The following is a 114,315-nucleotide window of genomic DNA, read 5'->3' as shown; positions in this document are numbered from 1 at the left end:
GCAGCTCGGCGAGCAGCTCCGGGTCGCTGACGCCCTCGTGCATGGACCCGTCCGCGAGGAGGTTCGCGGTGACGCGGGAGAAGCTGATGTCGCGGTGGTCCAGGGACGTCACGCCGGCGAATACGCCGGTCGAGGCGCGGTCGAAGCCCTCCCGCTCCCAGCCGGAGTCCTGCAGTGCTTCCCGGGCGAGATCCGTGAAGAGCTTCGCCTGAGGGTCCATGGTGCGGGCGCGGCGGGGTGGGATCCCGTAGTGCGCGGGGGCGAACCGGTCGACGTCCTCGAGAAAGGCGACTTGGTCGGTGTAGGCGCTGTGCGGCTGCCGGAACTCCCCCGGCCGGTACCACACAGAATGGTCCCAGCGGTTTTCCGGCACCGTAGCGAATTGTGGTTCCGCGTTCACCAGGATTTTCCAGAACTCACCGGGGTCGGACGCTCCGGGAAACCTGCACGACATGCCGACGACGGCCATGTGGGCCATGTCCGGTACCTCTATCAACGTCGATTCCGAAGAGTGGCTCGGTGCCAGAAGTCAGGGCGGCCGTGAAATCGCCTCCCCGTCGCCCGGTGGCGAAGACGGATCTCTTCTTCCGAGATGTGGTCGCGATCGGCAGGTTCCGTCTTCCTGGCACCGACATCTGAAGCGTGGCCCGAGGACCGCGGGCCGAACAAGTCGCTTTCCCAACCAGTGAAAAGCAGTCTTCGAAGTTACTGAGAATTAACTCGTGAAGGCCATGAGGCAGCGCCCAACAACTCACATCTGTTGCCGCAGCAAGCACGAACTGCCCGCTGCTGAACTTGAACTCGTCGTGTGGTGCCGTGTGAATGGTCAGTTCTCCTGGCGGAGCCCGTCGGTCTCCTGAACGTTCGAGCTCGGTCCTGACCCGGGACAGGCGTCCGGAGCCGTCCGCCCAGCCGTGCGCGGCTGAGCTCCTGGTCGGCTCCCGCTCCGGCTGCGCGAACTGCTCCTGCGTCGACCGCGGCAGCGCGGGCCGGGCGGGGCCGGGCTCAGAGCGTGCGCAGACCCACCACGACGTTGTGGCCGCCGAAGCCGAAGGAGTTGTTCAGTGCGGCGATGCGTCCGACAGGCAAGGGGCGAGGCTCGCCGCGGACGATGTCGGCGTTGACGTCGGGGTCGAGGTTGTCGAGGTTGATCGTGGGCGGCGCGACGCGGTGGTACAGCGCGAGGACGGCGGCCACGGTCTCGAGGCCGCCCGCGCCGCCCAGCATGTGTCCGGTCATGGACTTCGTGGCGGACACGGCGAAGTGGTCGACGTCGACACCGAAAACGTCCCGCATGGCCTTGATTTCGGCGACGTCGCCCAGGGGCGTCGCGGTGGCGTGCGTGTTGACGTGCATGATCTCGGTGGGCTTGAGGTCGTTGGAGTCCAGCAAGTGCTGCAGGGCGGCGGCGATTCCACGGCCCGTCGGCTCGGGCTGGGCGACGTGGTGACTGTCGGCGGACAGACCCTGGCCGACCGCCTCCGCGTAGACGCGTGCGCCGCGCCGCTCGGCGTGTTCGGCGGACTCCAGTACGACGACGCCCGCGCCCTCGGCCATGACGAAGCCGTCGCGGGCGGTGTCGTACGGGCGGGACGCCGCGGCGGGATCGTCGTTGCGCTTGGAGATGGCCTTCATGTTGCTGAACGAGGCCATGTTGAGGGAGCAGACGGCCGCGTCCGACCCGCCCGCGATGACGATGTCGGCGCGGCCGGTGCGGATCATGTCGATGCCGTAGCCGATGGCCTCGGCGCCGGAGGCGCAGGCACTGGCCGTGCTGTGCACGCCGGCACGGGCGTTGACGTCCAGACCGACGTTGGCCGACGGCATGTTGGGCAGCAGCATCGGCATGGTGTGAGGGGACACCTGGCGGGCCCCCTGTTCCCTGAGGACCTCGTACTGCTGAAGCACGGAGGCCATTCCGCCGACGGCGGAGCCGATGACGACGCCGAGCCGATCGGGGTCCGCGGGGGACTCCGCGCCCGCCGGGCCGGTGAATCCGGCGTCGGCCCACGCCTCGCGCCCCGCGACCAGGGCGAACTGTGCGCTCCGGTCGAGCCTGCGCGCCTCGGGCCGAGGTATGCGCTCGGCCGGCTCCACCGCGACCTCGGCGGCGATGCGAACAGGGGTGTCCTCGGCCCACTCATGATCCAGCAGCCGGACGCCGGAGCGCCCGTCGAGCAGCGCCTGCCACGTGGTTGCGGTGTCGCCGCCCAGCGGAGTGGTCGCTCCAAGGCCGGTGATGACCACCGTACGGTTGATCGAGTTCACGGGATGACTCCAACTTCGCGTATCGAGAAGGGAAATGCGGCTGTGGACCGCATGGGATGCGATGCGGGCACGGATGGGGTCAGCGGTCGGCGGCTGCGCTGCGGGCATGCGGCCGGTGACGCCCGATCCGTACAGCACGCTCACGGAACTGCGGCTCGAACCTGCGTCGCTCTTCTGCCATGGCTCTCAACTCCCCCTGTGGTCCAAGCCGCGACGCTGCGAAGGGGGCCTCGCTCCTTGCAGCTTGGCGAGTTCTCGGGAGATGCGCCTGGCCGTTGCCAGCAGTGGCTTCACGCGCTGATGCGGCGACCCGTCCGCTGACGAGCCGCACAGAGCGACGCAGGCGACGACGCTTCCGCAACCACCGTGAATGGGAGCTGCGACGCCCGACAGGTCGTCGCACGGCTCGCAGTCATCCACGGCGTACCCTCGTCGCTTCACGTCGTTGACGAGCTTGCGGAGGGGCAGCGAGCCGGCGACCGTACGCCCCGTCACGGCCCGTGTGCCGCGTGAGTAGAGCTCACCTTGAACCGCCGGGTCGGCGTGGGCCAGCAGGACTTGCCCGGACGCCGACGCGTACAGCGGGAACCGGTTCCCCACGATGCACGAGCCGTCGTAGGGAACTCCGTCGCCCCAGAAGCTCTCCAGCCAGATTCCGTCGCCTTCCTCCCGTGCCGAAAGGAAGACCGACGAATTGGTTTCTTTCTGCAGTTCGAGCATGTGCGGCAGGGCGGCGGTGCGGGACATCGAGTGCCGAGGAGCGAGCGAGGCCACCTCCCAAAGGCGCAGACCGATGCTGTATTTGTTGCCCGCTGCGCGTTCCAGCGCCCCCCAGGACAGCAGCTTCGACACGAGCCGGTAGGTGGTCGCCACGGGCAGTCCGGAGCTACGACTTATTTCACTTACGGTGAGCGCGGTATTTCTGACATTGAAGCATCCGAAGATCTTGAGGGTCCTGTCAACTACCGAACGGTCCGAGTGATCGACAGATGAATTCTGCATCGAGTAGATGCACCTTCCAGATTCAGGCATACGCGTACGGCCGGACCCGACGCCGCCTGTCGGATGCCGAGCATGTGCTGCTTGCACATGAGGCGAAGAAACAGACGGCGAGTAAGTTCCGGCGTTCATTTGTCCGTTGGTCGGACGGTACGGGGCGGTCTGCCACTCCCCCGGGAATTGAAGCGTCTTCAACGCTTCGCGACGCGGTCGGCTTCGCGTCTGCTTCCGACCGGGCCGAGCCGGGAATGCACCGGCGAATTGCGCTTCGGTGAGCGTCTTTTCCTCAGGGCGCCGGCGCCTGGGGCGCAGCGCCGGATCGGTCGCGCGAAGGCCCACACGAACCGCGACGGTTCGTCTGATCGCTCCCGGCGTGACCCGGTGGTGATCATCACAGGCCTCCTTTCTCACTCCGCCTCCGGCACCCGGCGGCCTCTGCCGGGCCAGGACGGTTCGGGGTCGGTATCTGCGGGACTCCCCCTGCCCGAGGTGCTCAGCCCCCGAGAGCGGATCACCGCGCGGCAGGCGGGTCGGAGCCTGCACATGGCGGGTACGAGGTGCGGGTTGTCCGCCACGCTGCGGGCACCCGACCTGAAAGCGAGTCAGAGTCTCAATGTGGTCACGGACTACTGTGCCGTGAACACTGATCCAAAACAAGTGTGTTGCTCTCGTACTGGGCCACTGTTCACTGACTTGTGAAAGACTGCTCACATGGGAGCCATCAAGGGAGCAAGAGAGCGCGCCCGCGCGGAGGTCGCCGGCGCCATCAAGGCCCAGGCACGGCAGCAGCTCGCCGCCGATGGAGCCGCCAGACTCTCGCTACGCGCCGTCGCACGTGAGCTGGGCATGGTTCCGTCGGCCCTCTATCGCTACTTCCCCAGCCGGGACGACCTGCTCACGGCGCTCATCATCGACGCGTTCGAAGCGGTGGGCGAAGCCGCGGAGACGGCGTTCAAGGACAGCGGCAGCACCGATCCCGTGCAGGAGTGGCTGGCCGTGTGCCGGGCCGTCCGCCGCTGGGCGCTCGGTCACCCGCACGAGTACACGCTGATCTACGGCGCACCCGTCCCCGACTACCGTGCGCCCCAGGAGACCGTGAAGCCGGCCTCCCGAGTGGCACTTGTGCTGTTGTCGCTGGCCGGGTCCGCCCTGGCTGCCGGCTCCCTGAAGGTGCCCGCCCAGGCGGTGCCTCCCGCCACGGTGCTGAACTCCGACGTCCTTGAGCTCACGCAGAGTTCGGACCGCGCCGTCCCGGAGGAGGTACTGCCCTGGGTCGTCACCGCCTGGGCGCAGCTCTTCGGACTCATCAGCTTCGAGGTGTTCGGCCACTTCCAGCGTGTGGTCGAGGCACCGGACGAGATGTTCGACCAGGCCGTCATCGCACTGGCCCACCAGACCGGCCTGGAGTCGTCGAGTTCCGGCGGCACAGCCTGAGCAAGATCTCGCGGCTCGACCTGACGGCACGTGAGATGTCTCTCGAAACAAGCGGGACAGGGCCGTGGGCCGCCGAGGTGCCCGCGACGCCGACCGTACGATCGCACGGCGTACCCCTGATGGCCCGGATCCGAGGTCAGAGAAGAACGACGGCAGACGGGAGCGACACATGGCACGCCACAACGAGATCAAGCACCGGGTCGTCACGTCGTTCCAGCGAAGGATCGTCAACCCGCTGACCGTCCGTCTGCCGACCCAGGATCTTCTGGAGACCACCGGCCGGAGTTCCGGACTGCCCCGGCGGACGCCCATCGGCGGGCGCCGCGTCGGCCGGGAGTTCTGGTTCGTCTCGGAGTACGGAGAGAAGTCCCAGTACGTGCGGAACATCAAGGCGGACCCGCACGTGCGCGTCCGCATCAGGGGACGGTGGCACAGCGGCACGGCTCATCTCGTCCCGCACGACGACGCCCGTGCACGGCTGCGGACACTGCGGCGTTTCAACAGCGCGGCGGTGCGGGCGCTCGGCACGCATCTGCTGACGGTCAGGGTCGATCTCACGGACTGACCGGCGCCGCCGCCGAGTTGGCGGACGGGCATGGGAAGCCGTTCCCTACCCCTCCGTGCGACGGCGGGACCGGCCGTGAGGCATCCCCGTGGGGCGCCGCCGTCACATGCGTGTGTGGAGACGGCGGGCCAGCTCCACCATGCGGGAGGCCTTCGCTCGCGGGGTGGCGTACGACGTCAGATCCGCCAGTGGCGCGAAGCGCCGTACCGTGATCGCGTGCGGCGCCGCGAAGGTGCGCAGCCCCTCCTCGCCGTGCACCCGCCCGTATCCGGACTCGCCCGAGCCTCCGAAGGGCAGCGACGGGATCGCGGCGAAGCCGAGCACGGACCCCACCGACACGACGCCGGCGCGCAGCTTCTCCGCTGCCGCCTCCCCGGAGCGGCGGGAGCCGGTGAAGACCGCGGCGCCGAGCGCGTACCGGGAGGCGTTGGCGAGCTCGACGGCCTCGTCCAGGTCGCGCACGGAGTTGACCGCGACGAGGGGACCGAAGGTCTCCTCCTGCATGAGGGGCGAGTCCTCAGGCACGTCCGCCAGCACGACCGGGTGGACGTACGGTGCACGCACCGAATCCGGCCCGCCGAGCAGCACGCGGGCGCCCGCCCCGAGCGCCTCCTTCAGGTGGCGCTCGACGATCCCCAGCTGCGAGGGGAGGGTCAGCGGACCGTAGTGGACGCCGTCATTGCCGCCCGCATCGACGTCCGCGGTCCCGTCCCCTGACCCATCCCCTGACCCGTTTCCGGTCCCGTTCCCGGTGGGCTGCAACTCCGCCGGCCCGGTCACGACGTGCCGCGCCCTCCGCACGATGCGCTCGCACAGCGCCTCGTGCACGGACGCGACCGCGTACACCCGCTCGACGCCCGCGCAGGTCTGCCCCGCGTTCGACAGCGCGCCCCACACGATGGCCTCCGCCGCCCTGTCCAGACCCGCGTCGTCCAGGTCGCCGCCCACCAGCACCGCGTCCTTCCCGCCGCCTTCGGCCACCAGCGGGGTCAGGGACTCCGCGCAGGCGGCGGCGACCTTGCGCGCCGTACCGGGCGACCCGGTGAAGGCCACCTTGTCCACGCCGGAGCGCGCCAGCGCCTCCCCGGTGGAGCCCTGACCGGTGACGGTGCACAGCAGATTCGCGTGCTCCGGCAGCGTCTCGCTCCAGACCCGCGAGAGCAGAACGCCTGTGCCCGGCGTGAGTTCGGACGGTTTGAAGACCACGCCGTTGCCCGCCGCGAGGGCGTAGCCGATCGAGCCCATGGGGGTGTGAACGGGGTAGTTCCACGGGCCGATCACCCCGACGACGCCCAATGGCCGGTACGCCAGCAGCGCCCGCTGATGCGCGGACAGCATCCCCGAAGAGACCCGGCGGCGGCCCAGCACGCGACGGGCGTGACGGGCCGCCCAGTCGAGATGGATGACGGCGAGAAGCACCTCGCTGCGCGCGTCGTGATCCGTCTTGCCGGTCTCGGCGGCGACGACCTCGGCGATCTCACCCGTACGCGTGGCCAGCGCGCGCTTGAAGGCGAGGAGGGCCGCCCTGCGTCCCTTCCAGCCCGCCCTCGCCCAGCCCCTGGCCGCCTCACGCGCGTCGTCGACCGCTGCATCCACGTCCGCGGGGCCGTGCACCGGATAGTCGGCGAGCTCTTCCCCGGTCGCGGGTGAGAGGGAGGCGAAACGTCCATTGCCGGTCATGAGACTTCCTCGGGTTGGAGGGGTGCGGGCGGTCGGTTCCGCGCCCCCGTGGGCCCAGCTGGTCGGTGCGAGGCGGACAGGAGGGGCACAGCGGCGCAGGCTACCAGCGGGGTCCTCCTGGCAAGTGGCTTCTGCGACTGGGCAGTTGGCGATTCGCGCTCGTCGCGCGGCGGCCATGGCGCGATCGCCTTGCCCTTCCTCCTCCACCTGATGCTCTGGCTGCCCGCAGGCGTACTGGCGTGGCGTCTGCACGACGAGGAACCGGAGCCGGGCACCGCGACTGCCCGATCGGGCGACCCCGCCGGTCCGGCATCATGCGAGGTCATCGACTGCCGCGAGTGTCCTGGCAGTTGACGGAGCCTTCGTACCGGTGGAAACGGCGTCTGAACGCTTGGACAACCCGCCGACCCGCGTGCGCCGCCGCCATACGCTGCCCGCGCGGGGCAGCCCGGAAGATCCCGCCGGGTCCCCGCGTGCAGTACGGCCTGCGGCGTTCCCCGGTCCCTCCGGCCCGGTCCACCGCGCCGGCACCGGGTTTCGCGCGGAAGGACCTCCGGGGTGTCGCTCTTCTCAAGCTCCCGTCAGAAGCCGGAAACGGATACGTCGGCCACGGCGGACGACCTCCCCCGGGACGACGCGGCCGCCGATCGCGAGGCCGCGGCGAGTGACGGCACCGCCGCGCGCGGGAGAGTCATGGCAGGAGTCCGGCGACTGGCCGCGATCCGGGCCGAGTACCGGGACAGATGCCGGGCCAGGTACCCGCTCCTCGCGCGGAGCGTGCCGCGAGTGACAACCGGTCTGGCCGCCCTTCTCGTGCTCTTCGCCCTCCTCGTGCCGAACTCGCTGGACCGCGTCGCCCCCGGCTCGTTCGTCCGCCTGCCTGTGGAAGCGATATACCTCGCCGCCGTACTGATCCTCCTGCCGCCGAAGGCGGGCCGCGCGGTCTCGCTGACCGCCGGGGCGGTCCTCGGCCTGCTGACCCTCGTGAAGTTCCTCGACATGGGCTTCTACTCGGTCCTCGACCGGCCCTTCGACCCGGTGCTCGACTGGATCCTGTTCGACGACGCCGAGGAGTTCCTCAGCTCGACGCTGGGCCGGACCGGTGCGGCCGTCGCGGTCGCCGGCATCGTGATCCTGGCTCTCCTCCTGGTCGTTCTCGTGACTCTGGCGGTGCGCAGGCTGAGCGGCATCGTGCTCCGCCACAGCACCTTGGCGACCCGCACCACCCTCATGCTGGGGGTCGCCTGGATCACCGTCTCGACGCTCGGCCTTCAGCTCGTCGAGGGCATACCGTTCGCCGCCAAGGCCACCTCCAGGCAGGTGCAGGAGCGTGTGATGCTGCTGAGGAAGGGGCTGAACGACGGGCGGGAGTTCTCGCAACAGGCCGCGGTCGACGACTTCCGCGGCACCCCGCCCGGCAAGCTGCTGAACGGACTGCGGGGCAAGGACGTCATCTTCGCCTTCGTCGAGAGCTACGGGCGGGGCGCCGTCCAGGACCCGAGAATGGCGCCCCGCGTCGGCGCGGTGCTCGAGAACCAGACCGGCCGGCTGCGCGAGGCGGGGTTCTCCTCCCGGAGCGGCTGGCTCACCTCACCGACGACGGGCGCCGGCAGCTGGCTGGCCCACTCCACGCTCATGTCGGGGCTGTGGATCGACAACAACCAGCGCTACCGCACCGCCACCGCCAGCGACCGCTTCACCCTCACCGGCGCCTTCCAGCGCTCCAAGGCGTGGCGGACGGTCGGCATGATGCCCGGTGTCCGGCGGTCCTGGCCGGAGGGGCAGTTCTACCACTTCGACAAGATCTACGACTCCCGCGAAATGGGGTACAGGGGCCCGATGTTCAGCTGGTCGCCCGTACCCGACCAGTTCACTCTGCGGGCCTTCGAGCGCCTGGAGCACGGCAAGAAGGACCGCAGGCCGCTGATGACGACGGCCATCCTCGCCACCAGCCACAACCCCTGGGCGCCACTGCCCTCGACGGTCGGCTGGGACCAACTCGGCGACGGCTCGCTCTTCCACGCGCAGAAGAGGGCGGGCAAGGACCCCAAGGACGTGTGGAAGGACCCACGACAGGTGCGCACCGAGTACCGGCGTTCCATCGAGTACTCGATACGCAACCTCACCGACTACGTGGCGAGGTACGGCGGCAAGGACACCGTGCTGGTGTTCCTGGGCGACCACCAGCCCGTGCCGGTCGTCGTGGGCAACCACGTCAGCCGTGACGTGCCGATCTCGATCGTGGCCCACGATCCGAAGGTCATGGAACGGATGTCCGGCTGGGGCTGGGACGAGGGCCTGAAGCCCGGCAAGAAGGCCCCGGTCTGGCGGATGGACAGCTTCCGCGACCGCTTCCTGACCACCTTCGGCCCCGGCCCCGGTACGAAGAACGACTGAGCGTCGTGTCCCGTCCGGTGAGGCGGCCGAGCGGTCCCGGCTCCGGGCGGCGGTCCTTTCCCGTCCGGCCGGTACGCCGGCGGTTCAAGCGCGGCGGCAGGGGTTCCGGCGCGGCCTGAGGACGGTGTTCGGTACGGCGGGAGCCGGCAGCCGCTCCCCCGGATAACCCTCGACGTCGCCGAACCGGTCGGAGGCGTTCTCCCACGCCTCGCGGGCCCGGAGGATCTCCTCGTGGCTGCGGGCGACGAAGTTCCACCACATCACGATCTCCTCCTCGAACGGCGGGCCGCCTAGCAGGATCAGGCGGGCCGCGTCGTCCGAGGTGTTCTCCAGCGTCAGCGTCGCGTTTCCGGGCGCCAGGTAGCCGAGTTCGTGCGGGCGCAGCACCGTCCCGGCCGTCCGTACGTCGCCGCGGTCCACGAGAAGTCCGTGCTCGTAGCCGGGATCGACAGCGAGGGAGGTCAACGCGCCCGGAGCCAGAGTCACTTCGGCACCCAGCAGGGGGCTGAAGACGGGGACGGGCGAGACGCTGCCCGCGAGGGAGCCGAGGAAGACCCTGGCCTCGCCGCCGTCCAGCCGAACGGGCTGCGGCACGTGGTGCCGGAAGTCGCGGTCCGCGTGCCGGTGCTCGCCGGGAAGGGCCACCCATAGCTGCACGCCGTGCAGCACCGTGGTCCGGGCGGTGGAGACCTCCGAGTGGCTGATGCCGTGGCCGCCCGTCATCAGGTTCAGCTCGCCGGGGCGCACGAGCGCGCGCGTACCGAGGCTGTCCCGGTGTTCGATCTCGCCGCTGAAGAGCCAGCTCACCGTCTGCAGACCCGTGTGAGGGTGCGGGGCGACGTCCATTCCGCCCGTTCCGGCGACGTCGTCGGGCCCGTAATGGTCGGCGAAGCACCAGGCGCCGATCAGTGTCCGGGCCCGCTGGGGCAGGGTGCGCCGCACCGTCATCGCCCTCGGCCCGCCCAGCGGCACGTCCCGTGCGGTGAGCACCTCCACGTGCGCGGGCGCGCCGCCGCCCGGTGAGCAGAGAATCTCCGCCGGATCGGTCTCCGTGCTGCTCACCGTCCGCCACCTCCGGGTTCGCCGGGCAGTCAACCAGCACGCTCATGATGGCAGGGCACCCCTGAGGATGCCCTGCCAGGTGCCGGCACCTGTTGGCCGTTCAGGGCGACAGCGCTGAGCGAGCAGATGTCCGACTCCCGACCGCGACCCCCCCGCGGCCGCGGTCAGCTCAGCGGGCAGATGCCCGTTCCCCCTCGGTGCCTGCCGGGAGTGCGAGTTCGCACCAGACGGTTCTGCCGCCGTACGCGGGCGAGTAGTGGCCCCAGGCGCGACTCAGGGTGTCGACCATGTGGAGCCCGCGCCCGACCTCGTCGTGAGGGGCAGCATTGCGTACCTGAGGGTGCAGGCCCTTCGCCCCGGGATCCCAGACCTCGATGAACAGCCCGCCGCGGTGGCGCACTGTCAGCACGATCTGCTGCCGGGCGCGGCCGGTCAGAGGTGCGGGCGCCGAGCTCCCGTGCTTGACGGCATTGGCGACCAGTTCGCACGTGAGTAAGACGGCCGTCTCTGTCAGCGCGCCCAGGCCCCATCCCCTCAGCACTTCCGCCACATGACGGCGGGCGACGGGGACCGCTTCAGGAATGGGCGCCAGGAATTCCACCAGTTCGATCAGCTTGTCCTCGGGACGGGGCACCGTGCGGGACACGGAAAAAGGCCGCGGCTCGGTCAAAGCCGTGGCTGTGCGCCGATGGCGAGCGGACTCGGTCGTGTCATCTCCCTGTGCAACGTCCGTGGGGGGACGGCCAGTTGCCATGGGCGTGCTCCGTGGCTTTCGTTACGGCGGTATGTGTTACTGCCAATGCCCAACCGTAAGCACATTCGACGCTGTGAGGAAGTGGTCACACTGCACACGCCGCGCGCGCGAGGCTGCACCTTGCACGGCCTTCCCTGCCGCTCCGTCGCTGCTGGGAGGCCCCTCACCAGGGTTCGCACTGTGCACTCTGCACGGGCGGGCGAGGCGGACCCGGCACATTGCCCACTGTTCCGGACCGGTGCCACACCTAGAATTCGATGGTTGACGCGCACCGCGCCGAACCGACGCCTGCGATATCCGAAATCGGACATCGCACAAGGAGCGGAGCAAGGTTTCTTTGGACCAGGGAGATTTCTGTCCCGCACCGGTTCCGGTACGGAGCATCCCCGCCGGAATGCATTCTTCCGGAAGGTCCGTGCGCGATGCTTTCCGACGGTCCCCGATTCGGCCGGGACTCCGGACTTCTTTCCGGATGTTCCGATGTGCCGCCCTGTCCGTCGCCGGACGTTCTCCTCGCCGCCACCGTCGGCACGGGCCCCGGAGCCATGACGGGCGCACCTGGCCGGAATCGTCATCGGGCCGCTTGGACGCCATGAACTTCGCCCGTACCGTGGCGTTCCCGTTCGTCCCCATCACGGCACGGCATTGACCGAGGAGTTCTCACCACATGCGGATCGGTATCGACGTCGGCGGAACGAACACGGACGCCGTGCTGATGGACGGCGACTCCGTGCTGGCCGATGCGAAGGTCACCACGACTCCCGACGTGACGGACGGAATCGTGCGGGCGGTGCAACGCCTGCGGGAGCAGCGGGACTTCGACCCGGCGGCCCTGACCGGCGTGATGCTCGGCACGACCCATTTCATCAATGCGATCGTCGAGGCGCGTGACCTGGCACCGACCGCCGCCATCCGTCTCGGCCTGCCGGCCACTCAGTCGCTGCCGCCGCTGGTGGGCTGGCCGGACAACCTGGTGAGCGCCATCGGCGGCCACACGTATCTGTGCCACGGCGGGCACGAGTACGACGGGCGCGTCATCTCCGAACTCGACCCCGGCGAACTGCACCGGATCGCCGACGAACTCGCCGTCAACGAGGTCCGTTCGGTCGCCATCACCTCGGTCTTCTCACTCGTCAACTCCGAGTTCGAGCTACGGGCGGCAGAGATCCTCGCCGAGCGGCTGCCGGGGCTGCGGGTGAGCCTCTCCCACGAAGTCGGCCGCACCGGCCTGCTGGAACGGGAGAACGCCACCGTCATCAACGCCGCGCTCGGCGAACTCGCGGAGCGCATCTGCGACGGCATGGTGGCGACGCTGCGGACCATAGGCCTGCATGCGCCGCTGTACCTCAGCCAGAACGACGGCACGCTCATGGGCGTCGACTACGCCCGCCAGTATCCGGTGATGACGTTCGCGTCCGGGCCGACCAACTCGATGCGTGGTGCGGCATATCTGTCCGGGGTCGACGACTGCGCGGTCGTCGACGTCGGGGGCACCACGACGGACGTCGGCATGCTGCACCGCGGCTTCCCGCGGGAGGCGAGCGCCGAGGTGAGCGTGGGCGGCATCCGCACCAACTTCCGCATGCCCGACGTGCTCTCCTTCGGCGTCGGCGGAGGCAGCCTCGTGCGGCACGAGGGCGCGGACGTCAAGGTCGGGCCGGAGAGCGTCGGTTACCGCCTGCAGGACGAGGCCCTCGTGTTCGGGGGCGAGACCCTCACCGCCACGGACCTCGTCGTCGCCGCCGGCCTCACGCGGATCGGCGACCCGGAACGCGTGGCCTCCCTGGACCGTGACCTGGTGAGCGCGGGACTGGACTACGTGACGGACCGGATCACCGGGACGATCGACCGGATGCGCACCAGCAGAGCGCTCGTCCCCGTCGTCCTGGTCGGAGGCGGCAGCGTGCTGCTGCCCGAGGAGCTTCCGCTGGCGTCCTCGGTGCTGCGGCCCGAACAGTTCGCCGTGGCCAACGCGGTCGGTGCCGCCATCGCCCAGATCAGCGGCGACGTCGACCGCATCTTCGCGATCCAGTCCGGTCAGCGCGACGCGGCGCTGGACACCGCCAAGCAGGAGGCCACCGACCGGGCCCTGATCGCCGGCGCCAGCCCGGGCACGGTCGAGATCGTCGAGGTGGAGGAGATCCCCCTCGCGTACCTGCCGGGCAACGCGACGCGGATCCGCGTGAAGGCGGTCGGCGACCTGGCGCAGAGCACCTCCGCGCCGTCCCCGGTCGCGCACGGGCGCGGGGTCCGTTGATGGCCTGGGACCTCCAGCTCACCGACCTGCCCGACCTCGCCCGCGGATCCGCACTGCTCGGCGCGGGAGGCGGGGGCGACCCGTATCTCGGGGAGTCGCTGGCCGCCGATGCCCTGAAGTCGGGCGCGGGGAGCGTCCGTTTCCTCGACCCGGACGAGCTCGGCGAGGACAGCCTCGTCGTCACGACGGCCATGCTGGGAGCGCCGACCGTCCTCGTGGAGAAGCTCCCGAACGGCACGGAAGCGGCCCTCGCTCTACGCGCGTTGGAGCAGCGCCTGGGCCGCCCGGTCACCGCCACGATGCCCGCCGAGTGCGGCGGCATGAACTCGATGGTCCCGCTGCTGGCGGCAGCGCAGCTCGCGCTGCCCGTCGTCGACGCCGACGGCATGGGCCGCGCCTTCCCCGAGTTGTCGATGACGACGTTCGGCGCCTGCGGCCTGCCGGGCTCGCCCATGGCGATGGCCGACGAGCACGGCAGCGTGGCCGTCGTCGAGACCGGGTCCGACAACCGGCGGCTGGAGTCGCTGGCCCGCGCGCTCGCCGTCAGCATGGGCGCCTCGGCCTCGATCGCGATCTACCCCATGAGCGGCCGAGACGTCCGCCGTACGGCAGTGCCGCGCACCGTGAGCACGGCCGTACGGCTGGGACGGGCGGTGCGGGAGGCCCAGGAGAGACACAGCGACCCCTTCTCCGCGCTCCAGGAGGCGCTGCCGCACACGGTGTACCGGCACGGGAGGGTCGTCTTCTCGGGCAAGGTCGTCGACGTGGAACGCCGCACGGCCGACGGCTTCGCCCGCGGTCGCGCCGTGGTCGCGCCGGACCGCGCGGTCGCGGATCGCACGGCTACGGACAGCACGGCTGCGGACAACGCCTCCGCGGACGGCGCGGAGGCGATGTGCGAACTCGTCTTCCAGAACGAGAACTTGGTGGCCCGGGTCGGCGGCCGGACGGTGGCTGTCGTGCCCGATCTCGTCACCGTGCTGCACGCGGACTCGGGGGAACCGATCACCACCGAGGGGCTGTCGTTCGGGCAGCGCGTGCGGGTGTTCGTGATCTCCGCGCCGGACCGGCTGTGCACCCCCGAGGCGCTGGCCACCTTCGGGCCGCGGGCCTTCGGCGTCGACGAGGACTACCGTCCCGCCGCGCCCCTTCCCTAGGCATATGTCATTTCAGTCATTGACTGATTCCTTTTGGTGAGCACCACCACAATGGGAGGCATGTGGCAGATCACACTTGACGACGTACCGGCTCTCAGCAAGGCCGCCATGCTGCTCGGCGCAGGCGGCGGGGGCGGCACGGGCACGGAACTCGTGGAGCCCATCCTCCGCCGGGCGTTGCGCGAGCACGGTCCCGTCGAGGTCGTCAAACCTGTCGAACTGCCGCCCGAGAGCCTGGCGGTGCCCGTCGGCTTCGTAGGCTCCGGCACGGTCATGCACGAAAAGCCGTACGAGGGCAGCGAGATAGCCCGCGCGATACGTGGCGTCGAAGGACACACCGGCGTCACGGCGCAGGCGGTGGTCGGCGTGGCGATGACCGGCATCATGGCGGTGGTCCCCGTCATCGCGGCCGCGCAACTCGGCCTCCCGCTCGTCGACGCCGACGGCACCGGGCGCGGCGTGACCAAGCTCAGCCAGACCACTCTGACGCTGGCAGGGATCGACCTGACCCCGGCCGCGTTCACCGCCGACAAGGGCTCCAACCTCCTTGTGGACGGGGTGAACAGCGCCGACGCGGAGTCGGTGATCCGGCTGTCGATGCCAGCGATGGGCGGCTGGGCCGGCATGGCCTGGCGGCCGCTGCGCATGGACGAGATAGACAACGGCATGCTGGTCGGCACCTACTCCATGGCGCTGGAGATGGGACGCCTGCTGGAAGAACGCGACCGGGAGGCGCTCGCGGCGCGCTACGGCGCTCGAACTCTCTTCGAAGGCAAGATCGTCGAGGTGCCGCGGCGGCACTTCGGACAGTTCCCGACGGGCACCGTCGTCATCGAGCACACCGAACAGCGCGACCGCGCACTGCGCATCGAGATGCAGAACGAGTACCTCGTCGCGCTCGAGGACGGACGCATCGTCGCCTGCGTACCGGACCTCATTTGCGTTCTGGAACAGGAGACGGGTACCTGTCTGACGGCTGAGCGGGTGCGCTACGGCCTGTGGGTCGAGGTGCTGGGGATACCGTGCCAGCCTCAGTGGCGTAGCCCGGCCGGACTGGAACTGCTCGGACCGCGGTCGTTCGGCTACGACATGGAGTACGTACCGCTGGAGGGAGCGCCCGGATGACGACGCCCTGGCAGCCGGTCACGGTCCGCATGCTGTGCGGGCTGGAAGGGCTGGTGGGTGCACACCTCGCCGCCGGAAAGGCGGGCCTCGACCACGAGGTGTGCTCGATCGAGGTCGTCTCGACCCTGGCCAGTGCGGAATCGGTGACGGCCGGTGCGCTCGTCATCGCGGCACCGGGCGACACGGAGCTCGTCGTCCTGGACATGATGCTCAGCGCCGTCCGGGCGGCGGGCGCGGTGGGGTTCGTCGTGACGAAGGGCCCGCACCTGGTCGGATCGGCCACGCGGCTGGCCGACAAGCTGGGGATGCCGCTCCTCGTCGCCACCTTCAAGGACCCTCTTCAGCTCGCGCGGCAGCTCGACCGTGTCGTCCACGCACCGGAGTTGGTGCGGGCGGACGTGCTCAGCCAGCTCGGCCGGCAGCTGCGCCACCGCCACTCGGAACCGGGTCCCGTCCTGGACACCCTCTCGCGCATGCTGAGCGGCCGGGCGAGCCTGATCGACCCGGTGGGCACGGTGCTCTCCGGGGCGACGCTGGCGCTTCCCGAGGGCACCCTCGCCGACCCCTCGCCGCACACGGTGCCCGCGGCCGAGGACAGCCGCGACGGCGACCTGGTGCTCGTCCCCGTCACCCTCGACGTCCAGTCGGGGCCGGACGTATGGCTCGCCGTGCAGCTCCCGCCGGGGCCGCGGACGTGGACGACGACGGCCGAACAGGCCTCGACACTCGCCGCGTCCGCGATCACCGGCTGGGTGGCCCGGCGCCGCATCGAGGGGGAACGCGAGCTCAGCGAACGCCGCGATCTGCTCTCCGAGTTGCTGAAGAAGCCGAACAACCCCAACCGCGAGGTGGCGGAGGGCGGCCTGAAACTCGGCTGGCAGGTGCACGGTTGGCACACGGGCGTGCATCTGCGCTCGCTGCGTCCCGCCCCGAACTGGCGGCGGCGGACCGCCGACCTCCTCAACGCCGCGCTGTCCGAACAGGGCCTCAACGGGCACCTCGTCGAGCGCGGCGAGGGCTGGGCGTTCTGGGTCACCTCGGAACGCGAGCCGGCCCATGCCGCGTCCGGCGACATGGTCAAGCAGCTTCGTGCCGCGCTGGGTTCACTGTCCGACGAGGCGCCGCTGACAGCGGGCGTGGGGCGTCCCCGTGAAGGCCCGGAGGGCCTGGCGAGGACCCTCACCGAAGCCCGGCAGGCGTGCCTGCTGGCCGGCGCGGGGGCACGAGGCATGCGCGTCGCGCACATCGACGAGCTGGACCTCCAGCAGCTGCTCGCCGACTGGTACAGCCTGGAGTCGTTCCAGACCTACGCACGGCAGATCCTCAAGCCGCTCTCGGACCGCGGCGAGACGGAACTGATCCGGACCGTCGAGGCGTACCTCGAACACGAGTCGTCGGCGTCGTCGACGGCCGCGTATCTGGGGGTCCACCGCAACACCGTCGCGGAGCGGATCGCACGCGTCGAGAGCCTCCTCGATGTGAACCTCGCGCTCCCCGACCACCGCCTCGTGGTCCAACTCGCCTGCCGTACCCTGCGCTTCGGCAGCCGCCGCTCCAGCTGACCCCGCCCCTCCCGGACGTCGCCCGGCACCCGGGCGGCCACCGAGGCGCCCGATATTCGATTGAGGGACGACAACGCAGGTGCTTGGCTTGCGAGTTCGCGGAGACGTCGAACGAGTACTGGGGGGCGGGACGGCGATGGTGTCCGGGGACCTGGTGGAACTGCGGCCGTTGGAGCCGTCCGAGGCCGAGGTCGTGTGGCGCTGGCACCGCGACCCGGAGGTGATGCGCTGGATGGACGAGGGCTACGCGCAGTCGCTCGCCGACGTCAGGAAGCGCCTGGAGGAGAGACCGCGCAATGCCTACGGCGAGGTCCTGTACGGGATCGAGGTCCTCGCCCGGGCGGCGCTCATCGGTCTGGTGCGCCTGCGCGACGCCGAGCCGGAGACGGGCTGTGCCGAACTCGACATCTACATCGGGGAGAAGGAGCACTGGGGCCGAGGCTACGCCACCGACGCGATGCGGGCCATGTGCCGCTACGGCTTCGAGAAGATGCGGCTGCACAAGATCTCGCTGACGGTCGTCACCGAGAACCACGCCGCCCACCGTGTCTACCGAAAGGTGGGGTTCACCGAGGAGGGCAGGCTCCGCCAGGTCTTCCGGCGCGACGGCCACTGGTACGACATGTTCACCATGGGCCTGCTGGAAGGCGAGCTCCGCCCCTGAACACCCGCCGCCTCCCCGCGGCACCCCGCTCAACCCGTGTCGCCCTGCCGTGAGTTGGCGAGGAGGGCCTTCAGCCCGGCGATGTCGAAGGCCGTGAGCCTCCCCGCCGAACGCGCCGTCCCGTGACCGCCGTTGGGTGAGCACATCACCGGCCTCGTGCCGTGCGGGTCGGTGGCGCACTCGTAGAACTCGACGGCGCCGTCGCCGTCCAGGTCGCGGTTCGGATGGCCGAGGCCGAAGGTGTGCAGCATCTCGTGCACGAAGGTGTTGCGCAGCTGATGTGGGGCTATGACCCAGGTGCCGTCGAAATACTCGCTGTCCATGGTCACCACGCCGCCGGCCGAGACGCCCTTCTCCGGCGCCGGGCAGGGCATGCCGCGGCTGTAGCCGCCGCGGCCCATGGGCCGGTACGTCTGCGTGTACTGGATGTGGCCCCACGGCGGGCACACCGCCGGGTCGACGTGCTCCACTCCGCCGATGGTCACCTTCACCCCGGCCGCCCTCATCTGCGCGACCGCGGCCGTGAGATGGGGGAGGTAGCGCTTCCGCAGCTCCGCCGAGGCGAACGTGACCGTGTAGGGGCGTGAAGGGCTGACCGAGGTCACCCCGAGCCTCGCGGCGACCTGAAAGCCGGTGCCCGCGAGGGTGATCCGTGCGGCGTGGGCGGGGGTCACGCCGAAAGCACACGTCACGACCAGTGCGGCGCCGACTGCTATGCCGGTCCTCAGCATGTGGCTCCTGTGAACTTGTACGGGACGAGCTCGGGTGGGGGCGGAGCAAGGGCGAAGCCGTCCGGCAGCACAGAGCCGTACACGGCCGGCACGGCCGATGGCACGCGGTCGGTACCGCCGACGGGGAACAGTCGCCGCGGCACTCCGGACGGTGTCCCGGGGCCGCGCGGCTGGTCATCGGTTTTCGCCCGGTTTCTTCCCGATCGGTTGATTGCTGCCCACGGGCCGGGTCCGTCATGCCGCTGCCCGTGTGTACTGCGGAGACGCGCGGACGGCGGCGCCCGGCGCGCGAAGAGCCGGGTCCGTCCATAGATTCGGAGCAACAGCCGACACGGGGGTTGGCAGGAGCCGTGGAGAGATCGGAGATCGACTACGCCGCGCTGTTCGCGGCCACACCCAGCCCGTATCTGGTCCTCGACCAGCGGCTGATCATCGTGGACGCCAACCGGGCGTATCTGCGGGCCACTGGCCGGTCGCACGACGACCTCGTGGGGCAGTACATCTTCGACGCCTTTCCGGCCAACCCTGATGACCCGTGGTCGCACGGCGTGGAGAACCTGGCCGCTTCGCTGCACCGGGTCCTCGATCTGCGCAGGGTCGACACGATGGCGCTGCAGAAGTACGACATCCCCGTCGTCAGCCACCCCGGCGAGTTCGAGGAACGCTGGTGGTCGCCGATCAACACCCCCGTCTTCGGCCCCGACGGCTCCGTGGTGCGCATCATCCACCGCGTCGAGGACGTGACGGGCTTCATCAGGGACCGCGGCCGCCTGCCCTCCACGGACGAGGCGAGCGACGAGCGGTTCCGCAGCGCGGAGACGGAGCTCTACGCGCGGGCCCAGGAGCTTCAGAAGGTCAACGAGGAGCTGCGGCGCGCACACGCCAGGGAGAGCCGGGTCGCTCTCACCCTGCAGGAGGCGATGCTCTACTCCCCGGACCTTCCACGTCCCGGCGTCGCCGTCCGCTACCTGCCCGCGGTCGGGACGCTGAACGTGTGCGGGGACTGGTACGACGTCACCGACGTGTCAGGGACCGGACTCACCGCCGCGGTCGGCGACGTCGTCGGCCACGGCCTGGAGGCCGCCGGGATCATGGGGATGCTGCGCAGCGCCCTCAGCGCCGCCATGCGCGCGACCGACAGGCCCGCCAGGGCCCTGCAGATCCTGGACCTCTACGCGGGCTCCGTCGAGGGCGCGCAGTCCGCGACGGCCCTCAAGGTCAGGGTCGACACCGACGAGCAGATGATCACCTACAGCAGCGCCGGGCACCTTCCGGCCGTGCTGCTGCACCCCGACGGCGCCTGCGAGTTGCTGGACCGGGCCACGGACCCGCCACTGGCCTCCCGCCCGGAGGTCCTCCCCCGGCCCGAGGCGATCGCCCCCTACGTTCCAGGTGACTCCCTGATCCTCTACACCGACGGACTGGTGGAGCGCCGCGACGAGGACATCGACCAGGGCATCGACCGCCTGACGATTGCCCTCGCCTCCTGTGGCGGGCTCGACGCCGAGCGGATCGCGGACAACGTGCTGGCCGGGCTGGGGGTCAGCCACGGCGCCCCCGACGACATCGCCCTGGTCGTCATCAATCTCTGACCGGCCGCTGCCATGCGGCCCGTCCTCAGCGCGACGGACGGTCCAGCCGCGCCGGCGCGCTCCCCGCGGGCAGGCCCACCAGTGCCTCGGCCTGTCCGGGCGGGTACGGGCGGGGGCCGTGCCACTCCAGGACGAGCACCGTGGCGTCGTCGCTCAGCCGTCCGCGGTGGTAGTCGAGGTGGTGGCGGACGAGGCGGCGCAGCGTTTCCGGGACGGGCAGACCGTCGGCGTGGTGCCTGATGAGGAAGTCGGTGAAGCGGTCGAGCCCGAACTCCTCGCCGTCCGGGTTGCGTGCCTCGGTGATGCCGTCCGTGTACAGCAGCAGCCGGTCGCCGGGCTCCAGCTGCTCGCGGCAGAGGGACGGGTTGATGCCCAGGCCGGTGCCCATCGGCGGCGCCGGCGGGCACTCGAGGGGCACCGCGAAGCGGCCGCCGCGGATGACGACCGGCGGATAGTGGCCCCGGCTGATCCACGTCAGCAGCCCGGTGCCCAGGTCGAGGTCGGCGAGCACGCCCGTGGCGTAGCTGCTGTCCTCGAACTGGTCGACGAGGGCCTTCTCCATCCCGTTCGCCGTTTCCAGCAGGTCGCTTCCCTGCCGCCGGTGGTTGCGGCAGGCGGCGACCGCGAGGTTCGCGGTGAGGCCGGCGGCGGTGTCGTGGCCCATGGCGTCGATGATGCACAGGTGCGCGACGTCGCTGGAGAAGGCGTAGTCGAAGGCGTCGCCGCTGACCTCGTACGCGGGCTCCATGAGCGCGCTGACGACGACCCGGTCCGTCGCGAACGTACGCGGCGGCATCAGGCGCCATTCCATCTCCGCGGCGACGTTCATGCGCCGCCGCCGCACCAGACGGGCGTAGGCGTCGCTGGTGCCGCGTTTCGTGACCACCAGCAGGGCGACGAGACCGGCCAGATCCCGCATGTCCTCCATGAAGCCCTCGTCCGCGTCGGACGTCGTGATCCGCATCAGCCCGATCCGTTCGGTGCCGTTGAGCACCGGCACCCACCACTGGCCTCCGCTCGCGGATGTGGGAAGGATCTCGCCTAGCTGGAAGGCCCGTCCCGGCGCCGTGCCGTCGATCTGCAGCTCGGCGGGAAGATCGCCGGTCATGCTGCCGCCGTCCATCCCCTCACCCGTCATGAGGGTGAGGACGGTCTGCTGGATGTCGGAGACGTACAGCAGCACCTCCGGCCAGCCGTAACGCCGGGCCTGCTCGCTCACGACACCGGGCACCTGCGTCAAGGTGCTCAGATGGCTGGCGGAGATGAGCCCGCCGAGCATCTGTGCCCGGTCGGTTGCCCTGGCCATGACTGAGCCTCCTTCGGCCGCCGACGCGCACAGGGAGCCCGGACCAGGGAGGCCGGACCGACGCCATCCGTACCGTTCCGGATCTGTCAGCTCACCCCTGCTCCTCCCCGCTGCCGCGGTTCCCTTTCAAGGCTGCACCCCGCTCCCGGAAGTCCGCCAACGGAGGTCAGGGCAGGGCGCACGTTCCGCTTCGCGGAGGCGCCGGGCCCCGCCGGGCAGGGACGGGCAGGGCCCGCGTGCCCCCGCCCCCTCACACCCCATACGCTGCTCGGCGTCAGTCACCGACTCGTACCGCCGAGGAGAACCGCCGTGCTCGTGCTGCTGCCGCCGTCCGAAGGAAAGGCCGACGGAGGCAAGGGACGCCCCTTCGACCCGGACGGACTGTCGCTGCCGGGGCTGGCACCGGCACGCGAGGCGGTGCTGGAGGAGCTCATCGGGCTCTGCTCGGCCGACGAGGAGAAGGCCCGCGACGTGCTGGGCCTGAGCGAGGGGCTGCGCGGCGAGGTCGCCCGTAACGCGCGGCTGCGCACGGCACCCGCCCGGCCCGCCGGCGAGATCTACACCGGTGTCCTCTATGACTCGCTGGACCTGGCCACGCTCGGTCCCGCCGCCAAGCGGCGCGCGGCGAAGTCGCTCCTGGTCCTCTCGGGACTGTGGGGTGCGCTCGGGATCAGGGACCGCATTCCCTCGTACCGCTGCCCGGGCGGCGTACGGCTGCCAGGGCTGGGCCCGCTGAGCACCCACTGGAGGGAGCCGCTGGCGGCGGTACTCCCGGAGGCGGCCGGCACCGGCCCCGTGCTCGACCTGCGTTCGACGGCGTACGCACAGATGTGGAAGCCCAAGGGCGCGCTGGCCGAACGCACCGTCACCGTAAGGGTGTTGCAGTCGACCGTCGTCGACGGCGTGGAGAAGCGGACCGTGGTCAGCCACTTCAACAAGGCGACGAAGGGCCGGATCGTGCGCGCCCTGCTGGAGGAGGGCACGGCACCGCGCACTCCCGCCGCGCTCGTCGAGGCACTGCGCGGACTGGGCTACGTGGTGGAGGAGCCGGGGCCCGGGCAGAAGCCGGGAAAGCCGCGGGCGCTGGACGTGGTGGTCACCGAACTCTAGGAACGGCACGCACGGGGCAGTTCACCGCAGTTGCAGTCCTCGCAACGCCGATTGCGCAGCACGGTCGGCCGAGGGGAGGATTCGCGCATGGCTCCCCCTTCCGCTTCCGCTGCCTCCGCGTCGCCTTCACCCTCCGACTCGCTGCTCGGCCTGGCGCCCGTCATCCCCGTGGTCGTCCTCGACGACGCGGCCGACGCGGTGCCTCTCGCCCGTGCGCTCGTCGCGGGCGGCCTCCCCGTCGTCGAGGTGACGCTGCGGACACCGGCCGCCGGCGAGGCGATCCGGGCGATCTCCTCGGAGGTTCCGGAAGCGGTCGTGGGTGCGGGCACCGTGCTCGAGCCCGCCCAGGCGGAGGAGGCCGTGGAGGCGGGTGCCCGCTTCCTCGTCAGCCCCGGCTGGACCCCGCGGCTGCTGGAGGCGATGCTCGGCTGCGGGGTGCCCGTGCTGCCGGGTGTGTCCACCGCTTCGGAGGCGATCGCCCTGCTGGAGCGCGGCGTGACGGAGATGAAGTTCTTCCCGGCCGAGGCAGCCGGGGGCATCCCCTACCTCAAGTCCCTCGCCTCACCGCTCCCCCAAGCGCGCTTCTGCCCGACGGGCGGCATCGACGAGGCACGGGCGCCGGGCTATCTGGCGCTGCCCAACGTCGGCTGCGTGGGCGGCACTTGGATGCTGCCGAGCGGTGCGCTCGCCACCCGGGACTGGCCCCGCATCCAGCGCCTCGCAGAAGGCGCCGCCGCGCTGCGCGCCTGAGGACGGACGGGCCGGGGAGGCGGCGGTTCGCACAGCCGCCTCGCCGGGGGGTCGGTCCGTACCGGAGGCGCCGTCAGCGCAGATGCGAGGTGTCGTTCAGCAGACGCAGGGACGCATTGCCGTCCGAGTAGTAGGCGATCGCCGAGAGACAGGCCGCGGACAGCTCCATCCGGAAGAGCGCCGCCGGCGGCGCTTCGAGTGCCAGCCTCACGAGCGTCTTGACGGGCGTGACATGGGTGACGAGCAGCACCTTCCTGCCCGGGTGGCGCGCCAGCAGCCGGTCCCGCGTCACGGCGACCCGGTCCGCGACCGTCGCGAAGCTCTCTCCGCCGCCGCTCGGACGTGCCTCGGTCGACTCCAGCCACTTGTCGAGGTCGTCGGGAAAGCGCTCGCGCACCTCGGCGAAGGTGAGTCCCTCCCAGGCGCCGAAGTCGGCCTCCCGCAGACCCTCGTCGACGCGGACCTTCAGCCCGGTGCGTTCCGCGACGGCGGACGCCGTCTCCTGGCAGCGGCGCATCGGAGAGGTGACTATGGCCTCGATCGTCCCGCGCGCGGCCAGCACCTCCGCGGCGGCGTACGCCTGGCGCCAGCCGGCCGGGGAGAGCTCGGGGTCGGTGCCGCCGCTGCCGGAGAACCGCTTCTCGGGCGTGAGTGCCGTCTCGCCGTGCCGCAGCAGTACGAACGTGGTGGGAGGCCCGAGGTCCGGACCCCAGCCGCTCTGGGAGACCTCCGAACCGGCGGCGCTGCCGCTGGCGGGCGCAGCGCCGGTGCTGCCGGGCGCCGTCCCCGGTATGTGCTCGTCGCCGGCTCCGGCAGCGCCGCCTGCCCCGCCGGTTCCACCGCGCCGCGACGCCTCGTCCGCCGCGTCCAGTTCGGCCGTCGACGCGGCGGCCGACCACTGCTCGCCCCGCTTGCCCGCGTCCATCGCCTCGTTGGCGAGCCGGTCTGCGTGCCCGTTCTCGGCGCGCGGAATCCACTCGTAGCCCGTCACCGCGCCCGGCGGGAAGATCCGCTGCGCCTCGGCGGCGAGCGGCCGCATGTCGGGGTGCTTGATCTTCCACCGCCCCGACATCTGCTCCACGACGAGCTTGGAGTCCATGCGCACCCGCACCGACGCGTCCGGGTCGAGCTCGTGCGCCGCGCGCAGGCCCGCGATCAACCCCTTGTACTCGGCGACGTTGTTGGTCGCGTTGCCGATGAACTCGGCCGTCTCCCGCAGGACTTCGCCGCTCACGGCATCACGTACGACCGCGCCGTAGCCGGCCGGGCCCGGATTGCCGCGCGAGCCTCCGTCGGCCTCGATGACGAAGCTGGCGCCCCGACGGCCGCCCCGGGCCGCCATCACAGACCGGACTCGGGCGTGCGGACCAGGACCCGGCGGCAGTTCTCGCACCGCAGCACAGCGTCCTCCGGAGCCTCGCGCACCTCGTTGAGCTCGGTGATGTTCAGCTCCAGCCGGCAGCCCTCGCAGCGCCGTTGGAACAGCTTGGCCGCGCCGACGCCGCCCTGCTGCTCGCGGATCTTCTCGTACAGCTTCAGCAGGTCCGCGGGAATCGTGCCGGCGAGGGACTCGCGTTCCGCGCTCACCGTCCCCACCTCGCCGTCGATCTCCACCAGCGCCGCGTCGCGCCGGGTGACCGCGTCCTCGGCCTTGGCCTGCACGGCCTCGACGCGCTGCGCCAGCTCCGCCGCCCGCTCGGTGGCGGCCTCGTGCCGCTCCATGACCTCCAGGACCACGTCCTCCAGGTCTCCCTGGCGCTTGGCGAGCGAGGCGATCTCGCTCTGCAGGTTCTCCAGGTCCTTGGGGTTGGTGACCTGGCCGGAGTCGAGCCGCTTCTGGTCCCGCGCCGAGCGCTGGCGCACCTGGTCGACGTCCGATTCGGCCTTCGTCTGCTCGCGGGCGGTGTCGCTCTCCTCAGTACGGGAGGCGACGAGCAGATCGCGGAGCTGGGCGAGGTCCGCCTCCAGCGACTGGATCTCCTCGTGCTCGGGCAGGTTCTTGCGCTTGTGTGCGAGCTGCGTCAGGCGTGTGTCCAATGCCTGGACGTCCAGCAGTCGGATCTGGTCGGCGGGCGCGGCGTTCAGTTGGGGGCTCCCGAGGTGATGTCGTCGATGGCGCTGCGGTCGGATTCGGAGGGGCCGCCGGGCGCGGCGCCGTGGGCGAAGGCCCCGTGCGACGCGGCGTGCGCGGTCCAGGGGTCGGTGACCGTACGCGAGACATGCGTGCGCAGGCCCCAGCCGTGCCGGTCGGAGACCTCGTCGAGCTGTGCCGCCGCCTGCTCGCACCACGGCCACTCGGTGGCGAAGTGCGCGGCGTCCAGCAGCGCGAGCGGCGAGTGCTCGCGGGCCTCGGAGGCGGGGTGGTGGCGCAGGTCGGCCGTCAGGTACGCGTCGACGCCGGCCGCGCGCACCTCGGCGAACAATCCGTCGCCCGAACCTCCGCAGACCGCGAGGGTCCGGATCGTACGGTCCGGGTCGCCGGCCGCACGGATGCCCTGCGCGGTGACGGGCAGCCGTTGCGCCGCCCACTCCGCGAGCTCCGACAGCCGCATGGGGCGGGGCGGTTCGCAGATGCGGCCGAGTCCGCGGCGGCCCCGCGGGTCGGAGGCGTCCGGCACCAGGGGCCGCAGGACGTGCAGGTCGAGCGCGCCGGCGAGGGCGTCCGAGACTCCGGGGTCCGCGGTGTCGGCGTTGGTGTGCGCGACGTGCAGGGCGACGCCGTGCCGGATCAGCGTGTGGACGACGCGGCCCTTGAAGGTGTCGGCCGCGACGGTCGTCGTGCCCCGCAGATACAGCGGGTGGTGCGTGACCAGCAGTTGGGCACCGAGCGCCACGGCCTCGTCGGCGATCTCCTGGACGGGGTCGACGGCGAAGAGCACCCGGTCCACCAGGACCTCCGGGTTGCCCACGTCGCCGCAGACGGTGCCGACGGCGTCCCACTGCTCGGCCCGCTCGCGCGGCCAGAGGGCGTCGAGCGCGGCGATGACTTCGGAGAGTGCTGGCACGGGTGAAAGGCTACCTTCCGGCCCGGCCGGCCCGTCCGGTCACCGCCCCACCGGGGGACGCCACCCGCGCACGGACGATGCGGGGGCTTCCGGAGCGCTTCCGTGCTCCTCCGTCCGCCCGCCTGTTCCGCCTGTTCCGCCCGTTCCGCGGCTCCTGTCCGGCGGCTGACGTGGGCGCGCACTCCTGGTGGAGCGGCCTGTTGGCGACCGGGCCTTGCAACGTCCGCAGCACACGCGCACAGGCTCGCGCAGGCAATTCGCACATCCGCCACTCATCCGCGTGAAGGGTCCGAACTCGCATTGTTCGGGCGGCAGTACGAGACCTAAGTTCCTCACTGGAGGTGATCGACCCATGACTGCCTGTGCCCCCGAGGCCATCGCTGCGGACAGCCGGACGGCAAGGCACTCCACGTTCACGATCGCAGCCGACGGCGCCTATGCGGCCCGGCTCAACGCGTCCGCGGAGGAAGGCTGGTTCCCCGAGCGTTGGACTCTCGACGGCCCGGAGCCGTACGCGGTCCCGCTGCCCGGGGCCCGCCCCGAGGAGCCCGACAGCCAGGTGCTGCCGCTGACCGACGGAAGGGTCCTGATCGCCCGCCGCGAAGGCGGCGTACACAGGCTCGCGCTTCTCTACCCGACGGGGCCGAGCACCGGCGAACTCGCCCTGGGCTCGGTCGAGTCGGAGCGGCTCACACTGCTGCCGCCGGCCCCGTGCGGGCGCCGCGCGTACGCGCTCACCGCCGGTGAACGCTCCACGGGCGTATGGCTGGTGGCGGGCAGCGGCGACGGAGTGCCGCAGTTGATCGCCGACGTGCCGGGCCGCTGCGGGGGCGGTGCCTGGCTCGACCGCGAGGGCAGGCTGCTCGCCATCGACCGTACGGACACGGCAGGGAGCGGCCGCACGAAGACCGTCGCCATCGACCTGGGCCGCGGGGGCGAGGTCAGCCCGCTGCTGCAGATCACCGACGAGAGCGACGACCGGCTGCTGCTGGCCGACACCGACAGCGGCCTGCTCATCGTCCGTTCCGACGCGCCCGGCGAATTCCGCCTGGGCTGGGGGGTGTTGGGCTCCCACCGCCCGGTGCGCTTCCCGGAATCGCTGCACCCCGAGGACGCGCTGCTGACGCCCTTCGCCGTGCAGCCGGGGCAGATGCTGCTCCCGGAGAGCTGTGCGGTGGCGCTGCACGGGCAGACCACGGGTGCGCGCGCCGGCGGTGCGTGGCTGGGCGTATGGCGTCCGATGCAGAAGGAGTTGCGGCGCTTCCGTGCTCCCGGCGGCTGGCTGCCGGGCAAGGGAGTGTGGACACGCGAGGGCGAACTGCGGCTGCCCTGCGCGACGGCGCATGCGCCGTGCGGGCTGGCACGGCTGCGGATGCGGGGCAAGAGCCCGGACGTCGAGGCAGGGACGACGGCTGCCGGGACGAGTACGGGCGAGCGCCCGGGCGCGGGCGCGAACACGAGGGCGGCCCTGACGGCGGGTACCGTCGCACGACGCGCTCTCGGTCCCGGTCACGGCCCCGCGGATGCCGATACCCGCCGTGCCGGCGAGGGTACGGATGCGGGCCACGGCGCCGGTACGGCCTCCGAGCAGGCGCGGCGCGAGGCCGGCGAAGACGGCCTCGAAGGGCCGGCCGGCTCGTCCCGGGACGGCTCCCGTTCCGTCACGACGGGCGACGTCCCCTCGGCCGGTCACCCGGCGGCCGATCCCCCAGCAACCGGCAACCCGGCGGACGGCACCGGCTCACCCCTGCTCGCACCGCAGCTCGAACAGGAGGCTTCCGCAAGGGCGTTGCCGCCGGTGGAACCGGCGGGAACGGCAGCCCTCGTACCGCCGGGAGCGATGCCGGCGGAGGTTCCGCGGCTGCCGGCGCAGATGCCCGCCGCGCAGGACGCGGGAGCGGCAAGATCTGCGGACGAACAATCAACTGGCGCTGCACAGCAAGCAGTTGACGGTCCCTCGCCATCTCACGCTCCGCCCCCGTCCCTCGCCGTCGCCCAGACATGCGCCGGACGCAGGCCGGTGCCGCTCCAGGACGCCCCGCTCGCCACGGCTCTGCACGATGCGGCCGTCCGCGCGAGGACGGCATGATCAGGCCGGGTACCTGTCGTGAGAGCCTGGTCGGGTATCAAGCAGCAGAGTGATCCACGGAGTTGCCCCGCGATGTCCGAGACCGAGACCGGGACCGATACGCACAGCAGTCAGGCGTCGAACGGCGGCTCAGGCAGGCACAGAGGGAAGGCTGCCGGGGCTGAGGAGTCCGGGCAGCGCGCGCAGGGCCGGCACCGGCGTCCGCCTCAGCAGCGCGAGTCGGAGTAACTCAGGCAGAGAGTCGGAGTAACTCAGGCAGACCTGAGAAGCGGTCAGAAGCCGGAAGTGCGAACGCCCCCTTCTGGCGGGATGGTTCGCGCTTCGGCCCCCGAAGGCTGGCGGGGCCGAGGGCCCCGAGGCGTCAGGAGTGTGCGACGACCGCGTCGGTCAGCACGGGGGCGTCATCCCGTTCGACGGCGGTCACGGACAGCAGCACCCGGCCGGCGCCGCCCGCACCCTTCGGGTCTCCGCCCCCGTCCCCGCCGTTTCCCCCGTCCGATTCCGTCCACATCCGCACGCGCAGCGTCTCCCCGGGGAAGACGATCCCGGCGAAGCGCGTGCTGTAGCTCCGCACGCGCGTCACGTCCCCGCCGAGCACGGTGTCGACCACGGCCTTGAGCACCATCCCGTACGAGCACAGACCGTGCAGGATCGGCCTGTCGAAGCCGGCCAGCGCCGCGAAATCCGGGTCGGCGTGCAGGGGATTCCAGTCGCCGGAGAGCCGGTACAGGAGTGCCTGGTCCTCCCGCACGGAGCGGCGCACCTCGCGGTCCGGGGCCCGCTCCGGCGTTCCGGATCCGGACGAGGGGCCGCGGTCGCCGCCGAAGCCGCCCTCGCCCTTCACGAACATCTGGGCCTCCGACGTCCACAACGGGCCGTCCTCGTCGGCCGCTTCGGAACGCAGCACGATGACGGCGGCCTTGCCCTTGTCGTACACGGCCGCGACCGACGAGGTCTGCGTCGCGCTGCCGCCGACCGGAACGGGCCTGTGCGTCTCGACCCTCTGCCCGCCGTGCAGCACGGCTGCGAGATCCACGTCGATGCCGGGCGCGGACAGCGCGCCCACGACGCCCATCCCGCCGCCCGCCACTGTGGCGAAGCTGGGCAGGACGTGCAGCCGGCTCTCCAGCGTGTAGCGCAACTCCCGCAGATCGGTCGCGGGCACGCCCGCACCGAGCCCCAGGTGATACAGCTGAACATCCTTGTGGCCCCAGGTGATCCGGGTGCTGACGGGCTCGGCGGACAGCGCCCGCTCGACGTCGATCGGCATGACTTCAGCTCCTCTCCCCGGGAGGATAACCACCTGCCCCGACCGCCCCGCCCGGCGGAACCGCAGGGGGCATCTACACAACCGCGGCCGTGAGGTGAAGACTGCGGTGTCCGGGGGGAGTCCGGGAAGCCGGCTCGCACCACGCGCTTCTGGAGGGGGCAGTCATGGATCCGCAGAGGACCGTCGGCAACGGCAGCGGTGAGATCGACACGAGCGTTCCGCACTCGGCACGCATCTGGAACTACTGGCTCGGCGGCAAGGACAACTACGCGGCCGACCGCGAGGCCGGCGAGCAGTACCGTCAGGCGTTCCCGGGCATCGACGAACTCGCCCGCGCCTCCCGCTACTTCCTCGTCCGCACCATCCGGTACCTGGCGGCCGAGGCCGGCGTCCGCCAGTTTCTCGACGTCGGTACGGGCCTGCCCACCGTCGACAACACACATGAGGTCGCGCAGCGGGAGGCGCCGGACGCCCGCATCGTCTATGTCGACAACGACCCGCTCGTCCTCGTCCATGCGAATGCGCTGCTCACCAGCTCCCCCGAGGGGGAGACGGCCTACATCGAGGCCGATCTGCGGGATCCGGAGGCGGTGATGGCGGGTGCGCGCGAGACCCTCGACCTGTCGCAGCCGGTCGCGCTCATCCTCAGCGGAGTGCTGGGCCACATCGGCAGCCACGCGGAGGCCTGCGGGATCATCCGCAGCCTCATGTCGCAGCTGCCGTCAGGGAGTTACCTCTCCCACAACGACGGCATCGACGAGAACCCGGACACCAACGCCGCGCAGGACGACTACAACGACTCCGGCGCCGTGCCCTACGTCCTGCGCTCTCCGGATCAGATCCGTGCCTACTACGACGGGCTGGAGCTGGTACCGCCCGGCGTGGTGCGCATCAATCACTGGCGTCCCGACGTGAGTGGGGACGACGCGCCCGACGCGGCTGCCTACGGGGGTGTCGGCCGCAAACCGTGAGCGGGCTGTGCAGGTCACGGGCCGCGGGCATGCAGCAGGGTCGTGGCCGAACCGTCTGCCGAACCGCCGTCCCCCGCACGGCGGTTCGGCCGCCCGACACTGTTCAGCCGATCCGCGGGCCTTGCGTTCCGTCGAGGGTGTCGTCGCGTCCGTCGAGGATCTCGTCGCGCCGAAGGCGCCGTTGCGCCGGTCAGCTCTCCCCGCTGACCTTCGGCCCGGGATTCCCCGTGCCGGAGGTCAGCGGCTCCGGCGGGACGGTGCCGGCGGCCGGACCGTCCTCGCCGTCCCCGTGCGTGCTCTCACGGTCCGGTCGCGGGAGGACGAACAGCACCAGCGCCGCGCACAGCACGAGGACGGCGGCGGCGCTGCGGAAGGCCAGCCCGTAGCCGGAGGCGAGGATCTCGGGGCCGGTGCCGTCCCCGATGCGAGCCGCGGCGATCGTGGAGAAGACCGCGAGCCCCAGCGAACCGCCCATCGTCCGTGCGGTGTTGAACAGGCCTGACACCAGCCCGGCGTCCCCGTGCGGCGCCCCGGACATGGCCACCGATGCCAGTGGCGTCCCCGCCAGTCCCCCGCCGAGAGCCATCAGCACGCCGGGGCCGGTCACCGTCAGCAGAAAACCGCCGCCGGCGTACATGCCGCTCTGCCAAAGGCAGCCGGCGCCTGCCAGCACGACACCCGCCAGCGCGACGTTCCGTGCCCCGAACCGCACCATCAGCCGTGGCGCCGCCTTGGATCCCAGCACGATGCTCAGCGACTGCGGGATGAAGCCGAGCCCGGCCTGGAGCGGCGTGTAGTGCAGCACGTTCTGCATGTAGAGCGTCATGAAGTACCACATGCAGAACAGGGCGCCCCCGCACACGAACATCGCCGCGTTCGCCGCCGAGACGGCTCTGCTGCGGAAGAGGTGCAGCGGCACCAGCGGATCCTGCGTACGCGCCTCTACCGCCACGAACACCAGCAGCAGCGCGGGCCCGGCCACGAGCGGCCACAGCACCGAGGGCGCCGTCCACCCCACGGCCTCCGTCCGTACGATCCCCCAGGCCAGCACCCCCAGTCCCAGGGTGACCAGCAGCGCACCCGGGACGTCGAGGCGGCGGCGGGCGCTCGCGTCCCGTCCCTCGGAGACCCACACCGCGGCGGCCAGCAGCACCAACGCCCCCACGGGAACGTTGATCAGGAGCACCCAGCGCCACGAGAGCGCATCGGTGAGCACTCCGCCCACCAGGCCGCCTGCCGCTCCCCCTCCCGCGCCGACGGCGCTCCAAGTGGCGATGGCGCGCGTACGGGCGCGGCCGGGCGGAAACGCGGTGGTGAGGATCGTCAGCGTCGCCGGTGCCAGTACGGCCGCTCCCGTGCCCTGCACTATCCGGGCCGCCAGCAAATGCCACGGCTGCTGCGCCAGGCCCCCGAGAAGGCTGGCCGCCGTGAACAGCGCGAGCCCCACCAGGAACGTCCGCTTCCGGCCGTAGATGTCGGCGGCCCGTCCGCCCAGGAGCATCAGCCCGGCGAAGGCCAGGGTGTAGCCGTTGAGGACCCACTGGAGACCGGCCGCGTCCAGGCCGAGGTCGGTCCGCATCGACGGCAGCGCGACGTTGACCACCGAGACGTCGAGCACCACGAGGAACTGCCCGGCGCAGGCGGCGAGCACGACGACCCACAGGCGCACGGGAGTGCCGGAAGCGGCGGCGTCGGGACCGGGGACGGAGGAAGCCTTGTCTGTCACGCCCGTCATGCTCGCAGCCGGTCTCCTCGGCGCCCACTGGATATCCGGGCGTTCAGGACAGGAACGGACCTCGGACACCGGCCTCGGCGGCCGCTGTCACCGCATGCGGAGCCGCCCGCTTGCCCCGCGTCCCTTCGTCATTCGCCTCGCCGCGAGTGCTCGTGCCCGTCCTCCTGAGCAGGCTCCCAGAGCGCGTGTTCGCGGCGCGCCCACGCGCGGTCGGCCCTGCCGGTGCGCATGGCGCGGCGCGCCTCGGGGTGTGCCATTGCCATCCCGACGTGCGCGGCGAGTACGGCACCGACGGCCAGGGCGAGCCAGTCGTGCACGAACGTCGCGCTCGTACGCCACACCAGCGGGGTGAGCCCGGTGAACCACATGAGCAGCCCGGTCCCGGCCATCACCAGCACGGCGCCCGCGATCCAGGCGGCGAAGACCTTCTGCCCGGCGTTGAACTTGCCCGCGTCCCGGCCCCAGTCCTCACCCAGTGGCGGATACGGCCTGCGGGCGCGGCGGGCCCGCCGCAGCCATCGCCGGTCGTGAGGCCCGAAGCGGTTGAGGAGGCGCAGATCGGCGCGGAGCGCGCGCGAGGCCAGCCCGAGCAGGAGCGGTGCGGGCAGCAGCAGCCCGGACCACTCGTGGACGGTGACCATGAGGGCGCGGCGCCCGGCCAGTTGGGCGAGCCCCGGTACGTAGAGGCACAGGGCGGTGCCCACGCAGAGCGCCATCAGCACGGCCGTGGCGCGATGGCACCAGCGCACGGCCCTGGTGAAACGCAGCACGTCGGTAGTGGCGACCTTTGCGGAGGTTCGCGCTTCAGCACCCTCCACCGGGTGTTCCGTCGGGGTCGTGGCGCTCTCCGGCCGTGCGGCGGGAGCGTGCGGGTCAGGCGGCTGTCGGAGCATCATCACGTCCGTTCGATCTGCCGACCCAGCCGTCGATGTCGTAGCCCCGCTTCTCCCAGTAACCGGGCTCCACTTCGCGGGTGAGCTCGATGCCGGAGAGCCACTTCGCCGACTTGTAGAAGTACATCGGCGCGACGTACAGCCGTACGGGGCCGCCGTGTTGGTGGCTGACGGGCTCGTCCTGCATGCTCAGCGCGACCAGCACGTCGTCGCGCCGGGCCTGTTCGAGCGTGAGGCTCTCGCTGTAGATGCCGTCGAAGCAGGTGAAGCGGACGGCGGTGGCCTCGGGACGCACACCGGCCAGGTCGAGGATGTGGGAGAGCGGCACTCCTTCGAAGGGGGTGCTGGGCACGCGCCAGCCCGTCACGCACTGCACGTCGCGCACGATGCGCCGCTGCGGCATCGCGCGCAGCTCGCCGAGGCTGTGGCGGGCGCGGCGTTCGACGAGGCCGCCGACCGTGAGCCCGTAGTCGCGGGTCCCGCGGCGCGGAACGGACGCGGCCACGGAGTAGTAGCGGAATCCCCCTCCGTTGGGGAGCAGACCGGTGACGCCGGTCGGGTCCTTGCCGGAGACGGCACTCAGAACGCTCTCGGTGCCGCGCTGCACGTAGGGGGCGGCGGCCAGCCCCGCGGCGCCCAGCCCGAGCATGCCGAGCACCAGGCGCCGCCCGACGGGAGAGCCCTCTCCGTCGGCGGTCGGCCCGGCCGGACCGGGCGTCCCGGCACCGGCTCTGCCGGAGGTGCCGTCGGTCTCTGCGGCGTGGGCTGAATCGGCTGTCTCCACACGACGATTCGAGCACTGCGGCCCGCGCGGCGCCAGTGCCCGGCGGTCACCGTCAGACTTCCGTCATCTGCCGGGCTGGTCACAGGGCCCCGGCGCGAAGGGCCCGCGCGGGAGCGGACGGGCACCGTGAGGCAGCATGAACCGCCGGACCACGCCGCCGAAGGAGCCCGATGAGCCAGCCCGCCCAGGAGTCGCGACCGCAGCCGAAAGCGGAGCGCGCGCCGGAGTCTCCGGCCCCGTCGTCGGCCCCGTCGTCGGCACGGTCTTCGTCTCGGTCTCCGGCACCGCGTCCGGCCCCGGAGACGTTCGCCGCGTTCGAGGCGGCGAAGGGCTTCATGCCCGCCGACGAGGGGCTGGCCCTGTATGCGGCCGCCGTCGAGGCCGCGCGGCTCGGCCTGCCGCTGCTGGAGGTCGGCACCTACTGCGGGCGCTCGACCCTCCTCCTCGCCGACGCCGCTCGGGACGCGGGCGTCACGGCCGTCACCGTCGACCACCACCGCGGCAGCGAGGAGCAGCAGCCGGGCTGGGAGTACCACGACCCGGACGTCGTCGATCCGCACACCGGGCTGATGGACACGGTGCCCGTCTTCCGCCGCACGCTGCGCGCGGCGGGGCTGGAGGAGCACGTCGTCGCCGTCGTCGGGCGCTCACCGCGCGCCGCCGCGCTGTGGGGACGTCCGCTGGGCCTCGTCTTCATCGACGGCGGTCATACGGACGAGCACGCAACGGCCGACTACGAGGGCTGGGTGCCGCATCTCGCGCGGGACGGGCTGCTGGTGGTGCACGACGTCTTCCCCGATCCGGCCGACGGCGGCCAGGCCCCGTACCGCATCTACAGGCGTGCGCTCGATTCCGGTGCGTTCAGGGAGATTTCGGTGACGAGGTCACTGAGAGTTCTTCGACGTACCGGTCCGGCGCTGTGACGGGGCGGCTAGCATCCAGGACGTGTCGAACGGAAGCCCGATCCCGCCCGATCCGTACCGTCCCGATTCCGGCGCCGAGCCGGACACCCAGTGGTCTCCGGAGCAGCGGCGGTCCAGCCGGACGGGAATGCGTCTGCTGGTCACGCTCGGCGTGCTGGCTCCGACGTGCTTCGCGGGCTGGCTGATCTGGCAGTCCGCCGGCGGTGCGGCGGGGGCTGGACGTCCCGCGCCGACGCTGATGCCGCTGCCGGAGGATTCACAGTCGCGTGACGCATCGGCCCTGCCGGGCGGCGGTCCGGGCGGCGGAGGCGGTTCGGGGGCGGACAGCGGGAAACCGCTGAAGGGCATGACGGTCGTGATCGACCCCGGCCACAATCCCAACAACCGCTACCACGCGGCCGAGATCAACCGCAGCGTCAGCATCGGCACCGGCCGCAAGGAGTGCGACACCACCGGGACGGCCACCGCATCCGGCTATTCCGAGGCGAAGTTCACACTCGACCTCGCCCGCCGAGTAAGGGCCGGACTGCGCTCGCAGGGGGCGACGGTGAAGCTGACGCACGACGGGCGCAGGCCGTGGGGGCCGTGCGTGGACGCCCGTGCCGGCGCGGGCAACCGCGCGGACGCCGACGCGGTCGTCTCGCTGCACGCCGACGGGGCACCGGCCGGTGAACGCGGATTCCATGTGATCCTTCCGGAGTCGGTGAAGGAGGGACGCGCCGACACCAGGGCGGTGACCGGGCCCTCGCGCAACCTGGGCAACGAACTGGCCGACGCCTTCCGTGAGTACACCGGATCGAAGCCCGCCTCCTACGCGGGGGACGGTGACGGCACGGACACACGCGGCGACCTGGGCGGGCTCAACCTCACCCGCGTGCCCAAGGTCTTCCTGGAGTGCGGCAACATGCGTGATCCGCGGGACGCCGCCCAACTGACCGACCGGAAATGGCGTGATCGCGCCGCTCGCGGAGTGGTGAAAGGCATCGGGGACTACCTCGCCGAGAAGCGCTGAGGGCGCCCCCGGGAGTGAAGTCGCCCCGCCGGTACGGCCCCTGGACCCATCCGTACGATGGGGCCCTACCCCGGCAGAGACCACAGACCGTATGAAACCTACTAAGGACGCTAAGTGAACATCCGCTCGCTCACACGAGGCGATGGCGCGGTGATCGGGGCAGCGTTGCTGCTGCTGATCGCTTCCTTCTTCCCGTTCTTCGAGTTCGACGGCGACTGCCCCGTCGACTCCTGCAGCGTGTCCGCCTGGTCGCGCTCCACCCTTCCGATGCTGCCGACCGTGCACCTGCTCGGCATCGTCGCCGCGGCTCTGTTCGTCGCCGCCCGTCTGCTGCCGGACGGCCGCAAGGTGCTGGGGCTCGCTCTGGACCAGTGGGGAATGGTGCTCTGCCTGGTCGTCGGCTGGGCCGGGATCTGGTCGGTGGTCGCTGTCATCTTCCCGGACCTGGAGCAGCCGGGATTCTCGGGCGACCCCAACGAGAAGTGGCCCCTGACCGCCGGCGCATACCTGACGCTCGTCCTCTCCCTCGCTCTCGCCGTGGTCGGCGCTCTGAGCACCACCGCGGCGGCACTGAAGGCTCCGCTGCTGCCCGCTCCCAAGCCCGCTCCGTACGGGGCGCCGCAGCAGGGCGCCTACGGCTACCCGGGCGGGCCTCAGCCGGGTGCCCAGGGTCCGTACGGCGGCCAGCCGCAGGGTGGCTACGGCTACCCCGGCGGACCGCAGCCGGGGCAGCCCGGCCAGCCCGGGGCCCAGGGCCAGCCGGGAGCGCAGCAGCCCCAGCAGCCCCAGCAGCACGGCGGTCCGGCGGCAGGCGGGGGCGCCCCGGACCCGAACTTCCAGCCGTTCTGGTTCGCCGTGCCGGTCACGCGTCCGCTGTTCGGCGAGGACGGCGCACCGCAACCCGTTGCCGAACTGGCTCCCGGCACCTGGTACTTGGCGGTCGAGCAGCGTGGTCCGGCGCTCATCGCGCAGACCCAGGACGGGCGCCGAGGTGTCCTCCAGGACACCTCGGGCATCCAGCGCGGCTGAGGCCCCGAGCCGTCAAGACAGCGGCCCCTCCTCCCGGTTGCTCCCGGAAGGAGGGGCCGCTCGCGTTGCGGACCGGGCACCGCTCCCCGCGCAAGGCACTTTCCATGATGGAAACTCCGGTTCTGGCCACTTCCCGTGAAGCGGAGTTCAGCACCGTACGGGACGCCCTGGGGGTCGCCGATTCGGTGCTGAGCAAGCACCTGAAGGTTCTCGCCGACGCCGGATACGTGACGGTGACCAAGCCCCGCGGCTCGAGCCGCGTACGCACCTGGACCGCCTTGACGCGTGCAGGCCGAAGGGCCTACGAGAGCCATCTGGCGTATCTGCAGCAGCTGGTCGCTCACGCGGCACGGAGCACCACCCGCGATGACGGTCAGGGGGCGCCGGGGACGGACGCCGGGTGACGGCAGCCCCGTCCCCGGCCGTGCCGCCCGGCCGCGGCGCACCTGCCCTCAGCAGCAGTCCGGCGGCAGTCCCTCGGGCAGTTGCTCGCCGCCGAAGACCTGCACGGTCGCCTCGTCGCCGCCGAGTGCCGCGACGGCAAGCAGCAGCGAGCCCGCCGTCCAGCTGGTCAGCTCCTCGGGCCAGACGGCGTCGTCCTCGAAGACATAGCCGGTCCAGTAGAGGCCGTCCTCGGCACGCAGGTGCTGCACCCACTCCAGGATCCGCCGCGCACGGTCCGCCTGCCCCGACGCCCAGAGCGCCAGGGCCAGTTCGGCGCTCTCGCCGCCCGTCACCCACGGGTTCGGCAGCACGCACCGAACGCCGAGGCCGGGCACGACGAAGCGATCCCAGCCCTCGTCGATGCGTGCCCTGGCCTCCTCGCCGCGCAGCGCGCCGCCGAGCACCGGGTAGTACCAGTCCATGGAGTAGCGGCCCTTGTCGAGGAAGCGCTCCGGGTGCCGGCGCACGGCGTGACCCAGCAGTCCGAGCGCCAACTCCCAGTCCGGCTGGGGCTCTTCACGGTGCTCGGCCATCGCCAGAGCGCAGCGCAGCGCATGGTGCACGGAGGAGGAACCGGTGAGCAGCGCCTCCCCGACGGCGGTGCCGTCGGCCTCGCGCTTCCACCCGATCTGCCCGCCGTGCAGCTGGAGCCGCAGCACGAACTCGACCGCGGCCACGACAACGGGCCACATCCGCTCGAGGAAGGTCTCGTCGCGGGTCGCGAGATAGTGGTGCCAGACGCCGACAGCGACGTATGCGCAGAAGTTGCTCTCCCGTGCACGGTCCTTGGGCTCCTGGACCTCACCGTCGGCGTAGGCGGCGTACCAGGAGCCGTCCGGCAGTTGGTGCTCGGCGAGCCAGCGGTAGGCGGCCTCGGCGGCCGCGTGTTCACCGGCGGCGTCGAGTGCCATCGCGGACTCCGTGTGGTCCCAAGGATCGAGGTGACCGCCGCGGAACCACGGGATCGCACCGTCCGGACGCTGGATCGCCAGCAGTCCCTTGACGGTCTGCCGGGCCTGCGCGGCGGTCAGGACGCCGTCGAGGACGAGGCGTTCGGTGCGCCCCGGGGTCGTCACGCGTGCCCCTGGGCAGCGCCCGCCGTCCCGGACCCGGCGGCCGCACCGGCGGGCCCGGCCTCGGCACCGGGTGAGATCCCCTCCGGCAGATGCGGTTTGGTCGCGTACGCCACGAAGCTCTTGCCGATGAGCGGGTCGAGGGCCTTCTCCGCGAGGCGCGTCGCCAGGGGCTTCTTCATGATGTCCCAGACCAGCAGGCGGTGGTAGGCGCGCACCGGGAGCGCGGCGTCGTCCCCGTCGCGCTCGACGCCGAAGGCGCACTTGAGCCACCAGTACGGCGAGTGCAGGCCGTGCGCGTGGTGCGTCCCGTACGGGCGGAGACCTGCCTCGCGCATCCTGCCGAGGAGTTCGTCCGCGCGGTAGATGCGGATGTGGCCGCCCTCGACCTCGTGGTACGCGTCGCTCAGCGCCCAGCAGACCTTCTCCGGCCCGTAGCGCGGCACCGTCACGGCGATGCGGCCGCCCGGACGCAGCACCCGCACCATCTCCGCCAGAACGCCCTTGTCGTCGTGGATGTGCTCCATCACCTCGGAGATGATCACGACGTCGAAGCTGTCGTCGGGGAAGGGCAGGGCGAGCGCGTCGCCCTCCATGGCGGTGGCCGTCGCACCGGCGGGCGCCTCACCCTCCTCGGCCATCGCCGCGAACCACTTGGCGACCTCGCGGATCTCCTCGGCGTTGCGGTCCAGCGCGACGACGCGCGCTCCGCGCCGGTAGCACTCGAAGGCGTGCCGGCCGGCGCCGCAGCCCAGGTCGAGCACGCGGTCGCCCGGTGCGAGGGGGAAGCGGGAGAAGTCGACGGTCAGCACGGGTCTGCCTCTGCTTTCGGCGGGTTCGGCGACAGATGGGGGGTCCGGTGCGGCGCGCTGCCGGCCGCTGCCGGGGCTGGGATCAGCGGGCCGTGCACGCGGCCCGTGCGGAGCCGCTCTCGTCTCTGGACGCGCGGGCCTGCGCGGCGATCGCGGCGCGGTAGTGCTCGGCGGTGCCGCGTGCCGCCTGCTCCCAGGTGAAGTTGCGCAGCACGCGTTCGCGGCCTGCGGCTCCGAGCCGGGCGCGGAGCCCGGCGTCGGCCAGCAGCCGTCGCAGCGCGGCGGCCAGGGCGCCCGCGTCGCCCGGCGCCACGGCGAGGCACGTCTCGCCGTCCTTGCCCGCGACTTCGGGGATGGCGCCGCCCGTCGTGGCCACCAGCGGCGTCCCGGTCGCCATGGCCTCGGCTGCGGGCAGCGAGAAACCCTCGTACAGCGACGGCACGCACGCGACCTGTGCTCCCCGCACCAGTCCGGCCAGTTCGGCGTCGCTGATGCCCTTGACGAACTCCACCGCCGAGCTGAGCCCGAACCGCGCCAGCGCGTCCGCCACCGGGCCTTCCTCGGGGCGCTTGCCGACGACGACCAGATGCGCCTCGGGGACTTCGGTGCGCACCTTCGCCAGCGCCTCGATCAGATACACCAGGCCCTTGAGCGGCACGTCCGCGCTCGACGTCGTCACGATCCGTCCGGGCACCTGCGGAACGGACGGATCCGGCGAGAACAGGCCGGTGTCGGCGCCGATGTGGACGACGTGGATGCGATCCTGCCGGACCCCGAGGTGGTCGGTGATCTCCTGCCGCGAGGACCCGGAGACGGTCAGTACGGACGGCAGCCTGCGTGCGACACGCTTCTGCATGCGCGTGAAGCCGTACCAGCGGCGCACGGAGGCGCGGGCCGTGCGGGTCCTCGCCGCGTCGAGATCCAGCTGACGGTCGACGGTGATGGGGTGGTGGACCGTCGTCACGAGCGGGGCCCCGAGGTCGCCCAGGAGTCCGTAACCGAGTGTCTGGTTGTCGTGCACGATGTCGAACTCGCCGCGGCGCGCGGCCAGATGGCGCCGCGCACGCAGGGAGAAGGTGAGCGGTTCGGGGAAGCCGCCGGTCCACATCGTGGCAACCTCCAGCATGTCCACCCAGTCCCGGTACTCCCCCCGTCCCGGAGTGCGGAACGGGTCCGGCTGCCGGTACAGGTCGAGGCTCGGCAGCTCGGTGAGGGTGACTCCCTCGTCGAGAACGGGGTAGGGCTGGGCGCCGATCACCTCCACCGTGTGGCCCAGCCGGGCCAGTTCGCGGGAGAGGTGCCGGACGTAGACGCCCTGGCCGCCGCAGAACGGATTGCCCTTGTACGTCAGCATGGCGATGCGCAGAGGCCTCTCGGCGTGGCCGCCGAGGGCCGCCGCAGGGGCGGGTGTGCCGGGGAGAGTCGCGGGCCCGGCGGGTCCGCGATCTCCGGTGGCCAGGGTGTCCCGTACGGCCTCTGCGGTCACTCACGGCCCCCTTCGTCACGGCGCTTCCAAGGGGATCGGAGACACCGGCGCTGTTCCTGGACGTCGGGAAGACAGGCCCTGCCGGGCCCGCCAACCTTCGGACCAAGAATTTACCGGCCAGTCACTTATCCGGAGCAGCCGAGGCAGGTGATTCGCGCCACCCGCCCCCCACCTGCACTGATTCCCCACGGCGGGCGTGGCGTACGCGAGGCCCGTTTCACGACGGAAGAGGGCACACGTGGCGAAACGGGCCATGCGTGCGGGGGTTCGCCGTCCGTTCGCACGGGCGGGACCGGCCCGAGCGGTGCGGGTCGGGGTCACTGGTGCGGGTGTGCCCTCGGCGCGGCACGGGGTCACCGGTGCGGGTGTCCACGGCGCCGCACGACCGCGGCGCCTGGCCAACTCCCGCTGTGCGCACGCCGGATGACGCCAGGACGGCCCGCCTCGGCCCGGGGCGGGGCCAGTTCACCGGACCGGACCCGACGTTCCCCGTCGAGGGCTTCCCGCGTCGCCCCGTGAGTTCGTCGCCCCGTAGACGTCACCCCGAGACGGGGGTGAAGCGCACGGGCGTGCCCGGCACCGCCTGAGCCACGGCGGCCAGGGCCTCCTGCGGTACGACGCCGATCACCGGATAACCGCCCGTGACGGGGTGGTCGGCGAGGAAGACGACCGGCCGCCCTTCCGGAGGCACCTGGAGGGCGCCCAACGCGATGCCCTCGCTGGGGAGTTCACCCTCGCGCGCCCGCTCCAGCACCGGCCCTTCGAGGCGAAGGCCTATGCGGTTGCTGGCGGAGGAGACGCGGTAGCCGCCGGTGAGGAGGGTGCGCAGCGCCTCGCCGGTGAACCAGTCGGCACGCGGCCCCGGGACCACGGGCAGCACCAGTTCGCCGGGCGGACCGGCCCAGGGCGCGGTGTCGATGGCGGCCCCATGACGCGGCCCGGCTGCGGAGGTGGCACCCAGCGGCAGCCGGGCACCGTCGCGCAGCGGTTCGGGGCCGAGCCCGGAGAGCAGATCGGTGGCGCGGCTGCCGAGCACCGGCTCGGCGTCGACGCCGCCGGAGAAGGCGATGTAGCTGCGCAGCCCCCGTTCGGCGGGCCCGACGTCCAGCACGGCTCCCGCGGCCAGCCGGAAGGGGACGCCCCACGGCGCGGGCCGCCCGTCCACGGTGACCGCGCAGGGGGCGCCCGTGACCACTGCCTCGGTGACGGGACCCCGTGAAGTCTCCCCGCCGGCCGTGACCTTCGGATCTGCGGGCGGAGGGCCTGAGCGGCCCTGACCGCCCGCGGTGACGAGCACCGCGCAGCCGTCGAGCGTGGTCTCCAGGGTGGCGGCGTTCTCCGGGTTGCCCAGAAGCCGGTTGGCGAGCCGGTGAGCGGGCTCGTCCAGCGCTCCCGAACGGGGCACGCCCAGATGTGCGTGGCCCGGCCGCCCCAGGTCCTGGACGGTGGTCAGCGCCCCGGCCCGTACGGCGTGGAGCTCGGCGGCGGCCCGTGCCCGGGCGCGGCCGGCGGAACCGGTGGAGCCGGTGGAGCCGGTGGAACCGGAGCTGGAGCCGGAGCCGGTGGAGTCGGCTGGGTCCGTCATTCCGTTCCGCCCTCCGGGACGAAACGGACACGGGTGCCGGGTGCGAAGAGCGCCGCGGGCTCACGTGCGGCGTCCCACAGCACGGTTCCCACGGCTGTGCCGATCAGTTGCCAGCCGCCGGGCGAGGAGCGTGGATAGACGCCGGTGTACGGGCCGGCCAGCCCGACCGAGCCCGCCGGGACCTTCGTACGGGGATCGGACCGGCGCGGCACGTGGTACTCCTCGGGCAGTCCGGTGAGGTAGCCGAATCCTGGCGCGAAGCCGCAGAAGGCGACGCGGAAGGAGGTGGCGGCGTGCAGCCGCCCGACCTCCTCGGGGGCGACGCCCCACATGCCGGCGACATCCGCCAGGTCCGGCCCGTCGTAGCGGATGGTGATCTCCACGGCTGACTCGCTGCCGCGCTCGAGCGGCGGGACCTCCCACTCCCCCACCTCCGCCGCGAGGCGCCGCGGTTCGGCCAGCCCGTCCAGCAGTACGGTGCGGGCGCCCGGCACGATCTCCGTCACGCCGGGCAGCAGCCCGGCGGAGCGGCGGCGCAGCACTTCGGCGTGGAACGCCTCGGCCGCCTCCGCCCCGGGCAGTTCGATCAGCAGACCGTGACGCCCGACGGGGAGGACCACACGCTCGCTCCCGTGCCCGCCCAAGGCCGTGGCCGCGCCGCTCACGCGAACGCCCGTACCGTGATCCCGGCGTCCGTCAGCTCGTCGCGTATCCGGCGGGCCAGGCGGGCGGCGTCCGGGGTGTCGCCGTGCAGGCAGAGGGAGCGGGCGGGCAGACGCAGCGGCCTGCCGTCGACGGCGGCGACGTCCTTCCCTTCGGCGATGGCGATCGAGCGGGCGACGACCTGCTCGGGGTCGGTGAGGACGGCGCCGGGTTCACTGCGGGGCACGAGGGTGCCGTCGGGGCGGTAGCCGCGGTCGGCGAAAGCCTCGTCGATCACGGGAAGGCCGACGGCCGCGGCGGCGCTGTGCAGTTCGGATCCGGGCAGCCCCAGCACGGGCAGAGGCGCGCCTGCCATCCGTATGCCCTCGACGACGGCGGCGGCCTGCTCGGTGTCGCGCACGCAGCGGTTGTAGAGCGCGCCGTGCGGCTTGACGTAGGCGACGGCGGCGCCCGCGGCCCGGGCGAAGATCTCCAGGGCACCGATCTGATAGGCGACCTCGGCGGCCAGTTCGGCGGCCGGCACGTCCATGTTGCGGCGGCCGAATCCGGCCAGGTCGCGGTAGGAGACCTGGGCCCCGATCCGCACCCCCTCGGCCGCGGCCCGCTCGCAGACGCGGCGCATGGTGAGGGGATCGCCGGCATGGAAGCCGCAGGCGATGTTGGCGCTGGTGACCGAGTTCAGCAGGGCGTCGTCGTCGGTGAGTTCCCACCGGCCGAAGCCCTCTCCCAGGTCGGCGTTGAGGTCGATCATCGAAGCCAACCTAGAGGATTGTTGAACAATACGGCAAGGGGGTTGTTGTCCCGCACGGCTTTGTAGGTTTCACTGGGGCGGACCACCTGCCCTGAAGAAAGATCACCATGACCGCCGATACCGACTCCGGCCTGGAGCTGTCCGAACTCGCCGCTGACCGCGCCCTGTTGGGCCGCACCAGCACGGCCGAGCGGGTCGCCGGCATCCTGCGTGAACGTATCGCACAGGGTTTCTTCCTACCCGGGGTCCGGCTCTCCGAAGAGCGCATCGGGAACGCCCTGGGCGTCTCTCGCAACACCTTGCGGGAGGCGTTCCGGCTGCTCACGCACGAGAGACTGCTGGTCCACCGGCTCAACAAGGGCGCGTTCGTACGCGTCCTCTCGGCGGCGGACATCGCGGACATCTACCGCGTACGGAACCTCGTCGAGTGCGCCGCCGTGCGCGGGCTGGAAGACCCGCCGTACCCGCTGGAGCAGGTCGCCGGCGCGGTGGCGGACGGAGAGCGCGCCGCCGAGCGGAACGAGTGGAACGACTGCGGCACCGCCAACATCCACTTCCACCAGGCCCTCGCGGGACTCGCGGGCAGCGAGCGAACCGACGACCTGATGCGCGGCGTGCTGGCGGAGCTGCGGCTGGCGTTCCACGTCATGGACGACCCGCGCCGCTTCTACGAGCCCTACCTCTCCCGCAACCGCGAGATCCTCACCACCCTCGAGGACGGGGACGCCGAGGGCGCGGAACGAATGCTCGGCTTCTACCTGGAGGACTCGCGGCGCCAGGTCATCGAGGCCTATCCGGAGCAGCGCGGCTGAGACGACGCCCGGCCGGCCTTCAGCGGCGGACCCGGCTCGTGACCTGCGGCCCGTGACCCTCACGGGGAATTTTGCAGCGACCACCCTGGCCGATCGTTGAACAACTCTCCACGCACTGCTCCGGTGTCCGCCCGCACCAGGTGTAGGGGCTGCCCTGCTGCCCGGCCGCGGGGACGGGCCCAACGCCCCGATGCCCCGCGCCGGTTCCCGGCCGCCCGGGCATCCGCCCGGGGAAGACCGCCGGAGGGCGAGGCTAGAGTGAGAGGCGTACATCGCCTCCGATCGAGGGAAGCCGGTGAGAATCCGGCGCTGACCCGCAACCGTGAGCGACGCCCGTACGAGGTGAACTGCCGCTGGAGAGCGGCCCCTTGGGGGCGTCGTGAGCCGGAGCACCCGGCCGGAAGCAAGGCTCGCGGAGCCGTGTCCGCCGCCATGGGCGGAGGCAGGCTCCAACCGTCGAGGTTTACGGAGCTGAGCCGGGTGTGCCGCCCGACGGTACGCGTGCAGCGCACGCATGCCACCGTACGGGCGGGGCGGCCGCGCGGAGCTGCGGACCGCTCACCGAAAGGCACCCCCCATGTTCCTGCGCCGGAGCATCACAGCCGTCACAGCGGCCACTGCCATCTGCGCCGTCACCGCACCCGTGGCGTCGGCCGCCGGCTCCGCCCCCCGGGCGTCCGGTACTTCGCTCGCCGGCCCCGCCAACCCAGCTGCCGCGCCCGGCACTTCGATATCGGTCACATCGAGGTCCGCCGCTTCCGATGCCGCCGCGAGCGGGAAGAAGACGCCGAAGGCGCTCTACGGCAAGGCCGACCCCAAGTACGACGGCGTGTGGAGACAGTCGATGGCCCTCCTCGCGCTGGACGCCGCCGGAGCCGAACCGGCCCGCGCGGCAGTGGACTGGCTCACCTCGCAGCAGTGCGACGACGGCTCCTTCACCGCGTACCGCGCCGAACCCGGCGCCGCATGCGACGAGAAGACCCCGGGCGACACCAACGCCACGGGCGCCGCGGTGCAGGCGCTCGCCGCGGTCGGCAGCCAGGACGCAACGGTGCGCAAGGCCCTCGCCTGGCTGCGTTCCGTGCAGAACAAGGACGGCGGCTGGAGCTACAACCCGGGCGGTCCCAGCGACGCGAACTCGGTGTCCGTCGTCGTCGGCGCCCTCTCCGCCGCAGGCAAGGCGCCGGAGAAGGTAACGAAGGACGGCAAGTCGCCGTACGACGCGCTCACTTCGCTCCAGCTCGGCTGCGATGCCAAGGCAGCCGAGCGCGGCGCCTTCGCGTACCAGCCCGACAAGGACGGGAAGTTGGCCGCCAACGACGACGCGACGGCCGCGGCCGTCCTCGCAGGGACCGGCTCCGGACTGCTGCCCGAGCGGAAGCCGGACCGCCCGGTCGAGCCGCTGAAGTGCGGCAAGGGCGACGGCGGCAAGCCCCTCGCACGCGACGAGGCCGCCGACGCCGGTGCCGCCCACCTCACGTCCGTGCTGGAGAAGAACGGTGACCATCTGCTCGCGGTGACGCCCGGCGCCAAGGGCACACCCGACTACGCCAACACGGCCGACGCCGTCATCGCACTCGCCGCGGCAGGCCACCGCGCCGAGGCGCGCAAACCGCTCAACTGGCTGGCGGAAAAGCTCGATTCATGGGACAAGGCCGAGAGCGACCCCGCCGCGGTCGCCGGCGTCATGCTCGCCGTGCACGCGACCGGCGGCGACGCATCGACGCTCAAGGGCACGAAGCTCCTGGACCGCCTCGTCGCAACCGGCCCGGAACCCGCCCGCATGCCCGACGAGAAGGCCACCGGCGGGATGACGAAGAAGGAAGGCGGCGGCAGTGACGTGCTGCGCTGGTCCCTGCTGGGTGCTGGGCTGGCCGCGGGCGTCGGCGTCGGCTTCCTGATCAGCGCTCGCAGAAAGCGGCAGGGACTGTGACCGCCGGCGGGGCATCGAGTCCGGCGAACAGGCCGGGCCCGCCTGGCCGTTGGGGCGCGGTGCGCGGTGCGGCGGTGATCGGACTCGCGCTGCTCCCGGCCACCGTGCAGGTACCGGCGAGCGCCGCCGACGTTCAGGCGACGAAGGCAACGACGACCGCGGCGGCGCCCGCCGCGGTGACCGCGCGCACGTCGGGATCGGGCAGCTACCGGTACTGGGCGTTCTGGGAGCGGAAGGGCAAGGACGGCAACGCCGCCTGGTCGTACGCCACCCAGGGCCCGTCCGTTCTGCGCCCTGAGGACGGCGCCGTGCTCGGTTTCCGCTTCGCGCTCAGCGAGGACTCCAAGGACGCGGAAAAGCCGCGCGGCGAGGCGGAGTTCGCCGCCGTCTGCGGCGGCACCGAAGCCGAGAGGGGCCGCAAGCGGATCGCGCTCGCCATCGACTTCGGCACCCCGGCCCACGCACCTCGCGGCGAGAGCCCACCGCGGCGGCGCACCACCTGTGCGCAGGTCGACGAGGACGCCACGGCTGCCGACGCCCTCGCGGATGTCGCGAAGCCGCTGCGCTACAACTCCGATGCGCTCCTGTGCGCCATCGACGGCTACCCGGAACGCGGTTGCGGCGAGCAGATCGAGAGCGGAGACGACGACAAGGGCACGGGGCAGGACGACACGCCTGAGGACAACGGGGCAGGCGCGGAGGACGACGCAGGCGACGACTCCAGCAACGGCTTCGGTTCGGCGACGGGCGTCGCCGCGGGCCTCGCCGCCGTCGCCGCGCTCTCCTTCGCGACCGTCCGCCGTTCGCGGCGCCGCGGGTGACCGGGTGGGACGCGGTGAGGCGATGAGGGAACGGCTGCGCGCACCCGAGGCCGGCCGTGGCCTCGACCTGCATCCGGGCGGCTGGTGGCTGTGGGCGCTGGGCATGGCGACCGCCGCGTCCCGCACGACGAATCCGCTGCTGCTGATGCTGCTGTGCGCCGTGGCCGGTTATGTCGTCGCCGCACGCCGCACGAACGCTCCCTGGGCCCGTTCGTACGGCGTGTTCCTGAAGCTGGGGCTCGTGGTGCTCGTCATCCGGCTCTTCTTCGCCTTCTTCCTCGGCTCGCCCATCCCCGGGAGCCACGTCCTCGTCACGCTGCCCGAAGTGCCGCTGCCGGACTGGGCGAGGGGTGTGCGCGTCGGGGGCCGGGTCACCGCGGAGGGGCTGGTGTTCGCGCTGTACGACGGGCTGAAGCTGGCGACCCTGCTCGTCTGCGTGGGCGCCGCCAACGCACTCGCCAATCCCGCCCGACTGCTCAAGTCCCTTCCCGGAGCGCTCTACGAGGCGGGCGTCGCCGTCGTCGTCGCGATGACGTTCGCGCCCAACCTGGTGGCGGACGTACGGCGGCTGCGTGCCGCACGCCGTTTGCGCGGGCGCGCGGACAAGGGGGTCCGCGCGCTGCTCCAGGTCGGACTGCCCGTGCTGGAAGGCGCGTTGGAGCGTTCGGTGGCGCTGGCCGCCGCGATGGACGCACGCGGCTACGGGCGCAGCGCCCAAGTGCCGCCCGCCGTACGCCGGACGACGACCCTGCTCACGCTCGGCGGGCTGCTCGGCGTGTGCGCCGGTACGTACGCGCTGCTGTCGGCCCAGGGCGCGGTGTACGGCCTGCCGGTGCTGCTCGGCGGTGTGCTGCTGGCGCTGGCCGGGCTGCGGCTGGGCGGGCGGCGCAGCATCCGCAGCCGCTACCGTCCCGAACTGTGGGGTGTCCGGGCCTGGTTGACGGCCGCCTCGGGTGCGGCGGCCGGCGCCGTCATGGTGGCGGCCGGCGGCGCGTTCCCGGAGGCACTGCACCCGCCGGCGGTGCCGCTGACGGCACCGGAGCTTCCACTGTGGCCCGCGGCCGGGCTGCTGGCCGCCCTGCTGCCCGCGTTCGTCGCGCCCGCCCCCGTGCAGGACCCCGCCCCGCTCCCGTCCGCAGTCGCGTCGTCGCCCGTACACGAGGAGCCCGCCCGGTGATCCGCTTCGAGCATGTGTCCGTCCACTACGACAGCGAGGCAACCGCCCGGGCCGGCGAAGCGCCCCCGCCCGCCCTGCGGGAGGTGGACCTGGAGATCCCCGAGGGCGAACTGTGCCTGCTGGTGGGCCCGTCCGGCGTCGGCAAGTCCACGCTGCTGGGCACCGTCTCCGGGCTCGTGCCCCACTTCACCGGCGGCACCCTGCACGGCCGGGTCACCGTCGCCGGACGCGACACGCGCACGCACAAGCCACGTGAAATGGCCGACCTCGTCGGCACCGTCGGCCAGGACCCGCTCGCGCACTTCGTCACCGACACCGTCGAGGACGAACTCGCCTACGGGATGGAGTCGTTGGGGCTGCCCCCGGCCACAATGCGGCGCCGCGTCGAGGAGACCCTCGACCTCCTCGGCCTCAACGAGCTGCGCGAGCGCCCCATCACCACCCTCTCCGGTGGCCAGCAGCAGCGCGTGGCCATCGGCTCGGTACTCACCCCGCATCCGCGCGTACTGGTCCTGGACGAACCGACCTCGGCGCTCGACCCTGCCGCCGCCGAGGAGGTTCTCGCGGTACTGCAGCGCCTCGTCCACGACTTGGGTACGACGGTGCTGATGGCCGAGCACCGGCTGGAGCGCGTCGTCCACTACGCAGACCAGGTGCTGCTGCTGCCGGAGCCCGGCGCCCGCGCCCTGCTGGGCGATCCCGCCGAGCAGATGGGCGTCTCGCCCGTCCGGCCGCCCGTCGTCGCGCTGGGTCGGCTCGCCGGATGGTCGCCGCTGCCGCTGTCCGTGCGGGACGCGCGCCGCATGGCGGGGCCGCTGCGCGAACGGCTCACCGGCCGGCCGGGCGGCGCCCCCGACCGGGAGGGCACCGACCTCGCGGGCGCGCACACTCCCGCCCCGAGGGGTGGCCGCGAACTCCCCGACGCAGCAGGCCCGTTGGCCCGGCTCCGGGCGGCCATGAGGACCCGGCCACGTCGGCCCGGACACGGTGCGGCGGACACGGGCCCCGGCGCGGCCCCGGCGGCGGAGCTCTCGGGCCTCACCCTCCGCCGCGGCCACGTCACCGCGCTGCGCGGCGTGGATCTGACCCTCCGTCCGGGGCAGACCGTCGCGCTCATGGGACGCAACGGAGCGGGCAAGTCCACTCTGCTGGGCACGCTCATGGGAGTTCACACGCCGACCAGCGGATCGGTGACGGTCGGCGGGCCCGAGCGCCTTGCCCCGGCCGAAACACATCCCCGGCGGCTGCTGCGGCACGCGGGCCTCGTACCGCAGGAACCGCGGGACCTGCTGTACGCCGACACCGTCGCCGCCGAGTGCGCGGCAGCGGACGAGGACGCCGCGGCCGAAGCGGGCACCTGCCGCGGCCTGGTCGCCGCGCTGCTGCCGGACGTGGCCGGGGAGACGCACCCGCGGGACCTGTCGGAGGGCCAGCGGCTCGCGCTCGCCCTCGCCGTGATCCTCACCGCACGGCCGCAGTTGATCCTGCTGGACGAACCCACACGCGGCCTGGACTACGCGGCCAAGTCCCGGCTCGTCGGCATCCTTCGCGCGCTGGCCGGCGAGGGGCACGCGATCGTATTGGCAACGCACGACGTCGAGTTGGCGGCGGAGGTCGCGCACCGCGTCGTGATACTCGCGCAGGGCGAAGTCGTCGCGGACGGCCCCACCCGCGAAGTCGTCACCTCCTCCCCGGCGTTCGCACCGCAGGTCGCCAAAGTGCTGGCACCGGAGCGGTGGCTCACCGTCTCCCAGGTCCGTGCGGCACTCGACTCCCCCGAAGGGGTCAAGGAGTGAACCCCCCAACCGCATCCCGCACCGCGCCCCGCCCCGCATCGCGCACGTCGCCCCGCGCCCACGGCCGCGCTCCGCGCGCCCTCCGCCTCGGCCCGCGCTCGGTGGCCGCGCTCGTGCTCACCAGCGCCACCGGCGTCGCCGCCTTCGGCTGGCCCCTGCTCGCCGACTCCGCATCCGGGCTGGCGCATTCGCGGGACGCTCCATGGCTCTTCGCGGCGCTGCTGCCGCTGCTGCTGGCGGTCGTCGTCGCGACGATCGCCGACACCGGCATGGACGCCAAGGCCGTCGCGATGCTCGGCGTGCTGGCGGCGGCCGGTGCGGCGCTGCGGCCCCTGGGAGCGGGAACGGCGGGCCTGGAGCCGATGTTCTTCCTGATCGTCCTGTCGGGACGGGTCCTCGGGCCCGGCTTCGGCTTCGTGCTGGGTGCGCTGTCGATGTTCGCCGGTGCGCTGCTCACGGGCGGAGCCGGGCCGTGGATGCCGTTCCAGATGCTCACGATGGGCTGGGTCGCCATGGGCGCGGGGCTTCTGCCGGGCGCCGAACGTCTGCGCGGCAGGCCGGAGTTGCTGATGCTCGCGCTGTACGGCGCGGTCTCGGCGGTGCTGTACGGGCTGGTGATGAACCTCCAGGGCTGGCCCTACATCGCCGGTCTCGGCTCGGGCATCTCCTTCGTGCCGGGCGACCCGCTGCCCGAGAACCTGGCACGCTTCCTCACCTACGTCCTGGCCACGTCACTCGGCTGGGACCTGCCGCGCGCCACGCTGACCGTGGTCCTCGTCCTCACCCTCGGCAGCACGGTCCTGCGTGCCCTGCGCCGCGCCACCCGCCGCGCGGCCTTCGACGCCCCGGCGGACTTCGTACCGCCGGGCCACCCCCGGGAACCGGCTCACGGGCACTCGGAAGCGGTGCGGCAGGATGGGACGCATGAGCATCGTGAAGATCAACGTGCTGCAGGTCCCGGCTGAGCAACGGGAGATCCTCGAGAAGCGCTTCGCGTCCCGCGCGGGTGCCGTGGAGGGATCGGACGGCTTCGAGTGGTTCGAACTCCTCCGCCCCGTCGAGGGCACCGACAACTACCTGGTCTACACGCGGTGGCGCGACGAGGAGTCGTTCCGGGCCTGGATGGAGGGCCCGATGAAGTCGGCCCACCAGGGCGGCGGCGACCGGCCCAAGCCCGTCTCCGAGAGCTCCTCGGTCTGGTCCTTCGAGGTCGTCCAGCAGGCAGGCCCGAAGACCGGCTGAACCGCACGGCACCGCACGGGCGAACCGCTCCCTCGGGGGCCCTGCCCCCAAGCGGACGGGCCGCACGCCCGCAACGCCACCCGAATGACGCCAACTGGCCACGTCCGGGGGATGTCTGACGCGCCGCCGCTCCCGCACGAGCGAACATCCACGCATGTCGGACATGACTCGCAATGTGAAGGCGGCCAGGGAGTGCTCGGTATGCGTCACGCTGATGGGCCTCGTGGAGAAGGCGGCCAGGGAGTACGACCGGAGCGCGGAGACCGATGCGCGGGTACGGCTGCGCAGGCACGCCCTGGCGGCACACGGACAGGAACTGCCGCTCCCGTGGTGAGCCCTGCGCCGTGCCCGTTCCCGTGCGAGGTGTGCCGGCGCAAGCGACGGCAGTGAGCGGCTGAAGCAGCCCCTCCGGCACATCCCCGCCTGCCTTCCGCCACCTCCGGCCACTTCCCGCCGGATCCTCCCGGCCCGCTCTCCCGCCGGCCCCGACGGGCCTACGATCTCCGGGAATCTGAGGGGGCGTGGCGATGGACCGGGACATCCCAGCGTGGAGGACGGCTGCTTCGCGGCCGGTGAGATGGGGTGCGAGACCGGTGACACCGACCTCTACCGTGGCTCGAGCCTGGAGGGAGGTCTCGCATACACCCCGGAGTCCCTGCGCCGGATCTTCTCGGGCCTGACGGAGGTCGAGCTGCGCCGCATGCGGGACGAGCCACCGGAGTCCCCGTACTTCGGCGAATCCTTCCTGTGGACGGCCCTGTTCCGCCGCGAGCCCTGACCGCGCGAGCCATGACTCGCGATTCCTGACCGCGCGAGCCCTGACCGCGCGAGCCATGACCGGCGATTCCTGACCGCGCGAGCCCTGGTCCCCCGAGCCCTGACCGCGCGAACCCTGTTCCGCCGCGAGCCCTGACCGGCGGGACCCGACGAGCAGCCCTGCCCGCTCCGCCACCGATCGCGCGAGTCCGACCGCCTCCGGGCCGGGTCAGGCCGTGAAGGCGAGCCGGATGCCTCCGTCCGGCAGAGGCTCGGCCTTGACCCGGGTCAGGTCGCCGACGTGGGCCGTGGGCCGGTGCTCGGCCGCCCGCGCCCCGACACCCACGACCCGCATCCCGGCCGCTCGCGCCGCCGCGATGCCCGCGCCGGAGTCCTCGAACGCCACGCACTCCTCCGGCGGGAGGCCGAGTTCGGCCGCCCCCTTCAGGAAGCCCTCGGGGTCCGGCTTGCTCGCGCTCACGCTCTCGGACGTGATGCACACGTCCGGGATGCGCACCTCGGCCGCGCGCATGCGGGCCGTCGCGAGACCGCAGTCGGCGGACGTCACGAGCGCGTGGGGCACGCCTGCGACAGCGGCCATGAAGGCGAGTGCTCCGGGGACCGGGACGATGCCGTCCAGTTCGCGCGTCTCACGGGCGAGGAGTTCCTCGTTCTCCGCGTGGTTGACCTGCATGGGCCGGTCGGGGAGGACGTCGGCCATCGTGATGTAGCCCTGACGGCCGTGCGCGATGCTGAGCACCGCGGCCGGGTCGACGCCCTTGGAGAGGGCCCAGTCGGTCCAGACGCGTTCGACGACGGCGTCGGAGTTCACGAGCGTGCCGTCCATGTCGAGCAGCAGCCCGCGGGCGGTGAGGGGCGGTTGCGGTGTCGTCATCGGGCGCGGGCTCCCTCACGTACGGAGACAGAACCAAGGTGGTCCCGCCCGCCGGTCAGGGGACCCGCGGGCCAGGCAGCCTGGCGCAGGGGAACGGGCGGAACCACTTTGTTTCATCACGATACAAAGAGAAGGGAGTGAGCGCCAGCCGTGCCGTCCGGCGGTTGTGCGTCCGCCCCGAAGCCCGAGGCGGGCCGGTCAGCCCGAGGTCTGGGACTCCAGGGCTCGGCGCGTGTTGGGGCCGTACTCGCCGAACTCGTCCCCGCGCACCTCGTTGCGCGCCTGGAACTGGGCGACCGCGCGCTGGACCTGCCGCGAGTAGACGCCGTCCTCGGGGGTGTCGTCGTCGAGCGCACCGACCTGCTTGAGCCGCCGCTGCAACTCGGCGACCTCCGGGCCGCTGTCACCCGGGCGCAGCGTCTCGCCGCCCGGCTGCGTCGACTCCTGAGGAGGGCGCGGACGGTCACGGCCGTGGTCGCCGCCCCAACCCCCGCCGTTGCCGCGCCCGTCCGAGTCACCAGGGGTGCCGGGCGCAGCGGAAGTCGTGCCGGAAGGGGCGGGGTCCCGGCCGGTGTGCCCGTCGCTGTCCCGGTCGGCGCGCGGGCCGGCGGTGCGTGAAGTCGGCTTCGCGGAGGGCTTGTTGTCGCTCTTGCGCTCCTCCGTGCGCGACGGGTCCTTCGTCGGGCCGCCGCTGGGCATGTCCGGGAGAGCGGTGTCGTCGGTGCTGAGACTGCGGTCGTCGCCGCCGCCGTCGTCCGTGAATACCTGCGTCGTCAGCAGTCCGGCGCCCAGGGCCGCGACGACACCGGCCGCGGCGAGCGCGACCCTGGCGGGACCGCGGCGCCTGCCGTCACCCTCGTCCCGCCCGTAGGCGTAGTTGCCACGGCCCTTCGTGCGGCGGTGGCTGCCGCCCCGCGTGGCGGACGGGCCGCCCTGAGGGGCTCCGTGGACGTGGACCGGCAGGACGCCGGTCTCGCCGGGCATGCCCGAAGTGGCGGACTCCTCCGGCTCCATGTCGTACGGGCGCACCACGGGCATCTCCGCCGTCTCGCCCTGGCCGCAGCGGGCGAAGGGTTCGAGGTCGGGCGCCTGAGACCCCTCGTCTTCGGGTTCCGGCAGGTCCACATACGGGCGTATGTGCATCGGGTCGACGTGCTCAGCCGTGAACGGGCCTACGCAGCCACAGAACTTCCCCCCGTCGGCGGTCAACTCCGCACCGCATTCCGGGCAGCATCTATGCGCCGTCATCCCGGCCCCTCCCCTTGGGTGCTGTCGCCGCGCCGTTCACGCGCCGATGCCACCCGAATCGCCAGTGACTGTCCAGCCGTGCACCTTACGTGGTTCGTGGGGCGTTCGGTCAATCGCAGTCCGAAATGACGTACGAAGGTGACGAGAGTCATTCGATCCAGCTGCCGTTGACCGTCGGTCCGCGACCGGCTCCCGCGAAGGGGACACCCGAGAGACGCGTTCAACCGCTGTGACGTCCTGCAATTCGCCGCCAGGCGGGGAATTCGAGCACCGTGACGGCACGCAGAACCCATTCGACGGGGCCGTGGGCGTGGGTCCTCATCCAGTGCGCGGACAGCCGCAGTTGGATCAGGTAGAGCGCAAGGGCGAGCGCCAGTACCGCCGGTGGGTGCAGCCGCCCCACGGCGGAGAGCCCGTAGCCGGTGAACACCACGGCCAGCACGGCGGATTGGAGAAGGTAGTTGCTCAGCGCCATCCGGCCGGCCGGTGCCAGCACACCTGTGAGCCGCTCACCGCAGCGGCCGTGGAGGGCACACAGGAGGGTCACGACGTACGCGGCGGTGAGTGCGGGGGCCGTGAGCAGGTCGACGGCCAGTGCGTACGCCTCGTAGGGGGTGCCCGGGCCGTGCAGCCCCGCGTGGGTGTAGATCACGCTCCCGGCCAGTCCGACGGGAAAGCCGATCCACTGGATGCGGCGAGCGGCCGCGCAGTGACGGAGGGGGCCGGCGAGGACGTTGCACGTCCCCGCCGCGAGGCCGAGCAGGAACATGGCCAGGGCCGCGGGAGCCTGGAAGAGCAACAGGACGGCCGCGGTGTCGGGCAGGTCCCGAAGATGCGCGGCGACGACCTGGCCGGGGTTTCCGGTGAGCTGTCCGGCGAGGCTGCGGGCATCGGCGGTGATCGAGGCGGCGTCGGGAGGTCCGTGTCCGCCGGCGGCGGCCTGGAGCGCGCCAAGTCCCGCATAGACGGCGGCGGTCAGGGTCAGCAGCACGACCGCCACGAGGACAGCGGTACGCGGCCGCAGCCTGCCCAGGCACAGCAGTATCAGGCCGAGCATCGCGTAGGTGGTGAGGATGTCGCCGGTGAAGAGCAGTACGGCGTGTGCGGCACCGATGACGGCCAGCATGGCCAGGCGGCGGAGCATGGAGGCGGTGAAGCGCGTTCCGCGGCGGGCCGCTGCCCGGCGTTGCAGGGTGAAGGAGTAGCCGAAGAGGAACGAGAACAGCAGGTAGAACTTCGTCTCGAGCAACGTGGAGACGAACCAGCCGACGACCGTGTCGGTGCGGGATGTGAAGGCGGGGTCCTCGATCCCCGTGCCGTGGAACACCGAGGCGAAGTAGGTGGCGTTGACCACCAGGATGCCCAGCAGGGCGAAGCCGCGCAGGGCGTCCACGTCGGCCAGGCGTCTGCCGTCCGCCGGGGCCGCCGGACCCGGGCCCGATCCGGGGGCTTCGGGCGCGGTGAACGGGGCGGGCGCCGGGGAGTTGGCCTGGTAGGGCTGCGGCTGCGAAGGCCGGGGTGCGGACGCTTGCATGGCGTATGGCTCCTGTCGGACGGAAACGCACCCGACCGTATGGAGAGCGGCACCTCGCAGGCGTCTGCCGGAGCTCTCATCGCCCCGTACGACCTCGGTCGTAGCCACGCTTCGTTGTGAGCGGCGCCGACGACGGCCCGAGTGCGACCTTCGTCGTACGAAGAGCCGCCCCGCACGGCCCGGGGCGTTCCTAGACTGACCACGTGACCGGTCGGTGGCGGGACCTGGCGGAACGAGCCCGCGCGAAGGCCGCGAAGGGCCCCGCCTGGGGCGTCCTCGCGGCGCTGCTGTTCACCCTGGTCGCCGCCCGCGAGACAGCCGTGTCGCCCGACCTGACGGGACCGCTGTGGGCGAACGTCCTGTGCGGGGCGGGGATGACGGCGCCGCTCGTCGCCGGGCGCCGGCATCCGGGGTTCACCGTCGTCATGGGCCTGGCCGCGGCGATGGCGCAGACCACGTGGCTCACGCCGTCCACGCATCTCGCGATGCCGCTGCTGGGAGTGCTGGTGGCCGCCCACTGCGCCGGGCGCTGCAGCTCGACCCGATGGGCGGCGCTCCTCCTGCTGGGACTGGCCCTGACGGAGGAATGGGCGGGCCCCATCGCCGTCAACTCGGATCCGCTCGGTGACGGGCTGTTCGTCAGCGTGGCCCTGTGGGCGGCCTGGCTCCTCGGCCGTTCCGGGCGCGCGGGCGAGCGGCTCGCCCGCGAGGCGGAGGCCCGCCGGCAGGCCGAACGGGAGCGGGAGGCCCGGATACAGGCTGCTGTCGCCGCCGAACGCCAGGACGTCGCACGCGATCTGCACGACACCGTCGCGCACGCGGTCACGCTGATGGTGCTCCAGGCCACCGGCACCCGCCTCATCGCCCGCGCTCAGCCCGAGGCCGCGGAGACCGCGCTCGCGTCCATAGAGAAGACGGGCCGCCGGGCCACGGAGGATCTGCGCGCGATGCTGCACATCCTCCGTGAGGACGACGACGATCCCGGCGGCGGCACCGGACCGTCCGCGCCGAGCCCGGGACTGGACGACGTGCCGGCTCTGGTGGAGGGGGCCCGGGGCAGCGGACTCGACATCAGCCTGTCTCCTGTCCCCGCTGGTGCAGGCCAGCCTCCGAGCCTGGGTCACGCCGCCTACCGCACCGTCCAGGAGGGACTCACCAACGCGGTCCGGTACGCGCCCGGCAGCAAGGTCGACGTCACGGTGTGCGCGAACGGCGGAGGCCTGACCGTCACCGTCGTCAACTGCGCTCCGGCCGCGCCTGTTCGCTCCGTCGTCCAGGGAACCGGCACGGGGTTGATCGGCCTGCGGGAGCGCGTGACCGCCCTCGGCGGAACGTTGGACGCGTCACCCGGCGAGGACGGCGGATTCGTCCTCGCCGTCGAGCTGCCGAGGAAAACCGCGTGAACGCCATCCGTGTCCTGATCGCCGACGACGAGCCCCTCGTCCGCGGGGGCCTGTCCCTGGTCATCGACGCCGCGGACGACCTCACCGTCGTGGGGGAAGCGGCCTCGGGGCCCGAAACCCTCGCACAGGCCGCTCACTTGAACCCCGACGTCGTCCTGCTCGACATCAGGATGCCGGGCAGCGACGGCATCGCCGTCACCCGCGCTCTGCACTCCCGGCCGCGGACCCCGCGCATCGTCATCGTCACCACATTCGGGCTCGACAGCTATCTGCATCAGGCGCTGGCGGCGGGAGCCGACGGATTCGTCCTCAAGGACTCCCCCGCCGAGCTCATTCAGCAGGCCGTCCGCTCGGCCGCGAGCGGCGACGCCGTGCTGTCCCCCGCGATGACGCGCCGGCTCATCAGCCGCTACACCGCCAACCCGCCGCCCGACCCGACCCCTCCACCGGGGTACGGCCAACTGACGGGCCGCGAGCGGGAGGTCCTGCGACTCCTCGCCCAGGGACAGTCCAACGCCGAGATCGCCTCCCGGCTCTTCATCAGCGAGGCGACGGTGAAGACACACATCACCCGCATCCTCATGAAGCTGGGCCTGCGCGACCGTGCACAGGCCATCGTCCTCGCCAACCGGCACGGGCTCTTCGCCGACGACCGCCGCTGACCCCGGGCCCTTCGGGGCCCGGGGCCGAATTGCCGTGCGAGCGGGGTTACTTGGCGCTTCCCGGCGCCTGCCAGGTCACGGTCTTCGCCGAGCTGCCTTCACCCGTGAAGACGAGGGCGGCGGGCGAGTCGGTCTTCGGAAGCATGAAGACGGAGCACTCCCTCACGGAGGACTTCGGCTTCACGAGTCCGTCGGGCTTGGCGTCCGGGCACTGCGGGACGCCGTCGCCGCCGAAGTCGATCAGAGTCAGCCTGCGTGCCGACTGCCCGCTGACGGCGCGCAGTTCGGTCTTCTGGTTCATCTGCGGAAGCAGCTTGTGCGGGCCGTCGTTGCGGTATTCGACGGTGACGTAGTACGGAACCTTCTTCTTGTCGTCCGCATCCAGCTTGAACCGGCTGAGGTCCGCGAGCTTGCCGGCCCGGATGCTCCGGGGCGTCGCCCGAACCTTGACGGTGCGGCCCTCGGCGTCCTCAACGGCCGACTCCGCCGGCTTCTTCAACGGAAGTACGTCGCTGGGAAGTTCGCCCTTCCCGCCGTCGCCGGCCTTCCAGATGACCGGGTCGCTCTCGTTGCCGCGGGCGTCCCGGCCGGTGTAGGAGACCGCGGCCGGCGGCCGGTTCTTCGGCATCATGACGATCCGGCACACGGTCGCCTTGCCGCCCGGCTCCAGCGATTCCGGTGCGCTCTTTGAACACGCCTTCGGCAGACCGGACTTCTTGGAGAGCGCCGAGGAGAAGACGGAGACCACCTCGCCCGCCTTCCCGTCCGCGGCGGCGAGCGCGAAGTCCCTTTCGGGCGAAGGCCGTTCCAGCCGCTTCTTGCTCTCGTTCGTGTACGAGACCGTGAGGTAGTAGGGCACCTTGCCCTTCAGGTCGTCGTCCAGCCGGACATTCTTGAAGTCGGCCTCGGAACCGCGTGCCAGTCCGCTGGGAGCCGCCCGCAGCGCATGCGACTGATTCTTGAGATCCGACCAGCTGATCTCGCGCTGCTGCTTCTCCACCGGGACGGGACGCACGGGAGCGGCCTGCTCGGGCGCGTCCGCCGAGGCCTTCCCCTCCTGCTCCGAATCGCCGCCGCCACAGGCCGCCGCGGCCAGCATCAGCACGACAACGCCCGCTGCCCTGCCTATACGTCCGTCAATACGCACAGGTTCCCCCGTCTTCGATTCGTGGTCCGGTTCTGGTCCGGGCCCGGTTCCGCCCGGCGCCTCACCGCTCAACTGCCGCTTCGGCCTGCCGAGTCGGAGGAGAGCGGGAAACATCGCGGTGACGCGAGGGGCATCAGAGTAAGGCACCGCTCACCGGGCGCATCATCAGGAGGAGGAAGTCCGGCGCAGAGGCTCACGCCGCCGGGGAAGGCCGCTCGGCGATCAGGCCGTGCGGCGTCCCGAACCGGCGTCCCGTCACGGCGCCTCGTCACGGCGCCTCGTCGCTGCGTCCGGTCGCGGTCTCCGTCACGGCGCCACGGCCTCGTACAGGCTGAAGGCGGCAAGACCGATCATGACCAGTGCGGCGACCCTGGTGATCCACCGCAGTGGCACGAAGCGCATGAGCGTACGGCCGCCGAGGATGCCGATCGCCGCCACCGACCACAGCGCGAGCACGGCGCCGAGGCCGACCGAGACGGGGTCGTCGTAGCGGGCCGCGAGGTTGGCGGTCATGATCTGGGTCAGGTCTCCGAACTCCGCGACCAGGATGAGCATGAAGCCGCTGGAGGCCACCTTCCAGAAGGACTGGCCTGCCGGGGTCCTGGCCTGCTCCTCCCCCTCCCCTTCGTCCTTCTTCAGCAGCAGCACCGCGGCCCCGGCGAGGAAGAGCACACCGACCACGGCCTGGACGATGCGGTGCGGAAGCAGCGTCAGTACGCTGCCGGCCGCCACAGCGAGAACGACGTGCAGGACGAAGGCGGCGGCGACGCCCGCGAAGACGTACGAGGCGCGGTAGCGCGTCCCCAGCATCAGCCCCGCGAGGGCTGTCTTGTCGGGCAGTTCTGCGAGGAAGACGACGCCGAAGACGACGGCTGCGACGGAAAGGCTGATCACTGATCGGTCCTCCGGGAAGGGCTGCCGTCCCGGAGCGGAGCACGCTTCGGCACGGCAGCGTCGTACATGACTGACGCTGCTAGGCCGAAGGTCTCGCTGGCGCCGCAGACCCGGACCGGCTGTCAGCCGGCTGTCCGGGATGCCGCGCTCCGGGCGCCGGGGCGGGACGTACGGCAGGGCGCACCGTCACGGAGACGGAGGCCGCAGACCGGAGGTCCGCCCAGTATGTCGACGGTCCGGCGAAGAGCTACTCCCCTTCTGCAGGGAGCAAGGCTAGACGATGCATACGTCCGAAGGCGACGAGCTCCAGGACGGCAGCCACGGCGACCACCTGCACCAGCAGCAGAGCGACGAGCACGAACAGCTGCACCGCACCCGCCATCAGGGGCGAGGCTCCGCCGAGCAGCATGCCCACGAAGGCACCGGGAAGGGTGACGAGGCCCACGGTCCGGGTCTGGTCGAGTCCGGGCAGCAGCGCCCCGGCAGCGGCAGGGCGCGCTATCTCCAGCCGGGCCTCGCGCAGCGGCAGGCCGAGCGCGAGGGCCGCCTCCACCTCACCGTTGCGGGTCTCGAGCTCCTCGAGTGCGCGCCGTCCCGCCAGAACGGTCGCCGTGAGCGCGCCGCCCGTCAGGATGCCGGCGACGGGAACGAGCACGATCCCGCGCAACGGCACGAGCCCCGTGACGAGCAGCACCGCCAGCACGGGCAGCACCCCCGCGGTGATGGGGGCGGCGGCCCACCACCAGGTGCTGTTGGGGGTGATGCGCCGCCCCGCGGTACGTATCGCCACCGCCAGCATCAGCGCCACGAAGGCCAGCAACGAGGGCACGGCGCCCACGACCCAGCCGATCACCGCGGAGACGGCGGCGAGTTGAGCGGCGGCGCGGAGACCGGCGGTGAGGACGGACCGGGCGTAGGAGCGGCCGTCGTCTTGGGCGAGGCGCGCGAGAGAGGCCACGGCGACCGCGGCCAGCAGCAGGACGGCCAGCACGACGCCGAGCGTGTGGCCGACGGGGAGCAGTGCTTCGGCGGCGAGCGGCATGGGAGACCCCCTTGCGGGCGGTCCGGCAGGGCTCCGGTGGAGGCTCCGGCGGGACGGATTGTGCGTCATGTACGAGGCGGGCGTGATGTACCGGAGGGGCAGGTGGGAGGCGATAAGTGAAGTCTGCGGGGCGGGTGTTGGACGTTCCGTCAGCGGATTGTGACCAAGGCCTTGATGTGACGTGAACACGTCGTCACGCTGTTACCTGATGCCTGCCTTCCGGCAACGTGTCGTCGGCAACATCAGTCCAACACGGGCTGCACGCCTTGCAATATCCCCCCACACCGAGGGAGTTCGTATGCAGAAGCGCATACGCACCGAGCTCTACGCGCGTCGCCGCAAATCGGTCATCATCGCCGCGCTCGCCGCGCCCTGCGCCGGGCTGCTGCTGTTCACGAGCGGGATCTCGACGGCCCAGGCCGAGCCGCCCGCCCCGCCCAGCGCCTCCGAGGCGAAGACCATGCTGGACGGGCTGAAGGAGCAGGCAGAAGGCTCCATGGATGGCTACGACCGCGAGAAGTTCCCGCACTGGAGCGACCAGGGCGACGGATGCGACACCCGGGAAGCCGTACTCAAGCGTGACGGCGAGGGCGTGGAGACCGGCAGCGACTGCTACCCGAGCAGTGGCTCCTGGACCAGCCCGTACGACGACGGCAAGTGGACCGACCCCTCGGACGTCGACATCGACCACATGGTGCCGCTCGCCGAATCCTGGACCTCGGGCGCCAGCGACTGGACGCAGGACAAGCGTGAGCAGCTCGCCAACGACATGAAGATCTCGCAGCTCCTCGCTGTCACGGACAACGTGAACCAGACGAAGAGCGATCAGGACCCGGCCGAGTGGATGCCCCCGAAGGACGACTTCCACTGCACCTACGCCCGGATGTGGATCTGGGTGAAGAGCACCTACGAACTGACCGCGGACTCGGCCGAGAAGAGCGCACTCACCGAGGCTCTCGGCAAGTGCTGAGTTCTGCCGTTTCCGGCTAGCCGGGGCACGGGCGCCCCTCGGCTCGGAACACGGGTCACAACGCAGAGCACTGCTCCGGAATGCACCTCTCCACGCGAGGGATCAGGGCAATTCCGGAGCAGTGCTCTTCTTTTTTCGTGCGGGGCCGGTGCGGAGGCTGAGGCGGTTGGAACGCGTGCCGGTTCGGGGCACGCTCCGGGTTCCGGGTTCCGGGTTCCGGGCTCCGGGCTCCGGGTTCGGCCCCTGGGTTCGGCCCGGGTTCCGGGCTCTGGGTTCGGGTTCCGGGCTCCGGGTTCCGGGCTCCGGGCTCCGGGTTCGGCCCCGGGCTCCGGGTTCCGGGCTCGACCCGGGCTCTGGGTTCGGGCTCCGGGCTCTGGGCTCGGCTCCAGGTTCCGGGTTCCGGGCTCGGCTCCAGGCTCCGGCTTCCGGGTTCGACCCCGGGCTCCGGGCGCCGGGCTCCGGGCTCCGGGTCTGCGACGGCGGGTTGCGGGCGGGCGGGCGGCGCGGGTTCGGTGCGCTTCAGTGAGCAGTGCTCTCGTCATGGATCGGCTGCCGCACTGCTCTACGCGCATCGGCGTGGAGCAACCCCTCCCCGATTTCGTGGAGCACCGCTCTTCGACGTGGAGCACCGCTCTCCAAGCAGAGCGCGAGTCCCGTATGTGACGGTGAGCACCGCTCTCCCTTCGGAGCATGGGCGTTCGACCCTGGGGCGGCGGGGGCCTCCCCGTCGGCGCGCAAGGGCCACATTCGCGAGCACCGCTCTCGGAACGGAGCGCGCGCCCCACCCGAGAACGCCCGCCGCGGGACCTAGGCAGAGGGCTGGGGCCACCGCCCGCACCCGCGAGCACCGCTCTCGCGTCGGAACACCGGGACTCCGGCACCGGCACGTGCACCGCTCACACCCGCGAGCACCGCTCTCGGAACGGAGCACCTGTCCTACCAAGAGCACCGCTCTCGCGCCGGAACAGCGGTGCTCCAAAAGAAAGGGCGGTGCTCTCGCTGCAGGAAACTCGCCGGTTGCCCTGGTCGTTCCGTACCGTGCGGGACGACGGAGGGAGAACTCCATGGGCAGGCTGCGCCTGGGACCGCTGCTGCGTTACGTCGACGAGGACACGGCGACGATCTGGATCGAGACCGACGGGCCTTGCGAGGCCGAGGTCCGCTGTGCCCCGGGCAGCGCCGGCGGCAGCGCCCGCACCTGGCAGATCTCGGGCCATCACTACGCGCTGATCACCGTCGTCGGCCTCGAACCCGGCACCGAGACCGCCTACCGGCTGCTCCTCGACGGCACGGAGGTGTGGCCCCTGCCCGACTCCCCGCTGCCTCCGAGCACGATCCGTACCCCCGCACCCGGTACGGGCACGGTCGATGTCGCCTTCGGCTCGTGCCGCTGGGCCGCCCGGCCCTCCGCCAGCTCCCACGACCCCGTCGGCCCCGACGCGCTCGACGCCCTCGCCCAGCGCGCCATCGCGGGCGGCGAGCGCCCGGACGTCCTCCTGCTCCTCGGCGACCAGGTCTACGCGGACGAGACCTCCGAGGCCGTACGCGAGAAGCTCTCCGTGAGACGGGACCTTTCGGAGCCGCCGTGGAGCCAGGTCGCCGACTTCGACGAATACACGCTCCTCTACGACGAGTCCTGGACGGACCCGGAGGTGCGCTGGCTGCTCTCGACCGTGCCCAGCTGCATGATCTTCGACGACCACGACGTGATAGACGACTGGAACACCAGCGACGCGTGGCGCCGCGAGATGCGGGAGACCGGCTGGTGGCGCGAGCGGATCCTGGGCGGGCTGGCCTCGTACTGGGTCTACCAGCACCTGGGCAACCTCTCGCCGGGCGAGCTCGCCGAGGACTCCGTCCTCGCCGCCGTACGCGCCGCGGGGGACGGGACGGCGGTGCTGCGTGAGTTCGTGGAGCGCGCCGACACGCATCCGGACACCGCGCGGTGGAGCTTCCGCCGTGACTTCGGCAGGGTGCGCATGCTGATCGTCGACACCCGGGCGGCAAGGGTGCTGGACGAACAGCAGCGGGCCATGCTCGGCAAGCAGCAGATGACGTGGCTGCGCGAGCAGATGCTGACGGGCACGGGACCGGACGACGGCCCGGGCGGCATCGCGACCCTCGGAGGCCCCGGCACCACGGCCCCCGGCCCCGGCACACCCGCCGCGGGAACCCCCACCCACGGAACGGCCGACGCCGGACCACCCGTCACCTCCGGGCACGGGAACGACAGCGGCTACGACCACCTCCTCCTCGGCACATCCCTCCCATGGCTTCTCCCTCCCGCGATCCACGACGCCGAGGCATGGAACGCCGCACTGTGCCGCGGCGTGAGGGGTGACCGCTGGGCGCGCGTCGGCGAAGCGATGCGACGTGCGGGCGACTTGGAGCACTGGGCCGCCTACCCCGGTTCGTTCGAGGCGCTGAGCGAACTCGTGGAGGAGGTCGCCGGCGCGCACAGGGCACCCTCGACGGTGTGCGTCCTGTCCGGGGACGTGCACCACGCCTACGTCAGCGAGCCCCGGTTCAGCAGTCCCGTCACGTCGCGGGTGCTGCAGCTGACCTGCTCACCGATGCACAACAGCATCCCGGCGGTGATGCGCGCCGGCTTCCGCTTCGGCTGGAGCCGCGCCGGGCGCAGCCTGGGACGTGCCCTGGCGCGCCACGGGCGCACGGGGCGTCCCGTGGTCAAGTGGAAGCGCTCCGGCGGTCCCTGGTTCGGCAATCAGCTCATGACGCTCCGGCTGCGCGGCCGTGCGGCCGAGTTGTGGCTGGAGCAGGCGCGGGCGGTTCCCGAGGGCGCGGACAGTCCGGGCGGTGTTCCCGGCGCGGGGCGCGGCATCCGCTCCCGCCTGGACCGGATTCTCGAGCGGACGCTCGTCCCGGCGCAGTCGTCTCCCCCGTCCTCCAACGAGCCCGGCCGCAGCGGAGGTTGACCTTCCGCCAAGGAGCGGCCCAGCGGGGGTCCCCGGCCCTGAATATCCGTTATCCCGCTGAGACAGGACCGAGATCGATCCCGCACGTCCCAGCCGTCCCCCGCGTCACCCACGGGCGTACGCTGGAGCGACCTTGATTTGACTGACTGACTGACTTCGTTCCCGCCCGGGAACGCACGGGGCGGCACAGCGACCGCGAGAGGTACGGGGACGAACGGTGCTGGAGATCCTGGGGTCTTTGACCGGATCCCCATGGCTGTACGGCATGATCGCTGCCTCCGTGCTGCTCGACGTCTTCGTGCCTCTGCTGCCCAGCGGGGTCCTCGTCGTCGCCGCCGGAACCGCCGTCGCGGGCACGGCCGCCGATGCAGCGGCCCTGCCCAGCCACGCACGTGACGCCGCCGAGTCGGCGCACCTCCCGGAGATCGTCGCCCTGGTGCTGTGCGCGGCCACCGCCTCGGTGCTCGGCGACCTCGTCGCGTACCGCATGGCCCGGCGGGGCGGTGACCGATTCGACCGCGCCCTGTCCCGTTCGCGCCGTCTGAAGGCCGCTCAGGAGAAGCTCGGCCAGGCGCTCGCCGGTGGCGGGGGCGCGCTTGTGGTGCTGGCCCGGTTCGCACCAGCAGGGCGGTCCCTCGTGAGCCTCACCGCGGGGGCCGCACACCGGCGCGCGAAGGAGTTCGTCCCGTGGTCGGCGCTGGCGGGGCTCACATGGGCCGCGTACAGCGTGGGCCTCGGCTACTTCGGTGGCCGCTGGCTCGGAGCGACCTGGCTCGGGACGGCGGTCTCGGTGCTGGCGCTGTTCACGTTCGGCACGCTCGCGGCGTACGCGCTGCGCCGGACGGCTGACGATCCGGCGCCTCGGAAGCGCGGGCGCTCCGTCTAGCGGCACGAACCCGTTCCGGGCATGCCACGGCTCGGTCGCCCTCCGCTCAGAGCCCGTGCCCCGCACCGGAGTTCACCGCCGAAGTTCACCGCCCGCGTTCACCGACCGCGTTCACCACCCGCATTCCGCGTCCCGGCTCGGCGGGATGCATTCACCGCCCGTACTGGGCCAGCGTCCTGGTGTACTCCCAGGGCTTCTGCTGCACGCCCGAACACGAGTCCTCCGCCGGGTAGGGGCGGCTGCCGCAGGGCCGGTCTCGGTTGGCGGACCAGAAGGTGAGCCTGCTCAGCTTGTGTTCGCGCGCGTGGGCGGCGATGGTCCGGAAGTCCGCGACGCCGATCGTCTCGCCCTCGCCCGTGATCCCGTTCATGGACGAGACGCCGCTGTGCTCGTACGCCTCGGTCTCCGTGTAGCCGTAGGCGTTCACCAGCCGGTTCCTGAGCCCGTCCACCGCGCGGGTGCTGATGCGTCCCATGTCCTCGCCCTTCGCGGAGGGCGCGAAGGAGAAGGGCATGATGCTCCAGGCGTCCGGCTCCACACCCGCCTGCGCCGCCCGGTCGATGAGCGAACTGTCCGGCCCGGAACGGTAGCTGGGCAGCGTGACGTACGTGACCAGTCCGGGGTTCGCCTCCTGTACGGCGGCGAGCGCACCGAGCATCTTCAGCTGCGCCCGGGCGCTCCGGTAGGCGCTCATCTCGATGTCGATGTCGATCGCCTTGAGGTCGTAGGCGTCGATCACCTTCTGGTACGCGGCCGCGAGCGACGCCGAGTCGGGGCAGCTCTGCTCCAGCTTGTGGCCCGCTCCGCCCCCGAACGAGGGGATGACGTCGCCGCCGGCCTTCCGCACGGCCCGGACCGTACGCTCGTCGACGCCGCCGGTCAGCGGCCGGTACCCGTCCCAGCGCGGCTCGCATGTGCCGCTGCTGAGGACGAAGGCGAGCGAGAACCAGCGCACGCCCGTCTCCTCCATCACTTTCGCCGGGTCCGGCGGGTCTCCCCAGCCGAGCGAGAGGTACGGGGCGACCGCCATCGGGGCGGGCGGCGGCGGTGCGGCAGCCGCTCGTGGCGCAGCGGGAGCGACGGGAGTCGCGGCACCGGCGATGGCCAGGGCGAGCGCGGCGACAGCGAGGGCGCGGCCGAGACCGGCCCGCACCGTCACGGGGCGGTGGGTGCGGCCACCGCCGGGACCGGTGGTGCGGGTGGCGCGAAGGCGAGTCAGTGCTCTCATCCGATCCCTCATCTCTCGGCCGGTGCCCCTCCCCTGCCGAGATGCTGGACACGCCGGGCCCCGGGACACAGCAGCCTGGCCCCGGCGTGTCCTGCGCCCGTACGGGCGCCTGCTCGCACCGCCCGCGCCTCAACCTCCCGTGGTCCACGGGACGTTGAGGGAATGCGGGGTCACTCCTCCGGGCGGTCGATCTCCGAGAAGCCCTCACTCCGCTCCCAGCGGAGGGTGTAGAGACCGGAGTCGCTGTCGTAGAGGAAGACGACCCTGCTGCCGTCGTCGTTGATGGACGTGTCCTGCCAGCCGTCGAAGTCCTTCGTGATGTCGATGTCCCAGTCGGTCAGATCGCCTGTGCCCACCCCGGCGACCGACTCGGTCGGCGGCTCACCGTCCGAGCAGTAGAGGCCGAAGTCGGCGATGAGGGAGACCGTGCCTTCTCGCTCGGCGAGGCCGACGCCCTGGCAGAGGTCCGTCTTGGTCTTGTAGAGCGTCTTCCACTTGCTCCACTTCCCGCCGCCGGCGGGCTGGTGCCTCTCCTGCACGCCGGTGCCCTTCACCAGCCGGACGTTGACCTTGCGGCCGTCGCCGAGTTCGAGCGTCGACTCGTAGTCGTCGTCCGCGGCCGCCGCGGCCGGCTCGTGTCGTACATCGGCGCTGCTCCTGTCCCCCTGCACGTCCTCAGCGGCGGAGACGCCTTGTGCGGTGCCGTAACCCGTCGCCAGCAGCGCGACGACGGCCAGCCCGGCAAGTCCTGCCCTGTGTGCCTTGCGGATGCCCACGTCGTGATTCCCCTCTGAGTGGTCGTTCCCCGGCGGAGCGCCTCCACCCAGCGGCGGAGACGCTCCGAAGACGCTGCCGGCACGCTGCCCGGTTCCCGTCGCCCGCACGGGCCGGGACCTCCAACGCCTGGGCCGTGGCGGCCAGTTCGGCAAGTTCAGCAACCATCACGAGAATTACTTGAACGCCGTACAACCATCGCCTCACTTCGCCGGTCACATCATCGCCACCCCGCCTTCACTCCTCCATCACATTCACGGAGACACGACGATGAGCCGACAGCAGCCCGGCTGGGGCGCCCCCACCTCGACGTACCCGCCCGCCCCGCAGCCCCGCAAGTCCTCCACCGGCAAGTTCCTGGGCATCGGATGCTTCGGCATCGTCGCCCTGGTCATACTCATCGTGCTCGCCTCGGCCGTGATGGGCGGCGGCGAGAGCGGCAACAGCGGATCGGGGAAGCCCGCGGTGTCCGGAAACACCGACGACAAGACGAAGGGCGAGGCGCAGGAGGAGCCGAAGGACGCGGCCAAGGCGAAGCCGGGGGCCGACAAGGGCGCGGCGGAGAAGGCCGTCTTCAAGGTCTGGGGCACCGCACCCGCCGGCCTCGACATCAACTACGGCAGCGACTCCGATTCCATCCAGGGCGAGGGCCTGCCCATGACCAAGGCCATGAAGCTGAAGGACGACGCGTTGTGGTACCACGTCAACGCCCAGCTCCAGGGCGGCGGAGACATCCACTGCTCCGTCACGGTCGACGGCAAGACGAAAAGGGGCCACGCCTCGGGCGGATACAACATCTGCGACGCCCAGCTGTCCGGCGACATGCCCGGCGGCTGGAACTGATCTGACCGCTCGTCACGGTCCGACCGCCCGTCACGGCGGAACAGCGATACCCCGACCCGGCCGTTAGTCCGGTCACCTGAGCACGTCGCGGGCCCGCCGCATGTTCGCGGCGGGCCTTTGTCGCAGGACGTCCGGCACACGGAGCGCGCGTGGACCGCACAGGGAACCCCGAGCCGCACAGACCCGGGATTCCCCCGTACATGCCGCTGAGTCCGCGCTGCTGCGAAGTCGCCTCAGCGACGGTTGCTCACCTGCTTGTGGAACAGCGGGGCGAAGTCGTCGGGAAGCTGACTGACCAGATGCCTGACCTGCCCGGCGGAAACCGCGTGGGAAACCGCCGAGAGCACAGCCTTGGCGTCCCATTCGGCGGTGTGGGGGCGGGCGCCGGTGCGTTCGCTGATGCGGCGGTAGAACTCGTTCAGATCGAAGGGTTCACCGTCGGCGCGGTCCTCGTCCCGCAGAGGCTCGTCCAGGGGCGGGGGAATCTGCGCGGCGAGATCGCGAGCCTCGCTCGCCGTGATCCGGGAGGCCAGAACCGTCAGGACGGCATAGGTCACGCGGTAGGCCTCGTCCTGATCCTGGTAGTCACCCAGGTCGCGGACCTGTGCCAGGAATTCGTCCTCGCGCATGAGTGGACACCTGCCTTCGTCATTCCGGGTTTCACCGGCGACCGATCGCCGGAAAAACCTCTCTCGCATGCAGGGCACGGAAAGGCTGGGCAGCGGACCTTTCCCGATGGGGGAATTTCTGGGTTTCCCTGTGCGTGCCGCTGAAACCGGCCTCGTTTCATGCACAGCCCTTCGGTAAAGAAAATACCCTTGCTTCCTATATGCACCGTTCAATCCCACTTACGAAGGGATTGAGTTGATTGATTCCGTTGGGTTTCGACGGGCCGGTGAGAGGCAAGCCGGACGGCGGCCTCACGTTGCGTCCGGCCCCGGAAGTTCACTGCGGCTGACTGGTGAGGCCCGGGGGCCGGCCACAGAAAGCCGCTTGCACAGCCCAGAGCCGAAGGAGCAAGCAGTGGAACTCAGTCCGCTCAAGCCGCTTTACGCGGAAGGGGAAGCCTTCGCCACCGTCTACCTGGAGGGCCGCTCTCCTGGCGAGGACGCCGCGGACCAGGTCCGGCTTCGCTGGAAGTCCCTGCGGGAGAGGCTCCGGGCCGACGGTGCCAACGAGGCCACGCTCGCAGCGCTCGACAAGGCTCTCGCGCGGGACAAGGCGGGCGAGGAGCAGGTCAACGGCCGGGTTCTCGTGGCGTCCGACCGGGGCGAGGTCGTTCTCGACGAGCCGTGGGACGCCTCGCTGGGCGCGGGTGACGACGCCCGCTGGGGCGTACTTCCCCAACCGGGTGCCTACGTACGGGAGGCCACCCACGCGGCACGGGTACTGCTGCTCGTCGCCGGGCATGCCGGGACGAAGTTGAGCAGGCTCGTCGTTGCCCGGGACCCGGCGGAGTCACCGAACGGGCCGCAGGACGGTGCGGCCGAGGGTTCACACCGCTCGCGTACGGGAGAGCCGGCCCACCGGCGCATCCGGCATCGCACGGATGACGCCACGGTTGCGAACGGCGACGCCCTGGCGGCGGCAGTCTCCTCGGCGCTCGGCCGCTTCACACCCGACGTGGTGATCCTCGCCGGCGAGGTACAGGACCGCACGTCCTCGCGCGACCAGCTGCCCGGCGACCTGCACGACAAGATCGTGGAGACCTCGCGCGGCGGCGCACCCGACCTCGGAGCCCAGGAAGCCCTGGACGAAGAGGTACTGCGCATCGCCACCGAGCACATCGAGCGGCGACTCCAGGACAACGCGTCCCGGCTGCGGGAAGCGCTGGGACACCGGGACGCGGTGCAGGGCGACGCACAGGTCCTCAAGGCCGCCGAGACCGGAGCCCTGGAAACCCTGCTGCTGGAGGAGGGAACGGACGCGAAGCGGGAGTCCCTGCTCCTGAGAGAGGCCTCGCGGACCGGCGCCCGCCTGGCCCTCGTGCCGCAGGGCACTGGGTTGGAGAGCGGCAGCGCCGGCATCCTGCGCTTCCACCCCGAGGGCTGACCGGGCCCAACTGCGGGCGAGCAGCGGCCATTTCACCGCATCAGGCCGCCCACCGCTCGCCCGGTGCACCATGGAGGCCCGCCGCGAACGGCGCCTCACCAGGAGCCGCAGGGAGGGCGTGCGGCCACGCTGTGCCCACGCGGGAGCGGTGACACATCAAAAAAGCCCTGGATGAATTGGCATCCGGGGCTTGATCTCGCGTATATTCAATTTTTCGTGCCCACATATAAAAAGGCAACGGAAGAATTCAGCTGGGAGCAGCATATCCCGTCAGGAGTGGAATTGTCAACCGACGAAATGCGGCAGGAACAGCAATTCATCACCGGCCTCTACACCCGCCTCGACCAGCTCAGGGAGCAGGCCGAGGAATCGATGCGCGACGCCCTCGTGCAGGCCGGGACCGGTTATCAGGCCAGGCTCGAACGGGATGTGCTGGTGGCGGAGCAGTCCGGGCTGCTCAGTGCGATCCACGCGGGCGAGAACGGGCTCTGTTTCGGACGCCTCGACTTCCGGGACGGCGGGACCCACCACATCGGGCGCATCGGAATCCGTCAGGACGACCCGTCCCGTACACCGCTGGTGATCGACTGGCGGGCGGACGTGGCGCGCCCCTTCTATCTGGCCACCGGTCACACTCCGATGGGCCTGCGGCGCAGACGGCACATCACCACCGAGGGACGCACCGTAACCGCGCTCCACGACGAGCTGATGGACCTCAGCGACCCGACGCGCACCGGCCACGAGGGCACGGACGCCGACGAGGTCCTGCTGGCCGCCCTGGACGCCGCCCGCACGGGCCGGATGCACGACATCGTGCGGACGATCCAGGCCGAGCAGGACAGCATCATCCGGGCACCGCACCAGGGCGTCATGGTCGTCGAGGGCGGTCCCGGCACCGGGAAGACCGTGGTCGCGCTGCACCGGGCGGCGTATCTGCTGTACGAGCACCGGGAGTTGCTGGCCCGTCGGGCAGTGCTGATCGTCGGCCCGAACCCGGCCTTCCTGAGCTACATCGGCGACGTTCTGCCGTCCCTGGGCGAGACCGGGGTTCTGCTGGCGACACCCGGCGAGCTCTTCCCCGGTGTGCGCGCCACCGGCACCGACAGTCCGGCCGCTGCCGAGGTCAAGGGACGCGCCGCAATGGCCGACGTGCTGGCGAAGGCGCTGCGTGACCGTCAGACCGCGCCCGACTGGGCGACGGAGATCGACCACGACGACTACGGGACGCTCCAGCTGGAACGGGCCATGGCCGAGGACGCGCGCTGGCGGGCGCGCGAGAGCGGGCTGCCGCACAACCTGGCCAGGCCCGTCTTCGCGTTCCACATCATCGACGCGCTCACGGACCAGCTGGTCGAGCGGATCGGCGCCGACCCGTTCGGCGGGCCGAATCTGCTGGGGCCCGACGACATCGCCCAGATGGGCAAGGAGATCGCGACGAGTCCGGCGGTCCACGCGGCCATCGACGAGCTGTGGCCGCAGCTCACCCCGCAGGAGTTCGTCGCGGACTTCCTCGCGGAGCCGGTCCACCTCGACGACGAGTCGGCCGCGCTGATCCGCCGTCAGGGCGGGGCATGGACCCAGGCCGACGTGCCGCTCCTCGACGAGGCCGCCGAACTGCTCGGCGAGGACGACAGCGCCGCCCAGGTGGCTGCCGAGGCCGAACGCCAGGAGCGGATCGCCTACGCACAGGGCGTGTTGGAGCTGTCCGCCGGCTCGGAGACGTACGAGTTCGAGGACGAGGAGTCCGAGGTCCTCGCCGCGCACGACATCATCGACGCCGAACGCATGGCCGAACGGCACGAGGAGGCCGACCACCGCAGCGCCGCCGAGCGTGCGGCGGCCGACCGGACCTGGGCGTTCGGCCACATCGTCGTCGACGAGGCGCAGGAGCTCTCGGCGATGGCGTGGCGGCTGCTGATGCGGCGCATCCCGACTCGCTCCATGACGCTCGTCGGTGACCCCGCGCAGACCGCGGAAACCGCCGGGCTCGGCTCCTGGGAACGCGTACTGGAACCGTATGTCGGCGATCGCTGGGAGCACGTGCGGCTGGGGGTCAACTACCGTACGCCCGCCGAGATCATGGAGGTGGCGGCCCGGTTCCGGCGGGCGCACGACCCCTCGTTCGTCGCGCCCCGCTCGGTGCGGTCGACCGGTGTGCGGCCCTGGGCGCGGCGAGTCGCCACCGCCGGCCTCGCCGCCGCCGTGGCGCGGGAAGCCGCGGCGGCCCTGGACGGGGGACGGGCCGCGGTCATCGCCCCGGCTGCGCTGCACGCATCGCTCCTGACGGAGCTGCCGGACGCGGCTCACGGGCCGGAGCCCGACCTCACCCGGGACGTGGTGCTGCTGGACGCCCGGCAGGCGAAGGGGCTCGAGTTCGACACGGTGCTGGTCGTGGAACCGGCCGAGTACGGGGTGAGCGATCTGTACGTCGCCCTGACCCGCGCCACCCAGCGCCTCGGGGTGCTGCACACCGGCGAACTGCCCGCGGAGCTCGGCGGATTGGAGGCAGCGGGGGCCGAACAGGGCCGTCCCTAGGCGCGTTTCACGGCGTGGGCAAGGGAGTGGGCAAGGCAGACGGCCGTCATGGACGGCGGTCGGCCGGCCACCGGTCCACGCCGCGGTGCACGCAGTGACCGAGTGAGGAGTCAGCCGGTGAAAGGCTCGGGGCCGAAGCGGCCCCACGCGATGAATACGGCAAGCGCGAGGTAAATCAGGTTCAGCGCCACGAACTTGAACTCGCCGCGTCGGCCGTGGGTGACCATCGCGCCGATCATCAGCAGGACCCAGCAGACCGCGGTCACCGGCACCAGAACGGGCGCGATGCCGAGCACGGCAGGCAGGATCAGGCCCGCCGCGGCCAGGAGTTCGAGGACGCCGAGGGACTTCACGAAGCCCTCGCCGACGTCTGCCGTCCATCCCCCGCCGTCGGCCGCAGCCAGTTTCTCCTTGGGTACGAACGCCTTGCTGATGCCGCCGGTCAGGGCCACCGCGGCCAGCAGTCCGGCAGCGATCCACAGCGCGAGGTTCATTTTCCGCTCCTCGATCGACAATCGCCTGCACTCCTAGGACGGACAGCAGTCCCCGCCTGTGACATCCGCCGGCACCCCTCACGGGTAGGTGCGCTCCCGTACCGATTCCCGCACACGCCGCGGTGGCTCCTGCCCTGTCCGTGCGGTCGCCGCCGCAGCCGCGTAATCCAGGTGCCCCCACCCGGACGACGGGGCACGATGGCGGCGTGGCCAAGCAAGTGGAAGCGTTCCACGCGGAGTGGGAGCACTCCTGCTGCGGGACGCCGTTCCGTGTCGGGGACGAAGTCGCCTGGGAGCTCGGGCTGATGGATCTGGACGAAGGCCAGGCAGTCAGCTGGCGGGATCACCTCACCGAGCTCGATCCGGACGAGCTGCCGGCCCTGCGCCGCACGGCCGTTGAGCGGGAACCCGTCTCACCGCCCAAGGGGGCGCGGATGTTCGGGATGGTCGAGATGAGCCTGCATGGCGTGGCCGGCGGCGAGCCCGAACGGGTCACCGCGCGGATCGGCGCCATCCACACGGTGGCGCTGTCCTGGCGGGAGGACCCGCCAGGGTCACGTGCGTTCGCTCCGGTGCCAGGTCAGTTGTGGCTGCACGCCGTCGACAGCTCCGCAAACAGCGTCATCAGTCCGGACGTGCCGCGTGGCGGACGGTGCGGCCTCGACGGCTGGCTCATCACGCTGGTGGACGTGACCCCGGGCCGGCTCCGGCGCCGCGGTCGGCGGCGACGGTAGGCGTCCCGCGAATGCCCGGGCCCTGGCCCGCGAACCGGAGGTGTGTTCCTCCCGCTCCCGGGCCAGGGCCACCACCGCTGAGACCGTTCCGGCCTGACGAACGAGCCAGGCCGCTACGGGATCAGATGTCAGGCGTCGACATCCGCGCAGATCGCAGAGAACTGCCCCTCGGTGGTGCCGCTGTCCAGGCTTTCGACCGTGACCTGCCAGGCCGTTCCGTTCAGTACGGGCCCGGACGTGAGCAGATCGATGTTGTCGGCTTCTTCGAGGTCGTTCGCCGAGGCCCCGCCACCGACGGCCCTCTTACCCGCGGGGCAGGGGACGACCTCGGATTCGGTGGAGCCCACCCCTGTAAGGCTGAAGTCGTCGTTGACGATCTCGTAGCCGCTGAATCCGTTGCTCGACGAGTTCACGTTGACCGTGCAGGTCACACCTGCGTTGACCTCGTTGTTGTTCCCCTTGACGGAGTTGTTCTGCCCGCAGACGTTGACGGACGGTCCCGGGTCCTTGGGCGCGGCCTGGGCGCTGCCTGCACCGATGACGCTCGCTACGGCGGCGGCGGTCATGATCGCGGCGATCCGGCTTGCCTTGGTCATTCCGGTACTCCTTCTCCTGGACGAGTCCCGACATGCTGCACCGACATTCAGGGCTCAAAGGCGCTGGGCCCTTGGGGTGTTCATGGGATTCCGGAGCGGTCTGATCAGAAACTATGCCGCCGCCTCCGGTACGGCATCTCGAAGGGTCCGATAGGTGGCGACACCCGCCGAAAGGGTGTGCCGCATTCCGTCTCGCTTGCTGCCCGGGACCTTGGAATGGGCTACGAGTGCCTCGCAACTGCTTGAGCGGAGAGATTCAGCGGAACCCCGGCCAGGCCCGGCCGGCCCCGGACGGAACGCCGCCAAGCGGCAGCTTCGCGCCCGCGGATTGCAGCCGAGGCGGGACGCCGGTCGCCGGAAAGGCCGAGTGGCGCTCGCGCCGCCACATGTCCGGCATCCGGTTGGTCCACCTGTACCGCCGCCAACTGGCCCTGCCCGTGGGGCCGATGACGCCCGCTCGGGTCGTCGGGCACCGGAGCACGACCCCCATGGAGATCGTCCACCGGAAGCAGCCTCGCCCTGTGATCACCGACGGGCTGACGTCATGGGATGCCCTCTTCGCCGACGTCGGTCCGTGACCGTCCACAGAGTGCTGCCAGCCGTCGGGACGTCTGGCTCCCCAAGCGGCTCCCTCGGATTGCCCTGGTCTGCGCAACCAGTGGCGAGAGCATCGCACCGTTTCCGCCGTACTCGTGATCCGTGGTCAACACCCAGGACGGTCCCGCTTCCTGAGCAGGGCGCGACCCAGCCGTGATCACGTGCGCGATAACAGGAACGGAACCGTGAGAGCGACAAATCTGCCCGTGCTGGCGTCAGGGGGTCTTGGCCGTGTTTCGTGGCAGACCTTGGCGGGTGGGCGAGAGTTGAGAAGTCGGGGGTGCGATCCGTTGGGTGGGGTTGGTGCATCCGGGGACGCTGCCTTCAGGGTTGCAGTTGTCCGGCCTGTTGCGGACGACCTTGCTGTCCCTGAGCGTGACCTCGCCGGCGGACCCGGAGACGGCGGCGCCCCGCGGCGATCTCACGAAGATGCCGCCGCCCGCGGTAATCGCGGTGTTGTGCGTGACCAGGCTTCTCACCAGCGTCGCCGTGCCCTCTTGGGTCGAAAGGCCCGCGCCCGTCACAGCGATGTTGTCCCGGACAGTGGTCGACGTGAGGCGCAGGGTAGAGCCAACAGGCGCCCCGAAGATCCGAATCTGGTCGATTCCGCCACCCTGTTGGGCGGTGTTACCCCTGACCGAGACCGAGTCCAAAGACGCGGTACTCGAGTTGTTCGCCAGACCGCCACCAAAACCGGCCCGATTCCTGAGCAGGGCCCCGCCCTTCATGGTCATCGTGCCGTTTGCGTTTGCGATCCCGCCGCCCCAGGATCTTGCGACGTTGCCCTCGACGGTGCTGTGGTCGATGTTGAGCCGTGCACCATCATCATTGAGGACGCCACCACCCGCGAGGGTGTGATTGCGCTTGATGACCGTTCGGTTCAGGTTCACCGTGCCTCTGTCGTTGTAGATGCCGCCACCGGAGGCGCAACAAAGACTGCCGCCGCTGATCGTGAGCGAGTTCAGGGTGAGGTTGCCGCCAAGCACGACGTGGAAGATGCGGAAGTCCTGGGTCGCCTCCGGGTTCCGTCGGATGGTGGTGTCACGGCCGGTGATGGTCACGTCCCCGGTGATCTCCGGAAGACCGTCGTCCGCGTGGTCGGGCGCGGTCAGGGTGTAGGTGCAGTGGGACGCGAGAGTGATGCGGCCGCCGCTGGTGTTGGGACCACTGGTGTTGGCCCGGTTGATCGCGTTCTTCAGCCCGGTGATGTCGTTGCACCGCACGTGAGTCCCACCGGCAGCACCCGCCGGCCCGGCCGGCAGCACCGCAAGGGACAGTCCCACACCGAACGCGGCGGCCACGGCACCGGACCGCAAAAGGATCTTCATCGCTACGACTCCCTCGACGCTGGAGAGTGAAACGGAACATTCGTCGGCACCCAGCAACCCTGCTGGCCGGCCGGAATGACGAGATGACGCTCCATGCCTAGCCGCAGACGAGCGCAGCCTCACCTGGCCTACCGCCGAACAGCCCCGACCCGCAGCAGGCCAACAGCCCGTTGTCAGCGTCCTCTTGGAGCAGCATCACGAGACGCCGGTGCCGGGCGTCAGGGGGGTCGCGACCGAACTTCGGTGCCGGACGGCTTACTTGCGGGCTTTGCTGTCCTTCGCAGGCGGGGGCAGCTGCGAGGACGACGGAGTGATGCGGTTGGCGGGGTTGGTACATCCGGGGACGCTGCCTTCAGGGCTGCAGTTGTCCGGAGCATTGCGGATGACTCTGCTCGAAGTGAGCGTCACCTGACCGGAGTTCTGGGTGAAGATGCCGCCGCCGGCGGTGATCGCCGTGTTGTGTGTGACCAGGCTTCTCACCAGCGTCGCCGTACCACCGTTGCTCGAAAGGGCCGCGCCTGACACGGCGATGTTGTCCCTGAGCGTGGTCGACGTGAGGCGCAGAATCGAGCCGGGAAACTGCTCGATTCCACCACCGTGAAGCGCGGTGTTGCCCCTGACCGAGACCGAGTCCAAAGACGTGGTACCTCCGTAGGTCAGGAGACCGCCACCGTCGCTGTTGAATGCCCGGTTGTTGAGTAGGGATCCGCCCTTCATCGTCACCGTGCCGGGACCGTCGTTGCGGATCCCGCCGCCATAGTTTGCGACGTTGCGCTCGACGGTGCTGTGGTCGAGCCTGAGCTGTCCGCCGAGGTTGAGGAGCCCACCACCCGAGAGGGCAGAATTCCCCTTGATGAGCGTGCGGTTCAGGTTCAGCGTGCCGCCTTCGTTCTCGATGCCGCCGCCTGATTGGAAGGCGATACGGCCGCCGCTGACCGTGAGCGAGTTCAGGGTGAGATGGCCGCCGGCCACCACGCGGAGGACGCGGAACTGCGTCGTCGCGTCCGGGGCGCGTCGGATCGTCGTGTCGCGGCCGGAGATGGTCACCTTCCCGGTGATCGGCGGAAGACCATCGACCTCGGTGGCGGGTGTGGTCAGGGTGTAGGTGCAGTGGGACGCGAGGATGATGCGGCCGCCGCTGGTGTTGGCCTGAGTGATCGCGTTCTTCAGCCCGGTGATGTCGTTGCACCGCACGTGAGTCCCACCGGCAGCACCCGCCGGCCCGGCCGGCAAGACCGCAAGGGACAGCCCCACACCGACCGCGGCAGCCACCGCACCGGACCGCAAAAGGATCTTCATCGCTACGACTCCCTCGACGCTGGAGAGTGAAACGGAACATTCGTCGGCACCCAGCAACCCTGCTGGCCGGCCGGGATGAACGAGATGACGTTCCATGCCTAGCCGCAGGCGGGCGCAGCCTCACCTGGCCTACCGCCGAACGGCCCGGCCATGCGGACCGCCAGCCCGCCAGCCCGCCAGCCCGCCAGCCCGCCAGCCCGCCAGCCCGCCAGCCCGCCAGCCCGCCAGCCCGCCAGCCCGCCAGCCCGCCACAAACGCTCGAAGGGCCGCCCACGTAACGACGTGGACGGCCCTTCGAATGCTGGCTGGAATGGGTGTCTACCGGGTGGGCACAACTGGGATCGAACCAGTGACATCTTGCTTGTAAGGCAAGCGCTCTACCGCTGAGCTATGCGCCCGGGAACGAGGCCACAGACTACCTTGTCCCGCGCCCGAGGGCGCAAACCCTTGTTTGACGCTGCCCCCTCAGCCGCACGGCCCTCCGCCGGGAGCGCGGTCCGTCCGCGATCTGTTCGGTGCCTTTGCACGTATCGTTGAACGAACTGGCTCGTGTGTTCGTTGGCACAGGGTGGGAGAATGACCGGCGATCGCTGATGCGGCACGTGGGGACGCGGGGAGAGGTTCGGTGGCGGCTATGAACGGCGGCGGCACCCGCCGCTGGGGCTGGGGCGGCGCCCGTGCGGAGCACCAGCGCGCCGATGCGCAAGCAGCCAAGGACGACGCCGCAGCAGCCTTCTACGAACTGGACACCGCACAGCGTGACCTGCGGATCTCCATCGAGACGCTGAACGCCGTCGAAGACTCTCCCGCTGCCCGCAAGGCGGTCGCGGACTTCGCGGACTTCGGCTCCCGGATCGATCAGGTCAGCCAGGAGTACATCTCCGTCGTGGACGCCCACGACCTGGACCGGGACGACCTCGATTCGGGCGCCGCCGCCCGCGCGATGGCCGAGCTGGGCAGGGTACGGCAGGACCTGGAGCGCGTCAGGGGTGAGCTGCAGCGGTTCGGGGAGAGCCTGGGGCCGCTGCTTTCGCAGGCCGAAACGCAGCTGGCTCGGCTCGCTCCCGCCGTCGAGAGAGCCAAGCAGGGCCTGCTCGCCGCGTCGAACGCGCTGGATGCGACCCGCGACTCAGGCCTCAAGGCCGACGACCTCGCCGGCCGGCTCGCGGCGCTGTCGCCCGACCTCACCAAGCTCAACGAAGGCGCTGGTCAGCACGGCGTGCAGGAGACGCTGCGGCGTGCCGACCGGGTCCTGCGCGAGGCCGAGGCCGTACGGGGCGAGGCGGCCCGTCTGCCCGAGCGTGCGGCGGAGATCGACAAGCGGCTCGCTTCGCTCCGTACGCGCGCTCAGGCCCTGCAGACCCGCGCGGGCCAGGTGGAGCCGGTTCTCAGCGAGCTGCGGCGCCGCTTCAGCGCGGCGTGCTGGCAGGACCTGCAGCACGTCCCCGATCAGGCGGCCCGCTCCGTGCGGCAGGCGGAAGAGAAGCTGGCGGAGGGCCGCAAGGCGCGGGACGAGCAGCGCTGGGCGGACGCGACGTCGCAGCTTTCGACCGTGCGGGCGCTGCTGAACTCCGCCGACGAATCGATCAAGGCAGCCGGGGACCGTCTGCAGCGGCTCAACGAAGTCTCCTTCGATCACACGAAGGAGGTCGAGCGCACGCGGTTCGCCATCCGCGACGCCCAGCGGCTCGCGATGGCGGGCCGCAGCACACCGGATCCGTCCCATGCGGGGCCGCTGGACGATGCCGTCGCACGCGTCGACCGTGCGGTGGCCGCGATGACGGGACGCCATCCCGACTACTGGCACCTCCTCACCGAGCTGGACGCCGTGAAGGAGACCGTGCAGCGGGTCGTCGAACAGATCCGGGAACAGCGAGCGGCCGGCCACTGACGCCCACCGCCGGCCGACTTCCCGTGTGACCTCCGCCGCTGCCCTTCCGGCGGCGCGCCGCCACTGCCGTGCGACGGATAGCATTCCTGCATGCCCCGATACGAGTACCGCTGCCGCGAGTGCGACACGCAGTTCGAACTGGCCCGGCCCATGGCGGAGTCCGGTGCCCCGGCCGCCTGCCCTCAGGGGCACGGGGACACCGTGAAGCTGCTGTCGACGGTCGCCGTGGCGGGCACGTCCGCTGCGCCGGCGCCCGCCGCGAGTGCCGCGCCTGCGGGCGGCGGCTGCTGCGGCGGCGGCTGCTGCGGCTGACGCCCGACAGCAAAGAGGGCACCCACAGGACCGGGCGGCCGCTCACCGTCGGGGAGAACGCTGCTTCCAGTGCGCGGGCCTGTCGAATCCGTCCGGGATGCGCGTGGCCGGGCTGCCCTTCGCCGCGTGGAGCTGCTGCTGGGTGAGGAACAGGGCTCCGGTGAGGTCCGCTCCGCTCAGGTCGGCATCCCTCAGATCCGCTCCCGTCAGATCTGCCGTGCGCAGGTCGGCCCGCCGGAGGTCTGCGGCGATCAGCCGGGCCCCTCGCAGTGACGCCCCTCGGAGGTCCGAGCCGGCGAGCCGGGCTCCGGTGAGATCGTCGCCCCTGTGGTCCCTGATGTGACCGCTGCTCGGGCCGTGCGGCCCGGATCTGACGAGTTCGCTGGCGCGCAGCAGCAGTTGGTTGACCCGCTCCCGGTGCAAGTGCACATCCGTGGCAGCGAGTTCGTCGGCCGTTCCGCGTGTCAGACGTGTGATGTCGTCCAGGGCTCCGCGCAGTTCGCCGCGCAAGGGTCGGGCGGCGGAGTGTGCGAGGGCCTGAGTGAGATACACCAGCAGCTCGTGCAGCTGCCGCATCACCGGGAACACCTCGAACATCCGCTGTGCGGTGGCGGGTTCACGCCGCCAGTCCCGTCCGCCGAAGGTGTGCTGGGAGACCTGCTGGCCCGCGCCGAAGCACTCGTAGACGGTGCAGCCGGAGAAGCCCCGCTCCCGCAGCCGGCCGTGGATGCCGCAACGGAAGTCACGGCGGAGGTTGGGACACGGCCGCCCGGCGTCCTTGTCGAACGCGAAGTCCGCCGAGGCCGAGAAGGGCAGCGCGACGCAGCACAGACCGAAGCAGTTCGCGCAGTCGGCCCGCAGATGCGGGGGCAGGGATGGAGTCACAGCAGCCTCCTGCGCCGGGAGCGGGCGTCCGATCCTGCCACCGGCCCTCCCGCCGGAGGTATCGGTTTTTTCACCCGTTCGGTGACCGCCTCCGGGGTGGTTGCACCCGAGTGCGTCGTCCTACGGGATGCGGGCGACCGCGCCGTACGAGCCGACCCGTACGTCGTCGTCGGCCAGGTCGTCCTCGGAGCGGTCCGAGCGCCACCGGTGGACCAGGACGATTCCGGGGTCCACGAGCTCCAACCCGTCCAGGAGCGCCGCCACTTCGTCGTGCGAGCGGGTCTTGATGCGGATGCCGGCCAGCCTCTCGTACTGCCGGCAGACCACCTCCGTCCCCCCGGGATCGAAGTCGCCGGTGAGGTGGGAGAGCGTCAGAAAGCTCCCCGGAGCCAGCGCACCGGTGAAGCCGCGGATCATCTCGTGCGCGGTCTGGTCGTCGGTGACGAAGGGCAGCAGCGCCACGAGGGAGAGGGCGACAGGCTGGTCCAGGTCGAGGCATTCCAGGACCTCGGAGGACGTGAGGATGCCGGACGGGTCCGCGGCGTCGGCCCGCAGGAACGCGGTGCGGCCGAGCGGGCTGCCGGCGAGCAGCGCCTGGGCGTGGGCGTGGACGACAGGGTCCTCGTCCACGTAGACGATGCGCGCGCTGGGGGCCTCGGCCTGGACGACCTGGTGCAGGTTCGGCTCCGTCGGGATGCCGGAGCCCAGGTCGAGGAACTGACGCATGCCCTCCTGCCCGGCGAGATGACGCACGGCACGGAGCATGAAGGCTCGGTTCTCGCGGGCCATGACGGCGATGGTGGGAGTGGCTTCCACGGTCTGCTGAGCGGCGATCCTGTCGGCGGCGTAGTTGGTGCGGCCGCCCAGGAAGTAGTCGTAGAGACGGGCGGGATGGGGCGTGTCGGTGCGGGGCTGGCCGACGCCGGCGACGGCGCCTTGCCCTCTGCCGTCGGGGCCGGCCGGCTGTGCCTCCCCCTCGCTGCCGGTGATCGTGGAGGGGTGGATGCGGCCCGTCGTGTACAGGGCCCAGAGCAGTTCGTGCACGGCGCCGGGCCTGTCCTTGCGCAGCGGGAGATGCGTGAACGTCCCGGCCTCACGCAGCCACCCGCCGAGTGTGCTGGTGGAGATGCCCAGTTCCTCCGCCGTCGCCTCGGGGTCGAGTTCGCGCTCTACCCACGTCACCAGCGCGGAGAGCAGACGTGGCGGAAGCCCGGACAGCACGCCGTCGCCCCAGTGCGACGCACCCTCGTGGTCGAGGACCTGGCGCACGCCGCCTGCGGGCGCGACCCCCGGCACCGGCGGCGGAAGGTCCGCCAGCCGCATCGCCAGATCCAGCTTCGCCCGGTCCCCGAGCAGTGAACGGTCCAGGTTCACGCGTGCCGTCAGCTCGTCCAGCCGCGCGGTCACGGTGTCGCCGTGCAGGCCGAGGAGCCGCCCGGCGCCGTGCGCTCCCATGGCGATTCCCGCGCTGCACACCTCCAGCAGCCGCTGCCGTTCCGCCGTGGCGAGATTCCACTCGAGCGGCGCGAGCAGCTCCCGGGCCCAGGCGCGGGCGGAGCTGTCCAGCAGCTCCGCGAGGGGTGGCCGTCCGTCGTGCACGGCCACTCCGCCGGGGGTGCGCCGGGCCGCCTCCACGCTGACCGCCGCCGCTCCGTACAGGCGCGCGGCGTGCTCCAGCGGTCCGCGGCCGCTCACTCCCACGGCGCGGTCGGGGTCGGCCTCGGCGACCGGCTCCAGCACGGTCTGCACCGGGGCCTGGGCGCCGTCCCAGATGACGATGAGCTGGGCCGCGTCGACGGGGCAGAGCACCGTGAGCGCGCGTCCCCACTGCAGGGCCTCCTCGACCTCCTCCGCGACCGCTTCCCGCTCCTCGCCGGGCGCCTTCTCCACCACCGCGACCTGCACCACGCCGGCGGCCATCAGACCGGGGGCCAGCGGCTCCACGGCGCGGCCCGCGGATGTCACGTCGCCGACCATCAGGTACTGGAAGGCGGAGGTCCGTGCCGCTTGCACGGCCGCGTGCAGGCGGTGCTCGCGCTCCGTCACCTCCTCCTCGCGCAGCAGCCCGGCCACCATTACGGCCACCTGTTCGAGGCCGAACAGGCCGCGTCCGCCCCAGGGTTCGTCGCGGGAGGCGATCAGGAGTCTGTGCGGCGGCCCGACTCCCACCGGCCACACCTCGACGTACCGCCCGTCCCCGACTCCGCGCACCGGGCCGTGCTCCCTGCCCCGTACGAGCTCGCGCAGCAGGGCCGTCTGCCTGGAGACTTCCGCGGGCCAGTCCTGCTCCCGGTAGCCGTCGACGACCTCCACGTGCGCGTGGGCCTCACGCGAGACCCAGTCGAGCACCCCCTGCGGCCCTTTGCCCTCGGCCATCGCGTGCGCGGCCACGTCGGTGTAGGTCTCCACCTGCCGGACCTCCGCCTGGAGGGCCGCGATCTGGGCGCCCATGAGCGCCTCGGCGACCCGCACCGGCCCACCGGGGACCAAGGGCGTCAGGACGGGGACGAGTCCGCAGTCGGGCACCTCGGCGGGGTCGTCGAACTCGCCGCAGACCACCACCCCGGCAGCGTTCTCCGCGCGGAGCCGCACCCACTCCAGGGTGCTGTCGCCGGACGTCACGAGCAGCACCCGTTCCGTGCGCTCGCCGACCGGGGGGCCGTCGGGGCCGCAGCGCGTGATCCTCTCCACCACCCTGCCGGGGTCGCCAGGCGCGTCTCCCCTGCTGGCCCACTGCAGCAGCGGCGGTGCACCCGCGGTCAGACGGCCCAGCGTCAACATGGCTCCAGCGTCGACCCGGTCACCGTCCGCCGCACCTCGGGGTGGTGCGGCACGGCGGGCGGGAGCGGGGACGGTGGGCCATGTGGCTCCGTCGACTCCGGTGGGCAGGCCCGCACCCCGCGATACGCGGCCTATGCCACAAATGGGTGAATCACCAAGCGGAGCCGATGCGACTCGGCCGCCGCATCCGGAATAGACCGCTCCCCTACGCTGCTGAGGCGATCAGATCTGAAGGGTCACGATCAAGGCCGAAACCGGAAGGATCCACTGTGACCACGCCGACCGCTCCCCTCACCGTCGACGAACTCGCTCCGCGACTGAGCAGCGCCACCGTCATCGACGTCCGCACCCCCGGCGAGTACGGCTCCGGGCACGTCCCCGGTGCGTTCAACATCCCGCTGGACCGTCTCGGCGAGGCGCTGCCCTCGCTGCGCACGGCGGCCGAGAAGGGCGAACTCGTCGTCGTCTGCGCTTCCGGAACCCGGTCCGGGGTCGCCTGCGGCCGTCTCGCGGACGAGGGGATCACGGCGGCGTCGCTCGACGGCGGGACCCAGGCCTGGTCCGGCGGCGGTCACGCGCTGGACCGTCCGGCCGGCGCCCGCGCCGTGTGGCCGATGGAGCGTCAGGTCAGGCTGGTCGCCGGCTCGCTGGTGTTGCTCGGCATCCTGCTCGACCTGGCCGTTCCCGGCGCCAGGATCCTTTCGTTCCTGATCGGGGGCGGCCTGGTCTTCTCCGCGCTGAGCAACACCTGCGGCATGGCGGCGGTGCTCTCGAAGCTCCCGTACAACCGCCGCCCATCCGGCGACGGGGGCCTGGACGCCACGCTCAGCAGGCTGACCACGAGGACCGCCGGCACGAGCTGACCCGGGGCGCACCCACGCGCTCAGCCTGCCCGGCCGCCCCGGTGGTGTGCCCGGGGCCCGGTTTCACCGTGCCCCGCACCGGCTGCCTCGTGCATCTCACGGACGATCCGCTCCCCCGCCGCGACGCCGCGCTCCTCCAGCGCCGTGACGTGGGGGGCGCTCCAGCCGCTGCCGGCCAGCTCCCCGTGCCCCGGGAACCAGCCCCGGCCGGCGGCGAGGAGCAGGTCGGCGTCGAGCAGCGAGTCGCCGGCGGCGCAGGTGCGCGTCGCCCCGGTGCGCCGTGCGACCTCGGCGACGGCCGCGCTCTTCGTCAGCGGTCCCGGCACGGCGTAGATCTTGCGTCCCTGCAGGGACACGGTCCATCCGCGGGGCTCCGCCCAGGCGGCCAGCTCCTTCACCCATGTCTGAGGCAGCCGTCCGCGGTCGACGACGAGGTACGCGAACAAGTCGTCCGCGACACGGTGCTTGAGCACCCAGTCGCCGCCGGCGGACGCCTCGCGCAGATGCGCGCGCACCTCGTCCAGCGGGGCACAGGCGGCGAGGCTGCGGCGCACCTGCGCGTTCCACTCCGGGTCCGCCTCGCCGTCGACGAGCAGATGGCCGCCGTTGGCGCACACCGCATAGGGCGCGGGTCCGCCGGGAAGCCGCACACGCCGGTACTGTTCGCGGGTCCTGGTGGTGGCGGGCACGAAGACGCACCGGTCCATGAGCTCCGCCAGCAGTCCGGCGGCCGTCTCCGTCATGTACGACAGGGGCTTGCCCTCGTACACCTCGACGCACAGCAGCCGCGGAGCCTCGCTGTCCGGCACGGTCAGGCCGAGGGCGGCCGCCGAGTAGATCAGCGTGCGGTCGAGGTCGCCGGCCACGAGCGAGAGCTCGGGCGTCCCGGCTGGAGGCTCGGGCGTCCCGGCTGGAGTGGCGGCGGTCATCCGGCGGCCCTCCCGTCGGAGCCCGTGGCCCCGCGTGTGAAGCGCGGGTGTATCAGGCCCACGCAGCTGTAGGGCAGTCCGTCGGTCTCCTCGACGGGAACGCCCCGCTGCTCGGCGAGCAGCCGCACATGGTCCAGGTCGGAGCCCGCGCCGCGCCGCGTCAGAACCCGCCACGGGACGCGGCGCAGCAGCACGCGCGTCGTCTCACCGACCCCGGGTTTGACGAGGTTGACGTCGTCGATGCCGTACTCACCGCTGATCCGCTCGACCGCGCTCCAGCCGGCCCACGTCGGGGCCCGCTCCGCCGACCGCATCGCCGCCGCGTCCTCGGCCGCGGCTTCGGCGACGTCGTCGAAGCGGGCGGTGACCGTGTCCAGGAAGAGGCCGGAGACGTCCGAACCGGCAAGCTCCCGGTAGCACTTGGCGCCGTGGTAGTCGTCCGGGCCGACCAGGTCCCCGCGGAGCACCGTGCGCGATACCAGCCCGGAGACGGTGGAGTTGAGGCAGGCGGACGGTATGAGGAAGTCCTCCCGCGTGCCGTAGGTGCGCACGCAGCCCCCGGGGTCGGCGAGCACGGCGATCTCCGGGTCGAACTCCTCGAACTGCGCGAGGGCGTCGGCGAGTTCACGGGTGATCGCGCCCTTGCCCGTCCAGCCGTCGACGAAGACGACGTCGGCGGGGTCGTGGTGCGAGGCGATCCAGCGCAGGGCGTTGGCGTCGATGCCGCGCCCGCGCACGATGGACACCGCGTAGTGCGGCAGGTCCAGCCCGTGGGTCCGCTGTGCCCAGCGCCGCATCAGCACGCCGACGGGCGTGCCCGCGCGGGCGAGCGAGACCAGCACCGGGCGGCCGGTTCCTCGCGGCGCACGTTCGGCGAGCACGGTCTCCGTGACGGTGCCGACCGCGCGCGCGACGCGGCCCGCGGAGGCCTCCAGCGCGCTGTGGAAGAGCCGCTCGTACTCCGGGCTCGGCTGGTATTCGACGGGCAGCGATTCCGCGTAGTGCGCCCCGCCGCTCTGGATCGCCTCCTCCCGCTCCTCGGTCGGGGCCTCCAGCCGCGTCTCGGACAGGTCCTGCAGCAGCCAGCCGACCTCGTCGGGCTCGTACGAGGAGAAGTGCGGGCCGCGCAGAGGCGCCGGCAGCGGACGGTAGGCCGGGACGACCGTGAGCAGCACGCTGTCCGTGTGCTCGCGCAGCCGGTCCAGCAGCCCGCCGGGCGCGTGCAGGGCCGCGGTGTCGGACGCCGTGTCCGTCACGACGACGACGGCGTGGAAGCGGCGCCCGGGGTCGGTCCCGGGCGCGACGTTGTACGCGTAGCGCGTCGCAGCGCCGGACTCACCGGCCCCCTCGCCCTCGCCCTCGTCCCCGTCCGTCTCTTCGTGTGCCGGGAAGGAGAGGCACGTACGTACCGCGTAGGCCGGATCGTCCAGGGCGAGCACGGGCGAACGCGTCGTGGTGGAGAAGCGCACCTCCGCCTCCCCGTCCAGCCGCTCCTCCAGGGCGACGGCGAGGCGCAGCGGCGCGTACATCAACTCTTCGCAGCCCAGCACCAGTACGCGCGGGGCCGGACGGTCGCCCGTGGGCTCCCGCGCGGCGCCGAGCGTGCCTGTCCCTGCCAGCGCGGAGGCCAGCCGTTCGGCCATGCCGGGCAGTGCGGCGTCCAGGCGCGCGCTGTGGGCGGCCGTGAAGCCGTGCCGTCCGCCGTCGGGGAGGCGCAGCGGCCAGCCGAGGTCCACCCGGGTCACGGGGCTCGCACCGCGCGGCCCGGGCACTCTCGCTGCCAAGGCGTCCGCCCTGGCCGGCGGTTCCACCGAGGCATCCGCTGCCTCTGCCCGCGCCTCGGTTTCCCCCACGAGCCGCTGCCCGCGCTCCAGCACGTCGTGCGGGAGCGAGACGCGGCCACGTGCCAGCGCGACCACGTCCAGGCGCGCCCCGAGTTCGGCCGCGAACTTCTCCAGCGCGGCCGCGTCGTCCGCGGAGCGCATATCGGTCAGCGCGACGACGACGTACCGCTCCCGAGGATGCCGCCGGTGCAGCGCGGCGACGGTGTTGCGAATCGTGCGGCCCGTGGAGAACTCGTCGTCGACGAGCACGAGCGGCCCGTCCCCGCCGAGCAGCCCGGGATCCTCCGGGAGCAGCAGATGGGACGTGGCGTGGCTGTGCTCCTCCTCGAACCCGCCGGCGGTGGCCACTCCCCTCACGGCCCGCCGCGTCGAGTGCAGATATGTGACGCCGCCGATGCCGTCGGCGACGCAGTGCCCGAGTCCCGTGGCCGTCTCCGCGTAGCCGAGCACGACGGCACGGTCCGCGAGGTCGTCGCCCAGCAGCGTCCGGACCCCCCGTCCCAGCCGCAGGCCGACCCCGCGCACCGTTCCGGGCCGCTCGGGGACGTGCTTGCCCAGGACGCGCGAGACGAGGAGGTGGGCGCGCTTGGGGTTGCGGCGCAGTGCCAGGCCCATCAGGTCCCGGAGGCCCTCGCCGCTCAGCCCCACCTCCAGCCGCTCGGCGACCCACTCGCCGGACCACACCGCGTCGCTCACAGCCTCGCTCATCCCTTCGCCCGTCCCTCTCCCGCCGGCTCGCCGTCGGCCCGCGCGCCCGCCACCAGGAGGTCGACGAAGCCGACGCCCTCGCGTGCCACCCCGAACAGCTCCGCGCGCAGCAGCGTCCGCTCGGCCCACGCCCGGTGCGGCTTCACCTCGTTCATCTTGTTCGTGTAGGCGGACCGCATGACACCGCCGCCGCTGCGCTCCGGCCGCAGGATGTCGGTGGCGTCGCTGTACTCCTCGAGGCTCACCACGGACAGCGCGTGCACCGGCAGCACATGTGAGGGGTGGATGCAGGTCTTGCCGAGCAGGCCGTTGGCCCGGTCCAGTTCGATCTCGCGCAGCAGTCCGTCCATGTCGTGATCGATGAGCGCAGTACGCAGCTCCTCCGCGCGGCCGGTGAAGATGCTCTGCCTCAGCTGGGGCTTGAACATCCTCTCCTGGAGCCGGAAGTACTCCCACACCGGTCCCGTGACGGTGTAGCCGCTGCCGTCCACGCGACCCAGCACGTTCACCACGTCACCGATGACGGAGGCGACGAGCTGCACGTCGTAGGCGGTCATCTCGGGCGTGCGGCGCAGCCCGTACGCGGAGCAGAAGTCGGTAACTCCCAGGCGCAGCGCGAGCACCCGCTCCCGGTACTTGTCGACGGCCCGGGCGATGCCGGCAAGCGTCGCGCCACGGGACTCCAGGTGCATGAGCCCCGGGGACTCGAGCACGGGCATCGCGAACAGCCTCCGGCCCGCCGCGGCTTCCGCCTCAGCCAGGGCCTCCAGAAACGGGATTCCGCGCTCCTCGGTGAACTTGGGCAGCACGAACCCCGAGAGCAGCCCGGCCGCGGGGCCCATGCGCGCCACGAGATCGATGATCTGCTCCGGCTCCCGGACCCGTATGAACAACAGCGGGACGTCCCGTTCCCGCAGACCGGCGCCGCCGTCCGCGAGCTGCTCGATCTGCCACACCAGGTTGTCCTCGGCGGCCGCGACCTCCGCGTCGCTGATGGAGTCCTCCAGGCACAGGACCATGGACGCCACACCGCGCCGCGCCTGCTTGACCACGTCGGCGGCGAGGTTCGTGCGCGTGGCCGGGCTGTAGAGGGTGCCGCCGAGCGCGGCGGCGAGCCTGCGTCCCGGCGATTCCGCCGTGAACTCGGCGGGTTCGTGCTGGAAGAGCGCGCCCCGCACCTCAGGCGGGAGTTGACCGAAATGCCGCATGCATGACCCCGATTCCCTTCGCGCGGCATCCGGCATGGCCGACGCGGTCGCTGTCGATCGTGCGCAGCCCGTCCCGCCCCCGCATGTGCGGTCCGGCGGCGAGAAGCAGCCGCTCATCGTACGTATGGGAGGGGTCCATTGGTTCCAATCGATGATGAAAAATGTGTTACCGCCCGGTACACACCGGGCCACCACGGGCCTCCCGCGTTGTCCTGACGCACGGGCGGAAGGCAGGATGAGCGCATGACGCACGCCATGGTGAAGGGCTCGAACGTTCAGCTGGAGACTGTGGCGGTGCGCGCCGTCCTGTGCTGGTCCGCCGGATCCGGCGTGCCCGACGTGGATGTGTCGGCGCTGCTGCTGGACGAGGGCGGGCGCGTCGAATCCGACGAGGACTTCGTGTTCTACAACCAGCCGCGGCACCCGTCAGGCGCCGTGAGCCACGTGGCCAAGACGCAGGCGCAGGGCGGGATGCGCGACTCGGTCGAGGCCGACCTGGGTGCCCTCGCTCCCCGGGTGGACCGGGTGCTGCTGGCCGCTTCGACGGACGGCGGTACCTTCCGCGACGTACGGCAGCTGCGGCTGCTGGTGTACGCAGGCGCCGGGCAGGCCGCCGAGGGCGAGCCGGTGCTGCAGTTCGACATCGAGCCGGAGACGGGCGCCGAGACGGCGATGATCTGCGGCGAGCTGTACAGGCGCGGCACGGGCTGGAAGTTCCGTGCGCTGGGCCAAGGTTACGACACGGGGCTGGTCGGACTGGCCACCGAGTACGGGATCACCGTCGAGGAGGCGGAGCCCGGTTCACGGCCGGAGCCGGCCGCCGGGCCGGAACAGCCGGCCGCCACCGCACCGCCCGCACCGTCGGTCCCGCCCCAGACGTCCGCTCCCACGGACGACGCGACCGTGCCGGCCTTCGCGACCCCGCAGCCTCAGGAGCCCGAGGACTTCCCCCTCGCGGCTCCCTCCCCGGGGCCGGCGGCCGCCGGTCACGCCCCCACCGCGCCGTCGCCCATCGCGGCGGCGGGGCCTGGGCCCGCGGCGCCCACGCAGGGCTACGGCTACCCGCAGCAGCCCCAGCAGCCGCCCGCCACCCGTCCCGCATACGGATATCCGCAGCCCGCGTACGGCTACCCGCAGCCGGACCCGGACTTCACGCTGCCGCCGCAGGGACCCCAGTTCCAGAACCACTGACAGGGGCTGCCGCCCTCGGCCCGGGCCGGGGTCAGGTCCTGCCGGCCTTGAATCCGCGGCCCCACTGCAGGCCCCAGCCGTAGAGCCGGTCCAGCTCGGACTGGAATCCGTAGACGTAGCGCACCTGGCGGCGGACCATCAGCTGGTCCTTCTCGTGCTCCATGAGCAGGACGGCGCACGAGCGTGCCTGCGGGGCGCGCTGGTCGAGGCTGACCTCGACGCGCGGGCCGTTGGTCGGGAAGAGCGTGAGGACCGCGTGCGTACGGTCGAACGCGGGCGTGCCGTCGTAGATGTAGACGAAGAACAGCAGCCGCTTGATGTCGTCCTTGTGGTCGAGATTCACATAGATCGTCTCGCCGGACGGTGAGCCGAAGCGGTCGTCACCGGTGAGCTTCACATACGGCGGGGAGTTCCAGTCGCCGAGGAAGTTGCCCAGCGGCTGCACAACTCCCTTGCTGCCGTCGGCCAGTTCGTACAGGCACGCGAGGTCGAGGTCGACGTTGACGACGCCCTGCGTGTGCGCCTGGACGACCTGCGGCTTCAGCGCCTGGAACGGATGCCGGAGCGAGCCGCGGCGTCCGGTTCTCCCGTCGAAGTCCGAAGTCCGCATGCGCCAGGAGAGATTGACCCGCAGGCTGCCGTTGTCGGCGCCCTGCTCGGTGAGCGATACCGACGAGTGACGTTTGGTCAGCTCGGTCGCGTAACTCGAACCGCCGCCCGTCATGTCGAACTTCGCACCGCGCCGACGCATCCCGGCGCTGCTGCGCCAGTTCTCCCAAAGGGAGACCATCCCGCACCCCCACTCGAACTCCAACTGCCTCGGGGCGGCTCCGAGTCGGGACTCGGAGCCGCCCCGTTAGAGCGTTCCGCAAACAGGCCACCGTGACACCCGGAACGCGCGAGCCGACGCACCTTCCGGGATCACAGGGGGCTCACGCCTTGGAGCTGACCTCCTCGTCCGAGGCCTCGTCCTTCTCGCCGCCGCTCTCGTTCGACTGCGCGACCCGCTGGTTGCGCCGGACCGAGGACCAGAACGACGCGGCGATCAGCGCGACACCGATCAGACCGGTGATCACCTCGTTGATCTCGTACTTGATCGTGACGAGCAGGATGGCCGCGAGCGCACCGATCGCGTAGTGCGCCCCGTGCTCCAGGTAGACGTAGTCGTCGAGCGTGCCCTGCCGGACGAGATAGACCGTGAGGGACCGCACGTACATCGCGCCGATACCGAGACCGAGCGCCATCCAGAAGATGTGGTTGGTGATCGCGAAGGCACCGATGACGCCGTCGAAGGAGAAGGAGGCGTCGAGCACTTCGAGGTAGAGGAACATGAAGAAGGCTGCCTTGCCGGCTATTCCGACAAGGGACGGATCCTTGCCTTCCTTCTTGGCCTCCTCCTCGGCCTCGTGCTCGCGTTCCTCCTCTTCCTCCAGCCTGTTCTCGAAGTGGCTGGAGAGACCGCCCACGATCAGGTAGGTGATGAGACCGGCGACGCCGGACATCAGCACCGTGGCGGACTTGTCCGCGTGAGCGCCGCCGTGCTGGTGCGCCTCGACCGCGAAGGTCATCGCGGAGACCAGCAGCACGATCAGGGCGATGCACACGGAGAGCATGTCGACCTTGCCGAGCTTGGCCAGGGGCCGCTCGAGCCAGGCGAGCCACTTGTACTCCCGCTCCTCGAAGATGAAGTCGAGGAAGATCATCAGGAGGAACATGCCACCGAAGGCCGCGATGGCCGGGTGCGCGTCCGTCACGAGCTGCTGGTACTTGTCCGGGTCCGCCAGCGCGAGATCGACGGCCTCGATGGGCCCGATCTTGGCGCTGATGGCCACGATGACAACTGGGAAGACCAGCCTCATCCCGAACACCGCGATGAGGATGCCGATGGTCAGGAAGATGCGCTGCCAGAAGGCGTTGAGCTTTTTCAGCACACCGGCGTTGACGACCGCGTTGTCGAAGGACAGCGAGATCTCCAGGACGGACAGGATCGCCACGACGGCGAAACCCTGCCACCCCCAGAGCAACGCGGCGAGGGCGAATCCCGCGGCCGTGACGCCGAAGGACCAGCCGAAGGTTTTCAAGAGCACTGGGCTACCCAATCCGCTTTACGAACACATGACCTTTGCTTACGAAACATTGACCCCGAAGTCTAGAGCGATGCCTCGCAGGCCTGAGGCGTACCCCTGTCCAACGGCCCGGAACTTCCACTCGCCCTCGCGCCGGTACAACTCCCCGAAGATCATCGCGGTTTCCGAGGATGCGTCCTCGGTGAGGTCGTAACGCGCCAGCTCCTGCCCGTCCTCCTGGTTCAGGACGCGGATGTAGGCGTCGGTGACCTGCCCGAACGTCTGCTGGCGGGGCTCGGCGTCGTAAATGGAGACCGGGAAGACGATCTTGTCCACGTGGGCGGGAACGAGCGGCAGGTCCACCAGAACCGTCTCGTCGTCCTCGCCACCGGTGCCGCCGACGAGCTCGTCGCCTGTGTGTTCGACGGAGCCATCGGGGCTCTTGAGGTTGTTGTAGAAGACGAAGTACTCGTCGCCGAGGACCCGGCCGTTCGCGCAGAGCAGCGCGCTGGCATCCAGGTCGAAGGCGGCGCCGGTGGTGGAACGGGCCTTCCAGCCGAGCCCGATCCGGACCTGGGTCAGGTTCGGTGCGGCCTTCGAGAGGGAGACATTTCCCCCCTTGGCGAGCGTCACGCCCATGTTCTGATCCTCTCCCCGGTGTTGATGCACCCCAGTGTCCCGACATCACCAGGCGCCGCACACCTCCGGTTCACGGAAGTCTGCGGCGCCGGTGGCTGCCGGGATCCGTCAGACGTTGACCCCGAAGTCCTGCGCGATGCCGCGCAGTCCCGACGCATAGCCCTGGCCGATGGCGCGGAACTTCCACTCCGCGCCGTGCCTGTAGAGCTCGCCGAAGACCATGGCCGTCTCCGTGGAGGCGTCCTCACTCAGGTCGTAGCGCGCCAGCTCGTTGTTGTCGGCCTGGTTGACGACGCGGATGAAGGCGTTGCGGACCTGGCCGAAGCTCTGCTGGCGGCTCTCGGCCTCGTAGATGGAGACCGGGAAGACGATCTTCTCCACGTCGGCCGGCACGCCCGCCAGATTGACCTTGATGACCTCGTCGTCGCCCTCGCCCTCACCGGTGAGGTTGTCGCCGGTGTGCTCGACGGAGCCGTCGGGGCTCTTGAGGTTGTTGAAGAATACGAAGTTCTTGTCGTTGCTGACCTTGCCCTCGCCGTTCGCAAGCAGGGCGCTGGCATCGAGGTCGAAGTCCGAGCCCGTGGTCGTACGGGCGTCCCAGCCCAGACCTACGATCACGGCCGTCAGGTTCGGGGCCTCCTTGGTCAGCGAGACGTTGCCGCCTTTGCTGAGGCTGACTCCCACGAGTCCTCCTGGTGTCTGTTCGAAGGAGCACCGTGTACGTGCCCCCGTGCCTGTTGCGGTTTGCTCCTGTTGCTGTCGGATCAACGAATCGATCCTAGTGAGCGGTTCCCCACGCTCCCAGGGCTTCGGTCAGAGGGCTTTCAGCGCCTTGACGTACTCGTTCAGGTCACGCGCCTCGGGAATGGCATTGACGACGTTCCAGCGGACGACGCCCTCCGTGTCGATCACGAAGGTGCCGCGCACGGCGCAGCCCTTCTCCTCGTCGAAGACGCCGTAGGCGCGGGAGGCCTCTCCGTGCGGCCAGAAGTCCGACAGGAGCGGGTACTCCAGCCCCTCCTGGTCGGCGAAGACGCGCAGCGCGAAGGGCGAGTCGTTGGAGACGGCGAGCAGCTGCACGTCGTCGTTGACGAACGACGGGAGCTCGTCACGCAGCGCGCACAGCTCGCCCGTGCAGATCCCCGTGAACGCGAAGGGGTAGAAGAGCAGAACGACGTTCTTCTTGCCCCGGAAGTCGGACAGCGAGACCGCTTCGCCGTGCTGACTCTTCAGTGTGAAGTCCGGTGCCTTGGTGCCGACTTCGATTGCCATGGGATGAAGATCCCCTTCCGTGGTGACGGTCGATGGAGACGTTCTGTCGTCGCGGACCCGGAGACGGCGGCGCCTGCCCGCGGCGTCCGCGGGGCGCCTGGCGGGACGGCACTTCACCGTCACGGGACGCCGGCGCAGTCTTTCATTCCGCCCCTGGAGCGACTCCGGGCCCCCGGCAGCCTGGCTGCCGGGGGCCCGGATCTGGTCTGGTGCATTGCTGGGACAGCTTCCTCGGTCTGCGTCCGAAGCGCCCCGATTACCGCTTGCCGGTGCGAGCCGTCTTGGGCGTGACCAGACGGCTTCCGCTCCAGTCCTTGCCCGCGTTGACGGTGCTGGTCTGGGCGAGCCCGGCGGTCTGCGCCGCCTCACCGATCTCGCTCGGCTCGACGTAGCCCTCGCGGCCGGTCTTGGGGGTCAGCAGCCAGACAGGAGAACCCGCGTCGATCATCGTGGTGGCATCCACCAGCGCGTCCGTCAGGTCGCCGTCATCCTCGCGGAACCACAGCATCACGGCATCGGCCACGTCGTCGTGGTCCTCGTCGACGAGCTCCGTACCCGTGATGGCCTCGACGCCCTCACGGAGTGCCTGCTCGGCGTCGTCGTCGTACCCGAGCTCCTGGACCACCTGTCCGGGCTGGAAACCCAGCCTTGCGGCGGGGTTGGTCCGCTCCTCCGCGTGGTCCGCGGTCGCGCTCACGGATTGCCTCCTGTCTCTTGCTGGAATCTGCCTTGCGCCCCGCGCGCACGCGAGGCAATGGCCGTAGTCCACACGGGCGGGACGGATCGCGCAAGTACCCCACCATCCATCCCGCCCAAACGCCTACGTGTCCTCCCACAATGCCCGATGAGCAGTGATTCGCGCCACATCGGCCAGGGAGATATGCACCGGTTCCCTGCCTTCCGTACCGAGTGCACCGGCGGCAGCACGGCTCTTGGACGCCGGGCGTAGGGTGGCAATTCGGCCGCCCCATTTGACCCTTCCCTTCGAGCGCCAAGGAGACGGAACCGGGTTACCCCGCAGTAGAGGTGACGCGGGCGCAGCGGCAGTGGACGATGGAGTCGGCGCGACACCAAGGCAGACTGATCACGACCAGCGAAGGAACAGCGTGGCTTCCGGATCCGATCGCAACCCGATCATCATTGGCGGCCTTCCCAGCCAGGTCCCGGACTTCGATCCCGAGGAGACCCAGGAATGGCTCGACTCGCTCGACGCCGCCGTCGACGAGCGCGGACGGGGACGTGCCCGCTATCTCATGCTCCGGCTGATCGAGCGGGCGCGCGAAAAGCGCGTCGCCGTACCGGAGATGCGCAGCACCGACTACGTCAACACGATCGCCACGCGGGACGAGCCCTTCTTCCCGGGTAACGAGGAGATCGAGCGCAAGGTCCTCAACGCGACCCGCTGGAACGCCGCGGTGATGGTCTCCCGCGCGCAGCGCCCCGGTATCGGGGTGGGCGGGCACATCGCGACCTTCGCCTCTTCCGCCTCTCTCTACGACGTGGGCTTCAACCACTTCTTCCGCGGCAAGGACGAGGGAGACGGCGGCGACCAGGTCTTCTTCCAGGGCCACGCCTCCCCCGGCATCTATGCGCGCGCCTTCCTGCTCGACCGGCTCTCCGAGGCGCAGCTGGACGGCTTCCGGCAGGAGAAGAGCAAGTCGCCCAACGGGCTCTCCAGCTATCCGCACCCGCGGTCGATGCCGGACTTCTGGGAGTTCCCCACGGTCTCGATGGGGCTCGGGCCCATCGGCGCGATCCATCAGGCGAGGATCAACCGCTACATGGAGGCGCGCGGCATCGCCGACACCTCCAAGTCGCACGTGTGGGCATTCCTCGGCGACGGGGAGATGGACGAGCCCGAGTCGCTGGGTCAGCTCTCTCTGGCCGCGCGCGAGGGGCTGGACAACCTCACCTTCGTCATCAACTGCAACCTTCAGCGGCTCGACGGCCCCGTGCGCGGCAACGGGAAGATCATCCAGGAGCTGGAGTCGTACTTCCGCGGCGCCGGCTGGAACGTGATCAAGCTGGTCTGGGACCGCTCGTGGGACCCGCTGCTCGCACAGGACCGCGACGGTGTGCTGGTCAACAAGCTCAACACCACGCCCGACGGCCAGTTCCAGACGTACGCGACCGAGAGCGGCGCCTACATCCGTGATCACTTCTTCGGTGGTGACCAGCGGCTGCGGGCGATGGCCGAGAACATGACCGACGACCAGCTCCTGCACCTGGGGCGCGGCGGCCATGACCACCGCAAGGTGTACGCGACGTACAAGGCGGCCAAGGAGCACCAGGGCCAGCCGACGGTGATCCTCGCGCAGACCATCAAGGGCTGGACGCTGGGGCCGAACTTCGAGGGCCGCAACGCCACGCACCAGATGAAGAAGCTGACGATCGACGATCTCAAGGGCTTCCGCGACCGGCTGCGCCTGCCGATCCCCGACAAGGAGCTGGAGTCCGGCGCCCCGCCGTACTACCACCCTGGCAGGGACTCGGAAGAGATCCAGTACATGCACGACCGCCGTCGGGAACTGGGCGGGTACGTGCCCACGCGCGTGAACCGCTCCAAGCCGCTGAAACTCCCCGGCGACAAGGCCTATGCGGCGGTCAAGAAGGGCTCCGGCCAGCAGCAGATCGCCACCACCATGGCCTTCGTGCGGCTCCTGAAGGACCTGATGCGGGACAAGGAGATCGGCAAGCGGTTCGTTCCGATCGCTCCTGACGAGTACCGCACCTTCGGAATGGACTCCTTCTTTCCCTCGGCCAAGATCTACAACCCGCTGGGGCAGAGCTACGAGTCCGTCGACCGCGAACTGCTGCTGGCGTACAAGGAGTCGCCGAGCGGGCAGATGCTGCACGACGGCATCACGGAGGCCGGCTGTACGGCGGCCGCGACCGCCGCGGGATCGGCCTATGCGACGCACGGCGAGCCGCTGATCCCGATCTACGTCTTCTACTCGATGTTCGGGTTCCAGCGGACCGGCGACCAGTTCTGGCAGATGGCCGACCAGATGTCGCGGGGCTTCGTACTGGGTGCGACCGCCGGTCGTACGACCCTGACCGGCGAAGGTCTGCAGCACGCGGACGGTCATTCCCAGCTGCTGGCGTCGACGAACCCGGCCGCCGTCTCCTACGACCCGGCGTTCGGCTTCGAGATCGCGCACATCGTCAAGGACGGGCTCCAGCGGATGTACGGCTCGACGCCGGAGCATCCGCAGGGCGAGGACGTCTTCTACTACCTCACCGTTTACAACGAACCCATCAAGCAGCCCGCCGAGCCGGCGGACGTGGACGCCGAGGGCATCGTCCGCGGCCTCTACCGCTACAGCGTGGGCGCCAAGGGCACGATCCCCGCGCAGATCCTCGCCTCGGGCGTCGCCGTGCCGTGGGCCCTCGAGGCTCAGAAGCTCCTGGCCGAGGAGTGGAACGTCAAGGCGGACGTCTGGTCGGCGACCTCCTGGAACGAGCTGCGCCGCGAGGCGGTGGAGGCCGAGGAGCACAACCTGCTCCACCCCGAGGAGGACCAGCGCGTCCCGTACGTGACGCGGAAGCTCCAGAGCGCCGACGGGCCCAAGGTGGCCGTCTCGGACTGGATGCGGTCCGTGCCGGACCAGATCGCCCGCTGGGTGCCCGGCACCTACCAGTCCCTGGGCGCCGACGGTTTCGGATTCGCCGATACCCGGGGAGCGGCCCGGCGCTTCTTCCACATCGATGCGCAGTCGATCGTGCTGGCCGTGCTGACGGAGCTGGCGCGGGAGGGGAAGATCGACCGCTCGGCCCTGAAGCAGGCCCTCGACCGGTACCAGCTGCTGGACGTGGCGGCCGCGGACCCGGGCCCGGCGGGCGGCGACGCCTAGCCTCCCGGGGGCTGCGCGCCGGGGCACCGCCCCCGGACGTGCGAGAACGGACCGCGACGGCTCGGTACGGCACTGCTGTACCGAGCCGTCGCGCTGTGCGCGTCCGGCGCCGCGGCACCAAGGCCGGTCATCGAGAGTCGCCACGGGCCGGCGCAGACACCGGACGCCCGCACGTAGAGCGCGGGCCAACGGCCGCACCCACGCCGCGCTCACGGCTCGCACCGCCGCACCGTGACAGCGGCGCATCAGCGCTCCCAGACCTTGAACGCCCGCACCCTGTAAGCGCCTTCGGGCGTCCAGGAGCCGGAAGGATGGGTGTGGAATTCGCGCGTCTCCGCGCACTCGGCGCTCTCGTAGACGGTGACCGGGCGGCCCGTGCGGTTGGCGAACGACTCCGCGCCCGCATGCCCGGGGAGTCGCTTGCAGCTCCCGATGGAGACCTCCCTGAGCGCGTATTCACGCCGCTCTCCACGGAACCGGGCATCCGGCCAAAGGCAGAGCTCGCCCGCCGCGCAGTCACCCAGCCTCGGCCCTGCCACCGCCTGCGGTGGCGCCACACCTGCTCCCGCGGACAAGGCGCCCATTGCCAGCGCGGCGGCCGCAACGCCCCGCGCCGCCGTCAGGCCGGGGCGCGACCCCCGGCCCCGTCCGTACTCTCCCCGCTGCGCGCGCTCGCCCCGTCCGGACATGGCTCGTCCGTATCTCCGCATCCGACCACTCCCCCGTCCCGGCCGGGCTCCGAGCGCCCGGCGTCGTGACCAGCATGAACGGGGGTCAGAGCAAGGCCAAGTGAAACCCTTCCGTTTCACCGGGACCGGTGGCGGAGTTATCCACAAGCGCCATGCGTGCGGACGCGGAGACACCTCGGGGCGGGACGGTCACGACCGTCCCGCCCCGAGGTTCACAACCCCGTGGCCGTCAGACGTGGACGGACGGCCCCGCGTCGTTCGTGCCGCGCTTGGTGAAGAAGGCGACCCCGGAGGCGAACACCGCCACGACACCGGCGCACATGAAGGCCAGCCCCATCCCCGAGATGAACGAGTCGTGCACCACAGCCTTCATCGCCTCGGCGATCTGCGCGGGGGTTCCGGTCGGTGCGGGAGGCGCGACGCCGACCTCGGCGGCGCCCTTGAGCTTGTCCTCCTGGCCCGGAGGCAGGGGCGGCAGCTTGGCGTCCGTCCACTTCTCCGGCAGCGCGTCGTCGACGCGGGTGGCCATGACGACGCCCAGCACCGCGGTGCCGAGGCTTCCGCCCACCTGCATCGCCGCCTGCTGGAGTCCGCCTGCGACGCCCGAGTGCTCCAGCGGTGCGTTCCCGACGATCACGTCGGTGGCCCCGACCATCACCGGCGCGAGGCCGAGGCCCAGCAGCGAGAACCACAGGGAGGTGACGGCGGCACCGCTGTCCGCGTCCAGCGTCGAGAGCCCGAACATCGCGACCGCGGTGACCAGCATGGCGCCGACGAGCGGAACTCGCGGCCCGATCTTGGAGATCAGTCCGCCGGCCACTGGCGAGGCGACGATCATCATCGCCGTCAGCGGCAGCAGCCGGATCCCGCTGTCCACGGGCGACATGCCGTGCACGTTCTGCAGGTAGAAGGTGACGAAGAAGATGCCGCCCATGAATCCGAAGGCCATCAGCACCATCAGCACCGTGCCGGCCGTCAGCGGGATCGAGCGGAACATGCTCAGCGGGACCAGCGGTTCCTTCGCCTTCGACTCCCAGAGCCCGAAGATCAGGAACGCGGCGAGCGAGCCGCCGAGGAAGCCCAGCGTGGACGCATCGCTCCAGCCCCAGGTCGGTGCCTTGATCAGTGCCCAGATCAGGCAGAACATCGCGCCGGACAGCAGCACGATACCCGGGACGTCGAAGGAGCGCGGGGCCTTCTCCGCCCGGTGGTCGCGGAGGATGAACAGACCCATCAGCAGTGCGGCCAGACCGACCGGGATGTTGATGAAGAAGACCGATTCCCAGCTCACCTTCTCGACGAGGAGCCCGCCGACGATGGGTCCGGCCGCGGTCGAGGCGCCGATGACCGCGCCCCAGACGCCGATGGCCGCGTTCAGCTTCTCGGCGGGGAAGGAGGCACGCAGCAGGCCGAGCGCCGCGGGCATCAGCAGCGCTCCGAAGAGCCCCTGCAGCACGCGGAAGGCGACGACGAGCGAGACGCTGCCGCCCAGACCGATCGCTCCGGAGGCCGCGGCGAAGCCGACGACGCCGAGCAGGAAGGTCTGCCTGTGACCGAACCTGTCACCGAGCTTGCCCGCGGTGATCAGGGCGACGGCGAGCGCGAGCAGATATCCGTTGGTGATCCACTGGACGTCGGCGAGCGACGCTCCGAGGTCCTGCTGGATGGCCGGGTTGGCGATGGCGACGATGGTCCCGTCGAGGGCGACCATCGTGATGCCGATCGCCACGGTCACGAGGGTCAGCCACGGGTGGCCGCGGACACCTGAGCGAGGTTCCGGTGCGCCTGATACGCCTGGTATGCCTGGTTCACGCGGGCCGGGCGGTTCCGGGGTCCGGCCCGTGGGCGTGCTGGTCTGGGAGCTCATGATGCGAGGCTAATGACAGTCGCTGACAATTGACAAACAAAATTATTCGTCGGTAGATGTCAGGCTGCTCACATCCGCCCGGGGCGCCGCGCCCCGGGCGGATTCCGGAGAGCCACGTCCAAGATCCGGCCGCGACAGCGTCCGGTCCGTGCATGCTGTGCCGTTGGAGAATCAGCGGAGAACCACTGGGAGGTGGCCGAAGTGACCGGTCTGCGTGAGCGGAAGAAGCAGCGCACCCGGGACTCGCTCGTCCGCGCCGCCTGCGAGCTCTTCGTCGAGCAGGGCTACGAGGAGACCACCGTCGACGAGATCGTGGCCGCCGTCGACGTCTCCCAGCGCACCTTCTTCCGCTACTTCACCAGCAAGGAGGAAGTGGCCTTCTCCCTCCAGGCGCTCGTCTCGGAGCGGTACGTGGAGGCCGTACGCACACGGCCGCCCGGGGACGCCCCCGTCGAGGTGCTGCGCAGCACGCTGGACGAGACGTGGGAGAGCATCGGTGAGGCCATCGAGGAGATCGTCCCCCTCACGCTGTACATGAGGATGTGGCAGATCATCGAGACCACGCCCTCTCTCGTGGCCGTCGAACTCCGTCACGCGGTGGAGATGGAGGAGCGGCTGGCCGCCGAGATCGCACGGCGCGAGGGCGTGGACCCGGACACCGACCCCCGGCCCCGGGTCCTCGTCGCGGCGTTCTCCGGTGTGATGCGTGCCGCCTTCCGCCGCTGGAGCTTCGGCGGGGACATCACGGTGGCCGCGGCGCAGCGCATGGTCGAGTCGTACGTCGACCAGTTGGGACCTGCCCTCTCGGACGATTGGGGCGACCCCGCCGGCGACTCCGGCCGCCCCGCGGCGCACTGACTACGGGTCAGCCCGAGAGTCGCCGCGAGGCGTCCTCCAACTGTTGTGCGCCACGGGCCGGTTCGCGGTCCGGCCCTGCCGCAAGGCACCCGCGGGAACCACCTCGTACGCCTCGCAACACCACGACAGCCACAGGCCCGTCCGAAACTGACCCAATCAGGCATGCTGAAACGTGAGATGGGTCACGGCGCGCACGAGCACGCGACCCAGTCTCCTAGGGTTGCTGTCCAGTGAATTCCTTTCCGGCCCTCAGCAATCCCCTGTCCGGATCAGGCCTCCCGTCCCCGGGAGCCCCGGGCACTGCTTTCTGGCGCACGGTGCTCGCACTGGCCGTGGTGCTGGTCCTGCTGGCGACGACCGGGTGGACGGCGATCCGCGAGCACGACGGGACGCCCGGCCCCTACGCCGCCAGCCTGCTCGCCTGGAAGAAGGGCTCCATCGCCGGCCGCCAGCTGCCCGGCCCGGACGAGAAGCCCGGAGCGGTCGCCCGCTTCTTCCGTTCGCTGAGCACCACCCAGCAGGAGCGCCTGGCCGACCGCTACCCGCTCGTCGTGGGGAACCTGGGCGGCGTCCCCGTCGAGCTGCGCTACGAGGCGAACCACAAGGCGCTGATCGAGGCGCGCGACATCGAGCGCGAACGCATGAACGACCAGCGGCTGACCGACGACGGGCGCCAGACCGCGAGCCACCGCATGGAGCGCTTCGAGTCCATGCTCGACCCGGCACGCCAGATCCTCGCCTTCGACCCGACGGGACGCGGCCGCGCGGCGGAGGTCTTCGGCGATCTGGACCGGGCGCAGCGTGTGTCGGTGGTCGTTCCGGGCGTGGACACCAACCTCCTGACGTTCGAGAAGTCCGACCGCCCGTACTCCGCACCCGCCGGCATGGCACGCGCGCTCCAGGAGCGGCAGCGCAGCGCCTCGCCGGGCGCGTCCACGGCGACCATCGCCTGGGCCGACTACACGGCACCGACCGGCCTCGGCGTCGAGGCCGCCTCCGGCAACCTCGCCGAGGAGGGGGCGCAGCGGCTCACCGACTTCGTGCAGAGCCTGCACAGCCCGCACATCGCGCTGTTCTGCCACAGCTACGGCTCGGTCGTGTGCGGTGACGCGGCGGACGGGCTGCCGCGGCGCGTCACCGACATCGCCGTGTCCGGCAGCCCGGGAATGCGCGTGGACCACGCCGACGACCTCGGCACCGACGCCAACGTCTGGGCCGCGCGCGACAAGGACGACTGGATCGCCGACGTGCCCCACATGGAGGTCGGCGGGCTCGGTCACGGCGCCGACCCCGTGTCCCCCGGATTCGGTGCGCGCAGGCTCTCCGCGAGCGGCGCCCTCGGGCACACCGGCTACTACGTGCCGGGCACCGGAAGCCTCGACAATTTCGCGGAGATCGCGACAGGTTCGTACGACACCGTCAGCTGTGCGACGAGCGATCCCGGCTGCGTCGGAGCCCCCACCAAGACCGCGTGACGGCGGGTGCATTCCTCGCACGGGCGCGCATATGCCCCGTAAATGAGGGCGATTACGCGCGTAGCGTCGAGTAGGGGGACGAGCGGGCGCCTCGCGCATACGATGGGCCGCATGGGTGACGTACTGGCTGGAATTCACTCCGCCTGGGAGTTCGAAGCCGACTCCGTGCTCATCCGCTTCGAACGGGGGATCCGCACACCGAAGCTCTTCCACGTGCTCGGAGAGCGGCGCGTCCCGTACGAGGCACTGAGCAGCGTCGAGCTCGCCCCGGGCGGCAAGCGCGGCACCGTGGTGCTGCGTGCCGAGCCCCGCACAGGCGCCGACCCGCTGATCGAGGCCGCTGCCGGCCAGCTGAAGGACGGCTGCGACCCCTATCGGCTGGTGCTGCCCGCCGAGCGCGAGACGCTCGCCGACTACTACGCGACGGAGCTGCGCGCGGTCCTGGGCGCGGACGCCGACAAGCCGGCCGAGCACCATCTCGTCGCCGCCCCCGCGCCCCCGCACAGCTTCAAGGCCTACGACGGCAAGGCGTCCTTCGACGGCAGCACGGTCTTCTTCCGCTGGTTCTGGACCGGTGCCTCCTCCAGCAAGTGGAAGGCGGGCGACCAGAGCTTCCCGGTGAGCGAGCTGGAGGACGTCGAGTGGCGTTCGCCGGAGATCGCGAGCGGCCATCTGCGCGTGACGCCGCGCGGCGGCAGGCCCCCGGAGTACCGGGAGCCGGACAAGGACCCGGCGTCCGTGGTCTTCGGCATCGGCTACGGGCTGGTGCACGAGTCGCTGCCGTTCGCCGCCTCGGTGCTGGAGGCGGTGCGGGCGGCCCAGCCGGCGCCCCTTCCCGAGACCTCACCGCCGTCACGTCAGTCCCGGTCAGGACGCTCCGCGGGCCGCGCCGATCCGGCGGACATCGCCGAACGCATACGGCACCTCGGCGAGCTGCACGAGGCCGGGCTCGTGACCGAGGACGAGTTCGCGAAGAAGAAGGCCGACCTGCTCTCCGAACTGTGAGCGCGCGGCGGCCGGTTGCGGCCGCCGCCGCAGGGGACCATGCCCTACTGACGTACGGGGTGCACCCGGTACTCACGTATGACGTGCGGCCCCATGACCACCGCATACTCTGATCGCGCGATGAACGCCTCCGACGCTCCGGGACAAGCGGGCTCCTCGCCCACCGAGCCGTCACGCGGGCCTGCGAAGCCGCTCTCCGTGCCCGCGCAGGCAGCCATGCGCGGGCTGCACGATTTCTGGGCGGCCCTCACGACACCGGCGGGTCCGGATGCGCGTCCGCCCGTTCCGGGATCCAGGCGCCGGGGGCGGCGCTGGGCGTACGTATTCCTCATCGGGCTGGTCGCCCTGCTGATCCCGGTCACCTCCAACGTGCTCTCGCAGGACCACGGGCTGCCCGGCGCTGTCGCGGTCTCGCTGGCCTTCGCGCAGGCCGGGCCGCTGCTCCTGGCCGTCACGCGGCCGCTCCAGGCCTGGTGGGTCGTGATCGTCGCGGACACGGCCGGCGCTCTGCTGCTGCTGTTCACGCCGCCCGGGCAGAACTCGTGGCCATGGCCTCCCATGGAGATCATCGGCTATCTGGTGCTGTGCCTCGCGCTGTCGCTGCGCGAGAGGCGCCGCACGCTCATCGCCGTCTGGACGGTCACCCTCGTGATCTCGCTGGCGCTCGGTTTCCTCGCGCAGGGGCGCAGCGACGGAACGAACGTGCTGATGACGGTGCTCAGTGGCATCGTGCTGCTGCTCGGCGGGGCACTGCGCGAGCGGGGGGACGCGCAGCGGCGTCTCGCGGAGCAGGAGACGATCAGCGAGGCCGAGCGCGCCCGGCGCACGCTGCTGGAGGAGCGGGCCCGTATAGCGCGTGAGCTGCACGATGTCGTCGCACACCACATGTCGGTCATCACCGTGCAGGCCGACAGCGCGCCCTACCGGCTGAGCGGGCTGCCGCCGCAGGCGCGGGAGGAGTTCGGCTCCATCGCCGCGACCGCGCGCGAGTCGCTGTCGGAGATGCGGCGGCTGCTCGGTGTGCTGCGCAGCGAGGAAGCACAGGGCGAACGGGCACCGCAGCCGGGCCTGGACCGGCTCGGTCAGCTGGTGGAGGCGACCGTCCGGGCGGGCGTGCCCACCGAACTGTCCGTGGAGGAAGGGCTGTCCGGGCTGCCGCAGGCCGTGCAGCTGTCCGCCTACCGGATCGTGCAGGAAGCGCTCGCCAACGTCGTACGGCATGCGCCCGGGGCCACCTCCCGCGTATCGGTGACCGGGGGCGACGCGGAAGCGAGCGGCGGGGACGGCGAACCGGTCGAGGACAGCCGGGGTGGCAGGGGCGGCAAACGCACCGAACGCACCCGGGACTCCGCGCAGGCGCATCTGACGGTCCTCGTCGTCAACGGCCCGGCCCCCGGCCCGGCAGGGCCGCCCCTGGAGACCGCCGGCACCGGACACGGCCTCGTGGGCATGCGCGAACGCGTCCGGCTCATCGGCGGTTCGCTCGACACCGGGCCGCTTCCCGACGGCGGGTTCCGCGTCGCCGCCCGCATACCGCTGCTGCCGGCACAACCGACCGGGAAGGACCCCGAGCCCTCATGACCACCCGCGTGATCATCGTCGACGACCAGGCCATGGTGCGTGCGGGCTTCGCCGCGCTCCTCGCCGCGCAGTCCGACATCGACGTGGTGGGCGAGGCCGCGGACGGGGCGCAGGGCGTCGAACTGTGCCGGCGCACGCACCCCGACGTGGTTCTCATGGACGTGCGCATGCCGGAGATGGACGGGCTGGAGGCGGCGAGGAAGCTGCTCGGAACCGACAACGGCGGCAAGGGCGGCACCGGTTCGGCGGACGGAAAGGCCCACCGCCCCAAGGTCCTGATGCTGACCACCTTCGATGTGGACGACTACGTCTACGAGGCGCTCCGCGCGGGGGCCAGCGGATTCCTGCTCAAGGACGCTCCGCCCGCCGATCTCATCGCGGCCGTGCGGATCGTCGCGGAGGGCGAGGCACTTCTCGCCCCGTCGGTCACCCGGCGGCTCATCGCCGACTTCGCCAGGCAGCGCCCGTCGCCGCCGTCGGCACGCGGACTGCGGCTCAACGGGCTGACGGACCGTGAGACGGAGGTGCTGGAGCTGCTGGCACGCGGACGGTCCAACACCGAGATCGCCGGCGCCCTCGTCCTGGCCGAACAGACCGTCAAGACTCACGTGAGCCGTATCTTCACCAAGCTCCAGCTGCGCGACCGGGCTCAGGCCGTGATCTTCGCGTACGAGTCGGGCCTGATCTCCCCGGGCGAGGGCTGACTCTCCGGTTGGCCGTCTCCTCCTCGCGGAGGGCATGCCGATACCCCGGTATCACCCGGGCGTTGGCTCCCCGGTGTGACGTGAGGCCGCACACCCTCGTCCGACTCTCCTTCCGAAAGGCCACCGGTCCCTCCGGCGGCCGCCGGAGGGGGTACGGGGATGAAGCGCCGTCTGAAGCGGGCTCTGACAGCTGCCGCACTCACCGCAACAGTCGTCGCGGCCACTGCCGGCTGGGCCGCCGGCTCGACGCAGAAGGCCGTCACCGGTCCGCCTCCGGGAGCGGCCGCCTGGCGCGCGGACGACGACACTCTCGGCCGCCGGCTCCCCGACCCGGCGGCGAGTCCGGCGCGGATCGCTTCCTTCTTCGAAGGTCTCGCACCCCGGGAGCGCGCGGCCCTCCTGCACCGGCACCCGCTCGTGACCGGCAATCTCGACGGCGCGCCGGCGGAGATGCGGTACGCCGCCAACCGCCGCGCACTCCGTGCCGAGACCGCGCGTGAGCGTGCGCGTGCCGCCGACTCCGCCCGTACACCGCAGGACCGCCAGCTCGCGCGGGCGAAGGCCGACCGCTACGCCCGGCTCCTCGGGCACGGGCGCCAGATCCTCGCCTTCGACCCGCGCGCCCGCGGCCAGATCGCCGAGGTGTACGGCGACCTGGGCGGCGCGGAGCGCACAGCGGTGATCGTGCCGGGCTCCGACATCGACCTCGCCACGTTCGACAGCAAGGGCCCCAACAGGTACGGGACTCCGGCCGGCATGGCCGCGTCCCTGCGCGCCCGCATGTCGGCCGCGGAACCCGGCACTCGCACCGCCGTCATCGCCTGGTCCGGATACACGACGCCCGTCGGGCTGGGGCCGGACGCGGCCACGACGCGCCTCGCCGCCGCCGGTGCACCCCGGCTGGAGCGCTTCCTGCAGGGCCTCGCCCGCACGGGAGCACCCGCCCCCACGGTGCTCTGCCACAGCTACGGCTCCGTGGTGTGCGGCAGGGCGGCCGGGGAGCTGACGCGGCGCGACGCCTCCGACCTGATCGTCTTCGGCTCGCCGGGCATGCACGCCGACTCCGTCCGCGAACTCCGCACTCCCCTGCGGGTCTGGGCCGCCCGCGACGCGGGCGACTGGATCGGGAGGGTGCCGAACGTGGAGGTCCTCGGCCTCGGGCACGGCAGCGACCCGGTCTCGGAGAGCTTCGGCGCCCGCGTCGTCTCCTCCGCGCGCGCCGACGGCCACACCGGCTATCTCGCGCCGGGCACCGACTCGCTGGCCAACTTCGCCGCGATCACGCTCGGTTCGTACGAGGCCGTGGAGTACTCGTCGCCGCAGGGGGCGCCGCCCGGCTCGTGCACGCGGGGCCTCACGCCGTGATGCGACGACACCACGGTGGGACGGCACGGAGACGGAAGGCCCTTCCGGGGGCCGGCCGGCTCCGCGCCGTCGTCCGTCATTCCCGTCCGGCGGAGGTGAACGACATGTCCGCGTAGCGGTCCCCCGCCACCTGACCCGCGATGGGCTCCAGCAACGCCAGCTCGTCCCCGGTGAGTTCGATGCGGGTTGCGGCGGCGTTCTCCTCGAGCCTGCTCCGCCTGCGGGTGCCGGGGATGGGGACGACCGTCATCCCGCGCAGGGCGGCCTGCTGCTGCACCCAGGCCAGCGCGATCTGTCCCGGGGTGGCGCCGCGCGACTCGGCGATCTTCCGCACGGGTTCGAGCAGCGCCGCGTTCGCGCTCGCATTGCCGCCGGTGAATCGGGGCTGCGTGTTACGGAAGTCGTCGCTCGTGAGTTCCGTCTCGGCGTTCACGAAGGACCCGGTGAGGAAGCCCCGCCCGAGGGGCGAGTACGGCACGAAGGCGACGCCCAGTTCACGGGCCGTCTCCACCACGGCGTCCTCGACATCACGGCTGAAGAGCGACCACTCGGACTGCACCGCCGCGATGGGGTGCACGTCCTGGGCCGTGCGCAGCTCGGCGGCCGTCACCTCGCTCAGCCCGAGGTACCTGACCTTGCCTTCCCGTACGAGTTCGGCCATGGCGCCGACGGACTCCTCCAGCGGCACGCTCACATCCCGCCGGTGCATGTAGTACAGGTCGATCGCCTCGATGCCGAGCCGCCGCAGGCTGTCCTCGGCGCAGCGCCTGATGTACGGAGGGTCGTTGCGGATGCCCCGCTTGGTGGGCTCATCGGGGTCGCGCGTCAGCGAGTACTTCGTCGCGAGGACGACCTCGTCCCGGTGCGACTGGATGAAGGGCGCGATGAACTTCTCGTTGTCGCCTTCGTTGTGGCCGTAGACGTTGGCCGTGTCGAAGAGGTTGACGCCCAGTTCGAGCGCGCGCTCCAGCGTGGCCCTCGCCTCGTCGGGATCCTCGGTGGGCCCGTAGGCGAAGCTCATGCCCATGCAGCCGAGGCCCTGCACGCCCACTTCGGGACCGTCCGCGCCGAGCCGTGTCGTCGCGATCTTCTGGCTGTTGCCCGTATTCGAAGTCACTGCAGCCCCTCTCAGGCGGATTCCGGCGCCCGCCGGGCGTCGGAGTAGATTCCGATCTTGTAATCCAGGACCGCGAGGGTCTCGCGCAGCTCGGCGACCCGGCGCAGCACGTCCTCACGCGTGGCCACCAGCAGCTCGTAGCGCTCGGGGAAGGTCTGCTCCCCGGCCCGTACGAGTTCGGCGTACCGCACCATGTCCGCGACCGGCATGCCCGTCAGCCGCAGCTTGGCGACGAGGTCGAGCCAGTCGAGGTCCTTGTTGGTGAAGCGCCGCTGCCCGGTGTGGGACCTGTCCACGTGCGGCATCAGCCCGATCCGCTCGTACCAGCGCAGCGTGTGCGCGCTCAGCCCGCAGATCCCGGCGACCTCGCTGATGGTGTACCGGTCCTTGCCGTCGGGCCTGGGATGGGGCAGTCGCCCCCGCTCGGCGCACACTTCCGGTTCGACTGCTTCGTCCGCTGTCTCCGTCTCCGTCACGGTCATAAGTGAAACGCTACGGAGCTGGAGTGCACTCCAAGCAAGCGCAAAATTCGGGCCGGATCGCGTCACGTACGCTCGGCCACATGAACAGCCTGCGGATGATCGACAATTGGCCCGTGCCGACCGCTGCCGCCGCCGTCGTCTCTTCGGAGCACGGCGCGGACGCCGCCTCCGGCTCCGGGACCCCCACCGTCACCGCCGCTCACGGCAGCACGAGTCACCGTTTCGCGCTCGCGTCCGTGACCAAGCCCCTCGCCGCCTACGCGGTTCTCATCGCCGTGGAGGAAGGGGCCGTGGAACTGGACGAGCCGGCCGGGCCGGAAGGCTCGACGGTCCGGCACCTGCTCGCGCACACCTCGGGGCTGGCCTTCGACGAGGACAAGCCGATGGCCGAGCCGGGCACGCGCCGCATCTACTCCAACGCGGGTTTCGAGGCGCTCGGCGACCACCTCGCGAAGGTCACCGAGATACCGTTCCCGCAGTATCTGCACGAGGCGGTCCTCGAACCGCTGGCCATGACGTCGACGGAGCTTCCCGGCTCCCCCGCCAAGGACGGCGTCTCCACCGCCGACGACCTCACCCGGTTCGCCGCCGAACTCCTCGCGCCGCGCCTGCTGAGCCGCACCACCCTGGACGAGGCGACCTCGGTCGTCTTCCCCGGGCTCAAGGGTGTGCTGCCGGGATACGGACACCAGTCGCCCAACGACTGGGGCCTCGGCTTCGAGATCAAGGACTCCAAGTCCCCGCACTGGACCGGCAGTTCGTCCTCGCCGCGCACATTCGGGCACTTCGGGCAGTCCGGCACGTTCCTCTGGGTCGACCCGGACGCGGGAGCGGCCTGCGTCGCCCTCACCGACCGCGACTTCGGGCAGTGGGCCATCGACGCGTGGCCGCCGTTCACGGACGCGGTCCTGGAGGAACTGCGCTCCGGCGCCGCCCAGGGCTGAGCCCGGGAAGGCGCCCGCCAGGGGCAAGGCAGGACGCTGCCGGCAGGCGCCGCCCGTAGCGACGTCAGCCGTAGCCGGGCTCCGCCTGCATCTCCCACATCAGCATCTCGACCGGGCCCCCGGCGCCGCGTGCCTCCAGGTCACGGGCATCCGTGATGCGCGCGGCGTCGCCGGCGGACAGCCTCTCCCGCTCGGCCCCGCCCGGGGACGCCTCGTCCTCGTCGGCCGGTCCCGAACCGATCTCCGCCACGCCTCGTACGACGTGCACGTACACCCACGCCGCGTCCGGAACCGCCGTGCGCTCACCGTCCGCCAGGCGCCGCACATGCATCATGGCCTCCGTGTGCGGCACCGCGAACGGCGTCCCGTCGGCGATGCCGTGCACCACCTCGTACTCCGGCTCGCGGCTCCCGCTCTGCCCGTCCGTGCCGCTGCCGAAGGAGCCGGGGACCAGCCACATCTGCACGAAACACAGCGGCCCGGAGCCCGCGTTGCGTTCGATGTGGCGCACTCCGCTCCCCGCGCCCATCCGCTGAACGTCGCCGGCACGCACCCGCGAGGTCCGGCCCGTCGAGTCGATGTGCTCCAGCTCCCCCTCGACCACCCAGGTCACGATCTCGACGTCCCGGTGCGGGTGTTCGGGGAAGCCCGCGCCCGGTGCCAGCCGCTCCTCGTTGCAGGCCACCAGCTGCCCGAAACCGACGTTGTCAGGGTCGTAGAAACCCGAGAACGAGAAGGCGTGCCGGGTGTCGATCCCCGCCGCCTCGTCACCGCCCCGATACCGGTCGGTCCCCCGCCACACCTGAAGCATGAGCCCACCGTAATCCGCTCCGCGGAAGCGCAGCAGAGCCCCCGGCCCCCCGTCCACGGTCCGATGAGGCAGGCTTGGCACGTGCCCGAATCCACAGACCCTCCCGCGAACCCGCCTTCCGACGAGCGCCCGGAGCACGCCGAGCACCCGCACGGCGCGACCCTGCGGCGCCTGGAGCAGTCCTCCGGCAAGCTCGCCGCGGCGGCCATCACGCGCATGGACGAGCAGCTGCCGTGGTACCGGGCCATGCCACCTGAGAACCGATCCTGGATCGGGCTCGTCGCCCAGGCCGGCATCGCGGCCTTCACCGAGTGGTTCCGGCACCCCGAGACGCCGCAGGCCATCAGCACGGACGTCTTCGGCACCGCGCCACGCGAACTGACACGGGCCATCACGCTGCGCCAGACCGTCGAGCTGGTGCGTACCACGATCGAAGTCGTCGAGGCCGCGATCGACGAGGTCGCCGCTCCGGGTGACGAGTCGGTGCTGCGCGAGGCGCTCCTGGTGTACGCACGCGAGATCGCCTTCGCCACCGCCCAGGTCTACGCACAGGCCGCCGAGGCACGCGGTGCGTGGGACGCGCGGCTGGAGTCGCTGGTCGTCAACGCCGTCCTGTCCGGCGAGGCCGACGAGGGCGCCGTCTCCCGTGCGGCGGCACTCGGCTGGAACGCCCCCGAGCACGTCGCCGTGGTACTCGGCACGGCGCCGGACGGGGACAGCGAGTTGACGGTCGAGGCCATAAGGCGGGCCGCCCGGCACGCGAAACTCCAGGTGCTCACGGGCGTGCTGGGCAGCCGGCTGGTCGTCGTCGCAGGCGGCAGCGACGATCCGCTGCGCGCCGCGAAGTCCCTGATCGGGCCGTTCGCGCCGGGCCCGGTGGTGGCCGGTCCGATCGTCGGCGACCTCCTCTCGGCAACCCGCTCCGCACAGGCCGCCGCGGCCGGGCTGCGCGCCTGCGCGGCATGGCAGGACGCCCCGCGGCCGGTGCTCGCGGACGACCTGCTGCCGGAGCGCGCGATGGCCGGCGACCCCACCGCGCGGGAGCTGTTGGTGGAGGAGATCTACAGACCGCTGGAGGAGGCGGGCTCCGCGCTCCTGGAGACGCTGAGCGTCTATCTGGAACAGGCGAGCAGTCTCGAGGGCGCGGCGCGGATGTTGTTCGTACACCCCAACACCGTGCGCTACCGGCTGCGACGTGTGACTGACGTCACCGGATGGTCGCCCTCCGATGTCCGCTCGGCCTTCACACTGCGTATCGCGCTGATTCTGGGGCGTCTCAGCGACTTCGGGAACGGAGCCTGACCGAGAGAGGGCGTCTTTGTCGAGGCTCGACAATTTGCCTCCGGGTTCTTCGTACCGCTGCGCACCGGCGCGAAGGGCACCTCACAAGGGAGAGTGAAAGAGTGCTCGTACTCGTAGCTCCCGGCCAAGGCGCGCAGAAGCCTGGCCTCTTGACTCCCTGGCTCGAACTCCCCGGCGTCGCCGACAGGCTCGCGGAGTGGTCGGCCGCCATCGGCATGGACCTCGCCCGCTACGGCACGGAGGCCGGCGAGGAGGAGATCCGCGACACCGCCGTGGCGCAGCCGCTCCTCGTCGCCGCCGGCCTCGTCTCGGCGGACGCCCTGCTCGAGGGCCGTCCCGTGACCGAGTCCGCGGGTGCGGTGGCAGGCCACAGCGTCGGTGAACTCGCCGCCGCCGCCATGGCCGGAGTGCTTCAGCCCGCCGACGCCATGACGCTCGTACGGGCGCGTGGCAGCGCGATGGCCGAGGCCGCCGCCGTCACGGACACCGGCATGTCCGCGGTGCTCGGCGGCGAACCCGAGGCGGTCGTCGCCCACTTGGAGAAGCTCGGCCTCACCCCGGCGAACATCAACGGCGGCGGCCAGATCGTCGCGGCGGGCACCGCCGAGCAACTGGCCGCGCTCGTCGAGAGCAAGCCCGAGAAGGCGCGTGTCATCCCGCTGAAGGTGGCGGGCGCCTTCCACACCCACCACATGGCACCGGCCGTCGACGTACTGGCCACCGCGGTCGAGGGGGCGCAGGTCTCCGACCCCGTGCTCCCCTACGTGTCCAACCTGGACGGATCCGTCGTCGAAGGCGGCCCGCAGGTCGTGCAGCGCCTGGTCAACCAGATCTCCGCGCCGGTGCGTTGGGACCTGTGCATGGAGACCTTCCAGAAGATGGGCGTCACGGCACTCATCGAGGTGTGTCCCGGCGGCACGCTCACCGGTCTGGCCAAGCGCGGCCTCGCCGGCGTGCGGACCCTGGCGCTGAAAACCCCTGATGATCTCGACGCGGCGCGCGAGCTGATCGCCGAGCACACGCAGACCGCCTGAGCCTCAAGGAGCTCGAGAGCATGACCGCGAAGATCAATCCCACCAAGGGTTCCCCGTACTCGCGCA

At 71.3% G+C, this 114,315-nt stretch carries 100 protein-coding genes, 1 tRNA gene, 1 pseudogene and 1 riboswitch (2 of these 103 only partly in view); of the genes and pseudogenes, 51 read left to right on the top strand and 51 right to left on the bottom strand.

Translation table 11 applies throughout. From position 1 onward, the window contains the following. From G4Z16_RS24965 to G4Z16_RS24955, 3 genes are all read right to left on the bottom strand, one after another. On the bottom strand, positions 1 to 469 hold the beginning of the coding sequence (locus G4Z16_RS24965; protein ID WP_281393814.1) for a type I polyketide synthase. The gene continues 4,217 nt to the left of window position 1, outside the view; only the first 469 of its 4,686 coding nucleotides appear in the window; it begins with the start codon at positions 467 to 469; its stop codon lies off the left edge, out of view. A gap of 536 nt (positions 470 to 1,005) precedes the next feature. After that, a complete protein-coding gene (locus G4Z16_RS24960; RefSeq protein ID WP_197352894.1) occupies positions 1,006 to 2,268 on the bottom strand; it encodes a beta-ketoacyl-[acyl-carrier-protein] synthase family protein in 1,263 nt (420 codons plus the stop codon). Positions 2,269 to 2,454: 186 nt separating this feature from the next. After that, on the bottom strand, positions 2,455 to 3,270 hold the full coding sequence (locus G4Z16_RS24955; RefSeq protein ID WP_197352893.1) for an IclR family transcriptional regulator: 816 nt from the start codon (positions 3,268 to 3,270) through the stop codon (positions 2,455 to 2,457). A gap of 708 nt (positions 3,271 to 3,978) precedes the next feature. Here G4Z16_RS24955 and G4Z16_RS24950 point away from each other — a divergent pair. Next, positions 3,979 to 4,701, top strand: a complete 723-nt coding sequence (locus G4Z16_RS24950) for a TetR/AcrR family transcriptional regulator (protein ID WP_197352892.1) — start codon at positions 3,979 to 3,981, stop codon at positions 4,699 to 4,701. Between the two features lie 169 nt (positions 4,702 to 4,870). Next, positions 4,871 to 5,266: a nitroreductase/quinone reductase family protein gene (locus tag G4Z16_RS24945; protein WP_197352891.1), complete on the top strand. Its 396-nt coding sequence runs from the start codon at positions 4,871 to 4,873 to the stop codon at positions 5,264 to 5,266. A gap of 102 nt (positions 5,267 to 5,368) precedes the next feature. On the opposite strand, the gene G4Z16_RS24940 is transcribed toward G4Z16_RS24945, so the two are convergent. Further along, positions 5,369 to 6,946, bottom strand: coding sequence for an aldehyde dehydrogenase family protein (locus G4Z16_RS24940; RefSeq protein ID WP_197352890.1), 1,578 nt, complete (start codon positions 6,944 to 6,946; stop codon positions 5,369 to 5,371). A 786-nt stretch (positions 6,947 to 7,732) separates the two neighbouring features. On the opposite strand from G4Z16_RS24940, the gene G4Z16_RS24935 reads away from it, so the two are divergent. Then, positions 7,733 to 9,343: an alkaline phosphatase family protein gene (locus tag G4Z16_RS24935; protein WP_246531051.1), complete on the top strand. Its 1,611-nt coding sequence runs from the start codon at positions 7,733 to 7,735 to the stop codon at positions 9,341 to 9,343. An 84-nt stretch (positions 9,344 to 9,427) separates the two neighbouring features. On the opposite strand, the gene G4Z16_RS24930 is transcribed toward G4Z16_RS24935, so the two are convergent. Beyond that, a complete protein-coding gene (locus G4Z16_RS24930; protein WP_197352888.1) occupies positions 9,428 to 10,405 on the bottom strand; it encodes a pirin family protein in 978 nt (325 codons plus the stop codon). 169 nt (positions 10,406 to 10,574) lie between these two features. Next, positions 10,575 to 11,051 (bottom strand): ATP-binding protein, encoded by a 477-nt coding sequence (locus tag G4Z16_RS24925; RefSeq protein WP_197352887.1) that lies wholly within the window; start codon positions 11,049 to 11,051, stop codon positions 10,575 to 10,577. Between the two features lie 775 nt (positions 11,052 to 11,826). Between G4Z16_RS24925 and G4Z16_RS24920 the strand changes: the two genes are divergently transcribed. From G4Z16_RS24920 to G4Z16_RS24900, 5 genes are all read left to right on the top strand, one after another. Continuing rightward, positions 11,827 to 13,416, top strand: coding sequence for a hydantoinase/oxoprolinase N-terminal domain-containing protein (locus G4Z16_RS24920; RefSeq protein ID WP_197352886.1), 1,590 nt, complete (start codon positions 11,827 to 11,829; stop codon positions 13,414 to 13,416). Beyond that, complete coding sequence (locus G4Z16_RS24915) at positions 13,416 to 14,573, top strand: S-methyl thiohydantoin desulfurase family protein (protein WP_197352885.1); 1,158 nt, start codon at positions 13,416 to 13,418, stop codon at positions 14,571 to 14,573. The genes G4Z16_RS24920 and G4Z16_RS24915 overlap by 1 nt, the downstream gene beginning before the upstream one ends. 36 nt (positions 14,574 to 14,609) lie before the next feature. Next, a complete protein-coding gene (locus G4Z16_RS24910; RefSeq protein WP_197352884.1) occupies positions 14,610 to 15,698 on the top strand; it encodes an S-methyl thiohydantoin desulfurase family protein in 1,089 nt (362 codons plus the stop codon). After that, positions 15,695 to 17,260, top strand: a complete 1,566-nt coding sequence (locus G4Z16_RS24905; RefSeq protein WP_197352883.1) for a helix-turn-helix domain-containing protein — start codon at positions 15,695 to 15,697, stop codon at positions 17,258 to 17,260. Before G4Z16_RS24910 ends, G4Z16_RS24905 begins: the two co-directional genes overlap by 4 nt. Before the next feature lie 88 nt (positions 17,261 to 17,348). Beyond that, the gene (locus G4Z16_RS24900) at positions 17,349 to 17,924 is read left to right on the top strand and encodes a GNAT family N-acetyltransferase (protein WP_246531050.1); all 576 of its coding nucleotides are present in this window, start codon (positions 17,349 to 17,351) and stop codon (positions 17,922 to 17,924) included. 29 nt (positions 17,925 to 17,953) lie between these two features. Here G4Z16_RS24900 and G4Z16_RS24895 read toward each other — a convergent pair whose 3' ends face one another. Next, the gene (locus G4Z16_RS24895) at positions 17,954 to 18,655 is read right to left on the bottom strand and encodes a zinc metalloprotease (RefSeq protein WP_197352882.1); all 702 of its coding nucleotides are present in this window, start codon (positions 18,653 to 18,655) and stop codon (positions 17,954 to 17,956) included. Between the two features lie 350 nt (positions 18,656 to 19,005). Here G4Z16_RS24895 and G4Z16_RS24890 point away from each other — a divergent pair, with 350 nt between their 5' ends. Further along, positions 19,006 to 20,247, top strand: coding sequence for a PP2C family protein-serine/threonine phosphatase (locus G4Z16_RS24890; RefSeq protein ID WP_246531049.1), 1,242 nt, complete (start codon positions 19,006 to 19,008; stop codon positions 20,245 to 20,247). 25 nt (positions 20,248 to 20,272) lie between these two features. On the opposite strand, the gene G4Z16_RS24885 is transcribed toward G4Z16_RS24890, so the two are convergent. After that, entirely contained in the window at positions 20,273 to 21,553 is a 1,281-nt protein-coding gene (locus G4Z16_RS24885) for a PP2C family protein-serine/threonine phosphatase (protein ID WP_246531048.1), read from the bottom strand. A 309-nt stretch (positions 21,554 to 21,862) separates the two neighbouring features. Here G4Z16_RS24885 and yaaA point away from each other — a divergent pair, with 309 nt between their 5' ends. After that, positions 21,863 to 22,663 carry a peroxide stress protein YaaA gene (gene yaaA / locus G4Z16_RS24880; protein ID WP_197352880.1) on the top strand — a complete coding sequence of 267 codons (801 nt, stop codon included), beginning with the start codon at positions 21,863 to 21,865 and terminating at the stop codon, positions 22,661 to 22,663. A gap of 87 nt (positions 22,664 to 22,750) precedes the next feature. Then, positions 22,751 to 23,413 (top strand): bifunctional 4-hydroxy-2-oxoglutarate aldolase/2-dehydro-3-deoxy-phosphogluconate aldolase, encoded by a 663-nt coding sequence (gene eda, locus G4Z16_RS24875; protein WP_197352879.1) that lies wholly within the window; start codon positions 22,751 to 22,753, stop codon positions 23,411 to 23,413. Positions 23,414 to 23,486: 73 nt separating this feature from the next. Here the strand turns inward: eda and G4Z16_RS24870 are convergent, their stop codons facing one another. From G4Z16_RS24870 to G4Z16_RS24860, 3 genes are read right to left on the bottom strand one after another with little or no spacing between them, the layout of a single operon-like run. Continuing rightward, positions 23,487 to 24,755, bottom strand: coding sequence for a bifunctional RNase H/acid phosphatase (locus G4Z16_RS24870; RefSeq protein WP_197352878.1), 1,269 nt, complete (start codon positions 24,753 to 24,755; stop codon positions 23,487 to 23,489). Further along, the gene (locus G4Z16_RS24865; protein ID WP_197354888.1) at positions 24,755 to 25,498 is read right to left on the bottom strand and encodes a zinc ribbon domain-containing protein; all 744 of its coding nucleotides are present in this window, start codon (positions 25,496 to 25,498) and stop codon (positions 24,755 to 24,757) included. Before G4Z16_RS24865 ends, G4Z16_RS24870 begins: the two co-directional genes overlap by 1 nt. Next, entirely contained in the window at positions 25,495 to 26,418 is a 924-nt protein-coding gene (locus tag G4Z16_RS24860) for a Nif3-like dinuclear metal center hexameric protein (RefSeq protein ID WP_197352877.1), read from the bottom strand. The genes G4Z16_RS24865 and G4Z16_RS24860 overlap by 4 nt, the downstream gene beginning before the upstream one ends. 352 nt (positions 26,419 to 26,770) lie before the next feature. On the opposite strand from G4Z16_RS24860, the gene G4Z16_RS33115 reads away from it, so the two are divergent. After that, positions 26,771 to 28,507 (top strand): hypothetical protein, encoded by a 1,737-nt coding sequence (locus G4Z16_RS33115; protein WP_197352876.1) that lies wholly within the window; start codon positions 26,771 to 26,773, stop codon positions 28,505 to 28,507. Between the two features lie 361 nt (positions 28,508 to 28,868). Here G4Z16_RS33115 and G4Z16_RS24850 read toward each other — a convergent pair whose 3' ends face one another. Then, complete coding sequence (locus tag G4Z16_RS24850) at positions 28,869 to 29,777, bottom strand: MaoC/PaaZ C-terminal domain-containing protein (protein WP_197352875.1); 909 nt, start codon at positions 29,775 to 29,777, stop codon at positions 28,869 to 28,871. A 164-nt stretch (positions 29,778 to 29,941) separates the two neighbouring features. Between G4Z16_RS24850 and G4Z16_RS24845 the strand changes: the two genes are divergently transcribed. Further along, on the top strand, positions 29,942 to 30,748 hold the full coding sequence (locus tag G4Z16_RS24845; protein ID WP_197352874.1) for an SAM-dependent methyltransferase: 807 nt from the start codon (positions 29,942 to 29,944) through the stop codon (positions 30,746 to 30,748). A gap of 190 nt (positions 30,749 to 30,938) precedes the next feature. On the opposite strand, the gene G4Z16_RS24840 is transcribed toward G4Z16_RS24845, so the two are convergent. The 3 genes from G4Z16_RS24840 to G4Z16_RS24830 form a co-directional block, all read right to left on the bottom strand. Beyond that, on the bottom strand, positions 30,939 to 32,483 hold the full coding sequence (locus G4Z16_RS24840) for an MFS transporter (protein WP_197352873.1): 1,545 nt from the start codon (positions 32,481 to 32,483) through the stop codon (positions 30,939 to 30,941). A gap of 128 nt (positions 32,484 to 32,611) precedes the next feature. Then, positions 32,612 to 33,301, bottom strand: a complete 690-nt coding sequence (locus tag G4Z16_RS24835; protein WP_281393721.1) for a cytochrome b/b6 domain-containing protein — start codon at positions 33,299 to 33,301, stop codon at positions 32,612 to 32,614. A gap of 55 nt (positions 33,302 to 33,356) precedes the next feature. Next, a complete protein-coding gene (locus G4Z16_RS24830; protein WP_197354887.1) occupies positions 33,357 to 34,025 on the bottom strand; it encodes a molybdopterin-dependent oxidoreductase in 669 nt (222 codons plus the stop codon). Between the two features lie 470 nt (positions 34,026 to 34,495). On the opposite strand from G4Z16_RS24830, the gene G4Z16_RS24825 reads away from it, so the two are divergent. From G4Z16_RS24825 to G4Z16_RS24810, 4 genes are all read left to right on the top strand, one after another. After that, the gene (locus G4Z16_RS24825; protein ID WP_246531047.1) at positions 34,496 to 35,083 is read left to right on the top strand and encodes a class I SAM-dependent methyltransferase; all 588 of its coding nucleotides are present in this window, start codon (positions 34,496 to 34,498) and stop codon (positions 35,081 to 35,083) included. Positions 35,084 to 35,105: 22 nt separating this feature from the next. Further along, positions 35,106 to 36,095 (top strand): N-acetylmuramoyl-L-alanine amidase, encoded by a 990-nt coding sequence (locus tag G4Z16_RS24820; protein ID WP_246531046.1) that lies wholly within the window; start codon positions 35,106 to 35,108, stop codon positions 36,093 to 36,095. 114 nt (positions 36,096 to 36,209) lie between these two features. Continuing rightward, positions 36,210 to 37,124, top strand: a complete 915-nt coding sequence (locus tag G4Z16_RS24815) for a hypothetical protein (protein ID WP_197352870.1) — start codon at positions 36,210 to 36,212, stop codon at positions 37,122 to 37,124. A gap of 104 nt (positions 37,125 to 37,228) precedes the next feature. Beyond that, positions 37,229 to 37,528, top strand: a complete 300-nt coding sequence (locus G4Z16_RS24810) for a transcriptional regulator (protein WP_246531045.1) — start codon at positions 37,229 to 37,231, stop codon at positions 37,526 to 37,528. Between the two features lie 48 nt (positions 37,529 to 37,576). Here G4Z16_RS24810 and G4Z16_RS24805 read toward each other — a convergent pair whose 3' ends face one another. From G4Z16_RS24805 to G4Z16_RS24780, 6 genes are all read right to left on the bottom strand, one after another. After that, positions 37,577 to 38,644, bottom strand: a complete 1,068-nt coding sequence (locus tag G4Z16_RS24805) for a prenyltransferase/squalene oxidase repeat-containing protein (RefSeq protein WP_197352869.1) — start codon at positions 38,642 to 38,644, stop codon at positions 37,577 to 37,579. Then, entirely contained in the window at positions 38,641 to 39,453 is an 813-nt protein-coding gene (locus tag G4Z16_RS24800; RefSeq protein WP_197352868.1) for a class I SAM-dependent methyltransferase, read from the bottom strand. The genes G4Z16_RS24805 and G4Z16_RS24800 overlap by 4 nt, the downstream gene beginning before the upstream one ends. 82 nt (positions 39,454 to 39,535) lie before the next feature. Beyond that, on the bottom strand, positions 39,536 to 40,939 hold the full coding sequence (locus G4Z16_RS24795; RefSeq protein WP_246531044.1) for a glycosyltransferase family 4 protein: 1,404 nt from the start codon (positions 40,937 to 40,939) through the stop codon (positions 39,536 to 39,538). A gap of 538 nt (positions 40,940 to 41,477) precedes the next feature. Continuing rightward, positions 41,478 to 42,524, bottom strand: a complete 1,047-nt coding sequence (locus G4Z16_RS24790) for a 5-oxoprolinase subunit C family protein (protein ID WP_197352867.1) — start codon at positions 42,522 to 42,524, stop codon at positions 41,478 to 41,480. Then, positions 42,521 to 43,189 carry a 5-oxoprolinase subunit B family protein gene (locus G4Z16_RS24785; RefSeq protein ID WP_246531043.1) on the bottom strand — a complete coding sequence of 223 codons (669 nt, stop codon included), beginning with the start codon at positions 43,187 to 43,189 and terminating at the stop codon, positions 42,521 to 42,523. The genes G4Z16_RS24790 and G4Z16_RS24785 overlap by 4 nt, the downstream gene beginning before the upstream one ends. Further along, a complete protein-coding gene (locus G4Z16_RS24780; protein WP_197352866.1) occupies positions 43,186 to 43,938 on the bottom strand; it encodes a LamB/YcsF family protein in 753 nt (250 codons plus the stop codon). Before G4Z16_RS24780 ends, G4Z16_RS24785 begins: the two co-directional genes overlap by 4 nt. A gap of 107 nt (positions 43,939 to 44,045) precedes the next feature. On the opposite strand from G4Z16_RS24780, the gene G4Z16_RS24775 reads away from it, so the two are divergent. The 9 genes and pseudogenes from G4Z16_RS24775 to G4Z16_RS24735 all read left to right on the top strand — a co-directional run. Further along, positions 44,046 to 44,750: a GntR family transcriptional regulator gene (locus G4Z16_RS24775; RefSeq protein WP_197352865.1), complete on the top strand. Its 705-nt coding sequence runs from the start codon at positions 44,046 to 44,048 to the stop codon at positions 44,748 to 44,750. Positions 44,751 to 44,989: 239 nt separating this feature from the next. Next, positions 44,990 to 45,119, top strand: a riboswitch (cobalamin riboswitch). Positions 45,120 to 45,327: 208 nt separating this feature from the next. Further along, the gene (locus tag G4Z16_RS24770) at positions 45,328 to 46,683 is read left to right on the top strand and encodes an SCO2321 family membrane protein (RefSeq protein WP_197352864.1); all 1,356 of its coding nucleotides are present in this window, start codon (positions 45,328 to 45,330) and stop codon (positions 46,681 to 46,683) included. Positions 46,684 to 46,757: 74 nt separating this feature from the next. Then, complete coding sequence (locus G4Z16_RS24765) at positions 46,758 to 47,504, top strand: SCO2322 family protein (RefSeq protein ID WP_246531042.1); 747 nt, start codon at positions 46,758 to 46,760, stop codon at positions 47,502 to 47,504. Between the two features lie 22 nt (positions 47,505 to 47,526). After that, positions 47,527 to 48,681 (top strand): energy-coupling factor transporter transmembrane component T, encoded by a 1,155-nt coding sequence (locus tag G4Z16_RS24760; protein WP_197354882.1) that lies wholly within the window; start codon positions 47,527 to 47,529, stop codon positions 48,679 to 48,681. Continuing rightward, positions 48,678 to 50,477 (top strand): ABC transporter ATP-binding protein, encoded by a 1,800-nt coding sequence (locus G4Z16_RS24755; protein ID WP_197352862.1) that lies wholly within the window; start codon positions 48,678 to 48,680, stop codon positions 50,475 to 50,477. Before G4Z16_RS24760 ends, G4Z16_RS24755 begins: the two co-directional genes overlap by 4 nt. A gap of 101 nt (positions 50,478 to 50,578) precedes the next feature. Beyond that, positions 50,579 to 51,442, top strand: a complete 864-nt coding sequence (locus tag G4Z16_RS24750; protein ID WP_246531361.1) for an ECF transporter S component — start codon at positions 50,579 to 50,581, stop codon at positions 51,440 to 51,442. After that, positions 51,402 to 51,719, top strand: a complete 318-nt coding sequence (locus G4Z16_RS24745) for an antibiotic biosynthesis monooxygenase family protein (RefSeq protein ID WP_197352860.1) — start codon at positions 51,402 to 51,404, stop codon at positions 51,717 to 51,719. Before G4Z16_RS24750 ends, G4Z16_RS24745 begins: the two co-directional genes overlap by 41 nt. Before the next feature lie 154 nt (positions 51,720 to 51,873). Continuing rightward, positions 51,874 to 52,053 (top strand): hypothetical protein, encoded by a 180-nt coding sequence (locus tag G4Z16_RS24740; protein WP_197352859.1) that lies wholly within the window; start codon positions 51,874 to 51,876, stop codon positions 52,051 to 52,053. Between the two features lie 225 nt (positions 52,054 to 52,278). Then, positions 52,279 to 52,497 (top strand): annotated as a pseudogene (locus tag G4Z16_RS24735) (SAM-dependent methyltransferase); the annotation flags it as partial. 207 nt (positions 52,498 to 52,704) lie between these two features. Here G4Z16_RS24735 and G4Z16_RS24730 read toward each other — a convergent pair. The 3 genes from G4Z16_RS24730 to G4Z16_RS24720 all read right to left on the bottom strand — a co-directional run bounded on the left by G4Z16_RS24730 (position 52,705) and on the right by G4Z16_RS24720 (position 56,152). After that, positions 52,705 to 53,370, bottom strand: a complete 666-nt coding sequence (locus tag G4Z16_RS24730; RefSeq protein ID WP_197352858.1) for an HAD-IA family hydrolase — start codon at positions 53,368 to 53,370, stop codon at positions 52,705 to 52,707. Between the two features lie 198 nt (positions 53,371 to 53,568). Continuing rightward, entirely contained in the window at positions 53,569 to 54,618 is a 1,050-nt protein-coding gene (locus G4Z16_RS24725) for a peptidoglycan-binding protein (RefSeq protein ID WP_197352857.1), read from the bottom strand. A gap of 220 nt (positions 54,619 to 54,838) precedes the next feature. Continuing rightward, positions 54,839 to 56,152 (bottom strand): DUF418 domain-containing protein, encoded by a 1,314-nt coding sequence (locus G4Z16_RS24720; RefSeq protein ID WP_246531041.1) that lies wholly within the window; start codon positions 56,150 to 56,152, stop codon positions 54,839 to 54,841. A gap of 203 nt (positions 56,153 to 56,355) precedes the next feature. On the opposite strand from G4Z16_RS24720, the gene G4Z16_RS24715 reads away from it, so the two are divergent. Beyond that, complete coding sequence (locus G4Z16_RS24715) at positions 56,356 to 57,555, top strand: sensor histidine kinase (RefSeq protein ID WP_197352856.1); 1,200 nt, start codon at positions 56,356 to 56,358, stop codon at positions 57,553 to 57,555. After that, positions 57,552 to 58,217 carry a response regulator gene (locus tag G4Z16_RS24710; RefSeq protein ID WP_197352855.1) on the top strand — a complete coding sequence of 222 codons (666 nt, stop codon included), beginning with the start codon at positions 57,552 to 57,554 and terminating at the stop codon, positions 58,215 to 58,217. The genes G4Z16_RS24715 and G4Z16_RS24710 overlap by 4 nt, the downstream gene beginning before the upstream one ends. A gap of 46 nt (positions 58,218 to 58,263) precedes the next feature. Here the strand turns inward: G4Z16_RS24710 and G4Z16_RS24705 are convergent, their stop codons facing one another. The 3 genes from G4Z16_RS24705 to G4Z16_RS24695 all read right to left on the bottom strand — a co-directional run bounded on the left by G4Z16_RS24705 (position 58,264) and on the right by G4Z16_RS24695 (position 61,300). Beyond that, positions 58,264 to 59,364, bottom strand: a complete 1,101-nt coding sequence (locus G4Z16_RS24705; protein ID WP_197352854.1) for a hypothetical protein — start codon at positions 59,362 to 59,364, stop codon at positions 58,264 to 58,266. A gap of 306 nt (positions 59,365 to 59,670) precedes the next feature. Continuing rightward, positions 59,671 to 60,258, bottom strand: coding sequence for a TMEM165/GDT1 family protein (locus G4Z16_RS24700; protein WP_197352853.1), 588 nt, complete (start codon positions 60,256 to 60,258; stop codon positions 59,671 to 59,673). 247 nt (positions 60,259 to 60,505) lie between these two features. Next, a complete protein-coding gene (locus G4Z16_RS24695) occupies positions 60,506 to 61,300 on the bottom strand; it encodes an ABC transporter permease (protein ID WP_197352852.1) in 795 nt (264 codons plus the stop codon). A gap of 298 nt (positions 61,301 to 61,598) precedes the next feature. Here G4Z16_RS24695 and G4Z16_RS24690 point away from each other — a divergent pair, with 298 nt between their 5' ends. From G4Z16_RS24690 to G4Z16_RS24680, 3 genes are all read left to right on the top strand, one after another. Continuing rightward, positions 61,599 to 62,270, top strand: a complete 672-nt coding sequence (locus tag G4Z16_RS24690) for an HNH endonuclease family protein (protein ID WP_197352851.1) — start codon at positions 61,599 to 61,601, stop codon at positions 62,268 to 62,270. A gap of 1,064 nt (positions 62,271 to 63,334) precedes the next feature. Beyond that, positions 63,335 to 65,206 carry an alkaline phosphatase D family protein gene (locus G4Z16_RS24685; RefSeq protein WP_197352850.1) on the top strand — a complete coding sequence of 624 codons (1,872 nt, stop codon included), beginning with the start codon at positions 63,335 to 63,337 and terminating at the stop codon, positions 65,204 to 65,206. Between the two features lie 217 nt (positions 65,207 to 65,423). Further along, on the top strand, positions 65,424 to 66,092 hold the full coding sequence (locus G4Z16_RS24680; RefSeq protein WP_197352849.1) for a DedA family protein: 669 nt from the start codon (positions 65,424 to 65,426) through the stop codon (positions 66,090 to 66,092). Between the two features lie 151 nt (positions 66,093 to 66,243). Here the strand turns inward: G4Z16_RS24680 and G4Z16_RS24675 are convergent, their stop codons facing one another. Beyond that, on the bottom strand, positions 66,244 to 67,320 hold the full coding sequence (locus tag G4Z16_RS24675; RefSeq protein WP_197352848.1) for a chitinase: 1,077 nt from the start codon (positions 67,318 to 67,320) through the stop codon (positions 66,244 to 66,246). A gap of 170 nt (positions 67,321 to 67,490) precedes the next feature. Further along, on the bottom strand, positions 67,491 to 68,096 hold the full coding sequence (locus G4Z16_RS24670; protein ID WP_197352847.1) for a hypothetical protein: 606 nt from the start codon (positions 68,094 to 68,096) through the stop codon (positions 67,491 to 67,493). Positions 68,097 to 68,364: 268 nt separating this feature from the next. Between G4Z16_RS24670 and G4Z16_RS32715 the strand changes: the two genes are divergently transcribed. Beyond that, positions 68,365 to 68,937 carry a hypothetical protein gene (locus tag G4Z16_RS32715; protein ID WP_246531040.1) on the top strand — a complete coding sequence of 191 codons (573 nt, stop codon included), beginning with the start codon at positions 68,365 to 68,367 and terminating at the stop codon, positions 68,935 to 68,937. Positions 68,938 to 69,170: 233 nt separating this feature from the next. Here G4Z16_RS32715 and G4Z16_RS24660 read toward each other — a convergent pair whose 3' ends face one another. Further along, positions 69,171 to 69,566, bottom strand: coding sequence for a DUF2267 domain-containing protein (locus tag G4Z16_RS24660; RefSeq protein WP_197352846.1), 396 nt, complete (start codon positions 69,564 to 69,566; stop codon positions 69,171 to 69,173). A 394-nt stretch (positions 69,567 to 69,960) separates the two neighbouring features. Between G4Z16_RS24660 and G4Z16_RS24655 the strand changes: the two genes are divergently transcribed. Further along, complete coding sequence (locus tag G4Z16_RS24655; RefSeq protein WP_197352845.1) at positions 69,961 to 70,989, top strand: baeRF2 domain-containing protein; 1,029 nt, start codon at positions 69,961 to 69,963, stop codon at positions 70,987 to 70,989. 297 nt (positions 70,990 to 71,286) lie between these two features. After that, positions 71,287 to 73,524, top strand: a complete 2,238-nt coding sequence (locus G4Z16_RS24650; protein WP_197354879.1) for a HelD family protein — start codon at positions 71,287 to 71,289, stop codon at positions 73,522 to 73,524. Positions 73,525 to 73,634: 110 nt separating this feature from the next. Here the strand turns inward: G4Z16_RS24650 and G4Z16_RS24645 are convergent, their stop codons facing one another. Beyond that, entirely contained in the window at positions 73,635 to 74,018 is a 384-nt protein-coding gene (locus G4Z16_RS24645) for a DoxX family protein (protein ID WP_197352844.1), read from the bottom strand. Between the two features lie 206 nt (positions 74,019 to 74,224). On the opposite strand from G4Z16_RS24645, the gene G4Z16_RS24640 reads away from it, so the two are divergent. After that, positions 74,225 to 74,752 (top strand): DUF6578 domain-containing protein, encoded by a 528-nt coding sequence (locus G4Z16_RS24640; protein WP_197352843.1) that lies wholly within the window; start codon positions 74,225 to 74,227, stop codon positions 74,750 to 74,752. 128 nt (positions 74,753 to 74,880) lie between these two features. Here G4Z16_RS24640 and G4Z16_RS24635 read toward each other — a convergent pair whose 3' ends face one another. Continuing rightward, entirely contained in the window at positions 74,881 to 75,348 is a 468-nt protein-coding gene (locus G4Z16_RS24635) for a hypothetical protein (RefSeq protein ID WP_197352842.1), read from the bottom strand. A 386-nt stretch (positions 75,349 to 75,734) separates the two neighbouring features. Here G4Z16_RS24635 and G4Z16_RS24630 point away from each other — a divergent pair, with 386 nt between their 5' ends. Further along, positions 75,735 to 75,926, top strand: a complete 192-nt coding sequence (locus tag G4Z16_RS24630; RefSeq protein WP_197352841.1) for a hypothetical protein — start codon at positions 75,735 to 75,737, stop codon at positions 75,924 to 75,926. Positions 75,927 to 76,160: 234 nt separating this feature from the next. Here the strand turns inward: G4Z16_RS24630 and G4Z16_RS24625 are convergent, their stop codons facing one another. The 3 genes from G4Z16_RS24625 to G4Z16_RS24615 all read right to left on the bottom strand — a co-directional run bounded on the left by G4Z16_RS24625 (position 76,161) and on the right by G4Z16_RS24615 (position 78,970). Then, entirely contained in the window at positions 76,161 to 77,246 is a 1,086-nt protein-coding gene (locus tag G4Z16_RS24625) for a hypothetical protein (RefSeq protein ID WP_197352840.1), read from the bottom strand. A 282-nt stretch (positions 77,247 to 77,528) separates the two neighbouring features. Beyond that, positions 77,529 to 78,668, bottom strand: a complete 1,140-nt coding sequence (locus G4Z16_RS24620) for a hypothetical protein (protein ID WP_197352839.1) — start codon at positions 78,666 to 78,668, stop codon at positions 77,529 to 77,531. A gap of 230 nt (positions 78,669 to 78,898) precedes the next feature. Beyond that, positions 78,899 to 78,970: transfer RNA gene (locus tag G4Z16_RS24615), tRNA-Val, on the bottom strand. 236 nt (positions 78,971 to 79,206) lie between these two features. Here G4Z16_RS24615 and G4Z16_RS24610 point away from each other — a divergent pair. Together G4Z16_RS24610 and G4Z16_RS24605 are read left to right on the top strand one after the other, a co-directional pair. Then, positions 79,207 to 80,463, top strand: coding sequence for a coiled-coil domain-containing protein (locus G4Z16_RS24610; protein ID WP_197354878.1), 1,257 nt, complete (start codon positions 79,207 to 79,209; stop codon positions 80,461 to 80,463). Between the two features lie 90 nt (positions 80,464 to 80,553). Beyond that, positions 80,554 to 80,775, top strand: a complete 222-nt coding sequence (locus G4Z16_RS24605) for an FmdB family zinc ribbon protein (RefSeq protein ID WP_197352838.1) — start codon at positions 80,554 to 80,556, stop codon at positions 80,773 to 80,775. Positions 80,776 to 80,817: 42 nt separating this feature from the next. On the opposite strand, the gene G4Z16_RS24600 is transcribed toward G4Z16_RS24605, so the two are convergent. Continuing rightward, positions 80,818 to 81,660, bottom strand: a complete 843-nt coding sequence (locus tag G4Z16_RS24600) for a pentapeptide repeat-containing protein (RefSeq protein WP_246531039.1) — start codon at positions 81,658 to 81,660, stop codon at positions 80,818 to 80,820. 120 nt (positions 81,661 to 81,780) lie between these two features. Continuing rightward, on the bottom strand, positions 81,781 to 84,441 hold the full coding sequence (locus G4Z16_RS32710) for an SAM-dependent methyltransferase (protein ID WP_246531038.1): 2,661 nt from the start codon (positions 84,439 to 84,441) through the stop codon (positions 81,781 to 81,783). Positions 84,442 to 84,710: 269 nt separating this feature from the next. On the opposite strand from G4Z16_RS32710, the gene G4Z16_RS24590 reads away from it, so the two are divergent. After that, on the top strand, positions 84,711 to 85,304 hold the full coding sequence (locus tag G4Z16_RS24590; RefSeq protein WP_197352837.1) for a rhodanese-like domain-containing protein: 594 nt from the start codon (positions 84,711 to 84,713) through the stop codon (positions 85,302 to 85,304). 20 nt (positions 85,305 to 85,324) lie between these two features. Here G4Z16_RS24590 and G4Z16_RS24585 read toward each other — a convergent pair whose 3' ends face one another. From G4Z16_RS24585 to G4Z16_RS24575, 3 genes are read right to left on the bottom strand one after another with little or no spacing between them, the layout of a single operon-like run. Further along, the gene (locus G4Z16_RS24585) at positions 85,325 to 86,233 is read right to left on the bottom strand and encodes an HAD family hydrolase (protein WP_197352836.1); all 909 of its coding nucleotides are present in this window, start codon (positions 86,231 to 86,233) and stop codon (positions 85,325 to 85,327) included. Beyond that, positions 86,230 to 88,785 carry a phosphoribosyltransferase gene (locus G4Z16_RS24580; protein ID WP_197352835.1) on the bottom strand — a complete coding sequence of 852 codons (2,556 nt, stop codon included), beginning with the start codon at positions 88,783 to 88,785 and terminating at the stop codon, positions 86,230 to 86,232. Before G4Z16_RS24580 ends, G4Z16_RS24585 begins: the two co-directional genes overlap by 4 nt. Then, a complete protein-coding gene (locus G4Z16_RS24575; RefSeq protein ID WP_197352834.1) occupies positions 88,782 to 89,993 on the bottom strand; it encodes an HpcH/HpaI aldolase/citrate lyase family protein in 1,212 nt (403 codons plus the stop codon). Before G4Z16_RS24575 ends, G4Z16_RS24580 begins: the two co-directional genes overlap by 4 nt. A gap of 243 nt (positions 89,994 to 90,236) precedes the next feature. On the opposite strand from G4Z16_RS24575, the gene G4Z16_RS24570 reads away from it, so the two are divergent. After that, positions 90,237 to 91,184 (top strand): TerD family protein, encoded by a 948-nt coding sequence (locus G4Z16_RS24570; RefSeq protein WP_197352833.1) that lies wholly within the window; start codon positions 90,237 to 90,239, stop codon positions 91,182 to 91,184. Between the two features lie 31 nt (positions 91,185 to 91,215). On the opposite strand, the gene G4Z16_RS24565 is transcribed toward G4Z16_RS24570, so the two are convergent. From G4Z16_RS24565 to G4Z16_RS24540, 6 genes are all read right to left on the bottom strand, one after another. Beyond that, a complete protein-coding gene (locus tag G4Z16_RS24565) occupies positions 91,216 to 91,974 on the bottom strand; it encodes a Tellurium resistance (protein WP_197352832.1) in 759 nt (252 codons plus the stop codon). 142 nt (positions 91,975 to 92,116) lie between these two features. Then, a complete protein-coding gene (locus G4Z16_RS24560; RefSeq protein WP_197352831.1) occupies positions 92,117 to 93,271 on the bottom strand; it encodes a DUF475 domain-containing protein in 1,155 nt (384 codons plus the stop codon). Positions 93,272 to 93,310: 39 nt separating this feature from the next. After that, the gene (locus G4Z16_RS24555) at positions 93,311 to 93,889 is read right to left on the bottom strand and encodes a TerD family protein (protein ID WP_197352830.1); all 579 of its coding nucleotides are present in this window, start codon (positions 93,887 to 93,889) and stop codon (positions 93,311 to 93,313) included. A 108-nt stretch (positions 93,890 to 93,997) separates the two neighbouring features. Beyond that, complete coding sequence (locus G4Z16_RS24550; RefSeq protein ID WP_197352829.1) at positions 93,998 to 94,573, bottom strand: TerD family protein; 576 nt, start codon at positions 94,571 to 94,573, stop codon at positions 93,998 to 94,000. A 129-nt stretch (positions 94,574 to 94,702) separates the two neighbouring features. Then, positions 94,703 to 95,161: a peroxiredoxin gene (locus tag G4Z16_RS24545; protein WP_197352828.1), complete on the bottom strand. Its 459-nt coding sequence runs from the start codon at positions 95,159 to 95,161 to the stop codon at positions 94,703 to 94,705. A gap of 256 nt (positions 95,162 to 95,417) precedes the next feature. Further along, positions 95,418 to 95,858 (bottom strand): DUF3052 domain-containing protein, encoded by a 441-nt coding sequence (locus G4Z16_RS24540; RefSeq protein WP_070017699.1) that lies wholly within the window; start codon positions 95,856 to 95,858, stop codon positions 95,418 to 95,420. A 409-nt stretch (positions 95,859 to 96,267) separates the two neighbouring features. On the opposite strand from G4Z16_RS24540, the gene aceE reads away from it, so the two are divergent. Next, complete coding sequence (gene aceE, locus G4Z16_RS24535) at positions 96,268 to 99,015, top strand: pyruvate dehydrogenase (acetyl-transferring), homodimeric type (protein WP_197352827.1); 2,748 nt, start codon at positions 96,268 to 96,270, stop codon at positions 99,013 to 99,015. A gap of 245 nt (positions 99,016 to 99,260) precedes the next feature. Here the strand turns inward: aceE and G4Z16_RS24530 are convergent, their stop codons facing one another. Together G4Z16_RS24530 and G4Z16_RS24525 are read right to left on the bottom strand one after the other, a co-directional pair. Beyond that, positions 99,261 to 99,572, bottom strand: coding sequence for a peptidase inhibitor family I36 protein (locus G4Z16_RS24530; RefSeq protein WP_343070900.1), 312 nt, complete (start codon positions 99,570 to 99,572; stop codon positions 99,261 to 99,263). 361 nt (positions 99,573 to 99,933) lie between these two features. After that, positions 99,934 to 101,571 carry an MFS transporter gene (locus G4Z16_RS24525; RefSeq protein WP_197352826.1) on the bottom strand — a complete coding sequence of 546 codons (1,638 nt, stop codon included), beginning with the start codon at positions 101,569 to 101,571 and terminating at the stop codon, positions 99,934 to 99,936. A 201-nt stretch (positions 101,572 to 101,772) separates the two neighbouring features. Between G4Z16_RS24525 and G4Z16_RS24520 the strand changes: the two genes are divergently transcribed. The 6 genes from G4Z16_RS24520 to G4Z16_RS24495 all read left to right on the top strand — a co-directional run bounded on the left by G4Z16_RS24520 (position 101,773) and on the right by G4Z16_RS24495 (position 108,559). Further along, on the top strand, positions 101,773 to 102,429 hold the full coding sequence (locus G4Z16_RS24520) for a TetR family transcriptional regulator (RefSeq protein ID WP_197352825.1): 657 nt from the start codon (positions 101,773 to 101,775) through the stop codon (positions 102,427 to 102,429). Between the two features lie 230 nt (positions 102,430 to 102,659). Next, positions 102,660 to 103,904, top strand: coding sequence for an alpha/beta hydrolase (locus G4Z16_RS24515; RefSeq protein ID WP_197352824.1), 1,245 nt, complete (start codon positions 102,660 to 102,662; stop codon positions 103,902 to 103,904). 102 nt (positions 103,905 to 104,006) lie between these two features. Then, a complete protein-coding gene (locus G4Z16_RS24510; protein ID WP_197352823.1) occupies positions 104,007 to 104,909 on the top strand; it encodes a DUF4429 domain-containing protein in 903 nt (300 codons plus the stop codon). A 120-nt stretch (positions 104,910 to 105,029) separates the two neighbouring features. Further along, positions 105,030 to 106,490: a sensor histidine kinase gene (locus G4Z16_RS24505; protein WP_246531037.1), complete on the top strand. Its 1,461-nt coding sequence runs from the start codon at positions 105,030 to 105,032 to the stop codon at positions 106,488 to 106,490. Then, positions 106,487 to 107,194 carry a response regulator gene (locus tag G4Z16_RS24500; protein WP_197352822.1) on the top strand — a complete coding sequence of 236 codons (708 nt, stop codon included), beginning with the start codon at positions 106,487 to 106,489 and terminating at the stop codon, positions 107,192 to 107,194. Before G4Z16_RS24505 ends, G4Z16_RS24500 begins: the two co-directional genes overlap by 4 nt. Positions 107,195 to 107,353: 159 nt before the next feature. Further along, on the top strand, positions 107,354 to 108,559 hold the full coding sequence (locus tag G4Z16_RS24495; RefSeq protein ID WP_197352821.1) for an alpha/beta hydrolase: 1,206 nt from the start codon (positions 107,354 to 107,356) through the stop codon (positions 108,557 to 108,559). A 76-nt stretch (positions 108,560 to 108,635) separates the two neighbouring features. Here the strand turns inward: G4Z16_RS24495 and G4Z16_RS24490 are convergent, their stop codons facing one another. Together G4Z16_RS24490 and G4Z16_RS24485 are read right to left on the bottom strand one after the other, a co-directional pair. Beyond that, entirely contained in the window at positions 108,636 to 109,676 is a 1,041-nt protein-coding gene (locus G4Z16_RS24490) for an aldo/keto reductase (protein ID WP_246531036.1), read from the bottom strand. An 11-nt stretch (positions 109,677 to 109,687) separates the two neighbouring features. Next, positions 109,688 to 110,158, bottom strand: a complete 471-nt coding sequence (locus G4Z16_RS24485; protein WP_028434982.1) for a MerR family transcriptional regulator — start codon at positions 110,156 to 110,158, stop codon at positions 109,688 to 109,690. Between the two features lie 80 nt (positions 110,159 to 110,238). Here G4Z16_RS24485 and G4Z16_RS24480 point away from each other — a divergent pair, with 80 nt between their 5' ends. Next, positions 110,239 to 111,102: a serine hydrolase domain-containing protein gene (locus G4Z16_RS24480; RefSeq protein WP_197352820.1), complete on the top strand. Its 864-nt coding sequence runs from the start codon at positions 110,239 to 110,241 to the stop codon at positions 111,100 to 111,102. A 64-nt stretch (positions 111,103 to 111,166) separates the two neighbouring features. On the opposite strand, the gene G4Z16_RS24475 is transcribed toward G4Z16_RS24480, so the two are convergent. After that, positions 111,167 to 111,913, bottom strand: coding sequence for a pirin family protein (locus G4Z16_RS24475; protein WP_197352819.1), 747 nt, complete (start codon positions 111,911 to 111,913; stop codon positions 111,167 to 111,169). Between the two features lie 81 nt (positions 111,914 to 111,994). Here G4Z16_RS24475 and G4Z16_RS24470 point away from each other — a divergent pair, with 81 nt between their 5' ends. The 3 genes from G4Z16_RS24470 to G4Z16_RS24460 form a co-directional block, all read left to right on the top strand. Then, a complete protein-coding gene (locus tag G4Z16_RS24470) occupies positions 111,995 to 113,215 on the top strand; it encodes a PucR family transcriptional regulator (protein ID WP_425508117.1) in 1,221 nt (406 codons plus the stop codon). A gap of 101 nt (positions 113,216 to 113,316) precedes the next feature. Continuing rightward, the gene (locus tag G4Z16_RS24465) at positions 113,317 to 114,249 is read left to right on the top strand and encodes an ACP S-malonyltransferase (protein ID WP_197352818.1); all 933 of its coding nucleotides are present in this window, start codon (positions 113,317 to 113,319) and stop codon (positions 114,247 to 114,249) included. A gap of 20 nt (positions 114,250 to 114,269) precedes the next feature. Then, a protein-coding gene (locus tag G4Z16_RS24460; RefSeq protein ID WP_197352817.1) for a ketoacyl-ACP synthase III crosses the window boundary here: on the top strand, positions 114,270 to 114,315 show its start. Its footprint extends 959 nt past the window's final position; only the first 46 of its 1,005 coding nucleotides appear in the window; it begins with the start codon at positions 114,270 to 114,272; the stop codon falls past the right edge of the window.

This window comes from Streptomyces bathyalis (genome assembly GCF_015910445.1).
Lineage (GTDB): Bacteria > Actinomycetota > Actinomycetes > Streptomycetales > Streptomycetaceae > Streptomyces > Streptomyces bathyalis.
This window is presented reverse-complemented; position numbering and strand designations above follow the sequence as displayed.

Excerpts from the sequence above, each read along its gene's own strand:
- G4Z16_RS24840 (WP_197352873.1), bottom strand. The coding sequence starts at position 32,483 with ATGACGGGCGTGACAGACAAGGCTTCCTCCGTCCCCGGTCCCGACGCC.
- G4Z16_RS24790 (WP_197352867.1), bottom strand. The coding sequence starts at position 42,524 with ATGACGGACCCAGCCGACTCCACCGGCTCCGGCTCCAGCTCCGGTTCC.
- G4Z16_RS24770 (WP_197352864.1), top strand. The coding sequence starts at position 45,328 with ATGTTCCTGCGCCGGAGCATCACAGCCGTCACAGCGGCCACTGCCATC.
- G4Z16_RS32710 (WP_246531038.1), bottom strand. The coding sequence starts at position 84,441 with ATGTTGACGCTGGGCCGTCTGACCGCGGGTGCACCGCCGCTGCTGCAG.
- G4Z16_RS24830 (WP_197354887.1), bottom strand. The coding sequence starts at position 34,025 with ATGCTCGGGCTGGGCGCCGCGGGGCTGGCCGCCGCCCCCTACGTGCAG.
- G4Z16_RS24895 (WP_197352882.1), bottom strand. The coding sequence starts at position 18,655 with ATGCTGAGGACCGGCATAGCAGTCGGCGCCGCACTGGTCGTGACGTGT.
- G4Z16_RS24555 (WP_197352830.1), bottom strand. The coding sequence starts at position 93,889 with ATGGGCGTGACGCTCGCCAAGGGGGGAAATGTCTCCCTCTCGAAGGCC.
- G4Z16_RS24950 (WP_197352892.1), top strand. The coding sequence starts at position 3,979 with ATGGGAGCCATCAAGGGAGCAAGAGAGCGCGCCCGCGCGGAGGTCGCC.
- G4Z16_RS24565 (WP_197352832.1), bottom strand. The coding sequence starts at position 91,974 with ATGGTCTCCCTTTGGGAGAACTGGCGCAGCAGCGCCGGGATGCGTCGG.
- G4Z16_RS24940 (WP_197352890.1), bottom strand. The coding sequence starts at position 6,946 with ATGACCGGCAATGGACGTTTCGCCTCCCTCTCACCCGCGACCGGGGAA.
- eda (WP_197352879.1), top strand. The coding sequence starts at position 22,751 with ATGGCTCCCCCTTCCGCTTCCGCTGCCTCCGCGTCGCCTTCACCCTCC.
- G4Z16_RS24475 (WP_197352819.1), bottom strand. The coding sequence starts at position 111,913 with ATGCTTCAGGTGTGGCGGGGGACCGACCGGTATCGGGGCGGTGACGAG.
- G4Z16_RS24825 (WP_246531047.1), top strand. The coding sequence starts at position 34,496 with ATGCCCGCCGACGAGGGGCTGGCCCTGTATGCGGCCGCCGTCGAGGCC.
- G4Z16_RS24650 (WP_197354879.1), top strand. The coding sequence starts at position 71,287 with ATGCGGCAGGAACAGCAATTCATCACCGGCCTCTACACCCGCCTCGAC.
- G4Z16_RS24725 (WP_197352857.1), bottom strand. The coding sequence starts at position 54,618 with ATGACGGCGCATAGATGCTGCCCGGAATGCGGTGCGGAGTTGACCGCC.
- G4Z16_RS24685 (WP_197352850.1), top strand. The coding sequence starts at position 63,335 with ATGGGCAGGCTGCGCCTGGGACCGCTGCTGCGTTACGTCGACGAGGAC.
- G4Z16_RS24630 (WP_197352841.1), top strand. The coding sequence starts at position 75,735 with ATGTCCGGCATCCGGTTGGTCCACCTGTACCGCCGCCAACTGGCCCTG.
- G4Z16_RS24845 (WP_197352874.1), top strand. The coding sequence starts at position 29,942 with ATGGATCCGCAGAGGACCGTCGGCAACGGCAGCGGTGAGATCGACACG.
- G4Z16_RS24585 (WP_197352836.1), bottom strand. The coding sequence starts at position 86,233 with ATGACCGCCGCCACTCCAGCCGGGACGCCCGAGCCTCCAGCCGGGACG.
- G4Z16_RS24775 (WP_197352865.1), top strand. The coding sequence starts at position 44,046 with ATGACCGCCGATACCGACTCCGGCCTGGAGCTGTCCGAACTCGCCGCT.
- G4Z16_RS24510 (WP_197352823.1), top strand. The coding sequence starts at position 104,007 with ATGGGCCGCATGGGTGACGTACTGGCTGGAATTCACTCCGCCTGGGAG.
- G4Z16_RS24850 (WP_197352875.1), bottom strand. The coding sequence starts at position 29,777 with ATGCCGATCGACGTCGAGCGGGCGCTGTCCGCCGAGCCCGTCAGCACC.
- G4Z16_RS24885 (WP_246531048.1), bottom strand. The coding sequence starts at position 21,553 with ATGGCCAGGGCAACCGACCGGGCACAGATGCTCGGCGGGCTCATCTCC.
- G4Z16_RS24870 (WP_197352878.1), bottom strand. The coding sequence starts at position 24,755 with ATGGCGGCCCGGGGCGGCCGTCGGGGCGCCAGCTTCGTCATCGAGGCC.
- G4Z16_RS24745 (WP_197352860.1), top strand. The coding sequence starts at position 51,402 with ATGAGCATCGTGAAGATCAACGTGCTGCAGGTCCCGGCTGAGCAACGG.
- G4Z16_RS24660 (WP_197352846.1), bottom strand. The coding sequence starts at position 69,566 with ATGCGCGAGGACGAATTCCTGGCACAGGTCCGCGACCTGGGTGACTAC.
- G4Z16_RS24695 (WP_197352852.1), bottom strand. The coding sequence starts at position 61,300 with ATGCCGCTCGCCGCCGAAGCACTGCTCCCCGTCGGCCACACGCTCGGC.
- G4Z16_RS24760 (WP_197354882.1), top strand. The coding sequence starts at position 47,527 with ATGAGGGAACGGCTGCGCGCACCCGAGGCCGGCCGTGGCCTCGACCTG.
- G4Z16_RS24810 (WP_246531045.1), top strand. The coding sequence starts at position 37,229 with ATGATGGAAACTCCGGTTCTGGCCACTTCCCGTGAAGCGGAGTTCAGC.
- G4Z16_RS24675 (WP_197352848.1), bottom strand. The coding sequence starts at position 67,320 with ATGAGAGCACTGACTCGCCTTCGCGCCACCCGCACCACCGGTCCCGGC.
- G4Z16_RS24620 (WP_197352839.1), bottom strand. The coding sequence starts at position 78,668 with ATGGAACGTCATCTCGTTCATCCCGGCCGGCCAGCAGGGTTGCTGGGT.
- G4Z16_RS24905 (WP_197352883.1), top strand. The coding sequence starts at position 15,695 with ATGACGACGCCCTGGCAGCCGGTCACGGTCCGCATGCTGTGCGGGCTG.
- G4Z16_RS24915 (WP_197352885.1), top strand. The coding sequence starts at position 13,416 with ATGGCCTGGGACCTCCAGCTCACCGACCTGCCCGACCTCGCCCGCGGA.
- G4Z16_RS24575 (WP_197352834.1), bottom strand. The coding sequence starts at position 89,993 with ATGCGGCATTTCGGTCAACTCCCGCCTGAGGTGCGGGGCGCGCTCTTC.
- G4Z16_RS24570 (WP_197352833.1), top strand. The coding sequence starts at position 90,237 with ATGACGCACGCCATGGTGAAGGGCTCGAACGTTCAGCTGGAGACTGTG.
- G4Z16_RS24605 (WP_197352838.1), top strand. The coding sequence starts at position 80,554 with ATGCCCCGATACGAGTACCGCTGCCGCGAGTGCGACACGCAGTTCGAA.
- G4Z16_RS24780 (WP_197352866.1), bottom strand. The coding sequence starts at position 43,938 with ATGATCGACCTCAACGCCGACCTGGGAGAGGGCTTCGGCCGGTGGGAA.
- G4Z16_RS24610 (WP_197354878.1), top strand. The coding sequence starts at position 79,207 with ATGAACGGCGGCGGCACCCGCCGCTGGGGCTGGGGCGGCGCCCGTGCG.
- G4Z16_RS24945 (WP_197352891.1), top strand. The coding sequence starts at position 4,871 with ATGGCACGCCACAACGAGATCAAGCACCGGGTCGTCACGTCGTTCCAG.
- G4Z16_RS24920 (WP_197352886.1), top strand. The coding sequence starts at position 11,827 with ATGCGGATCGGTATCGACGTCGGCGGAACGAACACGGACGCCGTGCTG.
- G4Z16_RS24720 (WP_246531041.1), bottom strand. The coding sequence starts at position 56,152 with ATGCAAGCGTCCGCACCCCGGCCTTCGCAGCCGCAGCCCTACCAGGCC.
- G4Z16_RS24505 (WP_246531037.1), top strand. The coding sequence starts at position 105,030 with ATGAACGCCTCCGACGCTCCGGGACAAGCGGGCTCCTCGCCCACCGAG.
- G4Z16_RS24635 (WP_197352842.1), bottom strand. The coding sequence starts at position 75,348 with ATGACCAAGGCAAGCCGGATCGCCGCGATCATGACCGCCGCCGCCGTA.
- G4Z16_RS24645 (WP_197352844.1), bottom strand. The coding sequence starts at position 74,018 with ATGAACCTCGCGCTGTGGATCGCTGCCGGACTGCTGGCCGCGGTGGCC.
- G4Z16_RS24955 (WP_197352893.1), bottom strand. The coding sequence starts at position 3,270 with ATGCAGAATTCATCTGTCGATCACTCGGACCGTTCGGTAGTTGACAGG.
- G4Z16_RS24480 (WP_197352820.1), top strand. The coding sequence starts at position 110,239 with ATGAACAGCCTGCGGATGATCGACAATTGGCCCGTGCCGACCGCTGCC.
- G4Z16_RS24485 (WP_028434982.1), bottom strand. The coding sequence starts at position 110,158 with ATGACCGTGACGGAGACGGAGACAGCGGACGAAGCAGTCGAACCGGAA.
- G4Z16_RS24495 (WP_197352821.1), top strand. The coding sequence starts at position 107,354 with ATGAAGCGCCGTCTGAAGCGGGCTCTGACAGCTGCCGCACTCACCGCA.
- G4Z16_RS33115 (WP_197352876.1), top strand. The coding sequence starts at position 26,771 with ATGACTGCCTGTGCCCCCGAGGCCATCGCTGCGGACAGCCGGACGGCA.
- G4Z16_RS32715 (WP_246531040.1), top strand. The coding sequence starts at position 68,365 with ATGAGCCGACAGCAGCCCGGCTGGGGCGCCCCCACCTCGACGTACCCG.
- G4Z16_RS24525 (WP_197352826.1), bottom strand. The coding sequence starts at position 101,571 with ATGAGCTCCCAGACCAGCACGCCCACGGGCCGGACCCCGGAACCGCCC.
- G4Z16_RS24500 (WP_197352822.1), top strand. The coding sequence starts at position 106,487 with ATGACCACCCGCGTGATCATCGTCGACGACCAGGCCATGGTGCGTGCG.
- G4Z16_RS24545 (WP_197352828.1), bottom strand. The coding sequence starts at position 95,161 with ATGGCAATCGAAGTCGGCACCAAGGCACCGGACTTCACACTGAAGAGT.
- G4Z16_RS24730 (WP_197352858.1), bottom strand. The coding sequence starts at position 53,370 with ATGACGACACCGCAACCGCCCCTCACCGCCCGCGGGCTGCTGCTCGAC.
- G4Z16_RS24580 (WP_197352835.1), bottom strand. The coding sequence starts at position 88,785 with ATGAGCGAGGCTGTGAGCGACGCGGTGTGGTCCGGCGAGTGGGTCGCC.
- G4Z16_RS24690 (WP_197352851.1), top strand. The coding sequence starts at position 61,599 with ATGCAGAAGCGCATACGCACCGAGCTCTACGCGCGTCGCCGCAAATCG.
- G4Z16_RS24740 (WP_197352859.1), top strand. The coding sequence starts at position 51,874 with ATGTCGGACATGACTCGCAATGTGAAGGCGGCCAGGGAGTGCTCGGTA.